Annotated in this window: 101 protein-coding genes and 1 pseudogene (1 of these 102 cut by a window edge); 57 read left to right on the top strand and 45 right to left on the bottom strand. The window is 63.1% G+C overall.

Annotation, left to right across the window (positions count from 1 at the left end; all coding sequences use genetic code 11):
• Positions 1 to 216 carry the beginning of a lysylphosphatidylglycerol synthase transmembrane domain-containing protein gene (locus tag IVB40_RS11645; protein WP_247818911.1) on the bottom strand. It extends 762 nt beyond the left edge of the window, so the window shows 216 of its 978 coding nt (coding positions 1–216); its start codon is at positions 214 to 216; its stop codon lies beyond the left edge, outside the window.
• A 73-nt stretch (positions 217 to 289) separates the two neighbouring features.
• Positions 290 to 886: a VTT domain-containing protein gene (locus tag IVB40_RS11650; protein ID WP_247290255.1), complete on the bottom strand. Its 597-nt coding sequence runs from the start codon at positions 884 to 886 to the stop codon at positions 290 to 292.
• Between the two features lie 529 nt (positions 887 to 1415).
• Here IVB40_RS11650 and IVB40_RS11655 point away from each other — a divergent pair.
• The 3 genes from IVB40_RS11655 (at position 1416) to IVB40_RS11665 (ending at position 5631) form a co-directional block, all read left to right on the top strand.
• Positions 1416 to 2450, top strand: a complete 1035-nt coding sequence (locus IVB40_RS11655) for a glycosyltransferase family 2 protein (protein WP_247290253.1) — start codon at positions 1416 to 1418, stop codon at positions 2448 to 2450.
• Positions 2447 to 3568 carry a glycosyltransferase family 4 protein gene (locus IVB40_RS11660; RefSeq protein WP_247290250.1) on the top strand — a complete coding sequence of 374 codons (1122 nt, stop codon included), beginning with the start codon at positions 2447 to 2449 and terminating at the stop codon, positions 3566 to 3568. The genes IVB40_RS11655 and IVB40_RS11660 overlap by 4 nt, the downstream gene beginning before the upstream one ends.
• Before the next feature lie 83 nt (positions 3569 to 3651).
• Positions 3652 to 5631: a hypothetical protein gene (locus IVB40_RS11665; RefSeq protein ID WP_247818912.1), complete on the top strand. Its 1980-nt coding sequence runs from the start codon at positions 3652 to 3654 to the stop codon at positions 5629 to 5631.
• Between the two features lie 2480 nt (positions 5632 to 8111).
• Here IVB40_RS11665 and IVB40_RS11670 read toward each other — a convergent pair.
• Genes IVB40_RS11670 through gmd form a run of 3 tightly spaced genes read right to left on the bottom strand, consistent with a single transcriptional unit; the run spans position 8112 to position 11376 of the window.
• A complete protein-coding gene (locus tag IVB40_RS11670; RefSeq protein ID WP_247290243.1) occupies positions 8112 to 9320 on the bottom strand; it encodes a glycosyltransferase family 4 protein in 1209 nt (402 codons plus the stop codon).
• Positions 9321 to 9341: 21 nt separating this feature from the next.
• Positions 9342 to 10310 carry a GDP-L-fucose synthase gene (locus IVB40_RS11675; protein ID WP_275993263.1) on the bottom strand — a complete coding sequence of 323 codons (969 nt, stop codon included), beginning with the start codon at positions 10308 to 10310 and terminating at the stop codon, positions 9342 to 9344.
• The gene (gene gmd, locus IVB40_RS11680) at positions 10291 to 11376 is read right to left on the bottom strand and encodes a GDP-mannose 4,6-dehydratase (RefSeq protein ID WP_247290242.1); all 1086 of its coding nucleotides are present in this window, start codon (positions 11374 to 11376) and stop codon (positions 10291 to 10293) included. Before gmd ends, IVB40_RS11675 begins: the two co-directional genes overlap by 20 nt.
• A 292-nt stretch (positions 11377 to 11668) precedes the next feature.
• Here gmd and IVB40_RS11685 point away from each other — a divergent pair, with 292 nt between their 5' ends.
• A complete protein-coding gene (locus IVB40_RS11685) occupies positions 11669 to 11899 on the top strand; it encodes a hypothetical protein (RefSeq protein WP_247290240.1) in 231 nt (76 codons plus the stop codon).
• A gap of 1512 nt (positions 11900 to 13411) precedes the next feature.
• On the opposite strand, the gene IVB40_RS11690 is transcribed toward IVB40_RS11685, so the two are convergent.
• From IVB40_RS11690 to IVB40_RS11700, 3 genes are read right to left on the bottom strand one after another with little or no spacing between them, the layout of a single operon-like run.
• Positions 13412 to 13993, bottom strand: coding sequence for a hypothetical protein (locus tag IVB40_RS11690; RefSeq protein ID WP_247290239.1), 582 nt, complete (start codon positions 13991 to 13993; stop codon positions 13412 to 13414).
• A gap of 8 nt (positions 13994 to 14001) precedes the next feature.
• Positions 14002 to 15198 (bottom strand): ERF family protein, encoded by a 1197-nt coding sequence (locus IVB40_RS11695; protein WP_247818913.1) that lies wholly within the window; start codon positions 15196 to 15198, stop codon positions 14002 to 14004.
• Positions 15182 to 16042, bottom strand: a complete 861-nt coding sequence (locus IVB40_RS11700; protein WP_247290235.1) for a YqaJ viral recombinase family protein — start codon at positions 16040 to 16042, stop codon at positions 15182 to 15184. Before IVB40_RS11700 ends, IVB40_RS11695 begins: the two co-directional genes overlap by 17 nt.
• A 393-nt stretch (positions 16043 to 16435) precedes the next feature.
• Between IVB40_RS11700 and IVB40_RS11705 the strand changes: the two genes are divergently transcribed.
• The 4 genes from IVB40_RS11705 to IVB40_RS11720 all read left to right on the top strand — a co-directional run bounded on the left by IVB40_RS11705 (position 16436) and on the right by IVB40_RS11720 (position 18432).
• Positions 16436 to 16984, top strand: coding sequence for an HAD family hydrolase (locus IVB40_RS11705; protein WP_247290233.1), 549 nt, complete (start codon positions 16436 to 16438; stop codon positions 16982 to 16984).
• Between the two features lie 549 nt (positions 16985 to 17533).
• Positions 17534 to 17671, top strand: coding sequence for a hypothetical protein (locus IVB40_RS11710; RefSeq protein WP_247290231.1), 138 nt, complete (start codon positions 17534 to 17536; stop codon positions 17669 to 17671).
• A 135-nt stretch (positions 17672 to 17806) separates the two neighbouring features.
• Entirely contained in the window at positions 17807 to 18115 is a 309-nt protein-coding gene (locus IVB40_RS11715; RefSeq protein ID WP_247290229.1) for a hypothetical protein, read from the top strand.
• A gap of 71 nt (positions 18116 to 18186) precedes the next feature.
• Positions 18187 to 18432, top strand: a complete 246-nt coding sequence (locus tag IVB40_RS11720; protein ID WP_247290227.1) for a hypothetical protein — start codon at positions 18187 to 18189, stop codon at positions 18430 to 18432.
• 89 nt (positions 18433 to 18521) lie between these two features.
• Here IVB40_RS11720 and IVB40_RS11725 read toward each other — a convergent pair whose 3' ends face one another.
• Both IVB40_RS11725 and IVB40_RS11730 read right to left on the bottom strand, forming a co-directional pair.
• On the bottom strand, positions 18522 to 19835 hold the full coding sequence (locus IVB40_RS11725; protein WP_247290225.1) for a hypothetical protein: 1314 nt from the start codon (positions 19833 to 19835) through the stop codon (positions 18522 to 18524).
• A 451-nt stretch (positions 19836 to 20286) separates the two neighbouring features.
• Complete coding sequence (locus IVB40_RS11730; protein WP_247290215.1) at positions 20287 to 20940, bottom strand: transcriptional regulator; 654 nt, start codon at positions 20938 to 20940, stop codon at positions 20287 to 20289.
• 83 nt (positions 20941 to 21023) lie between these two features.
• Between IVB40_RS11730 and IVB40_RS11735 the strand changes: the two genes are divergently transcribed.
• Entirely contained in the window at positions 21024 to 21812 is a 789-nt protein-coding gene (locus IVB40_RS11735; protein WP_247290213.1) for an outer membrane beta-barrel protein, read from the top strand.
• 512 nt (positions 21813 to 22324) lie between these two features.
• On the opposite strand, the gene IVB40_RS11740 is transcribed toward IVB40_RS11735, so the two are convergent.
• From IVB40_RS11740 to IVB40_RS11765, 6 genes are all read right to left on the bottom strand, one after another.
• Entirely contained in the window at positions 22325 to 22699 is a 375-nt protein-coding gene (locus IVB40_RS11740; protein ID WP_247290210.1) for a hypothetical protein, read from the bottom strand.
• A 36-nt stretch (positions 22700 to 22735) separates the two neighbouring features.
• A complete protein-coding gene (locus IVB40_RS11745) occupies positions 22736 to 23149 on the bottom strand; it encodes a DUF5681 domain-containing protein (protein WP_247290208.1) in 414 nt (137 codons plus the stop codon).
• A gap of 141 nt (positions 23150 to 23290) precedes the next feature.
• On the bottom strand, positions 23291 to 23809 hold the full coding sequence (locus IVB40_RS11750; protein ID WP_247818914.1) for a site-specific DNA-methyltransferase: 519 nt from the start codon (positions 23807 to 23809) through the stop codon (positions 23291 to 23293).
• A 100-nt stretch (positions 23810 to 23909) separates the two neighbouring features.
• Positions 23910 to 24575, bottom strand: coding sequence for a ParB/Srx family N-terminal domain-containing protein (locus tag IVB40_RS11755; RefSeq protein ID WP_247818915.1), 666 nt, complete (start codon positions 24573 to 24575; stop codon positions 23910 to 23912).
• 92 nt (positions 24576 to 24667) lie between these two features.
• A complete protein-coding gene (locus IVB40_RS11760) occupies positions 24668 to 25078 on the bottom strand; it encodes a hypothetical protein (protein WP_247290206.1) in 411 nt (136 codons plus the stop codon).
• Between the two features lie 525 nt (positions 25079 to 25603).
• Positions 25604 to 26827 (bottom strand): AMP-binding protein, encoded by a 1224-nt coding sequence (locus tag IVB40_RS11765; protein ID WP_247290203.1) that lies wholly within the window; start codon positions 26825 to 26827, stop codon positions 25604 to 25606.
• Positions 26828 to 26913: 86 nt separating this feature from the next.
• Here IVB40_RS11765 and IVB40_RS11770 point away from each other — a divergent pair, with 86 nt between their 5' ends.
• On the top strand, positions 26914 to 28068 hold the full coding sequence (locus tag IVB40_RS11770) for an AGE family epimerase/isomerase (protein WP_247290202.1): 1155 nt from the start codon (positions 26914 to 26916) through the stop codon (positions 28066 to 28068).
• Here the strand turns inward: IVB40_RS11770 and IVB40_RS11775 are convergent.
• The 6 genes from IVB40_RS11775 to IVB40_RS11800 all read right to left on the bottom strand — a co-directional run bounded on the left by IVB40_RS11775 (position 28065) and on the right by IVB40_RS11800 (position 35338).
• Positions 28065 to 28907 carry an ABC transporter ATP-binding protein gene (locus IVB40_RS11775; RefSeq protein ID WP_247290200.1) on the bottom strand — a complete coding sequence of 281 codons (843 nt, stop codon included), beginning with the start codon at positions 28905 to 28907 and terminating at the stop codon, positions 28065 to 28067. The genes IVB40_RS11770 and IVB40_RS11775 overlap by 4 nt on opposite strands.
• A gap of 160 nt (positions 28908 to 29067) precedes the next feature.
• Complete coding sequence (locus IVB40_RS11780; RefSeq protein ID WP_247290198.1) at positions 29068 to 30351, bottom strand: ABC transporter substrate-binding protein; 1284 nt, start codon at positions 30349 to 30351, stop codon at positions 29068 to 29070.
• A 46-nt stretch (positions 30352 to 30397) separates the two neighbouring features.
• A complete protein-coding gene (locus IVB40_RS11785) occupies positions 30398 to 31471 on the bottom strand; it encodes a branched-chain amino acid ABC transporter permease (protein WP_027519026.1) in 1074 nt (357 codons plus the stop codon).
• 3 nt (positions 31472 to 31474) lie between these two features.
• Positions 31475 to 32368: a branched-chain amino acid ABC transporter permease gene (locus IVB40_RS11790; RefSeq protein ID WP_027519025.1), complete on the bottom strand. Its 894-nt coding sequence runs from the start codon at positions 32366 to 32368 to the stop codon at positions 31475 to 31477.
• A gap of 220 nt (positions 32369 to 32588) precedes the next feature.
• Complete coding sequence (locus tag IVB40_RS11795; protein ID WP_247290196.1) at positions 32589 to 34520, bottom strand: long-chain fatty acid--CoA ligase; 1932 nt, start codon at positions 34518 to 34520, stop codon at positions 32589 to 32591.
• Entirely contained in the window at positions 34517 to 35338 is an 822-nt protein-coding gene (locus IVB40_RS11800; RefSeq protein ID WP_007601963.1) for an ABC transporter ATP-binding protein, read from the bottom strand. Before IVB40_RS11800 ends, IVB40_RS11795 begins: the two co-directional genes overlap by 4 nt.
• Positions 35339 to 35671: 333 nt before the next feature.
• Between IVB40_RS11800 and IVB40_RS11805 the strand changes: the two genes are divergently transcribed.
• Positions 35672 to 36346, top strand: coding sequence for a Crp/Fnr family transcriptional regulator (locus tag IVB40_RS11805; protein ID WP_106946375.1), 675 nt, complete (start codon positions 35672 to 35674; stop codon positions 36344 to 36346).
• Here IVB40_RS11805 and IVB40_RS11810 read toward each other — a convergent pair.
• Positions 36343 to 37605 carry an MFS transporter gene (locus IVB40_RS11810; RefSeq protein ID WP_247400503.1) on the bottom strand — a complete coding sequence of 421 codons (1263 nt, stop codon included), beginning with the start codon at positions 37603 to 37605 and terminating at the stop codon, positions 36343 to 36345. The two genes, IVB40_RS11805 and IVB40_RS11810, sit on opposite strands and share 4 nt — an antisense overlap.
• 123 nt (positions 37606 to 37728) lie before the next feature.
• Positions 37729 to 38571, bottom strand: coding sequence for a uroporphyrinogen-III synthase (locus IVB40_RS11815; RefSeq protein WP_247818916.1), 843 nt, complete (start codon positions 38569 to 38571; stop codon positions 37729 to 37731).
• Between the two features lie 141 nt (positions 38572 to 38712).
• On the opposite strand from IVB40_RS11815, the gene purU reads away from it, so the two are divergent.
• Positions 38713 to 39576: a formyltetrahydrofolate deformylase gene (gene purU, locus IVB40_RS11820; protein ID WP_247362688.1), complete on the top strand. Its 864-nt coding sequence runs from the start codon at positions 38713 to 38715 to the stop codon at positions 39574 to 39576.
• Between the two features lie 36 nt (positions 39577 to 39612).
• Here purU and IVB40_RS11825 read toward each other — a convergent pair whose 3' ends face one another.
• Positions 39613 to 39897: a hypothetical protein gene (locus IVB40_RS11825; RefSeq protein WP_247290188.1), complete on the bottom strand. Its 285-nt coding sequence runs from the start codon at positions 39895 to 39897 to the stop codon at positions 39613 to 39615.
• A gap of 517 nt (positions 39898 to 40414) precedes the next feature.
• Here IVB40_RS11825 and IVB40_RS11830 point away from each other — a divergent pair.
• The 6 genes from IVB40_RS11830 (at position 40415) to IVB40_RS11855 (ending at position 46276) form a co-directional block, all read left to right on the top strand.
• Positions 40415 to 41605, top strand: a complete 1191-nt coding sequence (locus IVB40_RS11830) for an ABC transporter substrate-binding protein (RefSeq protein ID WP_027566804.1) — start codon at positions 40415 to 40417, stop codon at positions 41603 to 41605.
• Between the two features lie 165 nt (positions 41606 to 41770).
• Positions 41771 to 42640, top strand: coding sequence for a branched-chain amino acid ABC transporter permease (locus tag IVB40_RS11835; protein WP_247818917.1), 870 nt, complete (start codon positions 41771 to 41773; stop codon positions 42638 to 42640).
• Positions 42641 to 42648: 8 nt separating this feature from the next.
• Complete coding sequence (locus tag IVB40_RS11840) at positions 42649 to 43677, top strand: branched-chain amino acid ABC transporter permease (protein WP_027566806.1); 1029 nt, start codon at positions 42649 to 42651, stop codon at positions 43675 to 43677.
• The gene (locus tag IVB40_RS11845) at positions 43674 to 44429 is read left to right on the top strand and encodes an ABC transporter ATP-binding protein (protein WP_007612502.1); all 756 of its coding nucleotides are present in this window, start codon (positions 43674 to 43676) and stop codon (positions 44427 to 44429) included. The genes IVB40_RS11840 and IVB40_RS11845 overlap by 4 nt, the downstream gene beginning before the upstream one ends.
• Complete coding sequence (locus IVB40_RS11850; RefSeq protein ID WP_027566808.1) at positions 44422 to 45138, top strand: ABC transporter ATP-binding protein; 717 nt, start codon at positions 44422 to 44424, stop codon at positions 45136 to 45138. The genes IVB40_RS11845 and IVB40_RS11850 overlap by 8 nt, the downstream gene beginning before the upstream one ends.
• Before the next feature lie 19 nt (positions 45139 to 45157).
• Positions 45158 to 46276, top strand: a complete 1119-nt coding sequence (locus IVB40_RS11855; protein ID WP_027566809.1) for a cobalamin-independent methionine synthase II family protein — start codon at positions 45158 to 45160, stop codon at positions 46274 to 46276.
• Positions 46277 to 46417: 141 nt separating this feature from the next.
• Here the strand turns inward: IVB40_RS11855 and IVB40_RS11860 are convergent, their stop codons facing one another.
• Positions 46418 to 48136: a caspase family protein gene (locus tag IVB40_RS11860; protein ID WP_247400502.1), complete on the bottom strand. Its 1719-nt coding sequence runs from the start codon at positions 48134 to 48136 to the stop codon at positions 46418 to 46420.
• A gap of 173 nt (positions 48137 to 48309) precedes the next feature.
• Here IVB40_RS11860 and IVB40_RS11865 point away from each other — a divergent pair, with 173 nt between their 5' ends.
• The 4 genes from IVB40_RS11865 to IVB40_RS11880 all read left to right on the top strand — a co-directional run bounded on the left by IVB40_RS11865 (position 48310) and on the right by IVB40_RS11880 (position 54085).
• Positions 48310 to 49665 (top strand): hypothetical protein, encoded by a 1356-nt coding sequence (locus IVB40_RS11865; RefSeq protein WP_027519010.1) that lies wholly within the window; start codon positions 48310 to 48312, stop codon positions 49663 to 49665.
• A 61-nt stretch (positions 49666 to 49726) separates the two neighbouring features.
• Entirely contained in the window at positions 49727 to 50923 is a 1197-nt protein-coding gene (gene metK / locus IVB40_RS11870) for a methionine adenosyltransferase (protein ID WP_247290184.1), read from the top strand.
• Between the two features lie 120 nt (positions 50924 to 51043).
• A complete protein-coding gene (gene ahcY, locus IVB40_RS11875; protein ID WP_247400501.1) occupies positions 51044 to 52465 on the top strand; it encodes an adenosylhomocysteinase in 1422 nt (473 codons plus the stop codon).
• A 159-nt stretch (positions 52466 to 52624) separates the two neighbouring features.
• On the top strand, positions 52625 to 54085 hold the full coding sequence (locus IVB40_RS11880) for an NAD(P)/FAD-dependent oxidoreductase (RefSeq protein WP_247290179.1): 1461 nt from the start codon (positions 52625 to 52627) through the stop codon (positions 54083 to 54085).
• Positions 54086 to 54104: 19 nt separating this feature from the next.
• On the opposite strand, the gene IVB40_RS11885 is transcribed toward IVB40_RS11880, so the two are convergent.
• Entirely contained in the window at positions 54105 to 55340 is a 1236-nt protein-coding gene (locus tag IVB40_RS11885) for a YbfB/YjiJ family MFS transporter (RefSeq protein ID WP_247290177.1), read from the bottom strand.
• 31 nt (positions 55341 to 55371) lie between these two features.
• Positions 55372 to 56082 (bottom strand): SDR family oxidoreductase, encoded by a 711-nt coding sequence (locus IVB40_RS11890; RefSeq protein WP_247290175.1) that lies wholly within the window; start codon positions 56080 to 56082, stop codon positions 55372 to 55374.
• A gap of 213 nt (positions 56083 to 56295) precedes the next feature.
• On the opposite strand from IVB40_RS11890, the gene IVB40_RS11895 reads away from it, so the two are divergent.
• Both IVB40_RS11895 and IVB40_RS11900 read left to right on the top strand, forming a co-directional pair.
• On the top strand, positions 56296 to 57219 hold the full coding sequence (locus IVB40_RS11895; protein ID WP_247400500.1) for a LysR family transcriptional regulator: 924 nt from the start codon (positions 56296 to 56298) through the stop codon (positions 57217 to 57219).
• Between the two features lie 146 nt (positions 57220 to 57365).
• Positions 57366 to 57521 carry a hypothetical protein gene (locus IVB40_RS11900; RefSeq protein WP_247818918.1) on the top strand — a complete coding sequence of 52 codons (156 nt, stop codon included), beginning with the start codon at positions 57366 to 57368 and terminating at the stop codon, positions 57519 to 57521.
• 20 nt (positions 57522 to 57541) lie between these two features.
• Here the strand turns inward: IVB40_RS11900 and IVB40_RS11905 are convergent, their stop codons facing one another.
• Both IVB40_RS11905 and IVB40_RS11910 read right to left on the bottom strand, forming a co-directional pair.
• Entirely contained in the window at positions 57542 to 57778 is a 237-nt protein-coding gene (locus IVB40_RS11905) for a hypothetical protein (protein ID WP_247290171.1), read from the bottom strand.
• 26 nt (positions 57779 to 57804) lie between these two features.
• Positions 57805 to 58347 carry a hypothetical protein gene (locus IVB40_RS11910; protein ID WP_247290170.1) on the bottom strand — a complete coding sequence of 181 codons (543 nt, stop codon included), beginning with the start codon at positions 58345 to 58347 and terminating at the stop codon, positions 57805 to 57807.
• Between the two features lie 129 nt (positions 58348 to 58476).
• Between IVB40_RS11910 and IVB40_RS11915 the strand changes: the two genes are divergently transcribed.
• Entirely contained in the window at positions 58477 to 58935 is a 459-nt protein-coding gene (locus tag IVB40_RS11915) for a nuclear transport factor 2 family protein (protein WP_247290168.1), read from the top strand.
• A gap of 77 nt (positions 58936 to 59012) precedes the next feature.
• Here IVB40_RS11915 and IVB40_RS11920 read toward each other — a convergent pair whose 3' ends face one another.
• The 3 genes from IVB40_RS11920 to galE all read right to left on the bottom strand — a co-directional run bounded on the left by IVB40_RS11920 (position 59013) and on the right by galE (position 62684).
• Positions 59013 to 59714, bottom strand: a complete 702-nt coding sequence (locus IVB40_RS11920) for a fumarylacetoacetate hydrolase family protein (RefSeq protein WP_027566820.1) — start codon at positions 59712 to 59714, stop codon at positions 59013 to 59015.
• Positions 59715 to 59749: 35 nt separating this feature from the next.
• Positions 59750 to 61552 (bottom strand): ABC transporter ATP-binding protein, encoded by a 1803-nt coding sequence (locus IVB40_RS11925; protein ID WP_247290166.1) that lies wholly within the window; start codon positions 61550 to 61552, stop codon positions 59750 to 59752.
• A gap of 118 nt (positions 61553 to 61670) precedes the next feature.
• On the bottom strand, positions 61671 to 62684 hold the full coding sequence (gene galE, locus IVB40_RS11930; RefSeq protein WP_247290164.1) for a UDP-glucose 4-epimerase GalE: 1014 nt from the start codon (positions 62682 to 62684) through the stop codon (positions 61671 to 61673).
• A gap of 125 nt (positions 62685 to 62809) precedes the next feature.
• Between galE and IVB40_RS11935 the strand changes: the two genes are divergently transcribed.
• Positions 62810 to 63847, top strand: a complete 1038-nt coding sequence (locus IVB40_RS11935; protein ID WP_247400499.1) for a glycosyltransferase family 4 protein — start codon at positions 62810 to 62812, stop codon at positions 63845 to 63847.
• Positions 63848 to 64026: 179 nt separating this feature from the next.
• On the opposite strand, the gene waaF is transcribed toward IVB40_RS11935, so the two are convergent.
• Positions 64027 to 65097: a lipopolysaccharide heptosyltransferase II gene (gene waaF, locus IVB40_RS11940; RefSeq protein WP_247400498.1), complete on the bottom strand. Its 1071-nt coding sequence runs from the start codon at positions 65095 to 65097 to the stop codon at positions 64027 to 64029.
• 159 nt (positions 65098 to 65256) lie between these two features.
• On the opposite strand from waaF, the gene rfaD reads away from it, so the two are divergent.
• The 6 genes from rfaD (at position 65257) to IVB40_RS11970 (ending at position 73220) form a co-directional block, all read left to right on the top strand.
• Complete coding sequence (gene rfaD, locus IVB40_RS11945; protein ID WP_247400497.1) at positions 65257 to 66237, top strand: ADP-glyceromanno-heptose 6-epimerase; 981 nt, start codon at positions 65257 to 65259, stop codon at positions 66235 to 66237.
• 11 nt (positions 66238 to 66248) lie between these two features.
• On the top strand, positions 66249 to 67733 hold the full coding sequence (gene rfaE1, locus IVB40_RS11950) for a D-glycero-beta-D-manno-heptose-7-phosphate kinase (protein WP_247400496.1): 1485 nt from the start codon (positions 66249 to 66251) through the stop codon (positions 67731 to 67733).
• Complete coding sequence (locus IVB40_RS11955; protein ID WP_247818919.1) at positions 67730 to 69016, top strand: O-antigen ligase family protein; 1287 nt, start codon at positions 67730 to 67732, stop codon at positions 69014 to 69016. Before rfaE1 ends, IVB40_RS11955 begins: the two co-directional genes overlap by 4 nt.
• Before the next feature lie 123 nt (positions 69017 to 69139).
• Positions 69140 to 71053, top strand: a complete 1914-nt coding sequence (locus IVB40_RS11960) for a nucleoside-diphosphate sugar epimerase/dehydratase (protein ID WP_247818920.1) — start codon at positions 69140 to 69142, stop codon at positions 71051 to 71053.
• A gap of 2 nt (positions 71054 to 71055) precedes the next feature.
• Complete coding sequence (locus tag IVB40_RS11965; protein WP_247400495.1) at positions 71056 to 72276, top strand: glycosyltransferase family 4 protein; 1221 nt, start codon at positions 71056 to 71058, stop codon at positions 72274 to 72276.
• Positions 72273 to 73220 carry an NAD-dependent epimerase/dehydratase family protein gene (locus IVB40_RS11970; protein WP_247290148.1) on the top strand — a complete coding sequence of 316 codons (948 nt, stop codon included), beginning with the start codon at positions 72273 to 72275 and terminating at the stop codon, positions 73218 to 73220. Before IVB40_RS11965 ends, IVB40_RS11970 begins: the two co-directional genes overlap by 4 nt.
• Here IVB40_RS11970 and IVB40_RS11975 read toward each other — a convergent pair.
• From IVB40_RS11975 to IVB40_RS11985, 3 genes are all read right to left on the bottom strand, one after another.
• Complete coding sequence (locus IVB40_RS11975) at positions 73208 to 74227, bottom strand: glycosyltransferase family 4 protein (RefSeq protein ID WP_247290145.1); 1020 nt, start codon at positions 74225 to 74227, stop codon at positions 73208 to 73210. The two genes, IVB40_RS11970 and IVB40_RS11975, sit on opposite strands and share 13 nt — an antisense overlap.
• A complete protein-coding gene (locus IVB40_RS11980) occupies positions 74224 to 75183 on the bottom strand; it encodes a lysylphosphatidylglycerol synthase transmembrane domain-containing protein (RefSeq protein ID WP_027566831.1) in 960 nt (319 codons plus the stop codon). Before IVB40_RS11980 ends, IVB40_RS11975 begins: the two co-directional genes overlap by 4 nt.
• Before the next feature lie 151 nt (positions 75184 to 75334).
• Positions 75335 to 75532 carry a hypothetical protein gene (locus IVB40_RS11985; protein WP_247290851.1) on the bottom strand — a complete coding sequence of 66 codons (198 nt, stop codon included), beginning with the start codon at positions 75530 to 75532 and terminating at the stop codon, positions 75335 to 75337.
• On the opposite strand from IVB40_RS11985, the pseudogene IVB40_RS11990 reads away from it, so the two are divergent.
• From IVB40_RS11990 to IVB40_RS12035, 10 genes and pseudogenes are all read left to right on the top strand, one after another.
• Positions 75452 to 75717, top strand: a pseudogene (locus tag IVB40_RS11990) (UDP-glucuronate 5-epimerase); the annotation flags it as partial. The gene IVB40_RS11985 and the pseudogene IVB40_RS11990 sit on opposite strands and share 81 nt — an antisense overlap.
• A 7-nt stretch (positions 75718 to 75724) precedes the next feature.
• Positions 75725 to 77137: a mannose-1-phosphate guanylyltransferase/mannose-6-phosphate isomerase gene (locus tag IVB40_RS11995; RefSeq protein ID WP_247400494.1), complete on the top strand. Its 1413-nt coding sequence runs from the start codon at positions 75725 to 75727 to the stop codon at positions 77135 to 77137.
• Between the two features lie 184 nt (positions 77138 to 77321).
• Positions 77322 to 78326 (top strand): Gfo/Idh/MocA family oxidoreductase, encoded by a 1005-nt coding sequence (locus IVB40_RS12000; protein WP_247287417.1) that lies wholly within the window; start codon positions 77322 to 77324, stop codon positions 78324 to 78326.
• A 33-nt stretch (positions 78327 to 78359) separates the two neighbouring features.
• Complete coding sequence (locus tag IVB40_RS12005; protein WP_247287458.1) at positions 78360 to 79511, top strand: DegT/DnrJ/EryC1/StrS family aminotransferase; 1152 nt, start codon at positions 78360 to 78362, stop codon at positions 79509 to 79511.
• 43 nt (positions 79512 to 79554) lie between these two features.
• Positions 79555 to 81081: a murein biosynthesis integral membrane protein MurJ gene (gene murJ, locus IVB40_RS12010; protein WP_247400492.1), complete on the top strand. Its 1527-nt coding sequence runs from the start codon at positions 79555 to 79557 to the stop codon at positions 81079 to 81081.
• Positions 81082 to 81243: 162 nt separating this feature from the next.
• Entirely contained in the window at positions 81244 to 81660 is a 417-nt protein-coding gene (locus tag IVB40_RS12015; RefSeq protein ID WP_247287415.1) for an SRPBCC family protein, read from the top strand.
• A gap of 306 nt (positions 81661 to 81966) precedes the next feature.
• Entirely contained in the window at positions 81967 to 82224 is a 258-nt protein-coding gene (locus IVB40_RS12020; protein WP_245287753.1) for a DUF1127 domain-containing protein, read from the top strand.
• 277 nt (positions 82225 to 82501) lie between these two features.
• Positions 82502 to 84811: a xanthine dehydrogenase family protein molybdopterin-binding subunit gene (locus IVB40_RS12025; protein ID WP_247400490.1), complete on the top strand. Its 2310-nt coding sequence runs from the start codon at positions 82502 to 82504 to the stop codon at positions 84809 to 84811.
• 121 nt (positions 84812 to 84932) lie between these two features.
• Positions 84933 to 85379, top strand: a complete 447-nt coding sequence (locus IVB40_RS12030; protein WP_247818921.1) for a cytochrome c — start codon at positions 84933 to 84935, stop codon at positions 85377 to 85379.
• A gap of 286 nt (positions 85380 to 85665) precedes the next feature.
• Positions 85666 to 86961: a cystathionine gamma-synthase family protein gene (locus tag IVB40_RS12035; protein ID WP_247287413.1), complete on the top strand. Its 1296-nt coding sequence runs from the start codon at positions 85666 to 85668 to the stop codon at positions 86959 to 86961.
• Positions 86962 to 87038: 77 nt separating this feature from the next.
• Here the strand turns inward: IVB40_RS12035 and IVB40_RS12040 are convergent, their stop codons facing one another.
• Complete coding sequence (locus IVB40_RS12040) at positions 87039 to 87455, bottom strand: CHRD domain-containing protein (protein ID WP_027566840.1); 417 nt, start codon at positions 87453 to 87455, stop codon at positions 87039 to 87041.
• 155 nt (positions 87456 to 87610) lie between these two features.
• On the opposite strand from IVB40_RS12040, the gene IVB40_RS12045 reads away from it, so the two are divergent.
• A complete protein-coding gene (locus IVB40_RS12045; protein WP_247287412.1) occupies positions 87611 to 88540 on the top strand; it encodes a cytochrome c in 930 nt (309 codons plus the stop codon).
• A 24-nt stretch (positions 88541 to 88564) separates the two neighbouring features.
• Here IVB40_RS12045 and IVB40_RS12050 read toward each other — a convergent pair whose 3' ends face one another.
• A complete protein-coding gene (locus IVB40_RS12050; RefSeq protein WP_007602021.1) occupies positions 88565 to 88810 on the bottom strand; it encodes an Lrp/AsnC family transcriptional regulator in 246 nt (81 codons plus the stop codon).
• Between the two features lie 129 nt (positions 88811 to 88939).
• Between IVB40_RS12050 and thiD the strand changes: the two genes are divergently transcribed.
• The 4 genes from thiD (at position 88940) to IVB40_RS12070 (ending at position 92841) form a co-directional block, all read left to right on the top strand.
• Entirely contained in the window at positions 88940 to 89740 is an 801-nt protein-coding gene (thiD, locus tag IVB40_RS12055; RefSeq protein WP_247287411.1) for a bifunctional hydroxymethylpyrimidine kinase/phosphomethylpyrimidine kinase, read from the top strand.
• A 184-nt stretch (positions 89741 to 89924) separates the two neighbouring features.
• Complete coding sequence (locus IVB40_RS12060; protein WP_247287409.1) at positions 89925 to 90737, top strand: UDP-2,3-diacylglucosamine diphosphatase; 813 nt, start codon at positions 89925 to 89927, stop codon at positions 90735 to 90737.
• A gap of 13 nt (positions 90738 to 90750) precedes the next feature.
• Positions 90751 to 91794, top strand: a complete 1044-nt coding sequence (locus IVB40_RS12065; protein ID WP_247287408.1) for a glycosyltransferase family 1 protein — start codon at positions 90751 to 90753, stop codon at positions 91792 to 91794.
• A gap of 63 nt (positions 91795 to 91857) precedes the next feature.
• On the top strand, positions 91858 to 92841 hold the full coding sequence (locus IVB40_RS12070; protein WP_247818922.1) for a threonine/serine dehydratase: 984 nt from the start codon (positions 91858 to 91860) through the stop codon (positions 92839 to 92841).
• Between the two features lie 73 nt (positions 92842 to 92914).
• Here IVB40_RS12070 and IVB40_RS12075 read toward each other — a convergent pair whose 3' ends face one another.
• On the bottom strand, positions 92915 to 94723 hold the full coding sequence (locus IVB40_RS12075) for a caspase family protein (protein ID WP_247818923.1): 1809 nt from the start codon (positions 94721 to 94723) through the stop codon (positions 92915 to 92917).
• A gap of 163 nt (positions 94724 to 94886) precedes the next feature.
• Between IVB40_RS12075 and IVB40_RS12080 the strand changes: the two genes are divergently transcribed.
• Complete coding sequence (locus IVB40_RS12080) at positions 94887 to 95330, top strand: RbsD/FucU domain-containing protein (RefSeq protein WP_247287402.1); 444 nt, start codon at positions 94887 to 94889, stop codon at positions 95328 to 95330.
• 30 nt (positions 95331 to 95360) lie between these two features.
• Here IVB40_RS12080 and IVB40_RS12085 read toward each other — a convergent pair whose 3' ends face one another.
• Positions 95361 to 95678 (bottom strand): antibiotic biosynthesis monooxygenase, encoded by a 318-nt coding sequence (locus tag IVB40_RS12085; RefSeq protein WP_247287401.1) that lies wholly within the window; start codon positions 95676 to 95678, stop codon positions 95361 to 95363.
• A gap of 122 nt (positions 95679 to 95800) precedes the next feature.
• Between IVB40_RS12085 and IVB40_RS12090 the strand changes: the two genes are divergently transcribed.
• The gene (locus IVB40_RS12090) at positions 95801 to 96160 is read left to right on the top strand and encodes a hypothetical protein (RefSeq protein WP_007612410.1); all 360 of its coding nucleotides are present in this window, start codon (positions 95801 to 95803) and stop codon (positions 96158 to 96160) included.
• Positions 96161 to 96418: 258 nt separating this feature from the next.
• Here the strand turns inward: IVB40_RS12090 and IVB40_RS12095 are convergent, their stop codons facing one another.
• On the bottom strand, positions 96419 to 97798 hold the full coding sequence (locus IVB40_RS12095) for a hypothetical protein (protein WP_247400484.1): 1380 nt from the start codon (positions 97796 to 97798) through the stop codon (positions 96419 to 96421).
• 75 nt (positions 97799 to 97873) lie between these two features.
• Between IVB40_RS12095 and IVB40_RS12100 the strand changes: the two genes are divergently transcribed.
• The gene (locus tag IVB40_RS12100) at positions 97874 to 99070 is read left to right on the top strand and encodes an MFS transporter (protein ID WP_247400483.1); all 1197 of its coding nucleotides are present in this window, start codon (positions 97874 to 97876) and stop codon (positions 99068 to 99070) included.
• Here the strand turns inward: IVB40_RS12100 and dgcA are convergent.
• Positions 99040 to 100035: an N-acetyl-D-Glu racemase DgcA gene (gene dgcA, locus IVB40_RS12105; RefSeq protein ID WP_247400482.1), complete on the bottom strand. Its 996-nt coding sequence runs from the start codon at positions 100033 to 100035 to the stop codon at positions 99040 to 99042. The genes IVB40_RS12100 and dgcA overlap by 31 nt on opposite strands.
• A 143-nt stretch (positions 100036 to 100178) precedes the next feature.
• Here dgcA and IVB40_RS12110 point away from each other — a divergent pair, with 143 nt between their 5' ends.
• From IVB40_RS12110 to IVB40_RS12120, 3 genes are read left to right on the top strand one after another with little or no spacing between them, the layout of a single operon-like run.
• The gene (locus IVB40_RS12110) at positions 100179 to 101312 is read left to right on the top strand and encodes an ABC transporter permease (RefSeq protein ID WP_247287397.1); all 1134 of its coding nucleotides are present in this window, start codon (positions 100179 to 100181) and stop codon (positions 101310 to 101312) included.
• A 2-nt stretch (positions 101313 to 101314) separates the two neighbouring features.
• Positions 101315 to 102085: an ABC transporter ATP-binding protein gene (locus IVB40_RS12115; protein WP_247400481.1), complete on the top strand. Its 771-nt coding sequence runs from the start codon at positions 101315 to 101317 to the stop codon at positions 102083 to 102085.
• Between the two features lie 16 nt (positions 102086 to 102101).
• Positions 102102 to 102980 carry an MlaD family protein gene (locus tag IVB40_RS12120; RefSeq protein ID WP_027566853.1) on the top strand — a complete coding sequence of 293 codons (879 nt, stop codon included), beginning with the start codon at positions 102102 to 102104 and terminating at the stop codon, positions 102978 to 102980.
• Positions 102981 to 103182: 202 nt separating this feature from the next.
• Here IVB40_RS12120 and IVB40_RS12125 read toward each other — a convergent pair whose 3' ends face one another.
• Positions 103183 to 108891, bottom strand: coding sequence for a negative regulator of septation ring formation (locus tag IVB40_RS12125; protein WP_247818924.1), 5709 nt, complete (start codon positions 108889 to 108891; stop codon positions 103183 to 103185).
• Positions 108892 to 109287: 396 nt separating this feature from the next.
• On the opposite strand from IVB40_RS12125, the gene IVB40_RS12130 reads away from it, so the two are divergent.
• Together IVB40_RS12130 and IVB40_RS12135 are read left to right on the top strand one after the other, a co-directional pair.
• Positions 109288 to 109662 (top strand): Hpt domain-containing protein, encoded by a 375-nt coding sequence (locus IVB40_RS12130; protein ID WP_027566855.1) that lies wholly within the window; start codon positions 109288 to 109290, stop codon positions 109660 to 109662.
• Between the two features lie 166 nt (positions 109663 to 109828).
• Positions 109829 to 110149, top strand: coding sequence for a 2Fe-2S iron-sulfur cluster-binding protein (locus IVB40_RS12135; RefSeq protein WP_007602043.1), 321 nt, complete (start codon positions 109829 to 109831; stop codon positions 110147 to 110149).
• 13 nt (positions 110150 to 110162) lie between these two features.
• Here the strand turns inward: IVB40_RS12135 and IVB40_RS12140 are convergent, their stop codons facing one another.
• Positions 110163 to 110630, bottom strand: a complete 468-nt coding sequence (locus IVB40_RS12140; protein WP_007602045.1) for a thioesterase family protein — start codon at positions 110628 to 110630, stop codon at positions 110163 to 110165.
• A gap of 182 nt (positions 110631 to 110812) precedes the next feature.
• On the opposite strand from IVB40_RS12140, the gene IVB40_RS12145 reads away from it, so the two are divergent.
• Positions 110813 to 111841 (top strand): NAD(P)/FAD-dependent oxidoreductase, encoded by a 1029-nt coding sequence (locus IVB40_RS12145; RefSeq protein WP_247287394.1) that lies wholly within the window; start codon positions 110813 to 110815, stop codon positions 111839 to 111841.
• A gap of 116 nt (positions 111842 to 111957) precedes the next feature.
• Positions 111958 to 112560, top strand: coding sequence for a DUF2147 domain-containing protein (locus IVB40_RS12150; RefSeq protein WP_247287392.1), 603 nt, complete (start codon positions 111958 to 111960; stop codon positions 112558 to 112560).
• Positions 112561 to 112716: the final 156 nt, after the last annotated feature.

The following is a 112716-nucleotide window of genomic DNA, read 5'->3' on the forward strand; positions in this document are numbered from 1 at the left end:
GGCGGCCTTGAAAAGGTCCACCACCCTCAGCGCAGGGATAACAAGCTGCCATTTGACCGCATTCAAGCCGACGGCAAGCATGGATAGCACGAAGGCCGCTGCGTCGCAGGCAAAGCCCGAGCGAGCCACAACCGCATAAATTTCCCTGACATCGCTGAGCCAGACGACGAGCCCTATGGCGACCGGGATGATCACGAATTTCAGGATCGATAACAACCTTCGCATCAATGATCCGGGCCTTTGAGATGTTCCGCCGCGGCTTGAGGGCGCGCATCGAGCTTCAATCCGATCAGCGTTCGAGCCGCACCAGCAGCGTTCTTACGCGGCGCGTAATGAGGGCGATGATCGTGGCGGTAAGCAACAGCGCCACCAGCGGAAACCCAAGCGGTACGCCTGAGGACCCATCATTGAGCAGGGAGGCCCTGCCGGTCGCGCCAAGAAAGGAAAACAGGAATACCTGCGGGGCGCTGAAGACAAAGGTCGCGATCGAATAACTGACGATGTCGATCTTTGTCAGTCCGAACAGATAATTCTGCAATGCGCTGGGAACGGGTGCCCCGAGGCGCGAAAGAGCGATGATGCGCCAGCCCTCTTCGTCCACGGCCTGCGCGACAACCTTGAGCGTCGGCCTCGTCTCCAGCTTTCGACGGAACCAGTTTGCAGCGATGTATCGCGACGAACAGAACGCAAGGATCCCGCCGACGGTCCCGCTCAGCAGAATGATTGGAGCAGCTGCCATCCCGAACGCCACGCCCGCCACAATGATCAGCACGGTGCGAGGAAAGACTATGAAGGCGGTCAATAGAAATACCAGGCAAAGTGCCGCCGCGGAAACCGGCGTCAAACTACCAAAATGCTGAAGCCAATTGCTAAGCGCTTCCGTCATCAGACCAGTACTAGCCCGGATCCTTCGCGGCCCGTGATGGGTTGCTGGAGCGATTGCCGCCGATTTCGCAATAACCCGTGTATTCTCGCACCAACAGGGCTTATTGCAGCCTGACCTGAACCAGCCCCAAACGGAAACCGCAGTAATACGAGCGATCCTCTAGCAAATCAAAATAGCCCTGGCTATAGGCGCCTTCAGGACGATGGGCGGCAGGCTAAAACTAGGCAAATTTGCCTGAGACGCGAGCCTAGGGCCACTAGGTGATGCGTTCCGGCCACGGACGGCTGAGTCGCTATTCGGAGCCCCCGCGCGGTACTTCCCTCTGTGGTCAGATTAGGATAGGCCAAGTCCCTTGGGGGCGTCCCCGCAAGGGGAAATGTTCTTGACAGCCCGGGAGGCGCAGACGGCCTTCGGTCACCGCGATGCCTCGGCTTTCATTCTTTTGCAAAAAGCGAAAATGGATCTGCCAGGTATCCTGGTTCGCCAAACCAGATGCTTTCGATCTCGACTACCGTTCTGAGGGACAAAGATGACGAGCAATGTTGAGGTGTCCATCGAGCCACGGTTGAGCGTCGTCATCGCGGTCTTGAATGAGGAGAACAACCTCGCTGCGCTCATCGATGAGATCAACGGCGTCTGCGATGCGCGCGGCTGGGTGCGCGAGATCATTGTGGTCGACGACGGCTCGACCGACAACAGCGCGCGCGTTGCGGGATCGATGGCGAACGTCACGGTTTTCCGCTTCCGGCGTAATTTTGGGCAGACCGCCGCCTTCGACGCTGGCTGCCACGCCGCCCAGTACGAATACGTGATCACCATGGATGGCGACGGGCAGAACGACCCCGCCGACATTCCCAGTTTGATTGCGCATCTGGAGGCCAACAATCTGGACGTTGTCTCGGGCTGGCGCGTCCAACGGCAAGATACGTTTGGCAAGCGCTTCGTCTCGCGCGGCGCAAACCTGCTGCGCAAGGTGTTCCTCAACGACACTATTCACGACAGCGGTTGTTCGTTGAAGGTCTACCGGCGTGAGTGCTTCGACAACGTCCATCTGTACGGTGAAATGCACCGGTTCATCCCGGCGCTACTTGAAATGCGGGGGTTCTCCGTCGGAGAGTTGCCCGTCAATCACAGGCCGCGCCGGAGCGGGACGTCGAAATATAACGCGGTCCGGACCATCAAGGGCCTCGCCGATATCGTGCTGCTCTGGTTCTGGCGCAGCTATTCGGTCAGGCCGATCCATCTGCTCGGCGGCATCGGGGTTCTGTTCTTCCTCATCGCGGCGATTTTCGGCTTGCGCACGGTCTGGCTGTTCGTCACCGACAGGAAGTTGTCGAGCACGCTGGAGCCGCTGCTGACTGTCTTCAGCTTCATCGCGGGGCTGCTGTTCGTGTCGCTGGGAATCCTGACCGACATCCTGATCAAGATCTACTATGCGATATCCGCCGAGCGCTATTATTCGGTTCGCGAGATCGTCAAGAACGGCGCGATTATGAAGGTGACGGATGCCCCGAGCAAGCTGAGCGAAGTGCGTTCCGGGCGTGCGTCGACGGACGCCTTATGATTGCACCCGGCACACAATCAATCACCCGCGACGTGTCGCCGTTATCGGCTTCGTTGAACCAGGTCGGCATCAGCGCATTTCCGTTGTCTATGGGACGCGACACCGGACGCGGCCTAGAACGGGTGATTGCGGAGTTGGTCACAGGCCTTGATGCCATTGAGCAGCCTTACGTCTTCCACGATCGCGGCATGCTCCTCACCGAAGCCGCGGTGCTTAAGCAGGCGCCGAATTTCCTGTGGGATTTGCGCGGCGTCCAGCACGACGTCTGGTTCGGCGTCTATTCGGTGTCGTCGATCTTCACAATTCTGGCGCGCAAGCGCCCGGTCGTCACCGGGGTTTACGATCTCATTCCCTTTCTGGCGCGGGGTTACGACAATTTCCTGAAATACTCCATCAAGCGCCGCTGCATCGAATTCGCGTGCCGGCATAGCGACGGACTGATCGTGCCGTTTCCATCGACGGCCAAACAGGTGGTCGACATGTTCGGCGTGCCGGCGGATCGTATCGGCGTTATCCCGCTTGGCATCGACCACAGTAGATTCTGGTGTGATGCCGCGATTCCTAAGCGCAAATTCCGCATCGGGTTTTTGGGCGAAGCCAAGCGGGCGAAGGGTCTCGATGCCGCGATCCTCGCCTTTGGCGACATTGCCAGGCAGAATCCGGATGCGTTCCTCGCAATCGCAAGCGGCGGCAATGAACTGGAGGAGATGAAGGATCTTGCGCGCAAGAACATTCCGCCGGATCGATATGAATTTGTCGGCTTCGTGCCCGAGGAGAACATAAGGCAGTTCTATTCTGAGTTGGATCTGTTCTTGTTTCCCTCCAGGTATGGATTCGGCCTGAGTGCGGTCGAGGCCATGGCCTGCGGAACGCCGGCAATTACCGGTCGTACGCTTGATTCGACGGAATTCTTTACCCACGAACTATCGTTAGTCGATCCTGACTCGCCCTCGGAACTCGCCGATCGTATCTCGCTGCTTCTAAATGACCGCGAGCGCTACGCCGAGCTGCGGCAATGGGGGCTGCAGCAGGTCCAATCGTTGTCGTGGACTCGCATGGCAGAAAAGTACGTGGAGTTCTGGAAGGAGATCCGCTCCCGATACACATCCCGACTTTAGCGTTCCGGCGGAAACTAACCGGCGGCCGCGCATGCGGTAGTTTGCGCGTCAGGAATTTTCGGCACCTCTAAGGTTTAGCATCATTGTCATCAACAAATTCAGTGTCGCCTAAAACAAAATCGAACGATGTTTTGCGAATACTTGCCACGGTGGGGCTCCTCGCCGCGACGCTGGTGTCGATTGCCACCTATTTTTGGGGCCTCTCCCAATACCCAACTGCAGATCAGACCTCGACTTTGAAGCGGCTCGGTGCATTTCTCGCCGACGTGAGATCCATTCAGTTGAGCGATGGATCTCTTATCTCCAATCTTCTGATTGCCTACCCAGGAGAGTGGCTGAACTCGATCCTGAGCCGTTTGTATCAGCTCAACGATCTGATCGTCTGGGACATTCACTACACGCCAATCTTGCCGTTTGCGTTTTTCCAGGTCGTCGTTGCACTGGTCTTGATGGCTTATCTGGCCTCGCTCGTCGTGAGGTTGGCCGGCGCGTCCACCTGGAGCTCAAACGCTTTTCTGTTCACGCTGCTCGTCGTCATGAACTTTCCGATGCTCAAGGGCATCGCAAAGGTTCTCAAATACGACATTCTGTCTACGTTATTTGCCGCCATCGCCATCCTTCACTACGTCGGATATCGCGCATTTGGGCGCAATGGCGTGGCCGTGATCGCGATATTTTGCGGCCTCGCCTATCTGGAGAAAGACACCTCGCTCTCGATCACGATCCTGATTTGCTGGCTCGAGCTGATGTTGATACCGCTCTTGGTGCCGGCGCCGCGCGAGGCGGCGGCCGCGGCGGGACGATTTTTGGTGATCTTCGGCCTGACCGTTTTAGGAACGTGCGTGTTGCTGGTGCCAAAGATCTGGCTCAATCCGCTCCAGATGCGCTCAATCTTCGCCAGCGTGCCGCTATATTTCGTCAATATCAAGCCGTCCATCGCGCTGCTGCCGTTCGTGGCCCTGTTGCTGATTTACCTGGGGCTGCCGGCAATCCGTAAGCGATGGCCGGCGCTAGTGCCGTCCAAGATGCCGGCGCAAGTCGCCACGATATTCTTTTTAATCATTTCGCTGACTGTCGTGGCACTTGGCGTGTCGGCAATATTGTTCCAGCAGAATGTTCTGTTTGATCCGACAATCGTCGGCAACGACATCGATGTTGAAGCGCTTCGCGCGCAATCGATCTACGTGGCCAGGCCGATTGCCTACAGCGCCATCACGACGATGGATCACAGCGCCATGCTTCAGCATCTCAAGGAATTCTGGAGCATGGCGCGAGTCATCTTCTATACTTTGCCAGAGATCACCCTGGTGATGATCGTCGCCGCCGCGCCATTGTTCCTGTTTTTGGCGCGAAGAAATCGGTCCGTGCTTGATCTTCACATGATACCGCTAATCCTGGTTTTGTTCTTCCCGGTCGCGATGCTGAGCGCGTTTAGCTTCGCGGACCTGCCGTTCGAGCCGAAATACCTCGTTTTGGTAAGCCTGCTACTGACGATTTTCGGCGTCTATCCAATGTTGGTATGGTTCGAGAACATCAACACCGCGACCACCGCTGCGGTACAGACAACTGTCGCCGCTCTGATGGTGCTGGTCGCACTGTCGGCAGCGCCGTCATATTTGCGATACAAGAACGTGGTGCGGGACCGGGCGCTGGACAATGCCGCTGCGCTAGACATGAATCGCTACATCTGGTGGACGTGGCTTGGCTGGGGTGAGACCGCTTACCCAATGAGCCGGTACGTCGAACAGAACGTTACGACCAAGCCTGTGACGGTCGCGTTCGATTACTGGGCGCCGTTCTATCGCGCACCGGGACTGATCTGGCTGGAAGCTGATTTTGCGAAATGCCAGTCGATGGATGATCTGAAGAAGCGATTGCAGGAAATGGAGGAGCGGTCCGTCGACTTTCAGATCATTAGCAAGAACATGAGCAACAGGCAGTGGTGCTTGAATACCATCCTCGGCAGGATAAAGGATAAGGCAGTGTTCGTCGATAGTCAGCAGGGTTTCGAGTACGGCTGGCTATTCCGATTCGGCGATGTCCTTGAGGCGTTTCCTCACTAGGTTCTTAGAAAAATGCCGGACTTTGTCCGCTTCGGAATGATGGCTTGCTGCTTCTCGCAAGGGCGGCGCTAGCCAACCAAATGCTGCAGCGACAATCCATACCGTTGGGCCTCGGAACACACCAAGTCGCCGTTCGCGACGATCTCCGCGAAGATGCGCGCCTTATCTCCTTATCTCGTCGCTCCAATTTCGCTGACGGCGGGTCTCGGTGAAGACCTCAACCCGCCGCACCGGCTCGGTAACAGCGTTATGCATTGTGTCCATTCTAAGCTAACGGTCCGAAGAGACCGCAGACTCACAGAACACTCCGCCATCTGGTAGAGCGCTGAACAGCGCTTACTAGGTAACCATCAGCCAATCATCGAAATGAGGAACCCGCTTCGCGGCGCCGCTGCCCAGATCGCGACGCTCGCCGCGCCTCACATCCACGTTAGCTGGGAGCGGCGGATCGGGGCGGCTGGATCAACGATTCCGCAGCGCGAAAGGTCATCTGCGGCCGCACACGTGCAAACTAGTCAATCACCCCCGCAGAGTGGCGCACACTTCGTTCATGGTGCATCAACCGATTTCTTTGACTTCGAAAAGCCGAAGGCAACCCAACCGCACGTCATTCTTTGCCAAATATTCTTCGGCAGCCGAGAGAAGATCGTTCACAGCCACAGCATTGTGGCCCTCAGCATTGGTACTAAGTACCAAATGAGTCTCCACCACCAAAACTCTCTTTAGCCGCCAGCTGTCAGTTCTTTAGCTTCCCAAGCAACCCTAGCGTGCGGATGATTGAAGCCCATCAGCAATTGTCCCAACGTTCTCGAGCAAATCCCATGAGCACGCGGTCAGCCAGAATGGATTAAACGTCAGCTCCTAACAGTGCAGTTACCCTATCGCGCGCGAGTCAAGTACCGGCCTAAGCCCGTGACCCACCAGGAGCGCAGACATCGCGGCCATATTTGCTTGTCGTAAATCGTATCGAGTAGCGCTCGTCCCTTTCGACACTTCGTGAGCTGAGTATCTATCCTAGGACCTCTCATGTCAGCAACTGCAGAGAAGCATTTTGCGACATTCCTAATCCAACCAAGCTCACCCGTTAACTAGAATGTCTTTCCCGGTAGACAGCCTGCTACGCAGGGCTCAGGATTAGAAGACTGGTCGTTGAGCCTTTGAACAGGTACATACGTCTGCCGTTCGCACTCCTCTACTATGACCGGGAGTCTCGAGCCTTTGTATTTATCGCCGTCGAAGAAGACGGCGTATGGCGATTGCTGCTTACCAGAGGATGAAGCCACCTCTCTAATACAGACCATGGATGATCCTGGGCCGTGATTAGTCTTGCGCACAGTGGACACTTCGAGCGGACCTGTAAAATGCGCACTATTGGCTGCTTGTGTTACTCCTATCCGCAGCGCATGGTCCGTCACTGGATTTTCCGGAGGAGCCGCAGGAGGCGCAACTGAACTGTCTGTCCAGACCGAGCAGGCGGACAGAAGAAGACATAGCAAGGGAAAGTAACGCATGGGATCAGTCATTGCCCTAAACAAATAAGCGCAGCCATCGCTTGGGACAAGCGCGCCGCAAGCGTCCGCTAATCTGGTTAGGGATATCCGCGCCATCGGCGTGTGTCACTCAATGGATTGAAGGACCACGATTGCCGCATATGAGAGCACTCAAGGATTTGCTCGATAGGAAGCCCCGCCAATGTGATCCGGTCCGTCCAAGAGCAATATCCATTACGATGCCATTACTCAACTATAACGCCGTTGCGGGTAGCTTCCGACGGAACCTCGGCGGAGGCTGCGAGTCCTGGGATGCTTTTCCATTTCTGGCGCCTTGCACCGGGGTCGCGGCGCTCGGCGCGATGAGATTGGTGATGGGGAGGCGTGGTGGATGCAGCCGGTACGTGGCTAGCGCCGGCGTTGCGCTTCGTACGGGTCACGTGCGCCTGGATCAGTCACCCGATAGACGCTCCCATTCGTGTTCGGGTCGGAGTTGTCGGATGCTGAGAATACAAGGACCGGCGGATCGTTGCCTGTCTGAAGGAAAATATATCGGCCACCGCCCAATGCAGAGACTTCGGCTTCTGGGATGTGCGGCGGCCCGAGCGCCAGACCATTCTCAGTCAATGCCAGCGTCGCGCGGCGTAGGTCGTTCGGGATGTCTCCTTTTGCTCCCGCAATCTTATGGTAAGATAAATAAGCGTTGGGGCCAATCTTGGTGAAAGGTCTGTGTAGCACGTCGGCATCACCTGATGGTTTGTACGTTGCATCAAGGTGAAACGCGATTGGAAGGTACGCCGCGGTCACTACGAATGCCACTATGATAGGTCTCATACCGGTTGTATCCCCGCTAGGACTGTCAGGTTGTGCAGAGCTATACCGTCTGGTCGTTGTTGTCTATTTTCTCTGCGGGTCTGAAGTGTTCTCAGGCAAGCGATCGATCTGATGCGACTTCCGAGTGCATCAGCTACTTTGCAGGCGTGAGGTCGCTCAACGGCGTGCGGCCTGGTCGACTTCGTTCAAGGCCTGCCGATAGCGAGCAAGTGCAATGTCTTCGCGATATTTCTCGGCGATGCCGGCCGCACGAACGCCCTTGTCCTTCGTGGCCTGACGGTCGCCGGCCGCACGGCGAATGGTGCGCGCAAGCTCGGCTGGAGTTTCGGGAGGAACTACCCATCCAATTGCCGCTTCTACAACCACGAGCGCGCCTTCGGAACTGGCTTCGGAGGTGATGATGACGGGTCGCCCGATCGCCAGGATGTTATAAAGGCGGCTAGGGACCGATACGCCAGCGACGTGCCGACGATAAGGAATAACCCAAAGATCGGCCGCAGACAGAAATTCTAAGAGTTCATCTTCGGGAACGGGTTTCAGGATCGTGACATTCTGGAGTCGGTCCTTGGCGTAGAGGTCGTCGAGCGTGGCCCAGCCAACGCCCCATCCGGACAGGATGAAATGAATCTCCTTCTGGTCTTGCAAAAGGCGGGCCGCTTCGAAGACCGTGACGGGATCGTGTGTGAAGCCGAGATTTCCGGAGAGGCCGACGATAAATCTGGACGAATCCGGCGCACGGAAGCGGCTGGCCGGGTCTATCTCTCGATAGCCAATGGGGAGCAGCGCCCAGTTCGGAATGTAGCGAAGCTGCTCGGGGGTGACACCGCGATATTTTTCGATCAGCGGCGGCACGTCGCGCCCGATCACGACGATCGCATCAAGGCGCCGGAACAAGAGCATATTGGCAAAGTGAATGAGGCGGACCGCGAGCGAGTTCGAGTGGACTATGCCGGCCGCCTCGAGCGCTTCCGGGTAGAGATCGTATATCAAAAGCATTGTCTTTGCTCCGCGCAATCTGGCGGCGAGGAGCACAGTGTAAGGCAGAGTGAACGGCGTAGTGACGCAGAACACGATGTCTCCCGACCTTGCCCGCCGCAGGACTGAGAAGAACATCTGCGTTGCAAGAAGACATATCGCTGCCGCCCGCTGGACGATCGCTGACTTGCGAGGATTCCAGTTCTTGATTTCAACGACCTCGGGCTTGCCGGTTTGGCCGATCGCGCGCGAGCCCGGCGTTGCCGAGATCACGACGACCTGGCGATCCCTGGCGAGGCTCTCGGCGATCCTTCCGATATAGACTGCCGTTGTGGTCGTGTCAGGCGGATAGAACTGTGCCGCGACGATCAGTTTTGAGGAAGTGGTCATATGCAACGTGATCCTCGGCGGTCAGTCGTGCGGCTTATGGCCGTTTGTCTGGCTTTCCGCCCGATACGCCTCGTAGACGCGCTTCAAGCCATTCTCGAGCGAAGTCGTCGTGTGCCATCCGAGCTCGTCGAGCCTGCTGACGTCGAGCAGCTTGCGCGGCGTGCCGTCGGGGCGCGAGGTGTCGAAACTGATCCCGCCGCGATAGCCGACGATTTTGGCGACGACGCGGGCGAACTCGGCGATGGTGATGTCCTCGCCGGTGCCGATGTTGACCAGATCCGCGCCGGAATAGGTCTTCATCAGATGCACGCAGGCATCCGCCATGTCGTCGACATAGAGGAACTCGCGCCGCGGCGTGCCGGTGCCCCAGACGGCGACGCTCTTGGCGCCCGCCAGCTTCGCCTCATGGAAGCGGCGGATAAGCGCGGCGACGACGTGGCTCAGCTCGGGATGGTAGTTATCCCCCGGGCCGTAGAGATTGGTCGGCATTACGCTGATGAAGTCGCTGCCATACTGACTGCGATAGGCCTCCGCCATCTTGATGCCGGCGATCTTGGCGATCGCATAGGGCTCGTTGGTCGGCTCCAGCGGGCCTGTCAGCATCGAGTCCTCGCGCAAGGGCTGCGGCGCTAGCTTCGGATAGATGCAGGACGATCCCAGAAACATCAGCTTCTCGGCGCCGTTTTGGTGCGCCGCCTGGATCACGTTCGCCGTGATCGCGATGTTGTCATAGATGAACTCGGCGCGCAGCGTGTTGTTGGCGACGATACCGCCAACCTTGGCCGCAGCCATGAAGATCACTCGCGGTCGCACCTTTGCGAACCAGTCGAACACTTGGGCCTGGTTGCGGAGATCGACTTCACGGCGGTCGACGGTGACAAGCTTGACTTCTTCCCGCGCCAGCCGGCGAACGATCGCGCTGCCGACCATGCCGCGATGGCCAGCGACGTAGACGCTTTTGCCCCTCAGCTCAAACGGTACGCTTGCCATTTGCGACATCCCGCTTGGCCTCAGCTAGATCGCTTGCCATCATCTCTTCGACGAGTTGCGCAAAGGACCGCTTCGGCTTCCAGCCCAGCACCTGACGCGCCTTGCTGGAATCGCCGATCAGCAGATCGACCTCGGTCGGCCGGAAATAAGTCGGGTCGATCTTCACCAAAGTCTTGCCGCTCTTGGCATCGACACCGATTTCGTCCACGCCGGCGCCGCGCCATTCGATGCTGCGGCCGACATGCGCGAAGGAGAGCTCGATCAGTTCGCGCACCGAGCGCGTCTCACCGGTGGCAAGCACGAAATCATCGGGCTTTTCGGCCTGCAGGATCATGTGCATGCCCTCGACGTAGTCCTTGGCATGACCCCAGTCTCGCTTGGCCTCGAGATTGCCGAGATAGAGCGTCTCCTCCAGCCCTACCTCGATCCGCGCCACGCCGCGGGTGATCTTGCGGGTGACGAATGTCTCGCCGCGGATCGGGCTCTCATGGTTGAACAGGATGCCGTTAGTGGCAAACATGCCGTAGGCTTCGCGGTAGTTCACCGTGATCCAGTAACCGTAGAGCTTGGCGACGCCGTAAGGCGAGCGCGGATAGAACGGTGTGGTCTCCTTCTGCGGGATCTCCTGCACGAGGCCGTAAAGCTCCGACGTCGAGGCCTGGTAGAACCGCGCCTCCTTCTCCATACCGAGGATGCGGATCGCCTCCAGTAGGCGCAGCACGCCGATGGCATCGGCGTTGGCGGTGTATTCCGGGCTCTCGAAGCTGACGGCGACGTGGCTCTGGGCGGCGAGATTGTAGATCTCGGTCGGCCGAATCTGCTGCACTAGGCGGATCAGATTGGTCGAATCCGTCATGTCGCCATAATGCATTAGGAACGGCACGTTTCCGACATGCGGGTCCTGGTAGAGATGATCGACCCGCGCGGTGTTGAACGAGGACGAACGCCGCTTGATCCCGTGCACGACATAGCCGAGCGAAAGCAGGTATTCGGCGAGGTAGGCGCCGTCCTGCCCGGTAATACCCGTGATCAGAGCAATCCGTTGTCCGGCATCTTTGACATTCATAGCTTTACCGAAGTGTCGCCCTTTTTGTAAACTGCAGTGTGCGCATCCACTCTGTGCGTCCTTACCCTCGGCTCCAGAGGAGCGCAAGAAAATTAGACAGTGTTGTCAACGGACTACGTGGCTCTAGATGGAGGGAACCGTTGCAAAGGCGTTCCGCCTGGCCGCAAAATGCACAGCGCGTACTTGACTCCCCCGTACCACCAGATAGTTCGTCCGTCGAGCGGGATCTCAGGCACTTTCTGATGGCTCGTTTCCAGTTCATGGAATTGTTTGAAACCTAGGGATATCGCTTATGGCCTTCAATCATCCGAATGCTCGGGCAGTTTGGGAAGCCAAGGAGCTGACGGCGGACGGCATCAAAAGGGTATTAGTCTTGGAGACCTATTTGGTGCTTACCCCCAGTGTAGACGGCCATGACCATGTAGCTGTGAGCGATCTTCTCTCGGCGGCCAATAGATATTTGGCTCAGAATGCCACACAGTTGGATTGCGTTCGGTTGTTCGAAATTAAGGAAATTGGTTGACCGTGTGGACTGTTCATATGACAGCTTAGGATTCTAGTCCGCTGGCTCGCGAAGGGCGGCCGTAGACGCGCAGAACACCGACTCCTGCAGCTTGGAAGTCTCAGCAACGTGCCATGCGATGAAAATATTAGACGTGCACGGCTATCTCCCGTAAGCAAACGTAGTATCGGCCTGGCCCGTGGTCCGTGGGGCGGAGATTTCAACCGGCTGCGCTAATTTCTGATCCTTCACGGAGGTGCCGACGCCTTTTTGGATGGCCTCTTCACTAGGCGGCTGAAAGGGCTGGACGGCAGGGGCGGGGGCGCAGAGGCTTCTACCCAGATTGAAGAACAGCTCGATAAGAGCAAACAAAAAAGCGGCGTGTAAACTTTCACTCCAGTAACTCCACTCTCTAGGACCGAGATAAGTCCAGACGTGATCAAGTTCATCTTCCGGATCTTACGGCTCTATCCGCGACCAATCCCTGCATAATGGCTGATCAGGCTTGGTAGGCTTCAGCTTCATCTTGAAGCGGAAGGGTAACAGTGGTCAATATCTGCCCCCAGGCGCACTTTGCCGGGTTCGGTCCACCTTTATCCCGCCTTGAGCGAGCACTTGGACGGGCCGCGTTCGGCAAGTGCCTGACCACTGTTAAAAATCAAAGCTGGCCGGTTCACACTGGCGGCCTTGCTTATTCAATTTGCGCCCAAACGCGCGGTCTTGCTCTCCCTACTAACCAACTTGACCGCTACTAACGAAGTTGACCGCTATCAGCGAAGGCGCACCGTGCCGCATCTGCGCGTTCCAGGAGGACGATTGTCATGGAGCAGACTTTCAGCAGCGGAGACCTTTCCTCCACCCCAGGTGCAGTCGGGCCATTCTGAATTGCTGGGTACTCCCTTGATTAATATGGAGTCGGTTTTGGCCGAAAATTCAGAATGTTCGTTGAGCCGGTTGAGGATCCTGTCTGATTTTGATTCCGCGTTCGGAGGTTCGTTCCTCACCGCCCGGCCAGGGTCGCAGCGATACGGAGTTTCTCAAATTTTGGCGCTGTTTTTCTGAGGCCTGCCGGAGGGGTTCACCACTGCCCTTCGTACCCCAGCGAGGAAATCACGCCAAGAACGCCAGATGTGCGCCGTCACATTAGCTCCTCCTGCGCGCCGTCACATTCGCCTGAGACTGCGAGGCGGCGCGGTGGGCCGGAGAGCGACCTTACTGCGGCGCAGACGATTGCATCGCAGCCGATCTGTTTAATGGATTTAACCTCCATACCTTCATCGATCGCTGTTAACTGCTTAATCCGTGGGCTAGGCCCTCAAGATCGAAGCCGGTGTCACTACCATCCGCCGCGACGCGGATACGGCGATGATCGTGGCCATGGTCCATGTGCTAAAGGCAACTTGGTGGTCACCGGCCGAATCGTCAGCGTCTTCAAGATCCTTGTTGAATGAAAGGCACGCTAGACGGTATTCGGTTTTACGATCTCGATGCATCGCTGAATTGTTCCTGAAGCGGCGAATTGTACCTCGTTCTTCATCGTAACTGTGGTTGAGCGCGGACGAAGTTAGCCGGATCCTGCATTCGGCGGCGGCTATTGATCTCCTTTAGCAAGAACAGCCGTCTCAGCTGTGCCGCGTTCATTAACGTTTCGAACAAGGTGAAGATCTCGCGGGCCTGCACGTAAACTTCCACGCTAATGGCGTGCTGATCGAAGCCATATGATGCCAGACGTGCTTCAATCTCGTCTGCCGCGATGCGGTCGAGCCGCCAATCGAGCGCGTTCTGAATGATGTAGTGTTCGGCGTCATTTTCGAAGTCGGGCACGATACCGGGCACGTCTATCCGACGAAGCGTCATCTCTATTGCATTTTGTCGATATGATTCCAGCAGCTTGTGCCGCAGAATTCGATAGCGCTGCATCTCCCAGGACAGCTCCGCAACATCAATGGCAAGCAGCCACTCGATGGCCGATTGGGGGGCTATGTCGCGGAAGATGACGGTCTGGAGCGCGCGATAATGGTCGATGCTTTCTCCAGGCAGAAGTTGCGGAGCGGGACACAAGGCCTGAAATTCGGCTGGAATCGCGGATGTGGTTGCGGGCGTGGCGTTGCTCAAGGGGCCATTCATTGGCGTGTGACCTCCGGCCGGCCCTGCGATGTGGTGTCGAAAGTGGCCACAGTAGGATTGGCGTGGTCATGAACAGGGCTGGTTGCCCATAATTCGTTCGCGACAGGCGAGGGCGATATCTGCATATCGGCCCACCACGCCTTTTCGTTGCCATGCCGATGCAGGGCCTGGTGATGAGAGCGGCATAAGGGCACGGTGAATTCGTCGCTGACCTTGCGCCCGAGTGCTCGCGGCTGGGCGAACTTGAGGTGGTGGGCATCGGATGGAGCCTGCTTGCAGACCAGGCATGGCTGTGCCCGGATAAAAGCAAGGTGGGCCTTGCTCCGCTTGCGCGGGGGCTCTTTGGGGAAGGCGAGGCCGCTCCCTGGCTGATCCGCCGGCCCGTCCGAGCGTGAGCCTGGGATAGCGGCTTGGGAGAGGGAAAGTTCTTCCGCCGGTTCTTGTCCGGGGGCGCTCTCAGCCTCAGATGATGGTAGATGAGTTTCGGTCTCAAGGCGGGCCGTCTCCTCGAACCTCACCAGATAGGCCGACTCAAGCGCCCGGGCATCCGCCTCTAGCAGGGTGTTTTTCAAGGGAAGGCTGGCTTTGGCCCAAGCCAAGAGGTCGTCAGTATTCCCCGCGGCCGCCAACTCGGCCAGCAGCCGCTCCCGCAGCTCAGCCGATTGCTGAGGTTTCAGGACAGCCGGTCGGTTCAAGACGGCTTTGGCAGGCTTTCCCTTTGGGCCGGGAGCCATTTGCGGCTCGGCGGCAGTGGGAGGGCCGGCGATTGCATCGGGAGCGTCGAGGTCGTCCTCACCGGCAATGCCAACCAGAGCAAATAGGGCGTAGCGACGGGCATAGGTCAATGAGGCACCCATCCGATGTGGCGCCTCGATTTCCTTTGCCGCGCAGACCGGCCAATCGGAGGAGATCCATTCGCCGGACGCATGGGCCAGCAGGGTCGTGAGACGCACTTGGCCGCTGCTGGAGTCGATCCTTGTGGTCTGGACGGTTGCGATCTCCTGCTTGCTGAGGGTCTTGCGGACAAGGTCTAGGCCGGAGGCCAAGGAGGCGTAGCGGAAGGTCCGGTCGTCCTCCCGCGGGAAGGGGGACCGTATCACCGCCGTCAGGGTCTTTTCCGGGTTGGTTAGCTCGGCCTGCGCCCGGGCGAGGGCGCCCGCGATCGCCCCGATCCGCTCACTGGATTGATGCATCGGAGGCCTCCACAGCGAGAGCGTCGAAGCTGATGGCCCCGGACTTGGAGCGTTTGGCCTTGATCCCGTGCCCGCTTGCCTCCTTGACATCCTCGGGCACGAGCTTCTTCAACTCAGCTTTGGAGAGCTCGTGCGCCCCGTGGGCGTCCTTGGTGCGGAGATAGGTTGCCGCGAACTCGCCCCAAGCATTGGACGAAGACATATCGACGACTTTAACGGCCTCCAGCCTTGGTCGCGGCGTTTCGATGTTGAAGAGCAGAGGCGCCTCGCCGCTCTGAACGCAGCGCCAGAATTTCTTCTCGGCGGTGAGGAGCAGATGCTGATAGAGCGGATCGGCGTGGATTTTGATCTCAACCCATTTGCCACCGCCGGTGATGATCGAGAGAACGGCGCTGCGGGACGCTGTGACCCACATGTTGTGCTGCAGCTGGGCCATATGTTTCTCGGCCGCGGCTTCCTCTGTAAAGGCCCAAGGCAGCATGAACTTGGCCTCGAACACCGCTCCAGTCTGCTCGACCATGCCATCGAGTGTTGCCGCCATCCATTTGTGCACCGGATGCCGAACCCTCTTCTGGATGTCGGAGATGGTTTGTCCTGTTGAGCGGTGGTACCAGGCGCGATTGAGGACCTCTGTTATCGTGCCGAGCTGGACGATGAGATTATCCGAGAGATCTTCTGGTGCGACCTCTCCACGTTTCTCTTGCCAAAGGCGGATGAGCTTGTCCTGATCATCACCCATGATGACACGTGCATCCGAGCCGCCGATGAAGTGGCGGCGGTCATTGGGGTTGAACCTGATGATGTGATTGGGCGCATCGGCGCCGTTTGTTTGAACTGTTGTCACCGGTATCTCCTACGCAAAAACAAGCGGCTTCATTTGCCGCACTGCCTGAAGCCCCGCGTCCGCGAGGCGAGATACCGGCGCTAGGATCGCAGGTGGCGCCCGGTCGAATCAGTAACGCTCCAATCGCGAATGAAGGCCAGTCCTTTCTGCAGCAACAATCTTGCTCGTTTTAGCGACAGGAATCGCTCTTGTTCTCACGGGCTTAGGGCAGGGACGGGACGAGGCTGACCGGTATAAACCGACAAAACGAAGCCAATTCACGCATGAACCGCAAAGACCTGGATACAAAAGGCGCGCTCGCCGAGAACGATTGTCCGGTCGCATGACATGTTGAAATGAAGCCGTGATTGTCGGAAGATCGTGGGTATTGCCTCCAACTTGGGCCCCTGAGACTTGAAGCATCCGGCAGTATTTTTCGATCGTGATGGCGTCCTCAATGAGGACGACGGCTACGCTTTCGATCCCGGCCAGATCCGGTGGGTGGAAGGAGCGCAAGAGGCCGTCAAAGCAGTCAATGACGCCGGGTATCTTGCGTTTGTCGTGACGAACCAATCAGGAATCGCGAGGGGGTTTTACGAGGAGCGGCATGTTCGCAATCTGCACGAATGGATGTCGCGTGAACTTGCTATGGTTGGTGCGCGTATCGATGCGTTCGAATTCTGCCCCCATCACCCCGATGGTCTGATTGAGCGTTACCGTGTCCTCTGTAGCTGTCGTAAGCCGCAGCCGGGCATGATCAGAGCCCTCCTTGAGCGGTATTCGGTGGACATCGATGCTAGCTTCCTGGTCGGTGACAAGCAGAGCGATCTTTCTGCGGCACACGCGGCCGGAATAGCCGCCTATCTGTTTGATGGATCAAACCTACATACGTTCATTGCGCCGTTGTTGCGGGATCCGTCGTATCCTCCGTCGCATCGCCGAGGCGCGGTAACCGAGGATTGAGGCCGTGGTCTTCGCGATAATGCGGATCGCTCGACTGCGAGATAGTGAAATCAAGGAGGCAAGTTGGCGTCAAAGCGACAAATCGAAGCCAATCGCGCAAACGCAGCGAGGAGTACCGGGCCGCAAACAAGCGTCGGCAAAACAGCATCGAGCCGCAACGCCTATCGGCATGGCTTATCTCGTTGGGACGAACCCGCCGGTTCTGGTTTCGATGCAGTCTTTGCGGAAGGCTTCAAAGGTACGGACATGCATGTCGCAGTCCAAGATTTGGCTCAAGCTAGGAGCCGCCAGGATCGCCTGCGAGCTCTTAGGTTAATTCTGATGTTGGCGGTGATCGAGGGCGCGGAACCAAAGCAAATGAGATATTTGTCGAGCTTGGAACGGTATGAGAAGGCTGCTCTCTCGCGGCAACGGCGGGGGCTCAAACATTTGAAGCGGAATGCCGGATGAGAACCACGAGCTGAGTAGGAAACTGGCAGTGTAGGGTCTCAGGCCGGAGAGCGTCGCGCCGATTGGACGGGCTGCTAGTATTCAATTCTTGGAGGCTGCATGAATTACATGTTCCCACTGCTGGCTGTCGCGATCACCATCGGCCTGTTTGTGCTCTACGCGACGGTGCGGCAGAACTTGGGTCGATCCCGCCGCGCGGATGAGGTTCCTCATTGGCCGGATTCGAGCCTGAGATAGCGATCGAGCGTCCATTCACATGCGCAGGGGCATCGAAAAAAAATGCGCTTGCGCCGTCGGGCAAAGGAACAGATAGAGCCTCCTTGGAAGTAGCCGTTTTCGGTTGAGGAAAAGATGAGACGAGCGCTTGCCATAATGATGATGCTACTCTTGCCGACGTCCCTGAACGCCGGATCAACGATCGTGGGCGCGGGCTCGCAATCTTGTACCGCTTGGCTGAATAGGAAGAAGAACTTAGTCGTAAAGGCAGCTTTTGAATCCTGGGTCGTGGGCTTCGTCAGCGGGTTAAACGTGAGTGCTGAGAGGGACATTGTCGGCGGCGGCGACTTCTCCGCGATCGTTGCTTGGATGGACCGGCGCTGCAAATCTAATTCTTCAGATCAAATTGGAGTTGCAGCTCTGGACCTAGCGATGGAATTGGCTGGTAACGCGGCGAAGCGCTGATCTGCTGGACACGCCAGTTGACGCTGAGGCCGCTAACGTCCTTAGCCTGGCCGTGAATCACGGAGACACATGTGCGGATCAAGCTACCCGAGACAGACCTCAAGTCAGCGCAAAGCCTTGGTAGCATTGAGCTCAAAGACGAAGGCGGCGGACACGTCGGCCAATACTTCTTCGGAAAGGGGCACGGCCGGACGGTCTTCCTATTCGGGAAGTACAAGGGCACGTTCAAGACCCACGCTGAGTGCCAAGCCTTCATCGATGGCGTGATCGCTGTGATCGATGGCAACCGCGGGTCCCGCGGCGTGGCGACTAGTTGAACCGAGTTGAGCGACTGGAAGCTTGCGGATGTCGCGCTGCCTACTCTGAAAGGCAACTGAAGGTTTGCGCAACGTCAGACTTTGCAGCTTCACGTCGGTTGACCTGCGACCTGCGACTGTATGAGAAGCCACATCGTCATGGCCGCGGCAAGACCCGTGGCAATTAAATACGCGGGCGACATGTTCCACCCGCTACCTGCGAGCACTAAATAGCTCAGCAATCCTCCAATCGAAACGGTGAAGCCAAGCCAGGCAAGCTTTGGGAAATGAAATCCACGTTCGCCGCGCCAAAGATCAAGCACGAGGTAGAACACGAGAAAGGTGTTGCCGAGCGCCGCCGGCAGCAAACCCATGATGATACCGCTCTCGAATCCAAGATAGGATAACACGCCGTCAACCTGAGCAATCACGGCGAACGGCAAATAGCGCGGATTGATGCAGGCCAAGGCGATAGACGCGAGCTCAAAGGCATAGAAATAACGCTCATGCATCTTCGGAAGCAAGTAGGGCATGAGCATGAGCGAGACGCACGCGGCGAGCAGAATGAACTCTGGGCCCGTTCGTTTGGAACGCGCGATGAACATTGACAAAGCAAGTCCGCTCACAGCCGCAAGCACCAAGCCGATGGCGACTCCGATCTCGTACGGTGTACCCCCAGCCAATACCCAGATGTTCGCTGCATTCATTGTGAGGCGATGGAATGTGTGAGCTTGCTCTAAATAGACACCCGCTACGGAGGCTAAGGATCTGCCAGCGACGAAAACCGGAATGGCGAGAACCACGTAAATCCCGGGAACAGCGGCGAGCCATGCTGGGTGGATCCTGCGGCGCATTAGCACGCCCAACACTAAGGGCCCTAGAAAGACGCCCTGGGCCTTCACCGAAACCGCCGCCGCGAATGGCAAAACGCCATTTCGGTCCCGCATGAACAGGGCTACGGAGACCAGCGTGAAGAACGTCCAGATCGAATCGGCCTGTGCCCACATTGCGCCGTTGAAGAGCACCGTCGGCGCCAGCCAAACAGCGCAGAAGGCCAAGGCGGTGCGCAATGGCACCCTTGTCGCTCGCCAGACGATCCGGGCGATAGCGATCGCGCAGCCCAACTCGATGACGGCCGAGATCGCTTTCACGAGGGACAGTGGCTGGCCCAGCCAATCAAGTCGCGCGGCAATCAGCAGGAGGTAGCTGTAAAACGGGGTGTAGTTGGTGAAAGGTTCCGCCAGCGCGCCGATCCCGTGATCTCGAGCAAAGCAATACCACGGGATCAGGAACTGAATGGCGTCGTCGGTGGCGTGCTCGCGCACGAGGTAACGGAGCCCAAGGCCTGCAAACCCGCACAGCATCACCAGAGCGATCGGAAGCCGCGAGTTCGTGTCGCCTGAACTGATGCGGCGGCGGGACACTGGCGACGTGTCCATCCCAACGGTCTTATTATCACGCGATACTCTTGCTGGCGATTTCCTCGTTGTGATCACACTGTAGCGGCTAACAATGCAAAGGTTGTATGAGCAGGGTGGGTGCAGCTCGCTGACTGCCTCTGAACGAATTGTTTGGTTACCGAAACCTTTAGAGAATTGGCGCCCATCGAAAGGGACTCGCAGCAGGAGAGTAAGCCAGCATTCAACCGGCTTCAGGATCCTCAGGTTTTGCTGTTGGGGAAAAGGGCATGGGCTAAAGGTTTGGATTTAAGTGCTGCGCAACGTTGGTGACGCGCGATGAGAAGCTGATCGAGGCGCCGACTGACTTCGATCACGGACAGGACATGCGACGGGCCGATCTCAATGGCGTCCTCGGCACGGCCCCTTGTTGCGCGTAGATAATGGCGCGCAATTCGGCGTAAAAATTGGCGGCTCGTTAGCTAGAGGCTTTTGAAGCTTTTGGCGGCCGACCAAGTTTGGGTCGTGGTAGCCCTGATCTGTCTGGAAGCGGAACGACAAGCAGCCGAAGCTGCATTGCCGCGAGGACCTTCAAAATTCGGCTGAGATGTGGATCTACGGCGCCGCCGAATGTTTTGTACATTGTTCTACGCTCGATCCCAGCCTCCCTCGCCAGGGAGGAGACATTCTGGGCCAGCACGGCTTCTTTCAATGCAAGGACGGCTTCCTCGAAGCGATTGCTGGCTAGGCCTTGCGTTAGTCGGTTTGCGATCCCTTCGGGATCATCGGGGGCCGTCCCGCTCGGTGCAGTCTGCACCTCAGAGGGATCCGACCGCACCACGCTGGCCTGTACGTTGAGCGCATCAAAGAGCCTTAGGATGCGGCTGAGCTGAGGGTCGATTCGACCCCCGAATGTTCTGTACAGGGCATCCCGTCTCAAACCAGCGTCCCGCGCTAACATCTGCACGTTTTGAGCTTGCATAACGCGGCTGAGAGCCGTCCGCGCGGCATCAAAGTCGTTTTCTCTCATGCTTTCAGTTAGATAGATGGCTGTTGCCGCTGGATTGTCGCGGAATAATTCAGCCAGGATTGCCTTGTTGCTAGCCAGCATCGCCCATCGATTGCCCGTCACTGTGGCCCTCGGGTTACAGCATTTTGGGCCGTTTGGGATAGATTGCCCAAGACATCGACGCACACCGCTTGGGGATTTTTGTGATGAAGAAGATTTTGTTTGCTCTCACCGCGATCGCGGCGATGACTGGTTCAGCCTCGGCCGCTGACCTTGGCGCCCGTCCCTACGTGAAGGCCCCGATGGCGGCGCCCGTCGCCAACTGGACCGGCTTCTACATCTTCGGTGGCGCCGGCGGCGGCCTCTCTGCTGCGGACCAGCGCGTCCAGACCACGGTCGGCGCGGTTCCGCTCACTATTGATCAGCGTCAGGGTGGTTCGGGTTGGTTCGGCACCGTTGGCCTCGGCTATGACTGGCAGTTCAGCGGCACCTGGGTCGCCGGCGTGTTCGCTGACGGTCAGTTCGGCAGCATCCGCGCCACCATCCAGGATCCGACGGTCGTTGGCGGCCTCACCGGTACGCAAAAGCTGGAAGACTCTTGGGCCGCAGGTGTGCGCCTCGGCTGGCTGGTTGCTCCGAACGTGCTCTCCTACGTCAACGGCGGTTACTCTGGCGCTCACTTCGGCCAGACCAATTTCATGACGCTCGCCGGCGTTCCCGCGGGGATCCACCTCAACAGCTATAACCGCAACGGCTGGTTCATCGGCGGTGGCGTCGAGAACAACCTGAATATCTTCGGCATCCAGTCGCCCGGCTGGTTCATGAAGACCGAGTATCGCTCGGCCTTCTACAACGCCAAGACCTCGAACGAGCTCTTCGATGTCACGAACACGCTGGTTGGCCGCGATATCCGCGCCAACAGCTGGAACCAGACGATTTCGACTTCGCTGGTCTACCGCTTCAACTGGACCGGTCCTGTGGTCGCGAAGTACTGATCCATAACCCGCTTCAAACATCAAAGCCCCGGGTATCGTCCGGGGCTTTTTTGTTGTTTGGAGCGTGCTCCGGATCTGAGGGGAATATGTGACCATGCTGCTGGCCAGTTGCGCCAAGCTCAACCTAACTGGGGTAGGCGACGGCTGCTTAGCGCATTGGCGGCAAGCTGGTCGGGCCCGGCCTGCTCCATCTCTCAGCCGATCTTGCGATGCTCGCAAGCAAATCATGAAAAGAGCGCTAAACGCCGGATCAACGATCGTCGGCGCCCAATCTTTTGCCGCCTGGATGAATAGGAAGAAGAACCCGGTCGTAAAGCGACGTTCGAATCCTGGGTCCGTCGGCTTCGTCAGTGGCTAAACGTGGGTGCTGAGAGGGACATTGTCGGCGGAGGCGATTTCATGGCGGTTGTCGCTTGGATGGACCGGTGCTGGAAATTTAATTCTTTGGATCAATTGGGGTTGCAGCTCTGGATTTAGCGAAGGAGTTGGCCGGCAACGCGGCGAAGCGCTAATTAGGCTGTTCGGCTAGGCTTGCCCTCAACGATGCCGACGCCGTGTTCCTCCAGGAGCTTTTTCGTATCCCAAATCGGTTCGGGAACGACTATTGGCTTGCCCGCTATTGCGGGGTCATTCTGATCGATCAGCTCTCCGGTTCGCTCCAAAAGTCGCCAGATATTGTTCCGGGCGCTCTTGTCGCCTTGAAGAGCCGCATTGTAGTTTTTCAACAGGACAGCCACGGCTCGGGGGACCTTTTGCCGACGGCCATCTGTGGTAAGCATCACGGGCTCCATTGCGAGCCGCTTAAAGATGGCGATCACGCTTTCCGTCGCGTTCCTGCAAGAGGCGCGACGGGGCCGCTCGCAGCTCACTTTCGTACGTTCGGTCATTGTCGTTGATCCATCCTGCCGTCCGTTCAATTTCCCCTAGCTGATCCTGTCGTGCGCCTGCGGGACTTGAACGTTCGAACTGATAGCCTGAACGCGCTTCACAATAATGGGACCTATGCTCTTCGGAGTGGATCGCCGAATTAGTCCGGAGCGCTCCATGAGATCGATGAACTTCTTAAACTCACGAGGATCACCTGCCATCGCATCGTGAAGGATTCGGCGCACCATTAGTTCTCTTCGAGAGAGCGTGCTCCCGTCTTTTGTGCGTTGAACACCATCGAAGAGCTCCTTTAGGCTAATCCCATCGGGGCGCTTTGGACGCCCCTTGGGGTTTCCTGTTCTTCCCTTGGGAAATTGCGCATGCTTCGGCGGACGTTTGTATCCGATCTCGTAACCTGACGGAGCACCATCGGCCGCTGTGGGCTTGATTGAATTGGCGTAGTCGTCCATGCGTCCTCGCGCTGGTTTTGAGCCTGGCGACGAGTAGCACGACCAAGCGGACTCAGCGCTCACGACAATTGCCGAAGGAATTCCGATACCGGCGGGCGTCTGGGTCGAAAGGCTCAGGTGGGCGCTTTGAAACCCAATGGATCAGGCCGCCCGGATCTCCGCCAGCTCCTCAAAGCTCTCCTGCATTGGATAAAGCCAGGCCTTCTTTCCGGTGTACTGCTCCCAACGCCGCACCGCGACATCTACGTAAGCGGGGTCAAGCTCGACCGCCCGAGCAATGCGGCCAGTCTTTTCCGCCGCGATCAGGATCGTCCCGCTCCCACAGAAGGGGTCGAGCACGATCTGGCCGCGCTTGGAGCAGTCCTTGATGGCATCCGCCACCATGGCCACGGGCTTCACGGTTGGGTGCAGCTTCAGCTCCTCCATGCGACCGGTCCGCATGCTGGTTGCACCTTCATAATCCCAGACATTGGTCCGATAGCGGCCGTGCTGACCGAGTTCGAAGGTATTGGTATGCGCGGCCGATCCGTGCTTCCAGACGAACACCAGCTCATGCTTGGAACGATAGAACGATCCCATCCCCGCATTGGTCTTGTTCCAGATGCAGAGGTTCTTGAGCTCTGCATAATGTTGATCGCCCGCAAGCAGCATTTCCCGCATATGCCGCCAATCCACGCAGATCTGGTGGATTGAGCCATCCCGCGAGTAGCGGCAAGCAGGCGGAAGATCTTGGAGAGGAACCGGGTGAATTCCTCGTTGCTCATCTCCCCCGAAGCCATGGCGAATTCGCGGTGCTTGATTGCGCCCAGCCCCGATACATTGCCGCCAATGCGAACGTTATAAGGTGGGTCGGTAAAAATGAACTCGGCCCGTTCGCGCCCCATGAGGACGTCGTAGATGGCGGGATCGGTTGCGTCACCACAGAACAGAACATGCTTGCCGAGCCGCCACATGTCTCCGACGCGACTGACGGGAGGGCCCTCACCGCGCTCTGGAATCCGGTTTTCCGGCTGTTCGCTTTCGTCGTCAAAGTTCTCGATGATGCAGTCAACCTCGGCGCTTCAAAACCCGTCAGATCGATGTCGAACCCCACGTCAGCGAGCTGCTTCAATTCGATTGCAAGGATCGAGTTATCCCAGCCCGCCTTTTCAGCGAGGCGATTGTCCGCGAGAACATAGGCGCGCTTGTCCGCCTCGTTAAGATGCGAGAGGCGGACGCAGGGGACCGTCTCGAGGCTGAGCATGCTTGCAGCCGCAAGACGTCCATGGCCTGCGATGACCTGACCTTCATCGTCGATCAGGATCGGGTTGTTGAAGCCGAACCGCTTGATGCTTTCCGCGATCAGCTTGATCTGCTTCGCCGAATGGGTGCGGGCATTGCCCGCGTAGGGCTTCAACGCGTCGATTGACAGCTGCTCGATCTGCAAAGCTTTTCTCCTGATTGAGTTCTCTTAGGGCGAATTGCCCCCGGAGAGGTTTTGCAGATCAGGGCTGGGAATTCGCTCACGGAAATTGGCGGCTACGGTGCACGGTCGGGAGGCTGCGGAAACTGGCGCTCTATCTCCGTTTCGAAGTCCTCCGAATCCCTGCAGCGTTCGTCGGGGTGAAGGTGCCCGCCCTTCCACAAGCTGTGGTTATTGCGGAGAGTCGTCCAATCTACATTTTTTAGGCGCTTGCGCGCCCAAAATGCCAACAGGCGGTAGGCGCGCTCGCTGGTCGCGATATGATCGATGGTGCGCTCCGGAGCGGTTTGATCAGCCTTGAGCCGCCTGCACAGCCACGGATAGATCCTGTCGATCTGCTCGAGCGTAAAGTCCTGCTGTGCCGGATGGTTGGGTGGGCGACCGCGGCGCTTGTGGATGGGAGGGGCGTGGCGGACGTGCCATGGCGGATCGTCGTGAAGCCGCTGCTGATCAAACGGGACGCCCATGTTCGTTTCTCCCTGGGTTCGCTGGTCCGGAGAAACGCCAGCCCAAGAGGGAGCAACAGCAGAGAGCGGCTCACCCCATTGGTAAACGCTCAAAATCCGATATTGCGGATTCGAGGGCTATGGGGTAGCGGGCGAGTCCAATTGGCGAATGTAGAGGCCTCCTATCGCGTTTTTGAAATTCATCACAAGGCCGTGACAAGATGCCGGTCTACTGCATGCCGAAGAAGTTCGCGACGCGAGCAAGCTTCGCGTCACTCCGTCCTGATGGTCTGGCGGATCAGGAGATCAGATGGTTCTTCTCGTGCGCTTGCTGGGCCACTGATCGGCTTCCCTGCTACGGCTCGGCAAGTTCGCTGTTCTTTGCCCGGCAATTCCCTGATAGCGGTTTGGAATTCCCTGTTATTTTCCACCCGCTGCTCGCCAGAGCCGCGCAAGTCTCGGATATTCCGGGAGTTTTGCGCAGATTTACACCTGAACGGGGCTCAGCGTTGTGAAATATTCGCTGTTACCAGAACGAGGTCAGCGTTACCGCTCGTCCGCGATCACCTTGCCGTCGTTCGGCAGCGCGCCGGGCCTCACCAATTCAACTTCGCCTCCGAGCTTCGTCACTGCGCGCAAGGTGCCTGCAATCTCCTCGCGCAACGCGTCGTTTGCGACCGCCGTCTCCGCTTTCAGCGTCATTGCATCGGCCTCGCCCTGGCGCGCGACGACGAGGCGTAATCTTCCGAGCGCGGGATGGCGGTTGCCGATCTCGGCGACCTGCTCCGGGCGGACGAACATGCCCTTGACCTTGGTGGTCTGGTCGGCGCGGCCCATCCAACCCTTGATGCGCATGTTGGTGCGCCCGCAGGGGCTGGTCCCCGGCAGTGCCGCGGTGAGGTCGCCGAGAGCGAGTCGGATCCAGGGATGGTGCGGGTCGAGCGAAGTCACGACGATCTCGCCGACGTCGCCGGACGCCACGGGATCGCCGGTGCCGGGCTTGACGATCTCCATGATCAGATCCTCGTTCACGACCATGCCGTCGCGCGCGCTCGTCTCGAAGGCGATGAGGCCGAGATCGGCGGTGCCAAAGGCCTGGTAGGCGTCGATGCCGCGCGTCTTGATCTCCGCCTGGAGCGAGGGCGGGAAGGCCGCGCCCGAGACCAGCGCGCGCTTGATCGAGGAGACGTCGCGTCCTGAGCTTGCGGCAGCATCGAGCAAGATCTTCAGGAAGTCCGGCGTGCCGCTGTAGCCGACGGGACGGTAGGCCTCGATCAGCTCGAATTGCTGCTCGGTATTCCCTGGACCGGCCGGGATCACGGCGCAACCGAGCGCGCGGGCCGACGCATCGAAGATGAAGCCGCCGGGAGTGAGATGATAGCTGAAGGTGTTGAGCACGATGTCGTCGGGCCGGAACCCGGCCGCGAACAGCGCCCGTGCGCCGCGCCACGGATCGGCCTGCCGCCCCTCCGGCTCGAAAATCGGCCCGGGGGAGGTGAAGAGGCGGGCGAACGAGCCGGGCGCCGCCGCGACGAACCCTCCGAACGGGGTGGAGGCCTTGTGCAGGGCCGGCAGTTCCGACTTGCGCAGCACTGGGAGGCCCGCCAATGCCGCCCTGGAGGTCACGGCAGCCGGATCCAGGCCTTTCAGCCGATCAGCATAGGCGGGCGCGGTCATCGCAGAGCGCAGCACGCCGGGCAGGCGGGCGAACAGATCGGCCTCGCGCGCGGCTTGCTCGCGCGTCTCGAGGGCGTCGTAATGGGCGGTCATGGCTGATCTTTCCGTGTTGGCATCCGTTGCGTGCCGCCGCCGGCATGGGTATCAGACGGCCATGGACGAGGTTTGAAGAGGACGCGATGGCGGACGAGGGAATCAGTGCGGCGGACGAGGCGTCGGACGTCGTGCCGCGCCTGAAGCGCCGCATCATCGACGAGGCGCTGCCGTTGTGGTCGACGGTCGGCTGGGACCATGGCGCGGGTGGTTTCATCGATCGGCTGCATCGTGACGGCACGGCGGACGTGACCGCGCCGCGCCGGGTATTCGTGCAGGCCCGCCAGATCTGGTGCTACGCCAAGGCTGCGCAGGTGGGCTGGTACCCTGAGGGGCGCGCCGTCGCACTGAAGGGCCTCGAGCATCTGCTCGCCAAGGCAAAGACGCCCGACGGCCGGCCCGGCTACGTGCACCGGCTGACGCCGGAGGGCGCGGTGCTGGACGCCCGCCGCGACGCCTACGACCACGCCTTCATCCTGTTTGCGCTCGCGGCCGTCTATGCGCTCGACCAGGACGCACAAATTCGCACCGAGATCGACGCGCTGCTCGCCTTCCTCGATGGCCATCTGCGCTCGCCGCACGGCGGCGTCCACGAAGGCCTTCCGGTCTCGCTGCCGCGCCGGCAGAACCCGCACATGCATCTGTTCGAGGCGATGATCGCGTGCTTCGACGCAACCCACGACTTGTCGTTCCAGAACCGTGCCGGCGAGTTCTTCGCGCTGTTCCTCGCCAATCTCTACGACAAGCGGACGCGCGCGCTCGGCGAATATTTCGAAGAGGACTGGTCGAAGATCGCGCCGGTCAGCGTCGAGCCCGGCCACCAGGCGGAATGGGTCTGGTTGCTGAAGGGGTTCGAACGCATCACGGGCTGCCCGACCGGACAGCGGCGCGCCGAGCTGCTGGAAACCGCGCTGCGCTATCGCGACGAGGCCACCGGCTGCCTGATCGACGAGGGTGACGACGCCGGCAACATTCGCCGCACTACGCGCCGGCTGTGGCCACAGACCGAGATTGCGAAGGCGTGGATCGCGCAGGCCGAATCCGGCGAGGCGGGCGCGGCGGACGAGGCGCGCGTGGCGCTGGCGCGGCTCGAACGGCATTATCTCAGCCATCCCGTGCGGGGCGGCTGGTACGACCAGTTCGAGCGCGACGGCAAATCGCTGATCGACACCATTCCTGCGTCGTCGTTGTATCATGTTCTCTGCGCAGTCACGGAAGCGGAACAGGTATTGGAAGGTTAAAGCCAGCGCTTGCGCCGCTTGAAGCTTTTGAGGTTCTTGAAGCTCTTGCGCTGGTCGCCGGCGCCGCCGAGGTAGAATTCCTTGACGTCCTCGTTGTCGCGCAATTCGTCCGCGGTGCCGTCGAGCACGACCTTGCCCTGCTCCATGATGTAGCCGTGGCTTGCCACCGACAGCGCGGCGCGGGCGTTCTGCTCGACCAGGAGAATGGTGACGCCGAGGTCACGGTTGATCTTGTGGATGATCGAGAACACCTCTTTCACCAGCAGAGGCGACAGGCCCATCGAGGGTTCGTCCATCAGGATCATCTTCGGGCGCGCCATCAGTGCGCGGCCGATCGCGAGCATCTGCTGTTCGCCGCCGGAGAGATAACCGGCAAGCCCGGTGCGCTCCTTCAGACGCGGGAAATAGTTGAAGACCATATCGAGATCGGCGCCGACCTCGCGGTCCCTGCGGGTGAAGGCGCCGAGCTTGAGATTTTCCAGCGAGGTCATGTCGGCGACGATGCGCCGGCCCTCCATCACCTGGAAGATGCCGCGGCGGACGATCTTGTCGGGGTCGATGCCGTTGATGCGCTCGCCCTCGAACAGGATCTCGCCGCGCGTGACTTCGCCGTCCTCGGTCTTGAGCAGCCCGGAGATAGCCTTCAGCGTCGTCGACTTGCCGGCGCCGTTGGCGCCGAGCAGCGCCACGATCGCGCCCTTGGGCACGTCGAGGCTGAGACCGCGCAGCACCAGGATGACGTCGTCATAGACGACCTCGATGTTGCGCACGGCAAGGAGAGGCGGTGCGGGTACGATGCCGGGGGAGGGACGAGCTGCTGTTTCGTGAATTTCGGTCATGCCTCATACTCCGCTGTCGTCGCCCGGCTTGACCGGGCGACCCAGTATTCCAGAGACGCCTGAGACTCACGGAGAGGCCCCGGCGTACTGGATCCCCCGCTCCAGTGCGCGCTGCGCACAAGGCGGGGGATGACATTTGTGTGTGAGGTGAGCGCTAAGCTCACCAGCCCAGCAATTCCGGCTTGCGCGGGAGCTCGACGGTCTTGACCTTCTCGAGCTTGATCGCGCCCTTGGCCATGAGGTCGTTGAGGTCGCCGTCGGTCGCTCCCGCAATCTTGGTGCGGTAGAGGTCGACCTTCAGCGTGCCGCGGTGGTCCTTGTCGGTCCAGGTCGAGGGATTACAGACGCCCTCCATTCCGGCCGGCACCCAGTCCTTCTTCTGGTAGAAGCCCTTGGCGACGTTCTCGCCGGTGGCGCCGCCGTTCTTGGCGGCCCAATCGATCGCCTCCTTCATGTAGAGCGCCGAGCACACCGCCGCGATGTAGTGCACCGGCCGATAGACCTTGCCGGTCGGGTCGGACATCTTCGAGATCTCCATCACCGTTTTCATGCCGGGCGCATCGCCGCCCCAGCTGACCGCGGTGCGCAGCGGGAAGATCACGCCGTCGGCGGCATCGCCTGCGGTCTTGGCGGCGTTCTCGTCCATGCCCCAGACATTGCCCATGAACTGGATGTCGACGCCGGCGGTCTTGCAGGCCTTCATCACCGAGATGTTGGACGCGGCGGTGTTGCCGAGATAGGCGTAGTTGGCGCCTGAGGATTTCAGGCTCAGGCACTGCGCGCTGTAGTCACCCGGCGCGAGCGCGAACACCAGCGGCGGCAGCACCTCGAAGCCGAGCTCCTGCGCCATGGCTTCGCCGGCGGCCTTCGGCGCGTTCGGATAAGGGTGGTTGGCCCCCATGTGGACGAATTTCGGCTTGCCGGACTTGCCCTTGGCCTTCCAGTCTTCGGCTGCCCACATCAGCATCGCGCGCAGCGAGTCCGAATAGCTCGGACCATAGAAGAAATTATAGGGCGCGGGCTTGGCCTTGCCGCTGACACCTTCGGGATCGGTGAGGGCGGCGGCGTAGGAGCCGGAGAGGTCGGGGATTTTATCTTGTGCGAGGAAGCCGGTCAGCGCCTCGGTGTCTGCCGTACCCCAGCCCATGATCGCCGCGACCTTGGAGTCCGGCGCCGACCACTTCTTGTAGAGTGCGATCGCGCGCGGCACCTGGTAGCCATAGTCGTTGGTGTCGACGTTGAGCTGCTTGCCGCCGACGCCGCCGTTCTTGTTGACCCAGGCGAAGGTGTCGGCGACGGCTTGGCCGTAGGGCGTGCCGACGTCGGACGTGCCGCCGGAATAATCGGCGAGATGCCCGATTGCGATCTGCGCCTGCGCGCCTGACGAGAATGCGGCGATCGCCAGCGCAAGTGACGCGGTGCTCAAAAGGGATTTAGTTTTCATTGGTTGCCTCCTCCTGTTTATTTGTTGGTTTGCGAGTTGCCCGCGCTCAATGCGAGAACGGGTAGAGTTTCCAGTACGCCTTGATCTGCCGCCAGCGATGGGCGAGCCCATCCGGCTCGAACATTAGGAACGCGATGATGATCACCCCGATCGCGATCTCGCGCAGGAAGGTGATGTTGTTGTTCAGCGACAGCGCCTTGTCGATCGCGCCGCCCTTCAGCGCCACGCTGAGGAACTCCATCGTCTCGGGCAGCAGCACCACGAACGCGGTACCCATCAGCGTGCCCATGATCGAACCGGTGCCGCCGATGATGATCATGGCCAGGAACAGGATCGAGCGTTCGATGCCGAAGCCCTCTTGCGACACCACGAGCTGGTAGTGTGCGTAGAGCGCGCCAGCGATGCCGGCGAAGAAGGCGGCGAGCCCAAATGACAACGTGCGATACTTGGTGAGATTGATGCCCATGATCTCCGCGGAGAGATAATGGTCGCGAATCGCCACCAGCGCGCGGCCGTCGCGGGTGCGCATCAGATTGGTGACGAGGACGTAGCTTGCAACCACGTAGGCGAGTACGACATAGAAATATTGCCTGTCGCCGCGCAGCGTGTAGCCGAAGATCGAAAACGGATTGGCGCTGGCCGGCACCGAGCCGCCGGTGAACCATTCGGCGCGGGAGAAGAAGTCGAGCAGGATGTATTGTGCTGCGAGCGTCGCGATCACGAGATAAAGCCCCTTCAGCCGCGCCGCCGGGATGCCGAAGATCAGCCCGACCAGCGCAGTGACGACGCCCGCGAGGGGGATCGCGAAGAACACCGGGATCGATGTGCTGTTGGAGATGTAGGCCGAGGTGAAGGCGCCGAGCAGGAAGAAAGCGGCATGGCCGATCGAAATTTGGCCGGTGAAGCCGACCAGGATGTTGAGGCCAAGCGCAGCAATCGAGAAGATGCCGATCTGGATCAGGATGCTGAGCCAATAGCCGCCAAGGAATTGCGGCACGAGACACAGCGCCAGCACGCCGGCGATCGCAAAATTGCGGCTGGTGGCGGTCGGGAAGATCGTGGTGTCGGCCGCGTAAGAGGTGCGGAAATCACCAGCAGGGATGAGGGCGGGGCCGGCCATGGATCAGATCCGTTCGATGTCGTGGGTGCCGAACAGGCCGTAGGGCTTGATCATCAGCACGATGATGAGGACGTAGAACGGCGCGATCTCGTAGAGATTGCCCCAGTGAAGGTATTCGCTGTCGACATATTGCGCGATGTTCTCGAGTAATCCGATGATGATGCCGCCGAGCACGGCACCGCCGACGGAATCGAGCCCGCCGAGGATCGCAGCCGGAAACACTTTGATCCCATAGGCGGCAAGGCCCGAGGATACGCCGTTCACGACCGCGACCACAACGCCTGCAACCGCCGACACCGTTGCGGAGATCGCCCAGGCCATCGCGAACACGCTTTTCACGGAAATGCCGAGCGATTGCGCGACCTGTTGGTTGAACGCAGTGGCGCGCATCGCAAGGCCGTACTTTGACGCGCGGAAGAACCAGGCCATGCCAATCATCATCGCGATCGAGACGACGAGGCTCATGACATAGACGGTCTGGATCTGGAGCCCGAGCAGGCTGACGGACTGGCTCTCGAACACGCGCGGGAACGGCTGCGGATTGACGCCGAACATCCATTTCAGCGTGGCCTGCAGCACGGTGGAGAGGCCGATCGTCACCATGATGACCGAGATGATGGGTTCGCCGATCATCGGTCGCAGGATCAGGACCTGCACCGCGATGCCGAACACGAACATGAACACCAGCGTCATCGGCATGCCGATCCAGAACGGCACCTGGTATTTCGCGAGCAAAGTCCAGCACACCCAGGCGCCGACAAGCAAGAGCTCGCCCTGCGCGAAATTGACGACCTGGCTAGCCTTGTAGATCAGCACAAACGACATCGCGACCACGCCATAGAGCGTGCCGACCACGAGGCCGTTGACCAGGAGCTGAATGAGGAAGGCGGTATTCATGAAGTGGTGCTCGCTGACAAATCCGGCGCGCTCTTCCCCTCTCCCCTTGTGGGAGAGAGTGGCTTCGCGAAGCGAAGACGGGTGAGGGGTTGTCTCAGCAATGAACGCGCGGAGAGAGGACCCCTCGCCGAAGTGAGGGTGGAGCGGGCTGCGGAGATGCCCTCTCCCACAAGGGGAGAGGGCGCCGCAATACGCATTGCACCTGTGATTGCCACGAAGTTCACTCCGCCGCCTCCGCCAAATGCCCCGGTCCGCCGAGATCCACCACTCGCAGCGTGGTCCGCACCCTTTGCGTGGTGCCGTCCTGGAAGCGGATCACGGTGTCCACGGGGATGTCGGCCTGGCCGCGGTAGATCGCGTCGATGATGCCTTCGTATTTCTCGTTGATGACGCTGCGGCGCACTTTCCGCGTGCGGGTGAGCTCGCCATCGTCGGCGTCGAGCTCCTTGTAGAGCAGCAGGAAGCGGGAGATGCGCTGTGCCGGTGGCAGAGTCGCGTTGACGGTCTCGACTTCCTTCTTGAGCAGCGCATAAACCTCGGGCCGTGAGGCCAGGTCGCTGTAGGTCGTAAACGAGAGCCGGTTCTTCTCCGCCCATTTCGAGATAATGGAGTAGCGGATGCAGATCATGGCGGCGAGCGCGTCGCGGCCTGCACCAAGCACCACGGCTTCCGCGATATAAGCCGAGAACTTCAACTTGTTCTCGATGAATTGCGGCGAGAAGCGGTCGCCGCGCGAGGTCTCGGCGAGATCCTTGATGCGGTCGATGACCACGAGCTGGCGATTCGCGTTGAAATAGCCGGCGTCGCCGGACAGCATCCAGCCATCCCTGAGGTCAGCGACGCTCGCCTCCGGGTTCTTGTAGTAGCCGAGGAACATGTTGGGATGCCGCACCACGATTTCGCCGACGCCGTGAACGTCGGCATTGTCGATGCGGATTTCGACGCTGTCGGCCATCGGCACGCCTGTCGTGTCGGGATCGACCTTGCCCGCGGGATGCAGCGTGTAGGCCCCCAGCAGCTCGGTCTGGCCGTAGAGCGTACGCAGCGGCACGCCCATGGCCTGGAAGAACTTGAAGGTCTCGGGCCCGAGTGCCGCGCCGCCGGTTGCGGCTGAACGCAGGCGGGTGAAGCCGAGGCGGTCGCGCAATGCACGGAACAGGATCGCGTCGGCAAAGCCGGAACGCTCGCCCCGTTCGAGCGCGGCAAGCCCGCTCTTCATGCCGATGTCGAACAGGCGCTGCTTGAACGGCGTTGCGTCCATCACCCTGGCGCGGACGTCGGCGGCGATTGATTCCCAAACGCGCGGTGCAAACAGGATGAACGTCGGTGCGATCTCACGCAGATCGTTCATCATGGTCTCGGGCTCTTCGACGAAGTTGATCTTCATCCGGCACAAGAGGCCTTTGCCCAGTACATAGACCTGCTCCATGATCCAGGGCAGCGGCAGCACCGACACGTATTCGTCGTCCGGCCCTTTCGGATCGAAAGCGAGGTATGTCGCGCAGTGGCCGAGCACGCGGCCGGCCGCGAGCATCGCGAGCTTTGGATGCGAGGTGGTGCCTGATGTCGTGCAGAGGATCGCGACGTCCTCGCCCTTGGTCGCGTCCACCAGCCGGTCGTAAAGTTCCGGCTCGCGCGTAGCCCGCGCCCGGCCGAGTTCGGCAAACGTCTCCGCCGACATCAAGCGCGGATCGTCGTATTTCCGCATGCCGCGCGGATCGGAATAGATGATGTGCTTCAGCTTTGGGACGCGGTCGGCCAGCGTAAGCAGCTTGTCGACCTGCTCCTCGTCCTCGGCGAAAACGAGCTGCGCCTCGCCATAATTGAGGAGATAAGAGGCTTCTTCGTCGAGCACGTCACGATATAGCCCGAGGCTCAAGCCTCCGATCGCGTGGGTTGCTATTTCCGCCGCGACCCAGTCCGGCCGGTTGTCGCCGATGATGCCGACGACATCTTCGCGCCCAAGGCCCAGTTCGATCAGGCCGAGCGCGAAGTCGCGCACCCGCGTCTGGTAGGCGTTCCAGGTGAACGGGCGCCACAGCCCGAGATCCTTCTCGCGCAACGCGATCTCGTTGCCGTACTCCTTCGCATTGAGCCGGAGCATCTTCGGATAGGTGTCGGCCTGCGCGACGCGGCCTGCGTAATCCATCATGCCGCGCTCTCCTGCGCCGGCGGAGCATCGTCAGGATCGACCAGCACCTCGTCCTCTTCGCCGAGATAGGCGCGCCTGACGTGGGGATCGGCGAGCACGGCGGCCGGATCGCCCTCGGCGATCTTGCGGCCGAAATCCAGCACCATGACGCGGTGGGAGATGTCCATTACCACGCCCATGTCGTGCTCGATCATCACCACGGTCATGCCGAACTCCTCGTTGAGATCGACGATGTAGCGGGCCATGTCCTCCTTCTCCTCGAAGTTCATGCCGGCCATCGGCTCGTCGAGGAGAATGAGGCGTGGCTCCAGTGCCATGGCGCGCGCGAGTTCCACGCGCTTGCGCAGACCATAGGAGAGGGTGCCGGCCGGCGCCTTTCGCACCGATTGGAGATCGAGGAAATCGATGATCTCCTCGACCTTGCGGCGGTGCTCGAGCTCTTCCTTGCGCGCGCCGGTGAGCCAGTACAGCGAGCCCGTGAGAAAATTGTTCTTCAGGAGGTGATGGCGGCCGACCATGATATTGTCGAGCACGCTCATGTGGTGGAACAGCGCCAGGTTCTGAAAGGTGCGGCCGATGCCGAGCGAAGCGCGCGCGTTGGGCGTCAGGCCGGTGATGTCGCGGCCCTGGTAGAACAGCTGGCCTTCGGTCGGCTTGTAGCGGCCGGAAATACAGTTCACGATCGAGGTCTTGCCGGCACCGTTGGGGCCGATGATCGAGAACAACTCGCCTTCCCTGATGGCGAAGCCGACATCGGTCAGCGCACGAACGCCGCCGAATCGCAAGGACACGCCGCGCACTTCAAGACTGGTAGCCACCAAACAGATCCCTCCCGGTGATGGCGCATTCAGTGGCGCTCTTCGTCCGTTCTGTCGGGCGATCCTAGTACGGCCGTGCCGGTGAGGCCATGCAGCAGATGGTCTCGACCGGAGCCGCGCCGCTCTCGTTCCCGTTTGGGATCAAAAGCCGCATCGCCCGAGGTGGTCCTCAATAGGGGAAAGCGCTATTTTGAAATGTCTCCCGCCTGACAATTCTGCGACAAAGTTTTTTGGGCGCTCGCAGCCTCCATCTTTCGTCTGATGGTAGCCGAGACGATCATGCTGCATTGCAGCAGAACAGGAGTGACGAACGGTGCGGCGGGCTTCGGGTTCATGATTTCAGAGGATCAATTGAAGCGCGTCGCTGCCTGGTCGCGCGAGCTCACGCAAGCGGAGATCGAGGTCGCTCGTGCCGGGATCACGGAGCGGTCCTACGGCACCGGCGAAACCGTCTTCATGCGCGGCGACACGTTCGACTATTGGGCCGGCATGGTCTTTGGGCTTGCCCGGATGGGCGGGGTCTCGCGCGACGGCAAGGAGACGAGTCTTGCCGGGCTGACGGCGGGGGCCTGGTTCGGCGAGGGCAGCGTGCTCAAGAACGAGCCGCGCCGCTATGACGTCGTCGCGCTGCGCAACAGCCGCGTCGCGCTGATGGAACGCAGCGCCTTCATGTGGCTGTTCGAGAACAGCGTCGGCTTCAACCGCTTCCTGGTTCGCCAGCTCAACGAGCGGCTCGGCCAGTTCATCGGCATGCTCGAGGTCAACCGCACGCTGGATGCCACCGCGCGGCTCGCTCGCAGCATCGCCTCGCTGTTCAATCCGATCCTCTATCCGGAATCCACCGCGCATCTGGAGATCACCCAGGAAGAGATCGGCGCGCTTTCCGGCATGTCCCGCCAGAATGCCAACCGCGCGCTGAACCGGCTGGAGAAAGAGGGCTTGCTCCGGCTGGAGTATGGCGGCGTCACGATCCTCGATATCGAGCGGTTGCGCGGTTACGGGGATTAGCGCCCATTGGCGGGGGCGTGCACCGGCCAGAGGTCAGCGCGCCAGCGCACCGCGATCGCCATCATTGCGATGAACCCCGAGACGGCATAGAGCGACCCCGTCGCGGAATAGCCGATGATGTCGATCAGGCTGCCGGCCGCGAGGAGCCCAATCGGCAGGCCGTAGATCACCATCATGCGCACGCCCATGACGCGGCCGCGAAGATGTGCGCTGGCCGTCCGCATCAGGATCACGGCAGCCGATATCATCGACATGCTCTGGGCGATGCCGGCGAGCACGAGGCAGGCCATCGCCACCGGCATGGTCCTGATCTCGACGAACACCAGCAGCATGGCGTACCAGGCCAGCGTCGCGCCGATCAGGAGCCGGGCAATGCGCACTCCGCTGACAAGGCTGAGCGTGATGGAGCCGATCAGCGAGCCGACGGCGAAGCTCGCGGAGAGATAACCGAGGCCGGTCTGGTCGGTGTGAAAGATATCCCGCGCGATGTAGGGCAGCAACCCGCCGGTGAAAGGAAATGCGGTCAGGTTGGCCAGGAAGGCGACGCATAGCGCCGCGCGCATCCCCGCGCCATTCCAGGCGTAGACGATCCCTTCCTTCAGATCGCCCAGCAATCTCGAAACGGCGCGGCCGTCTGCCGGAAGATCAGTTGTGGCAATGGTCCGTTCCGGCCGGGTCAGGCAGAGCATGAGCAGCGCGGCCACGAAATAGAGGCAGACGATCACCACGTAAACGAGGCCAATACCGAGGACGGCAAATAGCCCCGCGCCTGTCAACGCGCCGGCGATGCGCGCGCTGTCCTGGGTCGTGCGCGCAACGCTGATGGCGCCCACCAATTGCTCGCTCGGCATGATCTCGGCAAGCAGCGCGCCGCGAACGCCGAGATCCGAGGGGCGAATCAGGCCCATGATTGCGACGATGATCATGACGCCTGGCGGGGTCAGATGACCGGTCAGTGCCAGAGTCATGATGGTCGACGCGAGCACCATATAGGCAAGACGCATCGCGACCAGGAGATCGCGATGACCCATGCGGTCACCGATCATGCCGAACACCGGCGCCACCAATGTCCCGACGAACTGGAGCGATGCGAGCACGGTGAGCAGCAGCACCGAGCCGGTCTCGACCATGATGTACCAGCCGAGCACCAGCGTCTCGATCTCGAATGCCCAGGAGGTGAGCAGGTCGGACGGCCACTGGAAACGATAATTGCGGATACGAAATGGCGCGAGCGCGGAGGGGCGTGCCGGTGTGCTCAAGGCGCGATGGCGCGTATCACGGCGATTCCCTTGCCTTGTTATTTCTTCTTCTGTGCGAGACCGTAGCGCCGGTGACGCTTGTGTCAATCGGGGGCAGCTGCAGGCCGCTCCCGCGCTCTGCTCCTAGCTCGCAGCGGTTCTCGATTTCCGCTCCAGGAGCGCAGTGGCCATCGCCGAGATCAGCGGTCGCATGAAGTAGGCTTCATCGGCAGGCGAGACGTCGGTCCGCAGGTCGTGCGCCGCGAGCTCGCCCGAGACAGCAGGTCCCACTGACGCGATCAGCGTCCGCTCCAGGCCTGCGCGCAGCTTCGCCTCGCTGCCATGTGCCTTCGCGGCCTCAATCAGGCGGCGCACCTGGCCAAGATTGGTCAGCGCGATCGAATCGATTCGCCCGGCGGCCATCTCGTCGATCGCGGTGACGATGTTGGCATCCGCCGCCTTGGAATCGTAAGCATAAGGCAGCACGGCATCGACCTCGGCACCTTGCGCGGCAAGCGCATCGGTCAGCGCATTGTGATCCTTGTCGGGATAGAGCTGAAGGCCGAGGCGGTGCCCCTTCAGATCGAGCTTGCCGAGCATCTCGATCACGCCCTCGGTGGTCGGCTTCTCTGTGGTCTGCTGCGCCTCGAGTCCGATTTCGCGCAGTGCCTTGCCGGGCTTGGGGCCGCGGGTGAACTTTCGTGATCTGGCAAGCGCCGCCACGAGAGCCTGGTCGAGCCCTCGCGCGATGGCGCGCTTCATGATCCGCCGCAGCCCTTCGCCGGTCATCAACACGAGGTCGTCGAAGGGCTTGTCGATGGCGCGGCGGATCCAGGCCTCGACCGGGGCGGGGTCTGGTGCATCCTGGATGGTGAACATCGGGCATTGCACGACCTCGGCGCCTTGCTCGGCCAGCAACTTCGAAAACTGCGCCTCCTCGCGCGTTTCCAGGATCAGGATTCGGGTGCCGTTCAAGCGGTCGGCCATGAGCCTACTCCGGTCAGTCAAAGCAATCGTACGTTCATCCTGACTCCACCGTCGGGATTGGCGCAAGGTGGGGTCGGTGATAGAGCAGGGCGCAAATCGCGGGGCGTTCCGCAGCCGCTGCCCAAACCTTCATCAAGGCCCATGCCCGATCATCAATATGTCCTGACCCTGTCCTGTCCGGATCGTCCCGGCATCGTCTCGGCGGTGTCGACCTTCCTGGCGAATTCCGGACAGAACATCCTCGACGCCCAACAGTTCGACGACACCGAGACCAATAAGTTCTTCATGCGGGTGGTGTTCACCGCCGCCGATCTCGCCGTGGAGCTGTCGGCGCTCCAGACCGGCTTTACCGCGATCGCCGAGCGTTTCGGCATGGAATGGCAGATGCGCGATCGGGCCGCGCATCGCAAGGTGATGCTGCTGGTGTCGAAGTCCGATCACTGCCTGGTCGACATCCTCTATCGCTGGCGCACCGGCGAGCTGCCGATGACTTTGGTCGCAATCGTCTCCAACCACCCGCGCGAGGTCTATGACGGGCTCGATTTCGGCGGGGTTCCGTTCCACTATCTGCCTGTTACGAAGGAGACCAAGCGCGAGCAGGAGGCGCAGATCCTCGATCTCGTCGCCAAGACCGGAACCGATCTCGTCGTGCTCGCCCGCTATATGCAGATATTGTCCGACGATCTCTCGGCTAATCTGTCGGGACGCTGCATCAACATCCACCACTCGTTCCTGCCGGGGTTCAAGGGCGCAAAACCCTATCACCAGGCCCATGAGCGTGGCGTCAAGCTGATCGGCGCCACCGCGCACTACGTCACGCGCGACCTCGACGAGGGCCCGATCATCGACCAGGACGTCGAGCGCATCAGCCATCGCGACACGCCTGAGGATCTCGTCCGCAAGGGCCGCGACATCGAGCGCCGCGTGCTGGCGCGCGCGATCCGCTACCATCTCAACGACCGCGTCATCCTCAACGGCCGCAAGACCGTGGTGTTCGTGGACTGAACTCACCTCTCACCGCAGGCGGCGAGGGGGCACGACTTAACGTACCGCAGCGCCGGACGCTGAGCCCGTTGCGCCCTTTTGCGCCTGCTCCTCCTTTTCGCGATCCGCTGCCGGCATCAGCCGCTTGCGCTCGCGCTCCTTCATGAAGGCATCGTATTGCGGCGTGCCCGCCCGCGGCGGGGCGTCCGCCGGCAAGCCGCCGGCCCATTGCGGGACGTAGTCGCCCATGCCGGACGAGAGCTTTTCGTTGACGGTGCCGCAGCCGGACAGGCCCGCGGAGAGCGCGAGGAGGATCAGGAGGGAACGGGCGGATCTGGGCATTGTACGGAGGCGAAGTCAGCGTGTTGGACGCCAGGTCAGTCTGTCGTCGGGAGAGTAGCCTTCAACAGGTAAAATAGACTTATTCGAGGTAGGTAATTTGATACCGGAGGCTACCTACTCAGACCTTGCCGATGTTCAAATTCTGCAAACAAAAGACCAAATCCTCCATGCACCCGGCCGGCAGCGCTTCTAGACTGCGGCAACGTCTCGCGTCAAAGTGGTTTGGTCGGAGATGGGGCTTTTTCGTTGACAGGTCCATTTTGTTTGTACAATCGTACAAATGATGGCGACCACGATCACGATACCGGGTTACCCGGACGTGACCCGATATCGCTTCTGCCGTTGGCAATCGGAAGGCTCGGCTTGCGCCGAAAGGTCGCCAAACGTCCGATTGACAATAAGGGCGCGAAAGACGCCATGTGGCGCGACATCACGCGTGCGTGAGCTCGATTTAAGGCAAGGACCGGGCACTCGGTCCGGCGCACAAGAGATCAGGAATGAAGGGGAGGGACATCTGATGTTCGAACGCAAAAAACTGTCTCATAAGACTGCCTGGGCCGCAGCAGCGGCCGCCATCGTGGGCCTTACGGCCGTCCTTCCGGCCAAGGCCGAGGATAGCGTCAAGGTCGGTCTGATCCTGCCGATGACCGGCGGCCAGGCCTCGACCGGCAAGCAGATCGAGAACGCGATCAAGCTCTACATGCAGCAGAAGGGCGACACCGTCGCCGGCAAAAAAATCGAGATCATCCTCAAGGACGATGCTGCGATTCCCGACAAGACCAAGACCGCCGCGCAAGAGCTGATTGTCAACGACAAGGTCCATTTCATCGCCGGCTTCGGCGTCACGCCGGCCGCGCTCGCGGCGGCGCCGCTGGCCACGCAAGCCAAGATCCCGGAAGTCGTGATGGCCGCCGGCACCTCCATCATCACCGAGCGCTCGCCCTATATCGTGCGCACCAGCTTCACGCTGGCGCAGTCCTCCACCATCATCGCCGACTGGGCGGTGAAAAACGGCATCAAGAAGGTGGCGACCCTGACCTCGGACTACGCGCCGGGCAATGACGCGCTCAACTTCTTCAAGCAGAACTTCACCGCCGGTGGCGGCGAGGTGGTCGAAGAGGTGAAGACGCCGCTTGCCAATCCCGATTTCGCACCGTTCCTCCAGCGTATGAAGGATGCCAAGCCTGACGCGATCTTCGTGTTCGTGCCGGCCGGCCAGGGCGGCAACTTCATGAAGCAGTATGCCGAACGCGGACTCGACAAGGCGGGCATCAAGGTGATCGGACCGGGTGACGTGACGGACGACGACCTCCTCAACAACATGGGCGACGCCGTGCTGGGCACGGTCACTGCACACCTTTATTCCGCGGCGCATCCCTCGCAGATGAACAAGGATTTCGTCGCGGCCTACAAGAAGGCGTACGGAAACCGGCCGGGCTTCATGGCGGTGAGCGGCTATGACGGCATTCATCTGATCTACGAAGCACTGAAGAAGACCAATGGCGACACCGACGGCACCAAGCTGGTCGAAGCCATGAAGGGCCAGAAGTGGGAGAGCCCGCGCGGCCCGATCTCGATCGACCCCGAGACCCGCGACATCGTGCAGAACATCTACATCCGGAAGGTCGAGAAGGTCGACGGCGAGCTCTACAACGTCGAGTTCGCGACCTTCGAGGCCGTCAAGGATCTCGGCAAGACCAAGAAGTGACGCGCGAAAGCGCGTCATCCCCGAGCGCGCATTAGCGCGCATCGGGGATCTCGCCCGCCACTCTCGTCATGCCCGGGCTTGACCCGGGCATCCACGCGAGAGTCGAACCAGGAACGTGGATGGCCGGGACAAGCCCGGTCATGACGATAACGCCAAGCTGAGACGATGACCTCAATCCTCACCAACCTGTTCGATGGCGTTGCCTACGGCATGCTGCTGTTCGTGCTGGCTTGCGGGCTCGCGGTCACGCTCGGCTTGATGAACTTCGTCAACCTCGCCCATGGCGCCTTCGCCATGGCCGGCGGCTATGTCTGCATGGTGCTGGTCAACCGGATGGGCTGGCCATTCTTCGCTGCATTGCCGCTTGCCTTCGTCTCCTCTGCTGCGATCGGCATTGTGCTCGAGCGCACGCTGTACCGACACCTCTATGCGCGCAGCCATCTCGACCAGGTGCTGTTCACGATCGGCCTCACCTTCATGTCGGTCGCGGCCGTCGACTACATCCAGGGCTCGTCGCGGGTCTTCATCAATTTGCCGGCGGCGCTTCAGGGCCAGTTCGACGTGTTCGGCGTCGGCGTCGGCCGCTACCGGCTGATGATCATCGTGATCTGCGGGCTGCTCACCATTGCTCTCCAGATGGTGCTCGCGAAGACGCGGTTCGGCAGCCGTCTACGCGCTGCGGTCGATGATCCCCGCGCCGCGAGCGGCCTCGGCATCAACGTGCCGCAGGTGTTCGCCTTCACATTTGCTTTTGGTTGCGGCCTGGCTGGTCTCGGCGGCGCGCTGAGCGCCGAGATCCTCGGCCTCGACCCGTATTTTCCGCTGAAGTTCATGATCTACTTCCTGATTGTGGTCACCGTCGGCGGCTCGTCCTCGATCACCGGCCCGTTTCTGGCCTCGCTGCTGCTCGGCATCGGCGACGTCGCCGCCAAATATTACGTCCCGAAGATGGGACCTTTCGTGATCTACACCATGATGATCGTGATCCTGATCTGGCGCCCGAACGGCCTGTTCGGCCGCACGGCCGCGCGTTGAGTTCGCCGATGAGCGCCTCCTCCGACGTCGGCTATCACGCCCAGCGCCAGGCACGCTGGCATTATGGCGAGGCCGCTTTCTGGCTGATCGTGCTGGGCTGCGGCTTCGTATTTCCCACGCGTTATTTGATCATGACGGACATCCTGCGGCTCGCGCTGTTTGCGATGTCGCTCGATCTGATCCTCGGTTACGCCGGCATCGTCTCGCTCGGCCATGCAGCCTTCTTCGGCGCCGGTGCTTACGCGGCGGGGCTTCTCGCGCTGCATGGGATCATCAACGAGCCCGTGCTTGCGCTTGTCGTCGCAGGCCTTGTCGCGATGGTGCTCGGCTTCGCCACCAGCTTCCTGGTGATCCGAGGCGTCGACCTGACGCGGCTGATGGTGACACTCGGCATCGCGTTGTTGCTGGAGGCGCTGGCCGAACGCTTCTCCAACATCACCGGCGGCACCGACGGCCTGCAGGGTATCGAGATGCAGCCGATCTTCGGTGAGATCCCGTTCGACATGTTCGGCAAGACCGGCTTCTTCTATTCGCTCGCCGTTCTGTTCCTGTTGTTCCTGTTCGCCCGCCGCGTCGTGCATTCGCCGTTCGGGCTGTCGTTGCGGGCGATCAAGAACAATCCGCTGCGCGCGGCCGCGATCGGCATTCCCGTCAACCGCCGCCTGATTGCGATCTACACACTCGCGGCGTTCTATGCCGGCATCGCAGGCGCACTGTTCACCCAGACCACCGCGATCGCCTCGCTCGACGTGTTCGCCTTCGAGCGCTCGGCGGACCTGATGCTGGTGCTCGTGATCGGCGGCACCGGCTATCTCTATGGCGGCCTGATCGGCGCGGTGCTGTTCCGCATGCTGCAGGAGTTGTTCTCCACCATCACCCCGCAATACTGGCAGTTCTGGATCGGGCTCGTGCTGGTCGTGATCGTCCTGGTCGGCCGGCAGCGCCTGCATCGCTGGATGCTGTATGTGCCCAATCTGGTCATCAAGCAGATAGCCGGGCGCAAGGCCGTCGTCGCCGTGCCGGAGAGCGACGCATGACCATCGCGCTCGAAACCCAGAATCTCGAAAAGCAGTTCGGTGGTCTGCGCGTCACTCGCGACTTGTCGCTAAAAATCGAACAAGGCGCCCGCCACGCGCTGATCGGCCCGAACGGCGCCGGCAAGACCACGGTCATCAACCAGCTCACCGGCGTGCTCAAGCCGAACTCGGGCCGCATCCTGCTCGAAGGCCAGGACATCACCGATCTGCCCGTGCACAAGCGCGTATTGCGCGGCTTGTCGCGTACCTTCCAGATCAACCAGCTCTATCCCGACCTGACCCCGCTCGAGACCATCGGTCTCGCTGTCTCCGAGCGCCTCGGCCATGGCGGTGACTGGTGGCGGCGGATGGGTACGCGCAGCGACGTCAACGGCGAGATCGCCGACCTCCTGACACGCTTCCACCTGCTTGACGTCATGAACGAGCAGACGGTGACGCTGCCTTACGGCAAGCAGCGCCTGCTCGAGATCGCGGTCGCGATCGCCGCCAAGCCGCGCGTGCTGCTGCTGGATGAGCCCGCCGCCGGCGTGCCTGAGAGCGAGCGCCATGACATTCTCGCCGTCGTTGGCAGCCTGCCGCGCGACGTCACGGTGCTGCTGATCGAGCACGACATGGACCTCGTGTTCTCCTTCGCCGACCGCATCTCTGTCCTGGTCTCCGGTGCGCTGCTCACCGAAGGACCGCCCGAGCAGGTCGCGCGCGACCCGCAGGTCAAGGCGGTCTATCTCGGCGAGGAGGCGGTCAATGTCTGACCTGCTCGCGATCGACTCGCTTCGCGCCGGCTACGGCGAGGCCGTGGTGCTGCCGAACATGTCCCTGCGTCTCTCCGAAGGCCAGGTGCTGGCACTGTTGGGGCGCAACGGCACCGGCAAGACCACGCTGATCAATTCGATCGTCGGCGTCACCCGTCGCTTCTCCGGCAATGTCCGGCTGGCCGGTAGCGACGTCACGACTTTGCGGCCGGACCAGCGGGCGCGCGCCGGGATCGGCTGGGTGCCGCAGGAGCGCAACATCTTCCGCTCGCTCACGGTGGAGGAGAACATGTCCGCAGTGGCCCAGCCCGGCCCCTGGACGGTCGAGAGGGTCTACGAGATGTTCCCGCGGCTGAAGGAGCGGCGGAGCAATTTTGGCAACCAGCTCTCCGGCGGCGAGCAGCAGATGCTGGCGATTGGTCGCGCGCTGACCCTCAATCCGAAAGTGCTTCTCCTGGACGAGCCGACCGAGGGCCTTGCCCCCATCATCGTCGAGGAGCTTTTGAAGGCGATCGGGACCATCACCCGGGCGGGCGGCATCTGCTCGATTATCGTCGAGCAGAATGCCCAAAAGATTCTGGGGCTGGCCGACCGTGTTGTGATATTGGAGCGCGGAACGATCGTCCACGACGCCCCGAGCGCCGCGCTGAAGGCCGACCCGTCGGTCCTCGAGCGCCACCTCGGCGTCGCAGGGGCGGCGGCCCACTAAAAATAACTGGGAGTAAGAAATGCAGCGAACCAAAGCCCCCTTCCGCGCCGACGAGGTCGGCAGCCTCCTGCGCCCCGCGAAGATCAAGGAAGCCCGCGCCAGGCTGGAGAAGGGCGAGATCTCGGCCGACGATCTGCGCAAGATCGAGGACATGGAGATCGAGAAGGTCGTGCATAAGCAGGCCTCGCTCGGCCTGAAGCTCGCAACCGACGGCGAATTCCGCCGCTCCTGGTGGCATTTCGACTTCCTGGCCAAGCTCACCGGCTGCGAAATGTTCCACCCCGACACCGGCATCCAGTTCGCGGGCGTCGAGACGCGGCATGACGCGGTGCGGGTGATCGGCAAGCTCGATTTCCCCGATGACCATCCGATGCTGGATCACTTCCGCTTCCTGAAGAAGGTCGCCGACCAGGCCCACGTCACCGCGAAGATGACGATCCCGTCGCCGGCGGTGCTGCACTTCCGTGGCGGCCGCAAGGCGATCTCCAAGGACGTGTATCCCGATCTCGACGCCTTCTACGAAGACCTCGGCAAGACTTATCGCAAGGCCGTGAAGGCGTTCTATGACGCCGGCTGCCGCTATCTCCAGTTCGACGACACCGTGTGGGCCTATCTCTGCTCGCCGGACGAATTGCAGAAGGCGCGCGAGCGGGGCGACAATCCCGAGGGTCTCCAGCAGATCTATGCGCGCGTCATCAACTACGCGCTGGCGGAGAAGCCCGCCGACATGGTGGTGACGACGCATGTCTGCCGCGGCAATTTCCGTTCGACCTGGATTTCTTCAGGCGGCTACGAGCCGGTTGCCGAGACCATGCTCGCCGGCACCAATTACGACGGCTATTTCCTCGAATACGACAGCGACCGCGCGGGTGGCTTCGAGCCGCTGCGCTTCCTGCCCAAGGGCAACAAGGTCGTCGTGGTCGGCGTCATCACCTCGAAATTCGGTGAGCTCGAGAAGAGGGATGACATCAAGCGCCGTCTCGAGGAAGCCGCCAAGTTCGCCCCGCTGGAGCAGCTCGCACTATCGCCGCAGTGCGGTTTTGCGTCGACGGAGGAGGGCAACGTCCTCTCCGAAGAGGAACAGTGGGCCAAGCTCAGCCTCGCCGTGGAGATCGCAAAGGAAGTGTGGGGCCAATAGGGCTCCACTCGCTCACTGTCATTCCCCGCGAAGGCGGGGAATCCAGTACGCCGCGGCTTCTCGGAGAATCGCTGACTTCTCGGCGTACTGGATCGCCCGGTCAAGCCGGGCGATCACAGCTGAGGGTGAGGCACACGCCCTTCATTTCTCCGCCAGATAAACCTCGCCCAGCAGCGACGAGTTCGACCACGGCACCTGCTTGTTCTTCGTGGTCGAGACCACCTCGGCCCGCACCCGCGTCAGCATCTGCTGCACTTCCAGGCCAGGCGTGCCGAGATGGCGGGAGAGCGCGGCGGAGAACGGCGAGTTGGCGCCTTCACCGTCGAGCGCGACCTGGCCCGGCGCAGTGGCGAAAGCGATCAGCGTGCCGGCGCCGAGCGTCGCGCCGGCGCCCAGGCTCGTTGGCGCTGCGAGGCCCGAGGCAGCTTCGATGGCGCGGTTGGTGCCAGCTGATGCAACCTGCTGTGCCATCGGATTATTGCGGCAGGCATCGAAGATCAAAATGTTGGTGCGGACTTGGTCGTCGAGGCCGGCCATGATCGTATCCATGTCGATCATCGCGTCCGTCATCCTCGCGCCCGGCTTGAGCTCGACGTCGACGGGAATGAGATAGTTGCGACCCTCGACCTGCACGCCGTGGCCGGCATAGTAGACCACCACGATTTGCGCCCGCGCCGCCTCCCGCAAGAAGTCACGCGTCATCTTTTGCATCGCCGCGCGGTCGAGATCGACGCCTTCTGACACAGTGAAGCCGATGTTGCGCAGGCTCTTCGCAACGGCGCGCGCGTCATTGGGCGGATTGGGCAGTGCCTTGACATGCGCATAGGCGCCATTGCCAATGATCAGCGCCATCCGCGTGCCGCGCGCGGCCGGAGCAGGCGAGGGGGACGGCGCGGCACCCGTCTGCTGGGGAGCCGGTGCCTGTGCCTGCTCGGTCGTCGGTGACGGCCCATCCCGCGGGATCGGCACGCTAGCGTCGGTGACCAGCGACAGCCGCACCTTTGCCGTGGCCTGATTGGCCTTGCTGCCGGCATCGGAAGCCGTGATTGCAAGCGTCGCCTTGTAGTCGTCCCTCGCGTGCGCGTAATCGCCTTTCGCCTCATAGGCCAGCGCGCGATGGGTGTAGCCCGAGATCAGCACGCTGTTCGGCGGCGTCATGATGTTGACGGGCGGCTTCTCTTTCGCGAGCCGAATCGCTTCGCTGCCGTCGGCAATCGCGCGATCGTAATCGCCTCTGACGCGCCAGATCGCGGTCCGGTTGATCAGCGGCTGCGGCAGTGTCGGGTCGAGCCGGATCGCTTGGTTAATGTCGGCCAGCGCGCCGTCGAGGTCGCCGAGCGCCTCCTTCGCGATGCCGCGGTTCTGGAACGAGAACGCCGATCTCGGGTCGGCTTTAATCGACATGTCGTAGTCGACGATCGCCTTGGCGTAGTCGCCCTTGCCGCGCCAGGCATTGCCGCGATTGTGGAATATGGTACCGCTCGGCGGGCCAAGCTTCAGCGCGTCGTCGAAATCGGCAATCGCGATTTCGTACTCGCCTCTGTCGTAGTAGGCCGATCCCCTGAGATTATAGACTGCCTGGCTCGGCTGGAGCCGGATCGCTTCCGTGGCGTCGGTGATGACCTTTAGGTATTCGCCCTTCTTGTTCCAGCCCACCGCGCGCCAGAAGTAGACCGTTGCGAGCTGCTCGCCTCTGAACACCTTCAGCGCGATGATCTTGCTGCAGGCGTCGATCATCTGGTCCGCCGGCGTGGTGTCGGTGGTGCAGAGCGGCCCAAGCTGGTTGCGCGCCTGCGAAAAAGCGGGCGCCGACCACAGCGTTGCGGCGAGCAGGCAAAGCGCGACGAGGAGGCGACGCATCGGTGGTGGTCCCGTTGAGGAGAGGCGTCTGTTTGTTGCCCGGCAGGGGAAGGTGGTTCATGGCCTCGCTGCTGTGCACACGGCAGCGGGGGCGGCTCTATCCCCTCTTCCCTCAGTGGGCAGATTTTGCTAGGAGGCGCTACCCAATCCTTCTGCCCACTGCGTCCCACTTCATGAAGAATGACGAAATCCTGAGCCAAATCACCGAGTTCTGCCGCAAGGCCGACATGGCGGAATCGACGTTTGGCCGGCGCGCGGTGAACGATGGGAAGCTTGTGCATCGCCTGCGCGAGGGCAAGCGCATCACGATCGACACGCTGGACCGGATCCAGGCTTATATGGCCGCATCGATGGCCGGCGGCGTGCCTCCCCCGCGGGGACTTCAGGTGCCGCCGGAAAAGCGCGATCCGCGCGGCAATTTCCGCTTCTTCGAGAACCGCCAGAAATACCTGCTGTTCGTCCACACTTGCAGTGAGAAGCGGGTGGTCGCCGAGCGCGTGGCGCTGGAGCTTGCCAGCATTCATCCCCGGCCGCCGGCGCTGCGCGTGTTCGATGCCGGCGTTGGCGACGGCACGGTACTGGCGCGCGTGCTGCGCGCGATGCACCAGCGCTTTCCGCACATGCCGTTCTATGTCGCCGGCAAGGAGCTCAGTCTCGAGGACCTCCGCCTGACGCTGGACAAGGTGCCGGATCGCATTTTCGAGCATCCGGCCTCGGTGTTCGTTTTTACCAACATGCTTTACGCGGAGGCGCCCTGGCTCACGCCGGCATCGCCCGCGGCGGCCGCCGCGACCGTCTGGCATGAGGTTCCCCTGCGGGGGGCTTCCTCGGGCGAGTTCGAGACGCAAATCGCGGAGTTGAAGCCGTTTTTGGAGCAGAACTGGCGCGCGGCGGTCAGCCCGCGCACGGGGATGCCGCTCTATGAGCGGCCTGTCGTGCTGGTGCTCTACCGTGAAGATCAGCGGTTTCTGCTCGATTCGACCATTCCACGGCCGGGCCAGGCCGAGGCCAATTTTGACCTCGTTATTGCATCCCAGCCATACCGCGCGCTGTCCTCGGTCAATTTCCGGGCAAAACGGATCATTGCGCCCCTGGCGCGGGCCTTGCGGGCAGGCGGCCGCCTGATCGGAATTCACTCCCACGGGCAGGATCCGGGCATGGAGATGATCCAGGCGATCTGGCCCGGAGAAAATCCTTTCTCGGTGAGCCGTCATGAGCTATTGCGCGCGGTGAAGTATGAGCTCGGCTCGGTGGGCCGCGACCTAAATTTTAATGCTTACGCAGATAACCGCTCGATCTTCAGGTATGATATGGAAGCGCTGCCCAACGAGGTGACAGGCACTATCGGAACCTCGACGGCCTTTGCAGCCTGGAATGCGGCGGTGTATGTCGCTCAGATTGAGGACGACCGGTTGACGGAAATGACTCAAAACGGCCGCACTCTGGATGCCGCCAGGGACGTGCTGCGAAAGTATAATGGGCTCTGGTTTCTCGACGAATCCTACGTCATCTCGCGCCGGCGTGATTGACATCATTCAAAGCTAAACATCGCAAACGCCCGCCAGCTAGCGGCGGAACAAGGGGTTACTGATGCGCGCGTCCTATCTCTTCACCAGCGAGTCCGTGTCCGAAGGCCATCCGGACAAGGTGTGCGACCGGATCTCCGACGAGATCGTCGATCTGTTCTACCGCGAAGGACCGAAAGCCGGCATCGATCCCTGGCAAATTCGCGCCGCCTGCGAAACGCTCGCGACCACCAACAAGGTCGTGATCGCCGGTGAGACCCGCGGTCCTGCATCCGTCACCAACGAGCAGATCGAAGGCGTCGTGCGCGCCGCGATCAAGGACATCGGCTACGAGCAGGAAGGTTTCCACTGGCAGAAGGCCGACATCGAGATCCTGCTGCATCCGCAGTCCGCCGACATCGCGCAGGGCGTGGATGCGCTGCAGCCGGGCGAAGTCAAGGAAGAGGGCGCGGGCGACCAGGGCATCATGTTCGGCTACGCCACCAACGAGACGCCGGATCTGATGCCGGCGCCGATCTTCTACGCCCACAAGATCCTCCGTCTCATCTCCGAAGCGCGCCACTCCGGCCGCGAGAAGGTGTTGGGCCCGGACTCCAAGAGCCAGGTCACCGTGCAGTACGAGAACGGCAAGCCGGTCGGCGTGCGCGAGATCGTGGTGTCGCATCAGCATCTGGTCGAGGACATCTCGTCCAAGCAAATTCGCGACATCGTCGAGCCCTATGTGCGCGAGGCGCTGCCGAAGGACTGGATCACGGCGAAGACCATCTGGCACATCAACCCGACCGGCAAGTTCTACATCGGCGGTCCCGACGGCGATTCCGGCCTGACCGGCCGCAAGATCATCGTCGACACCTATGGTGGTGCGGCTCCGCACGGTGGCGGCGCGTTCTCCGGCAAGGATCCGACCAAGGTCGACCGCTCGGCCGCCTATGCGGCACGCTATGTCGCCAAGAACATCGTCGCGGCCGGTCTTGCGGATCGCTGCACATTGCAGCTCGCCTACGCCATCGGCGTGGCGCGTCCGCTGTCGATCTACATCGACACCCACGGCACCGGTAAGGTGTCGGAGGATCAGCTCGAGAAGGCCGCCGCCAAGGCGATGGATCTCACCCCGCGTGGCATCCGCAGCCATCTCGATCTCAACCGCCCGATCTACGCGCGCACCTCCGCCTATGGCCATTTCGGCCGTACCCCCGACAACGAGGGCGGCTTCTCCTGGGAGAAGACCGATCTCGTTGAAGCGCTCAAGCGCGCGGTCTGATCACCGACGTCATTCCCGGGGCGCCGCCACAGCGGCGAACCCGGAATTCTTCCATCGAGATTCCGGGCTCGCTCCTTCAGGGCGGCCCGGAATGACCAATTCAACAACAGGACGCCCGCAATGAACGCGAAGCCCGGCTTCACCGATTACATCGTCAAGGACATTTCGCTCGCCGATTTCGGCCGCAAGGAGCTCTCGCTCGCCGAGACCGAGATGCCCGGCCTGATGGCCACCCGCGAAGAGTATGGCCCGAGGCAGCCGCTGAAGGGCGCGCGCATCGCAGGCTCCCTGCACATGACAATCCAGACCGGCGTGCTGATCGAGACGCTGGCCGCGCTCGGCGCCGACATCCGCTGGGTCTCCTGCAACATCTATTCGACGCAGGACCACGCCGCGGCGGCGATCGCAGCCGCCGGCATCCCGGTGTTCGCCGTCAAGGGTGAGAGCCTTACCGAGTACTGGGACTACACCGCCAAGCTGTTCGACTGGCACGGCGGCGGTCACCCGAACATGATCCTCGACGACGGCGGCGACGCCACCATGTACGTCCATCTCGGTCTGCGCGCCGAGAACGGCGACACCAAGTTCCTGGACAAGCCGGGTTCGGAAGAAGAGGAAGTCTTCTTCGCGCTTCTGAAGAAGCAGCTCAAGGAGAAGCCGAAGGGCTACTTCGCCGAGATCGCCAAGAGCATCAAGGGCGTTTCCGAAGAGACCACCACGGGCGTGCATCGTCTCTATGACATGCAGAAGGCGGGCACGCTGCTATGGCCGGCCATCAACGTCAACGACAGCGTCACCAAGTCGAAGTTCGACAACCTCTATGGCTGCCGTGAATCGCTGGTCGACGGCATCCGCCGCGGCACCGACGTGATGATGTCCGGCAAGGTCGCGATGGTCGCGGGCTTCGGCGACGTCGGCAAGGGTTCTGCCGCCTCGCTGCGCCAGGCCGGCTGCCGCGTCTTGGTCTCCGAAGTCGATCCGATCTGCGCGCTGCAGGCGGCGATGGAAGGCTATGAAGTCGTTACCATGGAAGACGCCGCGCCCCGTGCCGACATCTTCGTCACCGCGACCGGCAACAAGGACATCATCACGATCGAGCACATGCGCGCGATGAAGGATCGCGCCATCGTCTGCAACATCGGTCACTTCGACAACGAGATCCAGATCGCGGGTCTGCGTAACCTGAAATGGACCAACATCAAGCCGCAGGTCGACGAGATCGAATTCCCCGACAAGCACCGCATCATCATGCTGTCGGAAGGCCGCCTCGTGAATCTCGGCAATGCGATGGGCCATCCGTCCTTCGTGATGTCGGCATCCTTCACCAACCAGACGCTGGCGCAGATCGAGCTCTTCGCCAACAACAAGGACGGCAAGTACAAGAAGGAAGTCTACGTGCTGCCGAAGTCGCTCGACGAAAAGGTCGCGCGCCTGCACCTCGCCAAGATCGGCGTCAAGCTCACCGAGCTGCGCAAGGATCAGGCCGACTACATCGGCGTCAAGCAGGAAGGTCCGTACAAGTCGGACCATTATCGGTACTGATCCGCTGATCGTATCTATTTTCCACGCAAAGCCCCGGAGCGATCCGGGGCTTTGTTGTCTTGAGCGCGACGAACGCGTCTCTTCGCGGTTGTGTCAGGGCCGATTGCCAGTTGACGAGCGATGATCCCGGTCAGACAATTCCTGGCGGCGGAGGAAACAATGGCTCAAGACCATTTCGATGTGCTGATCGTCGGTGCCGGCCTGTCCGGGATCGGCGCGGGCTATCATCTGCAGACCAAATGCCCGGGCAAGAGCTACGTCATCCTCGAGGGGCGCGACTGCGTCGGCGGTACCTGGGATCTGTTTCGCTATCCTGGCGTCCGCTCCGACAGCGACATGTTCACGCTCGGCTATTCCTTCAAGCCGTGGACCGATCCGAAGGCGATCGCGGACGGCGCGCAGATTCTCAATTATGTGCGCGAAACCGCAGCCGAGAACGGTATCGAGAAGCACATCCGCTTCCACCATCGTGTCAAGCGTGCGGCGTGGTCGACGAGTGAGGCGCGCTGGACCGTCGAGGCCGAGCGCATCACCGGCGAGGGCGCCACCGAAACCGTGCGCTTTACCTGCAATTTACTGTTCATGTGCTCGGGGTATTACAAGTACGAGGCGGGCTATACGCCGGAGTTCAAGGGCGTCGTGGATTTCGCCGGCCGCATCGTGCATCCGCAGAAATGGACCGACGACATCGACTGCGCGGGCAAGCGCGTCGTCGTGATCGGCTCGGGCGCGACCGCGGTGACGCTGGTGCCGGAGCTCGCCAAGACGGCCGCGCAGGTCACGATGCTGCAGCGCTCACCGACCTATGTGGTGTCGCGCCCGGCACAGGATCCCGTCGCCAACAAATTGCGGCGCAATCTGCCGACGCGGCTTGCCTATCATCTGATCCGCTGGCGCAACGTGATGTGGGGGATGTTCTTCTTCCAGCTCAGTCGGCGCCGCCCTGCGAAGGTGAAGGAGCTGGTTCTCAAGGGCGTGCAGATGGCGCTCAGCCCCGACTACGACGTCGCGACCCATTTCACGCCGCGCTACAATCCGTGGGACCAGCGGCTCTGCCTCGTGCCGGATGGCGACCTGTTCAAGGCGATTCGCGAGCAGCGCGCCTCCGTGGTGACCAAAGAGATCGACATGTTCACCCAGGGCGGTATCCGCCTGAAGGACGGCAGCGAGCTTGCGGCGGACATCATCGTGACCGCGACGGGACTGGTGCTCCAGGTCGTCGGCGGTCTCGACATCAGTGTCGACGGCCGCACCGTCGATTTCGCCAATACGCTGACCTACAAAGGCATGATGTATGCCGAGGTGCCCAACATGGCCTCCGCCTTCGGCTACACCAACGCATCATGGACACTGAAATGCGACCTCACCTGCGAATATGTCTGCCGCCTGATCAACTACATGGACCGGCACAATTTCCGGCAGTGCATGCCGCACAATGACGATCCCTCGATTACCGCGCAGCCGTCGCTCGACTTCACCTCGGGTTATGTGCAGCGCTCGGTCGCAAAGATGCCGAAGCAAGGCTCGAAGCAGCCGTGGCGGCTCTACCAGAACTACGCGCTCGACATCGTCTCCTTGCGGTTCGGCCGGATCGACGACGGCGTGATGCAATATTCCTGATCGCGACGACCTCGGCGTTCTAAGCCTTACGGGTGGTAAGCGGCAGGGCAAAATCAATCGCGAGTGCGAGCACCACCGCGCCACCGCCCAGCGCGAACAGGACGAGATAATCGCCGCCGGTCTGCGCGTAGATCCAGGAGAAGCCGTAGGCCGCGGCCGCCTGGAACAGCGCAAAGCTGGTCGTGGCATGGCTCCACGTCCTGCGCTGCTGCTCGGCAGAATGGGGGACCAGCTCATGGATACGTCCGAGCACGAGCGGTACGATGCCGGGTGTGAAGCCGCCGACCACGACGCTCGACACGATCAGCGAGAGAGGCGCGGTACTGACGGTCGGGAGCAACACGGCGGCCGCTTCGATCAGGAAGGCGGCGCGTAGCGCGGGTCCAAACCCGGCGCGATCGCCGAGGTGACCGGTGACCAGGGGGCCGACGATTGCGCCAAGGCCGTAGAGCACCCAGTAGTGCGATCCCGCGGCAATACCCTGGCCGAGGCCGCGCGCGACGAAATCGACGATGAAGACCATGTGCGGCACCAGCGCCACCGCGTTGAGGCCGTATTGGACGAGCAAGCCGCGAACGGCGGGCGAAGCGTGCTTCGCCGGCTGCGATGACACGGTATCGGTCTTGGCCTCGGCAGGCCAGTTCCACCAGCTCACCAGCGTGAGCGTGCCAGAGACCACGCCAAGACCATACCAACTCTGTTGCAAGCCTTGCTGCAGCAATAGCGGCACCAGCGTGCCCGATGCGGCGACACCGAGCCCGACACCGGCAAAGATCACGCCGCCGACCATGCCGCGCTTTGCGGCCGAGGTATGGGGCAGAATGACGGAGGCCGCCAGTACCATGATGATTCCGCCGGTGAGCCCCGACAGGAAGCGCCAGGCGAAGAACCAGGTGAACGACACCGGGGTTGAGCTGGCAAAAAAAGAGAGGGTCGCGAGCAACATCATCGCCCGCAAGGTGCGAACGGCGCCGATGCGCGCGGCCACGGTCCGCGCCGCGAGCGCGCCGGCGAGATAGCCGGCCAGGTTCGCTGCACCGAGATAGACGACGTCGGACGCGCCGAACCATTTTGCGGCGATCAGGGCCGGGATCAGCGGCGTATAGGAAAAGCGCGCGAGGCCGAGTCCGACCAGCGATGCTGACAATCCGGCTACCGCATATCGCCGGGTTTGCTGTGAAGAAATCTCTGATGTCGAACCCGACCGCTGATGCGGTCGGGGATGAACTTGCTGCTTGGCATCTGCGTCTGTCATGTCGTCCTCGTGCGCGCCAAGGCGCTAGCGTTCAGTGGCCGGCGCTCTGGCCGCCGTCGACATGCAGGATCTCGCCGGTGACGAAGGAGGCGCCCTCGAGATAGAGCACGGCATCGACGATGTCGGACATCTCGCCCATATGGCCGACGGGATGCAGCCCATCGAGCTGGGCGTGCGTCGCGACGGGATGCATCGGCGACTTGATGATGCCGGGCGACACCGCGTTGACGCGGATACCGCGCTTGGCATATTCGATCGCGAGCGACTTGGTCGCGGCGCTCAACCCGCCCTTGCTCAGCGAGGCCAGCACCGAGGGCACGTTCGAATTGGCCTGGTCGACCAGCGTGGTTGTGATCTGGACGACGTGCCCGGACCCCTGCTTCTCCATTTCGGCGATGGCAAGCTGCGTGACGTGGAAGAAGCCCGCGACGTTGGTGCCCATCACCGCCGCATAGTCCTCCGCCGTGTACTGCGTGAACGGCTTTGCGACGAAGATGCCGGCGTTGTTGACCAGCGTGTCGACGCGGCCGAAGCGGGCGACGGCTTGCGAGACCACCCGCTCGGCGGTGTTCCGGTCGGCGATGTCGCCGGCAATGGCGAGGACATCGTCATCGCCCGACGGCTTGATGGAGCGCGCTGTCGCGACGACGCGATAGTTTCGATCGCGAAAACCCTGGACTAGGGCCGCACCGATGCCCTGCGAGGCACCGGTGACGATGGCAACCTTCTGTTCGATACCCATGATGGGCTCCTGTTGCTGGATTTCAGAACCTGCGCCAGCGGGGCTGGCTTGACGGATGAGGTACGCCGCAGCGGGCTGGCTGCGAATATGCGCTGTCCGGCAGACACTCTTTCGCGGCGCGAACGAATGCCGAACCGGCGTTCGGCGGTGGTTGTCGCGGCAGGAGCGAACGCCTAGCTTGCAGTCGGAGCTCGATGGGCTGGTGGGAGACGTATGGATCGTCTGGATGCGATGAAGGTGTTTGTCCTTGCGGTGGACGACGGCAGCCTTGCCGCTGCGGGCCGCAAGCTCGGCCGTTCGCCGGCGGCGGTGAGCCGCGCCATTGCTTTCCTGGAGCAGCGGGTCGGTGCCGAGCTGCTGCACCGGACCACACGCTCCATCAAGCTGAGCGAGGAGGGCGAGCGCTACGTCGCGGTCTGCAGGCGCGTGCTTACCGAGCTGGAGGAGGCCGACGACATCGCGGCCGGGCCGCGCACGGCGCCCCGCGGCCTGCTCACGATCACCGCCCCGGTGGTGTCGGGTGAGATGGTGCTGCGGCCGATCCTCGATGCCTTTCTCGATGCCTATCCGACCGTGTCGGCAAAACTCCTGCTGTTCGATCGCGCGGTCAATCTGATCGAGGAGGGGGTCGACGTCGCGCTCCGCATCGGCCATCTCGCGGATTCAGCGATGGTCGCGATGCGGGTCGGCGAGATCAGCCGCGTCGTGGTGGCATCACCACGCTATCTGAAGCAGCACCCGCGCATCACCGAGCCCGGCGATCTCGCCAAGCACCAGATCGTCGCGATGGCCCACCTTCCCAATTCGTGGACCTTTGCGCCGCAGGTCGGCTCGTCGGCTGCCCGCACGGTGCAGTTCACGCCGCGGCTCGTCGTCAACAGCACCTATGCGGCGGTGGCCTCGGCCGTCGCCGGCCGCGGTGTGGCGCGAATGTATTCGTACCAGGTGGGTGAGCAGGTCGCGCGCGGCGAGCTCGAGATCGTGCTGCCCGGCGACGAGGATCCCGAGATGCCCGCGCATTTGATCTGTCCGCAGGGCCGGCTCTCGGTGCCGAAGGTGCGGACCTTCACGGACTTTGCGGTGCCGCGGCTGAAGAAGCAGTTTGCACAGCTCAAGAACAGCATCACTGCGCGGTGAGCCGCTGCGCGCACGGGCAATGCGTTGTTTTGCGTATACGGCCGCTAGGCTGAATCAGCCATGCTGCCCGAACGGTTAACGTCGGATTAACCGCGGAGTCCTAGCCTGTCTCGGCCGGGGTTACTTGCAAGGCCGAGGTGAGCCCAATGGAAGCCCAGAGAATCGCGGTCGACGCCGTCGTCGTGTTGACCGATTGCGACCGCGACGCCGTCATCGCGTTCATCCGCCGCCTGTATCTCGCCGGCGTCACCGACCCCAAGCGCCTGACCTTCAAGGGTCTCCAGGCCCTGTCACGGGCGTGACTAGGGCCGCGTACAATCAATTACTGAACGGTCGGATCGTTGATCCGGATTGACGTGACACGGTCCGCCTGCACTTCGAATGAGAAGGGCCATGGGTGATAGGTCCAGAGATCGGTCTTCTCTAGCCCGCTCGGCCCGACATGGAAGGGGCCGCCGAGCTGCGCCATCAGCTTCTCGGTGCTGTCGCCGAGATTGATGTGGTTGAAGCTGTAGCCCGGGGGCGGGTGCCGGCCCGCTGACCTGAAGCGCGGCCTCATCGTGCTGTCGGCTGCGATGACCGCGTCTAGTGATGGTGCTTGTGTGCTTCGGAGCTATCGGGGCGTTGGTAACCTCGCAGCTCCGCGTATCGCTGCATCTGGTTCTGATCGAGCAAGGCGGTCGTCGACAGATGATATTTGAGGTGGCTTTCGCGGAGCAAGGCCTGGGTTTCCGCAATGGCAACGAGGGTCGCCTTGAGTGACTCCGATGTCACGACGCGGGCAGAGAAGAGCCGGTCCAACTCCGTTTCCTGCTCGACCAGCTTGTTACCCAGCGGGACCGCCTCTTGCTTCATGGCCTCGAACAGGCGCTGAACCCGGATGCGCTGATCTGCGGTCAAGTCAAGCCGGTCACCGAACTCAAGAACATGGCTCGGACCGGGATATCCATTGAGTTCGGCGGCAAGCGCCAGGCCCATGCCACGTCCGGCTCGAAGATCGTCGATCTGCTGGTGCGACAGCGCCTTGATGGGGCGCTGCTCAAGGCCGGCATAGGGCTGACCGGATTGCGCGCTGGCAACGTTGCACGAGATGATAAGCGTGGCCGCAAGCAGGAGAAGGCGTCTCATGAGTCTGGCTCCATGAAATCGGCCCGGTTCGTCGATCGATCTCCACCGGTGCTCTTCCCATATCTTGCTGGACGGTTCGCCTCATGGCAACAAGATTGCCTGATTGAGCGATCAAACATGGAGCAGGTAATGGCCCCGTTGCCGGTTGCGAACACTGAGCTGGTGCAATTCTTCCGCGCGTGGCTGGAGACGTTCGCAGGTTATGTCCGCGAGGTCGACTATGCTTCGGCGCGGCCGCTCTTCCATCCGGATGTGCTGGCCTTCGGCACGCACAACGACGTCATTCCCGGCCTCGACCAATGGGTCACCACGCAATGGGATAACGTCTGGCCCAAGACGGCCGACTTCCGTTTCGTCATCGACCAGGCCTCGATCCTGGCATCGTCTGATGGCACGATGGCGACCGTGATCGTGCCGTGGACGAGCACAGGCTATCATCCCGACGGCAGCGCGTTTCCGCGCCCCGGCCGGGCCACGATGGTGTTTTCAAGACATGGCGATGGTTGGCTGTGCGTGCATTCCCACATGTCGCTCAATCGGGGTGTGCCGCAGGCAAGCCACGCCGATCGGCCCGTGAAGGCTTGGTAGATCGGCATCGTCCGCCAGCGAAATGCAAAAGGCCCCGGACATGCCCGAGGCCTTCTTAGTTCGAGCCGCCGTGAGCCTTACTCGGGTTGGCCGATCGAGACCTTCAGCGTGCCGACGCCGTCGACGCCGCATTCGAGCTTGTCGCCGGGCTGGAGCTGCGACACGCCGGCCGGCGTGCCCGTCATGATGATGTCGCCGGCGGCGAGCTTCACCTGCTGCGAGAGCTGCCAGATGATCTCGGGCACGTTCCAGATCAGCTCGGTGAGATCGCCTTTCTGCGCTTCCTTGCCGTTGACCGTGAGCCAGATCTTGCCCTTGGCGGGATGGCCGATCTTCGATGCCGGCTGCACCGCGGAGCAGGGCGCCGAATAGTCGAACGACTTGCCGATCTCCCACGGACGCTCCTTCTTGCGCGAGGCGATCTGGAGGTCGCGGCGGGTCAAGTCGATGCCGACGGCATAGCCGTAGACATGGTCGAGCGCCTTGTCGGCGGGAATGTTGAGGCCGCCGCTCTTCATCGCGACGATCAGCTCGACCTCGTGATGCAAATCCTTGGTCAGCGGCGGATAGGGAATGGTGGCGCCGTCGGGCACCAGCATGTCGGCGTGCTTGGCGAAGAAGAACGGCGGGGCGCGCTCGTCATTGCCCATCTCGCGGATGTGCTCGAGATAGTTGCGGCCGACGCACCAGATGCGGCGCACGGGATACCGCCCGCTTTCCCCGACGACGGGAAGGGAAGCCTGGGTCGGAAGTGGGATGACGTAGGAGGCGGCGTTCATGGTGCGATCTCGCTGCTCTTGAGGTGAAGGGAACTCTATGCGGTTGCGCTGATCGGCGCCAGAGCGCCGGCGTCGTGATGCTGCAAGCGGAAGAACGAGGCGTAGCGCCCGCCGCGGCGGAGCAGCTCGTCATGCCGGCCCTGCTCGACGATCTCGCCGCCCTCGACCACCAGGATCGCATCGGCGTGCATGATGGTGTGCAGGCGATGCGCGATCACGATCGTGGTGCGGTTCTGGCAGAGATGCTCGATCGCCTCCTGCACCTGCCGTTCGGATTCCGAATCGAGCGCGGCGGTGGCTTCGTCGAGCAGGATGATCGGCGCGTTCTTGATCAGCGCGCGCGCGACCGCGATGCGCTGGCGCTGGCCGCCGGACAGCTGCGTGCCGTGTTCGCCGACGGGCGTGTCGTAGCCGAGCGGGAAGCCCATGATGAAATCATGCGCGCAGGCTGCTTTCGCAGCATCGATGATCTGGTCTTCGGTCGCGCCCGCGCGGCCGAAGGCGATGTTGTTGCGGATGGTGTCGCGGAACAGATAGACGTCCTGGCCGACATAGGCGGTCTGAGCCCGCAGCGATTTTCGCGAGACGGCGCCGATCGACTGGCCGTCGATCACGATGTCGCCTTGCGTCACCTCGTAGAAGCGCAGCAGCAACCCCAGCACGGTCGATTTGCCGCCGCCGGAGGGGCCGACCAGCGCGGTGACCTTGCCGGGCTCGGCAACAAAGCTCATGCGATTGAGGACGGTCTCACCGTTGCGATAGGAAAAGCTGACGTCGCGCAGCTCGATGCGTGCGTTCGAGAGTTTCAGCGCCGGCTTGTCGTCGTCGGAATGCTCGCTCGCAGGGCTGTCGACGACTTCGAGCAGCATGCGGGCGCCGACGAGCTGGCTGTTGAGGTCGATGTTGAGCCGCGCCAGCCGCTTGGCCGGCTCGGTCGCCATCAGGAACGCCGTCATGAAGGAAAAGAACGCGCCGGGCGTGGCGTTGAGCGCGACCACGCTGTAGCCGCCGTAAAGCAAACAGCCGGCGACTGCGAAGCCGCCGAGCATCTCCATCAGCGGATTGGAGCGATTGGCGACGCGGGCCATCTTGTTGGCGTTGCGCTCGACGATCGCGATATTCTCGTCGATGCGGTTTTGCATGGTGTCTTCGAGCGTGAACGCTTTCACCGTGCGGATGCCCTGCAGCGATTCCTGCATCGTCTCCAGGATGTCGGCGGTGCCGGTGAACTGGTTGTAGGCGAGCCCCTTGATGCGCTTGACCAGCTTGCGCAGCACCAGCATCGCCGGCGGCACCGCGACGAGGCCGATGAACGACATCACTGGATCCTGCCACACCATCACGCCGATCATGGCGACCAGCATCATGAGGTCGCGCCCGACCGCATTGACCAGCATGTTGAGGACATCAGTGATGGACTTTGCACCGGCTGTCAGCCGCGCTAGAAATTCCGACGAATGCCGCTCGGAGAAGAATCCGACGCTCTCGCGCATCAGCTTGGCGAACAGCTGGCGCTGGTTGGTGGCGAGGATCGCGTTGGAGATCTTGGTCAGGATCACCATGTGGCCGTAGGTCGCCACGCCCTTGATGAAGAGCAGGATCACGGTGATGCCCGAGAACATCGCGATGCCCGGGATGTTCTTGTCGACATAGGCCTGGTTGATGACCTGGCCGAGCACGTAGGTCGCGCCCGCGGTCGATCCGGCGGCAAGCGCCATCAGCGCGAAGGCGACGAGGTAGCGCCGCCAGTAGATGATCCCCTGTTCCGTGACCAGGCGGCGAATCAGCACCGCAGCCGCATAGGGATTGTCGGTGATTTTCTTTGGAAACTGAGCCATCCGCAGTCCATTGACGGCACAGGAAAAAACCTGCCCGCGCGTCAGGGATCGAATGGCCTCTGTGCCCGCTAAGCCAGCGCTTTTCAAGCCCAATTAAGGGCTTGCGCTGGAATGGAATCTAGGCCGAGGCGGCGTGGCGGAGCTCGCCGTGACGCTCGCGGAACAGCTTGTCCTCCCAGGCCAGCGCATGGGCTGCGATGGTCTCGAGGTCGTCGTATTGCGGCTTCCAGTCGAGCAGGCCGCGGATACGGCTGGTGTCGGCGACCATGGTCATGATGTCGCCGGGTCGGCGCGGGGCGTATTGCACGGCGAAGCTGCGGCCCGAGACACGGCGTACCGCGTCGATGGTCTCCAGCACCGAGTAGCCGCGGCCATAGCCGCAATTGAGCGTCGTCGAGGCGCCGCCGTTGCGCAAATAGGCGAGCGCCGAGCGATGCGCCTGCGACAGGTCCGTGACATGGATGAAGTCGCGGATGCAGCTGCCGTCCTGGGTGGGATAGTCGGTGCCGAACACGTCGATCTTGGCGCGCTGGCCGGTGGCGGCTTCCACCGCGATCTTGAGCAGGTGCGTGGCGCCGGCGGTGGCGAGGCCGATGCGGGCCTGCGGATCGGCACCCGCAACGTTGAAATAGCGCAAGGTCACGTATTGCATGCCGTAGGCGGCGGCGACGTCGTGCAGCATGATCTCGGTCATCAGCTTCGACGAACCGTAGGGCGACAGCGGCCGTGTCGGCGCATGCTCGGGCACCGGCACCTGGTCCGGATCGCCGTAGACCGCCGCAGTCGAGGAGAAGATGAAGCGGTCGATGCCGCGCTTGACCGCGACGTTGAGCAGGTTGCGCGCGGTCGTGAAATTGTTGCGGTAATAGCCGAGCGGATCGCGCATCGAATCTGGCACGACCACCGAGCCCGCGAAATGGATGATGCTCTCGATGTTGTGCTGGGCGATCACGCCTTCGAGCAGGTTCTCGTCGCCGGCATCGCCAATGAACAGCGGCACGCCTTCGGGCAGATAGGCGGAGAAACCGGTGGAGAGATCGTCGATCACGACGACGTCCTCGCCGGCTTCCGCCAGCGCCAGAACCGTGTGGCTTCCGATATAGCCGGCACCGCCGGTGACAAGCACAGTCATGATCTCACCCGTCTTCGATCAACGCTCCAAGCTAACGTTTACGTGGTGAAGAGTGGGTATCGGCGCGGCTGAACTGGTCACTATGCTTAATGTTGCGTATAGGGACTTTCGAAACGGAGCGTGGCGTGGCGAATTCCCCAAGCGATCTCGAAGTGATCGTGCCAAATCTGCACAGGCGCTATTCCGGGGTCACCGCGACCAACCGGATGGTGGCGCCGCGGCTGGCAAAGCTCTATCGCGCCGCGTGGTTCGGTTCCGACGCGCCGGAGGGGATCGCGCGCCAGGACGGTGCCGATCTCCTGAGATTGTGGCGCCGCAAGGCGCCGGTGATCTGGCACGCGCGCCGCAACAACGAGATGATCGCGGGGGTGATGTTGCGTGCGCTCGGTTGGCCGCTCAAGCTCGTCTTCACCTCGGCGGCACAGCGCCATCATAGCTGGATCACGCGCTGGCTGATCCGGCGCATGGACGCAATCATCGCGACGTCAGATCTTTCGGCCTCGTTCCTGAAAGTGAAGGCGACCGTGATTCCGCACGGCGTCGACACCGACGTCTATGCGCCGCCGGCGGATCGCACTGCTGCCTTCGCGGAAACTGCGCTGCCGGGCCGCTACGCGATCGGCTGCTTCGGCCGCGTGCGCGCCCAGAAGGGCACCGATGTGTTCGTCGATGCGATGTGCCGCCTGCTGCCGCGCTATCCGGATTTCACCGCTGTTATCGTCGGCCAGGTCACACCCGAGCAAGCCGCTTTTGCAAACGACCTGAAGAAACGGATCGAGGCCGCCGGTCTGCAATCGCGCATCGTCATCACTGGCGAGCTGCCGATCGAAGATGTGCAGCGCTGGTATCAGCGGCTGACCATCTACGCCTTCACTTCGCGCAACGAAGGTTTTGGCTTGACGTTGATCGAAGCGATGGCGGCCGGGAGCGCGCTGGTCGCCGCGCGCGCCGGCGCGGCCGAACTGGTGGTGGAGGATGGCGTGACCGGCGTGCTGGTCCCGACCGGTGATGTGGATGCGCTGGTCGCAGCGCTGGAGCCGCTGATGCGCGATGTTGCTGCCGCAACCGCGATGGGCGAACGCGGGCGGGCACGGGTGCTCGAACGGTTCAGCCTCGATGCCGAGGCAGCGCGGATCGGCGAGGTGTATCGGCCGCTGCTCTGAACCCCTGTCGTACGGCCACCAAAACAAAAACCGCGAAAACAACCCCATGCACAGTAGCCGGGGATAATGAAATCAATGGCTTGGCGGTGGGTTGGTGGTCTGCGGATTTTACGAATTCAATTTGACTCGTCGGGCAAAACACCGGCATGATGTCATCATCGGCGCAGCCTCGACGGCCTTCACGTCGAAGCCCTTGACCCCACCTCACCCAGCACCCGCTGCGCAATCTCCACCACCTCGCTCGCCGCGATATCTCGCATGCAGCGGTGGTCGTTCATCTTGCAGATCGTGCTCTGGCAGGGCTGGCAGGACAGCACGCTCTTGTCCTGCACCACGGTCGCGGCGAGGCCGTTGAGGGGGGCCCAGAGATAGGGGCTGGTCGGACCGAAAATACCCATGGTCGGCGTGCCCAGGGCAGCTGCGATGTGCATCAGGCCGGAATCGTTGGAGATCGCGACGCCGGCTGCAGCCATGGCCAGCACGCCGTTGCGCAGATCATTGCCGGTGAGGTCCCGGACCCCGGCGCCGCTGGCCGCGACGATCTCGTGGGCCAGGCCCTTTTCCCCGGGGCCGCCGACCACCCAGACCTCGAGGCCGCGCTCGGCGAGCAGGCGGGCGGCTTCCGGATAGTAGCTCCAGCGTTTTGACACCCCGACCGAGCCGGGAGCCAGCGCCACGGCGGCGCCTGCGCTGAGGCCATTGGCCTGCCGCCAGCGGACGATGTCCTCGGCCGGGACCCGCAATTGCGGCACCGGCCATTCCGCCGGCAGCGGGGCGCCATCGGGCTGGGCGAGGGCGGCATTCTTGTCGATGAAGCGGGGCAGCTTCTTCTCGCCCCAGCGCCAGCGGTTGAGCAGGCCGAACCGGAATTCGCCGACGAAGCCGACCCTTTCCGGAATCCCGGCCAAAGCGGGCGCGATGGCGGCCTTCCAGGTCCGGGGTAGCACCAGGGCGGTGCCGTAGTTCCGCTCGCGCAGGAGCTTCGCCAGGCCGAACTGCCGCCCCACGGCGAGCCGACCGCGCGGCAGGTCCCACACGATCCCTTGGCGCACGCCGGGCATGTAATCGACCAGGGGCGCGCACAGGGACGTCGTGAGCAGATCGACCGGCCGGTTCGGCCAGCGCTCGTTCAGGACCCGCACGACGGTGTGATTCCGGACGAAATCGCCGATCCACATGTAGGGGACGATCAGGATCGGGCGCGTGTCGCTCCGATCTGCCTCTCCACTAAGTTGTGAATATTGGTTCATTCGTTAATAAGGCCGGGGTGCGCTGATGTGGCGGTTCGGTTAGCCGCTCCGGGCCGGCAGGTAAAGCCGGCAAAGCGGCCATCCCAAAACCGCTTACACTTTGGAGGATCATGCGCTAGGGCAAGATCGGGTCGCAAAACATCGGGCAGGCTAGGTGAAATGTTGCTGGTGACCGGCGGGGCCGGTTTTATCGGATCGAATGTCGTCGCCGCGCTGAACGAGGCCGGCCGCAGCGACGTCGTCGTCTGCGATTTCCTTGGCACGGAGGGCAAATGGCGCAATCTCGCCAAGCGGCAGCTTGTAGATATCGTGCCGCCGGCTGAGCTGCCGGACTGGCTGAAGGGCCGCAAGCTCGATGCCGTGATCCATCTCGGGGCGATATCCGCGACCACGGCGACCGACGGCGACCTGGTGTTCGAGACCAACTTCCGCCTGTCGATGCGCCTCCTGGACTGGTGCACGGCAAATGCGGTGCCGTTGATCTATGCCTCCTCGGCGGCGACCTATGGCGACGGCGAGGCTGGATTTGACGACGATGCTTCGATCGCTGCGTTGAAGAAACTGCGGCCGATGAACCTCTACGGCTGGAGCAAGCACCTGTTCGATCTCGCCGTCGCCGAGCGCGCCGCGAAGGGCGAGAAGCTGCCGCCGCAATGGGCCGGACTGAAATTCTTCAACGTGTTCGGCCCCAACGAATACCACAAGGGCTCGATGATGAGCGTGCTGGCGCGGCGCTTCGACGACGTCAAAGCGGGCCGCGTCGTGCAATTGTTCAAGTCGCATCGCGAGGGCATCGTCGATGGCGATCAGCGCCGCGATTTCATCTATGTCGACGACGTCGTGCGCGTGATCATGTGGCTGCTGGCAACGCCCTCGGTGTCCGGCATCTTCAACGTCGGCACCGGCAAGGCACGCAGCTTCAAGGATCTGATGCTGGCAGCTTATGCCGCGCTCGGCGCAAGTCCCAACATCGAATACATCGACATGCCCGAGCAGATCCGCGGCAGCTACCAGTACTTCACCCAGAGCGAGGTCGATCGCCTCCACCGCGCCGGCTATAATGGTGGTTTCACCACGCTCGAGGACGCGGTGAAGGCCTATGTCGGCGACTATCTCGACCGGCCCGACCGCTTCCGCTGAGGCCCATCACCATGCCGACGCCCATTCTCGATTTCGATGCGCTCGCGCAAGCCATCTCAGGCCGCACGGTCCTGTGCATCGGCGACATCATGCTGGACGAGTTCGTCTATGGCGAGGTGTCGCGGATCTCGCCGGAAGCGCCGGCGCCCGTCATCACGGCACAGCGCAGCGAGATCCATATCGGCGGTGCCGGCAACGTCGCGCGCAACGTCGCCGCGCTCGGCGCGCGCTGCATCTTTGTCGGCCTCGTCGGCGAGGACGATGCGGGCAGGCAGCTCGCCTCGACGCTTGCGGAGCAGGGCGCAATCGAAAGCGTGCTGGTGTGCGACCCCTCGCGTCCGACCACGCGAAAAGTGCGTTTCGTCTCCGAGCATTTTTCCACGCACATGCTGCGCGCGGATTGGGAGCAGGCACAGCCTGCTTCCGATACGATCGAGACCAAGCTGATCGAGGCGATCCTGCCGCAGATCGCGCGCGCCGACATCGTGTTGCTGTCCGACTACGCCAAGGGGGTGCTGACCGCCCGCGTCATCCGCCACACCATCGACGCCGCGCGAAAACTCGGCAAGCCCGTGATCGTCGATCCCAAAAGCCTGAACTGGGCGATCTATCGCGGCGCGACGCTGCTCACGCCCAATCGCAAGGAATTTTCGGAAGCGACCCGAAGCCGCGCCGACACGCCGCAGAGCATCGTCGATGCCAGCGAGGACGTGATGCGGCTCGCCGATTGCGAAGCAATCCTTGTCACGCAAGGCGAGCACGGCATGACGCTGGTGCCGCGCAACGGCGAGGCCGTTCACGTTCCGGCGTTCCCGGTCAAGGTACGCGACGTCTCCGGCGCCGGCGACACCGTTGCCGCGGCGCTCGCGGTGTCGCTCGCCACGGGCGCGGACTGGGACACGGCGCTACGCATGGCCAGTGCCGCGGCCGCCGTCGCCGTCAGCAAGCAGGGCACCGCCAGCGTAAGTGTGGCCGAGCTGAAGCGAAAGATATTGCCGCATGCCTATCTCGCGGCCGAGGAGAAGATCGTGCTCGAGCCCGGCGCGCTCGACGCGCAGCTCGCGGAATGGAAGAAGCAAGGCCAACGCGTCGGCTTCACCAATGGCTGCTTCGACATCCTGCATCCCGGCCACGTCAAGGTGCTGACAGCGGCGCGCTCCGCCTGCGACCGCCTGATCGTGGGGCTGAACAGCGACGCTTCGGTACGGCGGCTGAAGGGCGCCGATCGCCCCGTTCAGGACGAGCGAGCGCGTGCGGAAGTGCTGGCGGCGCTCGAAGCCGTCGATCTCGTCGTTATTTTCGATGAAGATACGCCGATCGACCTGATCACCCGCATCAAGCCGAGTGCGCTGATCAAGGGGGGCGATTACACCCGCGAGCAGGTCGTCGGCCATGAGGTCGTCGAGGCCGCGGGCGGGACGGTGGTGCTGGTCGACATTCTCCAGGGTTTCAGCACGACGGCGCTGGTTCATCGCGCGCGGGGAGAGGGCAAGTGACGACGCTCGCCGGGGAGACGACCGGCCAGGTGCTGTGGCGGCGTCTGCGCAGTCCGGCGGCTTGGTCCGAGACGGTCGATCTGTTCGCGATCCTGACTGCGGCCTCGCTGCCATGGTCGACGTCGCTTGCGGCGATATTCAATGTCCTGATGCTGCTCTGCATGGTGCCGTTCCTCGACGTCCGCGAGTTCCTGCAATCGCTCAGGCGTCCGATCTGCGCGGCGCCGATTGCGCTGGTCCTGCTCGCTCTGGTCGGGACGCTGTGGTCGGACGCGGCCTGGGGCGCGCGCTTCTACGCGGTCAATCCGACCGTCAAGCTGCTGGTGCTGCCGGTCCTGCTCTATCATTTTGCGCGCTCGCCGCGCGGACATTGGGTGTTCGTCGCCTTCCTGGTGTCCTGCGCGCTGCTGTCGGTGATGTCCTGGCTGGTCGCCTTCTACCCCGACCTCGCGCTCAAATCCGACCGCGTCGAGCGCGGCATCTTCGTCAAGAACTACATCGACCAGAGCCAGGAGTTTGCGCTCTGCGCGGTCGCGCTCGCCTATCCGATCGTGCAGTTGCTGCGTCAGAAGCGCTACTGGATCGCAGGGCTGCTCACGGCGCTTGCGCTCGCCTTCTTCGTCAATATGGCCTTCGTGGTGGTGTCGCGCACTGCGCTTGTCACCATTCCGGTCCTGTTCGGCGTGTTTGCGTTGCTTCATCTGAGATGGCGCAGCATCGCGATCATCTCCGCGGCCCTGCTCGTGGGCGCGGTTCTCGCCTGGCAGGCCTCGCCGCAATTGCGCAAGACCGCCGACAGCTTTGCCAGCGACTACACACGCTATGTCGAACAAGGCGCGGCGACCTCGGCCGGGTTGCGGCTCGAATTCTGGCGAAAATCCCTCGCCTTCTTCGCGGAGGCGCCGGTCAAGGGGCACGGCACCGGCTCGACGCGTGGATTGTTCGAGCGGGCCGCGACGCCCGGCGATCAGAACCTGGCGTCCGCCGAGGTGATCGGCAACCCGCATAACCAGACGCTGAACGTGGCCGTGCAATGGGGCTTCATCGGCGTCGCCGTTCTCTACGCCATCTGGATCCTGCATCTGCGCTTGTTTCGCGGCGACGGGCTCGCAAACTGGGTCGGCCTCCTGGTCGTGGTCCAGAACATCTTCACCTCGCTGTTCAACTCCCATCTGTTCGACTTCCACGAGGGCTGGATGTACGTCATCGGTGTCGGCGTTGCCGGCGGCATGGTGATCCGGGCCCAGCAGGCCGAAGCGAAGGCGACAGTAACCGGTTCCTGAACGGCCGCCCGGATCGCAAAGCTTGACCGGCAAAGCTTGACCGGCAAGCCTTGACTGGCATGTCCGGCCGAGATGGGTTATCAGCGCGATCAGGTTGCATTTAACTGGATTTTCGGTCAGCGGATGACGCGTCTTTCGCATCTCACCTTGCGCAATTTCATGATCGCGCTCCACGACCTGCTGGCGACCACGGCGGCGCTGTTCGCCGCCTTCTATCTGCGCTTCGAGGGCGGCGACGGCTTCTTCGATCGCCTGCCGCTGCTGATCCAGATCTTGCCCTATTTCCTCGCCTTCAGCGTGGTCGTGTTCTTCGTCTTCAACCTGACCACGACGAAATGGCGCTTCATTTCGCTGCCCGACGCGCTGAACATCATCCGCGTCGCGACCGTGCTGACGGTTGCACTCCTGGTGCTCGACTACATCTTCGTCGCCCCCAACGTCCGCGGCGCCTTCTTCCTCGGCAAGGTGACCATCGTCCTCTACTGGTTCATCGAGATCTCCTTCCTCAGCGCGTTGCGCATGTCCTACCGCTATTTCCGCTATACGCGGGTTCGGCGTCACGCCCGCACCGGAGATGCCGCGCCGACACTGCTGATCGGCCGCGCCGCGGACGCCGAGGTGCTGTTGCGCGGAATCGAGAGCGGGGCGATCAAGCACATCTGGCCGGTCGGTGTGCTCTCGCCGTCGAGTTCCGATCGCGGCCAGTCCATCCGCAACGTCCCTGTCCTGGGCGGCGTCGACGACATCGAAGATGTCGTCGCCGACTTCACCAAGCGCGGCAAGGGGATCGCGCGCGTTGTGATGACGCCGACGGCATTCGAGCCGGAGGCCCATCCCGAATCGATCCTGATGCGGGCGCGCAAGCTCGGCGTGATCGTGAGCCGCATGCCCTCGCTCGAGAGTGGCGATACGCCACGGCTCACGGCCGTCGCCGTCGAGGACCTGCTGCTGCGGCCGAGCGAAAAGATCGACTATGCGCGGCTCGAGGCCCTGATCGAGGGCAAGGCGGTGATCGTCACCGGCGGGGGCGGCTCGATCGGTTCCGAGATCTGCGAACGTGTCGTCGCGTTCGGCGCCGCGCGTCTTCTGATCGTGGAAAATTCCGAACCGGCGCTCTACGCGATCACGGAAACGCTCGCGGCGCTCGGCACCGCTGCTTCGATCGAAGGGCGGATCGCCGACATCCGCGACCGTGAGCGCATCATGCGCCTGATGGCCGAGTTCAAGCCGGACATCGTGTTCCATGCCGCCGCGCTCAAGCATGTGCCGATCCTCGAGCGCGACTGGAGCGAGGGCGTCAAGACCAACATCTTCGGCTCGATCAACGTTGCCGATGCGGCGCACAGTGCCGGCGCCGAAGCCATGGTGATGATCTCGACCGACAAGGCGATCGAGCCGGTGTCGATGCTCGGCCTGACCAAGCGCTTCGCCGAGATGTATTGCCAGGCGCTCGACCATGATCTTGCGGCGGGTCACGGCGGCGCCAGGCGGTCGATGCGGCTGATCTCGGTTCGGTTCGGCAACGTGCTGGCGTCGAACGGCTCGGTGGTGCCGAAGTTCAAGGCCCAGATCGATGCCGGCGGTCCCGTGACGGTCACGCATCCCGACATGGTCCGCTACTTCATGACCATCCGCGAAGCCTGCGATCTCGTCATCACGGCGGCAACGCATGCGCTCGGAACGCAGCGTTCGGACGTGTCGGTCTACGTGCTCAACATGGGCCAGCCGGTGAAGATCGTTGATCTTGCCGAGCGCATGATCCGTCTCTCGGGCTTGCAACCCGGCTACGACATCGAAATCGTGTTCACGGGCATGCGGCCCGGCGAACGCCTGCACGAAATCCTGTTCGCCTCCGAGGAGCCGACCCGCGAGATCGGCGTCGCCGGTATCATGGCCGCGCAGCCGAACGAGCCGCCGATGCAGACGCTGCGCAAATGGATTGCGGCGCTGGAGCAGGCGATCGCGCGCGACGATCGGGCCACCATCAGGACCATTCTGAAGGATGCGGTTCCGGAATTCGGGTCGACCGCGGCCTGATCATGCAGCCTCGAGGCAAGATCGTCGTGGCGAGCCAGCACTACCCGCCTGATCCGAGCACGACGGCGGCGATCATGGCCGAGATCGCCTGCCGCATCGCGGGGGATCACGAGGTCGTGGTGCTGTCGGGCTCATCGGGCGCGTTGCCGGCCTCGCAGATCGGCCCGGGCAAGCCGCGGGTCGTCGCCGTCAAGAACCGCATGGCGGGCAAGGCGGCGCTGGTGCGGCGCGGCGCCTCCGAACTGCTGTTCGCGGCGCGCACGTTCCTGGCGTTGACACGGGAGTTGAGGCGAGGTGACGTCGTGCTCACCGTCACCGCACCGTTCATGCTGCCTTACGCGGTGGCGGCGGCGGCGAAGTTGAAGGGCGCGCGCTCGGCGCTGATCATGCACGACCTCTTCCCGGACGTGCTGGTGATGGCGGGCCTGCTGAAGCCCGGTTCGATCGTGACCATGACGATGCGCGCCGCCAACAGCCTGATGTTCCGCGCGCTCAATGCCGTCATCACCATCGGCCGCGATGCGGAACGGCCGCTGCTGAGCTATTCCGGCATGACGCGGAGCAAGATCCGCTTCATCCCGAACTGGGCGACGCTCGTGGCCGCACCCCGGCCGGTGACGGCGGATAATCCGTTCCGCAAAGCGCTCTCGGCGGGTTTCGTTGTCGGCCTGTCGGGCAATCTCGGCTTCACCCATGATCCGGAGATCGTGTTCGAGGCGGCGCGTCTTTTGAGTGACGAGCCTGACATCCACTTCCTGCTCTCCGGCTGGGGCATCGGCTTCGAGCGGTTGAAGCAGTTGCAGACTGAGGCGAACTTGCCCAATGTCTCCTTCGTGGGACGGGTCGAGGATGCCGAGCTCGAACCATTCCTGGCGGCTGCCAATCTCTGGATCATTCCGTACCGGAAGGACGTTGCGGGGGTGTCGGTGCCGAGCCGGTTCTACAATCTGCTGGCGGTCGGCCGTCCCGTGGTGCTGGTCTCCGAACCGGAGGCCGAGGCCGCGTTGACCGTGGTGGAGAACGGGCTGGGCTGGGTCGTGACGCCGGGCCGCGCCGATCAACTGGCCGAGGCGATCCGCGCGGCGTCTCGCTCCGACGGTGTCGCCTTTGCGGAGCGCGCGGTGAAGGCGGCGGCGAAGTTCGATCGCGTCACCGCGATGAACGCCTATGCTGCCTTGGTCGACGAATTGTTGCGCAACCCCGAACTGCCGGAGCAACGATGAACGAGCGCAAGCCAGTCGTGCTGGTGACGGGTGCGAGCGGTTTCGTCGGCCGTCACGTCGTGCCCGCACTGGCGCGCGAGGGATGGTCGATCCGCCGCGCGGTCCGCAGACCGGAAGGCATGGACGACGAGGTCGTGATCGAAACGATCGGCCCCGAAACCGACTGGCAGGCCGCGCTTCAAGGCGTCGACGCCGTCGTTCATCTCGCCGCACGGGTGCATCACAAGCACGAAGAGCATGCGGTCCAGCTCTACCGCAACGTCAACATTGCCGGCACGCTGCACCTGGCGCGCAGCGCGGCGACGGCCGGCGTGCGGCAGTTCATTTTCATCAGCACCGTTCTCGTGCACGGTCGCAGCAATGAGGGCCGCGGGCCGTTCAGCGAGGACGATGTCCTGACGCCGCGCGGTCTCTACGGCATGTCCAAGGCCGCGGCCGAAGCGGGCTTGAAGACGCTGGCGCGCGACAGCGCCATGAAGGTCTCGGTGATCAGGCCGCCGCTGGTCTATGGTGCGGGCGCCAAGGGCAATTTCGCGCTGCTGACGCGTGCAGTGAACCTCGGGCTGCCGCTGCCCTTTGCCGCGATCCGCAACCACCGCGCCTTCCTTGCCGTGCAGAACCTGTCGTCGTTCATCCTGCGCCGGCTCTCTCATCCAGATCCCGCGAGCAATTTCGAGATCTTCCTGGTGGCCGACAGGGAGCAGGTCTCGACGCCCGAGTTCATCGAGCGGCTGGCCAAGGCTGCCGGCAAGAGCTCGCGGCTGTTCGGCATGCCGCCGGACCTGCTCGGGACGTTGCTGAGCCTGTTGGGCCGGCAGGATACGCATGACAGCCTGATCGGCTCGCTCGAGCTCAACCTCGCCAAGGCGACCGCGACCGGGTGGCAGCCGCCGGTGTCTCTCGACGAGGGGCTGCGGCTGGCGCTGGTGGCTCAGGACGCCTGAGGGCGGGAGAACCGCCGCAGCACGATGCCGATCGCGATTGCGCCCGCCGACAGCGCGGTCAGCGTGATCGTCATCGAGCCGGCGCGAGCGGTGACGATGGCAAGTCCCGCGAGCACGAGATTGAGCGCGAACACCTCCCCGATCACGCGAGAGACCGTGAAGCCATGGTCGGTGGCACGCTGGTAGAAATGCGAGCGATGCGCCGACCAGAATTGCTCGCGCCTTGCGATGCGCCGAAACAGCGTGATGGTCGAATCCACGAGGTAATAGGCCGGCAGCAACAGCGCCGCGGCGGGCTGCCCGCGCCAGGCGAGCTCGAGCAGGCACCAGCCGAGCAAAAGGCCGATCGGCAGGCTGCCGACATCGCCCAGGAAGACTTTCGCGACCGGCTTGTTGAACGGCGCAAAGCCGAGCGTGGCGCCGCACAGCGCCGCGGCGATCAGCGCGGCCGGCCACGACAAATCGCCGAGCAGTCCCAGCAGCAGCAGCGCGGCGGTGACGGGCACCACTTCCGCCACCGTCATCAGGTCGAGCCCGTCCATGAAATTGACGAGGTTCACGAACCACACGCCCGCCAGCAGGATGAGTCCGCGCTCCAGCGCGAGCGGCAGCGCCGGCACGATGCGCGCGGTCTCGGGCGTGGTGAACACGACGGCGCCGACAGCTGCGGCCTGCAGCACGAGGCGCACGAGCACCGGCAGCGACTTGATGTCGTCGGCAAATCCGACCACGGCGATCAAGACCGTTGCAGCGATCAGCGCCGGCGGAATCGCGATGTTCGCCCAGGCTGCCCAGGCTGATGCGACCAGCAGCGTCGCTGATATCACGGCGATGCCCGCACCCTGCGGGGTCGGGATGCGATGAGAGGACCGCGCGTTGGGCCGCGCCAATGCGTAACGCTGGAGCAGGGGACGGCTGGTCCAGGTGATGACGCCCGACACCAGCGCGGCAATCGCAACGGCAAGCAGCGAGGGTACGGCGCCGAGCGCGTCAACGGCCGCGTTCACTCCGGTACCCCGAGCGGCGCCGATCCCTGCGCGGCTTTCTCCGCGCTGAGGATCCAGACCAGGCCGCCGATCGCGCCGACGATGAAGTACACGGCGCCGAACAGCAGCGAGACGTTGACCCCCTCGTTGGCGGCCAGCCCCGCGAAGCCGAACGCGAGGCTCATGGTGGCTTCACGCACGCCCCAGCCGGCGATCGAGATCGGCATCATCGTGATCAGCATCACCGGCGGCACCAGCATAAAGACGTCGCTGAAGCCGACCGGCGCCGCGATCGACTGCACGACGCACCAGGCGACCACGACGGCCAGCACATGCACGGCGAGCGACAGGATCACGACGGCTGGTCCGCGCGAGCGGCTGAAGATCACGCGGTTGGCGATCACGGCACAGGCGTGGATGTGATGCGTGGCCCACCAGGTTCTCAGCCAGTGCCATTTCAGCGCGCCGAAGACCAGGAAGCCGAGACCACCCGCGAGCGCCGCGAGGTCGACGAGCAGCAGCGCCGAGCGTCCGTGTGGATCGGCGATGAGGCTGTAGCTCCAGGGCAGGCTCGCGACGATCATGATCGCGAGCGCGATCAAACCGATCGCGCGATCGACGAAGATCGAGTAGGTCGCAGCGCGCCAGCCGGCGCCGGCGCGCGCGACGAGCCACAACCGGACCGCATCGCCGCCGATCGCCGAGGGCAGGGTCTGGTTGAAGAACGATCCGATCACGTTGTAGCGCATGGCCCGGCCGAGCTCGAGCGGGGCGCCGCATGCGGCGCTGACCTCGCGCCAGCGCAACACGCCGACGAAGATTTGCAGGAACGTGACGGCGATCGCCAAGCCGATCCAGAACAGGCTGGTCACGGTGAAGCGCGAGAACAGTTCGGACAGATCGACCTTGCGCAGCGCCAGGTAGAGCAGCGCTCCGGAAATCAGGATCTTGGCCGTCGACAGCAGGATTCGGCGCATTTCGCCCGCATGAACAAGGGTTGAAAGCAACCCGACGCAAGGCGCCGAATTCGGCCGCTTTGGTATGGTTTTGGCGTCGATCTTGCAATAGCGGTGATCGAGAGCCCTCATGCAGGGCAGCGGAGCTATTGCGACCCCGTCGATGCGGAGGCTAAAGAGGCGCCGCGGGCGAAAGATCGAGCACGGATCGGGCGAAGCAGACCTTGGGAACAGGATGAGGGATCAGGCGATTTTGGTCACGGGCGCCGCCGATTTCATCGGCTTGATGCCCGCCGATGACCCGGCTGCCGCAAATGCGCCGTCTAAGGTCTACAATGTCGGCAACCACCATCCGGAAGAGCTGATGCATGTCGTCGGATTCTGGAGCAGGGGCTGGGTCGGACGGCGATCAAAGAATTGCTGCCGAGAGACCTTTTGGAAACGTTCGCGGATGTCGAGGATCTGATGCGCGACGCCGGCTTTGCACCGTCAACGCCGATCGCGCACGGAATTCGTAATTTTGTCACCTGGTATCGGAACGACCTCAAGGTTTGAAATGACGATGGACAAACGCATTATCCCCCTGATCATGTGCGGCGGTGCCGGAACGCGGCTGTGGCCGGCTTCGCGCGAGGTGCGCCCCAAGCAATTCCTGCCGCTGTTCGGCACCCGCTCGACCTTCCAGGACACGCTGCTCCGCGTCTCGGAGGCCTCGCTGTTCGATCGCCCGATCGTCATCACCAATGCCTCCTACCGCTTCATGGTGCTGGAGCAGCTCGCGGAAATCGGCATCGAGGCCGACGTGATCCTCGAGCCGATGCGGCGCGATTCCGGCCCTGCGATCGCAGCCGGTGCGGTGTTCGCGCAGAACCGCGCGAGTGAAGCGATCGTGCTCGCGCTCGCCGCCGACCACGTGGTGCAGGACAATGCGGCCTTCGTCGCGGCGTGCCGCCAGGGCCTCACCGCCGCGAGTGCCGGGCGCATCGTCACCTTCGGCGTCAAGCCGGAGCGACCGGCGACCGAATACGGCTATATCAGCCCGGGCGAGGTCATCTCCGGCGAGGTGCACGCGGTCGCGCGCTTCGTCGAGAAGCCGGATGCGGTGAAGGCCGCCGACTACGTCAATTCCGGCTATCTCTGGAACAGCGGCAACTTCATGTTCCCCGCCAGCGTGCTGCTCGACGAATACCGCAAGGTCGATGCGGCGAGCGTGGAGGCGATTTCCAGTGCCGTGACCAATGCCGGTCGCGATCTCGGCTTCGTGACGCTGGAGCCCGAGGCGTTCGGCGCGGCCAAGGCGATCTCCATCGACTATGCGGTGATGGAGAAGACCGCGCGCGCCGCTGTGGTGCCGGTGTCCTGCGGCTGGTCCGACGTCGGCTCCTGGCACGCGGTGTGGGAATTGTCGGACAAGGACGCGCAAGGCAATGCTTCGCATGGCGCCGCCGTGTTCGAAGATAGCCGCAACTGCAACGTCACCACCGATGCCGCGCTGGTCGCGCTCGAAGGCGTCGACGATCTCATCGTGGTTGCGACTGCCGATGCGGTTCTGGTCTCGCGCCAAAAAGATGCCAACGGGCTCAAGCGGCTGGTCACAAAACTCAAGGCGGTCGCACCGAAGGTCACCGAGGAGCACCTCAAGGTGCATCGTCCCTGGGGCAGCTACCAGTCGGTCGACAATGGCGAGCGGCACCAGGTCAAGCGCATCGTGGTGAAGCCGGGCGGGCGTCTGTCGCTGCAGAAGCACCATCATCGCGCCGAGCACTGGATCGTGGTCCGCGGCACAGCCCGCGTCACCGTCAACGAGACCGTCAAAAGCGTGCACGAGAACGAGTCGATCTACATTCCGATGGGCGCGGTGCACCGGATGGAGAACCCCGGTAAAATCATGCTGGAGCTGATCGAGGTCCAGACTGGAAGCTATCTCGGGGAAGACGACATCATCCGGATTGAAGACGACTATCAAAGGTCGTAACCAGCACACTCCGAATCACGCGACCCGGGCCAAAAGAGTGGTCTCTTTCAGGGGCTTAAGGCCCGGGAAACGTGTAACTTTTTGAATCAAATCGTGTCCGGACCGCTAGCTCCCCATTCGCCACAAATGTGGCGTCCGTGCTAGAAGCGCCCCGGGGATTTGCGTTGAATCGGGGTTTGCTCAAATGAGTTCCACAGGATCGGCACCGGCAAAGGCCGGCTTGCGCGTCGGCGTCATTGGCGCCGGCGTGATGGGCAGCAACCACGCGCGCGTGCTCGCGGGTCTTCCCGGCGTCAACCTCGTCGGCGTCGTCGATCCTTCGCCGGCACATCGCACCCGGGCGATGGAGCTTGCCAATTGCGCGAGCTTCGAGACGCTCGACCAGCTGCTGGCGGAAGGCGTCGATGCCGTCACCATCGCGGCGCCGACCCATCTGCATCACGAGGTCTCGCTCGCCTGCATCGCCAAGAACATCCACGTGATGGTCGAGAAGCCGATTGCGTCCACGGTCGCGGAAGGCCGCGAGATCGTCACGGCGGCTCAAAAGGCCGGCGTGACGCTGATGGTCGGCCATGTCGAGCGCTTCAATCCGGCGGTCGCCGCCGTCAAGCAGGCGATCGCGGGCGAGGATATTCTGTCGATCGCGATCACGCGCGTCGGCCCGTTTCCGCCGCGCATGTCCAATGTCGGCGTCGTCATCGATCTCGCCGTGCACGACATCGATCTGATCCGCTGGTTCACCGAGTCCGACATCGTCGAGGTGCAGCCGCAATTGTCGAGTGCGGTCGCCGAGCGCGAGGACATCGCGCTCTTGCAGTTCCGCACCGCCAACGGCGTGCTCGCGCACATCAACACCAACTGGCTGACGCCGTTCAAGGCGCGTAGCGTCACGGTCGCGACCCGCGGCAAATACGTGATGGGCGATCTCTTGACGCGCCAGGTCACCGAATGTTTCGGCTTCAAGCCTGACGGCAGCTATTCGATGCGGCATCTTCCGGTCGGCCATGACGAGCCGCTCCGCGCCGAGCTGATCGCGTTCCTCAAGGCCGTGCGCAACGGCGAGACGCCGGCGGTCACCGGCGACGAAGGTGTCGCCAGCCTCGAGATCGCGACGCAGTGCCTGGAAACGCCGTCGCGGCCCGCGGCCACGTCGTCGGCCCGCAAGGGTCCGCGCCGCGTTGCCGGTTGAACTCTTTCCATGTCGACTAGCCAAGAAGGCGCCATGAACCAGCATCTGCGTTCCGAACCCATTCCCTTCATCGACGTCGCCTCGCAGCGCCGCCGGCTCGGCGACTCGCTCGATGCTGCCGTGAAGCGGGTTCTCGACCATTGTCAGTTCGTCAACGGCCCTGAAGTCGCCGAGCTCGAGAAGCAGCTTGCGGCATATTGCGGCGCCAAGCATGTGATCGGCTGCGCCAGCGGCACCGATGCGATCCTGATGGTGATGATGGCGAAGAATGTTGGGCCCGGCGACGCCGTGCTGTGTCCGTCCTTCACCTTCATCGCGACGGCTTCGCCGGTGGCGCGGACCGGCGCGACGCCGGTTTATGTCGACGTTGACGAAGCCACCTTCAACATGAGCCCGGAATCGCTAAAGCGCGGCATCGCGACCGCCCGCAAGGCCGGCCTCAAGCCGGTCGCGATCATTCCGGTCGATTTGTTCGGCCAGCCGGCCGATCACGATGCCATCGCCGAGATCGCCAAGGCTGAAGGCCTGTTCGTGCTCGACGACGCAGCGCAGGGTTTTGGCGCGAGCTACAAGGGCCGCAAGCTCGGCACGTTGGCACTCGCCACCGCGACCAGCTTCTTCCCCGCAAAACCGCTCGGCTGCTTCGGCGACGGCGGCGCGATCTTCACCGATGACGACGAGCTCGCGGCGACGCTGCGCAGCATCCGCGTGCACGGGCAGGGCGTGGACAAATACGACAACGTCCGCCTCGGCCTGACCGGCCGGCTCGATACCATGCAGGCCGCGATCCTGATCGAGAAGCTGAAGATCTTCGACGACGAGATCGCCGCCCGCAACAAGGTCGCCGAGCGCTACGCGCGCGGTCTCAGCAATGTGGTCACCGTGCCGCGCGTTGCTCCCGGCAACACCTCGGTCTGGGCGCAGTACACGATCCGCCTCCCTGAGGGCACCGACCGCGACGGCTTTGCCGCCGCGCTGAAGGCCCAGGGCGTGCCGACGGCGATCTATTACGGCAAGTCGATGCATCAGCAGACGGCCTACAAGCAGTACCCGGTGGCCGAGGGCGGCCTGCCGGGCTGCGAGAGCCTGTCGCAGGACGTCATCAGCCTGCCGATGCACGCCTACCTGACCGAAGCCGATCAGGAGCGAATCATCGCGGCCGTGCGCGGCGCGCTTTCAACCTGAATTCGCCGTTTTGCTGCGCGAGCTCTTCCTTTAGAAGGGAACGATGCTCGGACGTATCTTCACGGTTGGTGGTTACACGCTGCTCTCGCGGCTGACGGGATTTGCCCGCGACATCATGCTTGCGGCGATTCTCGGCGCCGGCCCCGTGGCCGACGCCTTTTTCGTGGCGCTGCGGCTGCCCAACCATTTCCGTGCGATCTTTGCCGAGGGCGCCTTCAACGCGGCCTGGGTGCCGGCCTATGCGCACGTCCATGGCGAGCGCGGGGAGGGGGCGGCAAGATTGTTCGCCGACCGCATCTTCACGCTGCTGCTGGCCTCGCAGGTGGTGCTGCTGATCGTCGCCTGGCTGTTCATGCCGCAAGCCATGAGCCTTCTGGCCCCCGGCTTTTCCGAGGACGCCGAGCAGCGCAAGCTCGCGATCGAGCTGACCCGGATCACCTTTCCCTATCTGCTGCTGATCACGCTGGTGACGCTCTATGGCGGCATGCTCAACGTGATGCAGCGCTTCGCGAGCGCCGCAGCCGCGTCGATCTTCCTCAACGTCTCGATGATGATGACGCTGGCGCTTGCCGCCTGGTTTCCCAGCGCGGGCCACGCCGCCGCCTGGGGCGTCCTGATCTCCGGCTTTTTGCAGTATTTCTTGCTCGCCGGCGATCTCGCCCGCCACGGCGGCCTGCCGCGCTTTGCGCCACTCAAGCTCGACGAAGACGTCCGCGCATTCTTTAGGGCACTCGGGCCTGCGACGCTGGGCTCGATGGGCACGCAGCTGGCGCTGTTTGCCGACACCATCATCGCGACCTTCCTGCCTGCGGGCGCGCTGTCGGCGCTGTATTACGCCGACCGCCTCAACCAGCTCCCGATCGGCGTGATCGGCATTGCCATCGGCACGGTGCTGCTGCCGGAGATGTCGCGGCGGATCACGGCCAACGACCATGACGGCGCGATGAAGGCTCAGCGCCGCGCCTTCGATTTCACGCTGTTGTTCTCGGTGCCGTTCGTCGCCGCCTTCCTCTCTGTGCCCGACGCGATCATGCGCGCGCTGTTCGCTCGCGGTGCGTTCTCGAAAGCCGATGCCGCCGCCGCCGGCGCCACGCTCGCGGCCTATGCCATCGGCCTGATCCCCTTCGTGTTGATCCGCAGCGCGGTCGCGACCTTCTATGCGCGCAAGGACACGGCAACGCCGGTTCGCGCCTCCCTGACCGGCATCGCGGTCAACGTCGCGCTCAAGGTCGCCTTGATGGGATCGTTGGCACAGATCGGGCTAGCGCTGGCCACTGCTGTCGGCGTGTGGACCAACCTGCTGCTGGTGCTGTTCTTCGCGGTGCGGCGAGGCTTTCTCGTGCTGGACCGCGTCTGGCTGTTGTCGCTCGCCAAATTCCTGCTGACCGGGATCATCCTGGCGGCAGCCTTCTGGCTCATCGCGCGCTTTGGCGGTCCTTCGTTGGACGCGATGCCCTTCCGGGACGAATTGACGCTGCTTCTGCTGGCCGTCGGGGGCACGATCGTCTATGCGCTCGCCATCCTCGCCCTGTTCGGCCGGCGCTGGCTGGTCTCGCTGGTGCGGGGCTAGCTTTTTCATATTTTCAACGCATTGACGGCTCGACCTTGTCGGCATGGGCCAGTCTCGATCGTCCTTGGATCGACACATCTCGGAAGTGCGGCGGATGACCCCGCACAATTGACGTGATGCCGTCACCTTGAGCCGGCAAAAATCGAACCAGGAGCACTGTTTATGAGGATCACCGTCGAAACCAACGTAGCAGCCCCCATCGATCAGGTCTGGCGCGCTTATACGACGCCGGCCGACATCATGAAGTGGAACGCCGCGTCCGACGACTGGCATACGACCAAGGCGACCGTCGACCTGCGAGAAGGCGGTGTCTTCTCATCGCGCATGGAGGCCAAGGACGGCAGCATGGGCTTTGACTTCGCCGGTACCTACACGAAAATCATCGAGCATAAGCGGATCGAATACGCGTTCGGCGAGCGAAAAGCCGAAGTCGAGTTTGTGCCCGGCCCAAAGGGCATTCTCGTCCGCGTGGTCTTCGATGGCGAATCGACGCATTCGGTCGAGCAGCAGCAAGGCGGTTGGCAGGCAATCCTCGACAACTTCGCACGATACGTAGAAGCGAAGCAGACGAAGTCCTGAGGGCGTGTGTAGGGGCAAGAAAGCGCCAGAGTAAGGGACTCGCCTCCAGGATGCAGCGAACCTCTACACATCTCTTGATTTTGCGCGATTGCTGTGGTAATCGCAGCGCATGATCAAATCGTCGCGCAAACTCAACCGCAATCACATGACCCGCTTCGGCTGGGCCGTGGAAGGAGTCGTGCGCTAGGAATTCGACGACGACATCTTTTCACCAGGCCCCGCCGGCATCGGACGGGGCCTTTTGTTTGGCCACGCTTCCTGCCGGCACAACAGCAGGAGCGGCCGATGCGACCCCAACAGACGAACATGACATCCGAGACCGAGAGGCTCCCTCTCGAACTTGCCTCGACGTGGAGCATCCCAGGCTTGCTCGCGCAATACTGGCGTGCGCTCCAGGACTGGCGCTGGCGGCAGGGTCCACACCTCGCCTTGCAGGACCTGAGTGACAGGGAGCTGATGGATATCGGCATAACGCGTGGCGAGGTCGACTACATCTCGCCGGAACGGGCTATCGATAGGCTGAGGGATCACGCCAGAGATCTATGGAGCCGCGGGGGGATGTAACTGATGAGCCATCCGAAGCGGAGATGCGCTTTGTGAGCAAGCAGCCGTCGGCACGGCTGCTTGTTCTCAGGCGTGCACTGCGGGCGGGTTCGGCAACTATCATGCCATCAAGCGGACCGATCCTCACAGCGAAATGACCGAGCTGCGGCGCTCCCGTTCCATCCTGCTCTGACAGGTGAGGGCGCTGGACGGTTTTCGCATGGCTAAACCCGTTTGCCTTGCCAGTTTTTCCACGGCAATATGCCGGCAAAACAACCATGAGAAACGGGACGAGAAAATGGCGGCTCCCATCAAGTTCGGCGTTGGCCAAAGCGTATTGCGCAAGGAGGATGACGCGCTCATCCGCGGCAAGGGCCGCTATACCGACGATTATGCGCCGCAGGCCGCGCTTCGCTGCCTGATGCTGCGCTCGCCGCATGCGCATGCCAAATACACCATCGATGCGAGCCGAGCCCGCACTCTTCCCGGCGTCGCGCTGATCCTGACCGCCGATGACGTTGGGGATCTCGGCAATCTGCCCTGCCTGTTCAATCTCGAGACCGATCCCTTCACCGGGCCGCCTTACCCGATCCTCGCCAAGGACGAGGTACGCCATGTCGGCGATTCCATCGCCTTCGTGGTCGCCGAGACCATCGACCAGGCCCGCGACGCGATCGAGGCGATCGAGGTCAAATGGAGCCCGCTGCCGGCGGTGACCGGCGTCGTCAACGCCGTGAAGAAGGGCGCAGCCTTGGTCTGGCCGGACAAGCCCGGCAACGTGCTGTTCGACGTCTCGATCGGTGACAAGAAAGCGACCGAAGCGGCCTTTGCCAAAGCGCATGCGGTGGCCGAGATCTCGATCGTCAATCCGCGCGTCGTGGCGAACTTCATGGAGACGCGCGCGGCGGTGTGCGAATACGACGCCAAGCGCGACCATCTGACGCTGACGGTCGGCAGCCAAGGCAGCCATCGCCTGCGCGACATCCTCTGCCAAAACGTGCTCAACATTCCGACCGACAAGATGCGGGTGATCTGCCCCGACGTCGGCGGCGGCTTCGGCACAAAGCTGTTTCCCTATCGGGAATACGCCCTCCTGGCGGTCGCCGCGCGAAAGCTGAAGAAGGCGGTGAAATGGGCGGCCGACCGCACCGAGCACTTTATGGGCGACGCGCAGGGCCGCGACAACGTCACCACCGCGAAGATGGCGCTGGCCGAGGACGGCAAGTTCCTCGCGATGGATTGCGACCTGATGGGCGACATGGGCGCCTATCTGTCGACCTTCGGGCCCTATATCCCGCATGGCGGCGCCGGCATGCTGCCGGGCCTCTACGACATCCAGGCGTTCCACTGCCGGGTGCGCACCATCTTCACCAACAGCGTGCCGGTCGATGCCTATCGCGGTGCCGGGCGGCCCGAAGCGGCTTACGTTATCGAACGTCTCGTGGACGCCTGCGCGCGAAAACTCGACATGACGGTGGATGCCATCCGCCGCAAGAATTTCATTCAGCCGAAAGCGCTGCCCTACAAGACCGCGACCGGCAAGGTTTACGATTCCGGCGACTTCGCCGCGCATCTGAAGCGCGCGATGGAGATCGCCGAGTGGAAAGAGTTTGGCAAGCGCGCCAAGGCGGCCAAGAAGAATGGCCTGATCCGCGGCATCGGACTTGCGAGCTATGTCGAGGTCTGCGGCACCATGGGCGAGGAGACCGCCAATGTGCGGATGGACCCCAATGGCGATATCACGGTCCTGATCGGGACCCAGTCGAGCGGGCAGGGCCACCAGACGGCCTATGCGCAGATCGTTGCCGAGCAGTTCGGCGTGGCGCCCGAGCGCGTGCACGTCCACCAGGGCGACACCGACATGATCGCCACGGGCCTCGGCACCGGCGGCTCGGCTTCGATCCCGTCGGGCGGTGTCAGCGTCGAGCGCGCGACCCGCGAACTCGGGCAGAAGCTGAAGGAAATCGCGGCCCAGGCGCTGGAAGCCAGCGCCGGCGACCTCGAGATCACCGACGGCATCGTGCGCATCGCCGGCACCGACCGTTCGATTTCGTTCGCCGATCTCGCCAAGCGACCCGGCGCGGATCCGTCGAAGCTCAATGCGAGCGCGACCTTTGCCAGCGCCGACGGCACCTATCCGAACGGCACCCATGTCGCGGAGGTCGAGATCGATCCGGCCACCGGCATCATCAAAATCGTCAACTACGTGATCGTCGACGATTTCGGCATGACGCTCAATCCGCTGCTGCTGGCTGGCCAGGTCCATGGCGGCGCCATGCAGGGCATCGGCCAGGCGTTGATGGAGCAGGTCGTCTATGGCGCGGGCGACGGCCAGCTCGTCACCGCGACCTTCATGGACTACGCGTTGCCGCGCGCGGCGGACGGGCCGGACTTCGTGTTCGAGACCGCCAACGTTCCCTGCAAGACCAATCCGCTGGGGGTGAAGGGCGCGGGCGAGGCCGGCGCGATCGGGTCCTGCCCGGCCGTCGTCAACGCCATCGTCGACGGGCTCTGGCGCGAGTACAAGATCGACCACATCGACATGCCGGCGACCCCGGAGCGGGTGTGGATCGCCGTCAACGAGCACCATCGCCGTCACAGCCTGTGACAATCTTCCACGGGAATGAAGTCTGCCGAGCGGTGTTGGCCCCATTGAGGGGTCAGCACGATCGTGCAGCACGGCGATCCTGCATCAAGGCAATCCTGCATCAAGGAAAGGGACTTTGCGAATGAAGCGAGTGTTGGTTGTTGGGGGCGCGCTCCTGCTAGGTATGGGCGCGGTTTGGGCACAACAGGACTCCGTCAAGGAGGTCCAGACCCTGATGAAGGGCAATGGCAAGAACGCCGGCGCAGTGGCAGCGATGGTCAAGGGCGAGAAGCCCTACGACCAGGCCACGGTGGACAGCGCGCTGGCGCAGTTCGAGGATACCGCCAAGAAGCTGCCGAACCTGTTTCCGGCGAGCGCCAAGGGCATGAAGCCCGAGGGCGACTACAGCGCCTCGCCGAAGGTGTGGGAGGACAAGGCCGGCTTCGATGCCAAGGTCGCGAGCTTCGCCAAGGTCGTCGGCGAGGCCAAGGGCAAGATCAAGGATTTGGACGCGCTCAAGGCGAATTTCCCCGCGGTCGGCAAGGAATGCGGCGGCTGCCACGAGACGTTTCGCGTGAAGAACGGTTGACGGAAGAAAAAGATTCGTAGCCCGGATTGCGCTGCGCTCCATCCGGGCTACTGGGAATCGGGAAAAAGCGGTTGCGACAGCAGCCGCTTTTTTCATGTTGGCGCGCAGCACTGGAAATTCTGTCTGCAAGGCCTGACGGATCGCTGCCGGAGCAGCTATCTTGGCTCCAGCCGCCGCGGCATTGGCGTGAGCTTTTGACGCCGACGCATCTCGCTCCTGACCGCGTTGCGACATCAGGAGTTCCAACCCGCGGCGAGCAGCTCAATCAGCAACAGCGAGACAAGCCATGGTCAAACCGTTCCCGTCGAAGACGCACATCGGCAACCATATGCTGCATCCGGAAACGCTGATGCTGACCTATGGCTATGATCCGCAATTGTCGGAAGGCGCCGTCAAGCCTCCGGTGTTCCTGACCTCGACCTTCGTGTTCAAGACGGCCGAGGACGGGCAGGACTTCTTCGATTTCGTCTCCGGCCGGCGCGAGCCGCCGGAAGGGATGGGCGCGGGCCTGGTCTATTCGCGCTTCAATCACCCCAACAGCGAAATCGTCGAGGACAGGCTCGCGATCTACGAGCGCACCGAGAGCTGCGCGCTGTTCTCGTCCGGCATGGCGGCCATCGCAACCACGATCCTGGCGTTCGTCCGCCCCGGCGATGTCATTCTGCACTCCCAGCCGCTTTATGGCGGCACGGAAACGCTGCTGACGAATACGCTTGCGCGTCTGTCGATCGGCGCCGTCGGCTTCGCCGATGGCGTTGACGAAGCCGTGGTCAGCCAGGCCGCGGAGGAGGCCATGCGCAAGGGCCGCGTTTCGATGATCCTGATCGAAACCCCGGCCAACCCGACCAACGGGCTGGTGGACATCGCGATGATGCGCCGTGTCGCCGACACCATCGGAAAGACCCAAGGCCACGTTCCGATCATCGCCTGCGACAATACCCTGCTCGGGCCGGTGTTTCAGCGGCCGATCGAGCACGGCGCCGATATTTCCCTGTACTCGCTCACGAAATATGTCGGCGGTCATTCAGACCTGATCGCGGGCGCCGCGCTCGGCGCGAAGGCGGTCGTGAAAGGCATCAAGGCGCTGCGGGGCGCCATCGGCACTCAGCTCGATCCGCATTCCTGCTGGATGATCAACCGGTCGCTCGAGACGCTGAGCCTGCGCATGGAAAAGGCCGATGCGAATGCGCGCCTCGTGGCGGACTATCTGCGCGATCATCCCAAAGTGGCCAAGGTGCACTATCTCGGTCATCACGAGGCGGCGTCGCCGGACGGACTTGTGTTTGCGCGGCAATGCACAGGGGCGGGATCCACGTTCTCGTTCGACATCGTCGGCGGCAAGGCTGCCGCCATGAAATTCCTCAACGCGCTGCAGATCCTCAAGCTGGCGGTGAGCCTCGGTGGAACGGAGTCGCTTGCGAGCCTGCCTGCCACCATGACCCACTCCGGCGTTCCCGCCGACATCCGCCGCAAGATCGGCGTGCTCGATTCCACGATCCGGCTGTCGATCGGCATCGAACACCCGTCGGACCTGATCGCCGACCTCGCGCAGGCGCTGAACGCGGCCGAACCTGAGGTGTGACGCCCGCGCCGGCGCTACGGGAATCGAAAAGGGCGGCTGCGATGGCAGCCGCCCTTTTTTGCTGGTCTGTGCGAAGTTTACTTCGTCACCTGACCGCGGATCTCGCCGCCCGGATTGGCCGCGGTGTGGATGTTGACGTAGAGCTTGCCGCCGAGCAGATCGGCGGCCTGCGCGTCGGTCAATGTCGCCGAGCCCTCGACCGGGCTGGACGTCGCATTGGGAATCGCGACCGCGACACCGGCGTTCTTGCCGGCCTCGGCGGGTCCGTGGAAATGCGCGGCGGTGGCGGGGCCGGACAGGCCGGAATAGGTGACCTTCCAGGACAGCTTCTTGCTGGCGGCGTCGTAATCCAGATCGGCCGTTCCAGTGCCGCTGCTGGTCGTTGCGGGGACCTCGGACTTGGCGTCGAGCGTTGCTTTCAGCTTTTCGGCGCTGGCCGAACCCGCAAAAGCAACGGCGCCAAGCACTGACATGGCAATGACGATCTTGTTCATGATTTTTCTCCCTGCTGAACCCGTTTGGGCCGCCAAACTTCCAACAGCCGGCATTTCAGTTTATTCCCGTTCCAGGCCGCGGTGGGCTAAATTCTTCGTGGCTGGAGCCGCGAGGGCATCGGTCATAAGCTTCGCCGCGACGACGAAAGGACCGCATGTTGCGACGAACAACCTCCGTGGCGCTGCTCGCCGCACTCGCCGGAGCCGGCGTTTATTGGTGGCTCAGCGCGCCGGTGGTGGCGGCCGCTGGCACCGCGCCCGCCCGCGCCCCTGATCTTGCCAATGGCCAGGTGATATTTAAAGCCGGCGGCTGCGCCTCATGCCATGCCGTCCCCGACCAGCCCGATCGTCTCAGGCTCGGCGGCGGCGTTGCGATCAAGTCGCCGTTCGGAACGTTCTATGCGCCGAACATCTCGTCCGACCCGACCGACGGCATCGGCAAATGGAGCGAGGCCGAATTCGTCAATGCTGTGATGCACGGGGTCTCGCCGGACGGCCGGCATTATTTTCCGGCCTTTCCCTACACGTCCTATCAGCACGCCAGGCGCGAGGACGTGCTCGATCTCTTTGCGTACCTGAAAACGCTGCCGGCCGTTGCAGGCAAGGTGCGCGACCACGACGTGCGCTTTCCGTTCAATATCCGCCGCAACGTCGGCATCTGGAAATTCTTATTTCTGGACGGCAAGCCCTTCGTCGCCGACGGCGCGAAGTCGCCGCAGTGGAATCGCGGCGCCTATCTCGTCAGCAGCTTTGGCCATTGCGCGGAGTGCCACAGCCCACGCAACGCGCTTGGCGGCATCATCGCCGGACAACGCTTCGCGGGAGGCCCCAATCCGGAAGGCGAGGGATGGGTGCCCAACATCACCCAGAAGGGCCTCGGCGAGTGGAGCGCGAAGGATATTGCCTATTTCCTGAAGACCGGCGAATTGCCCGACGGCGACAGCGTCGGGGGCGCGATGACGCGGGTGATCAAGAACACCTCGCAATTGCCGGACGACGATCTCGCGGCGATGGCGGACTATCTCAAATCGCTGCCGCCGGTGGACGGTCCGCGGCGCCCCAAGCGCAAGGAGGGCGGCGCCTGATCAGGGCCGCCGTTTTCTCGACGGTCAACTCGCGCCAAACGCCTTGAAGGTGATGATGGTGAGGGTGTCCTGGATGCCGGGCAGCACCTGCACCTTCTCGTTGACGAAGTGGCCGATATCGGTGTCGTTGTCGACGTAGAACTTCACCAGCAGGTCGTATTGACCGGCCGTGGAATAGATCTCGGAGGCGATCTCGGCTTCGGCAAGCGCATTGGCGACTACATAGGATTGGCCGAGCTTGCATTTGATCTGGACGAAAAAGGGAACCATCGCGGTCTCTCCGAAAGCATATCTGGCGGCTAATAGGCCAAACCCGGCCGGATTTAGCAAGCGAACTTGCTGGGCCGAGGGAGGCGCGCTAGGAGGGTCCATGGCTTCGAAAACGCTGAAGATCGCCCCATGACAACGCCCGTCGCGCTGACCATTGCCGGCTCCGATTCGAGCGGCGGCGCCGGCATCCAGGCCGACCTGAAGACCTTTGCCGCGCTGGGGGTTTTTGGCGCGTCCGCCATCACGGCGCTGACCGCGCAGAACACCCGCGGCGTCACCGGCATTCACGCGGTGCCCGCCGAATTCGTCACCGCGCAGATCGATGCGGTGTTTTCCGATCTCGAGGTCGGCGCGGTCAAGATCGGCATGGTGGCGCAAGCCGCCAGCATCGATGCGATCGCGGCCGCGCTGTCGCGCTGGGCGCCCCGGCATATCGTGCTCGATCCCGTGATGGTGGCGACATCGGGTGATCGCCTGCTCGCCTCCGAAGCCGTCGACGCCCTGCGCATCAAGCTGATGCCGCTGGCCTCGGTGATCACACCCAATCTGCCCGAGGCCGCGGCTCTGCTCGGCGAACCGGTCGCGGCCAGCGAGGCCGAAATCGAGAGCCAGGGGCGCCGGCTGCTGGCGCTCGGCTGCAGGGCGGTCCTGATCAAGGGCGGGCACGGCGAGGGCGCCGAGAGCATCGACTATCTAGTCGATGCCAGCACCACGATCGCGCTGGCCGCGCCGCGCGTTGCCACTCGCAACACCCATGGCACCGGCTGCTCGCTGTCCTCGGCGGTCGCCGCCGGGCTCGCCAGGGGCGAGGATCTCGAGCGCGCCGTGCGCAAAGCCAAGGCCTGGATCAGCGCGGCGATCGCGGCCGCCGATCGCTTCAGCGTCGGCCACGGCCACGGCCCGATCCATCATTTCCACAAATTCTACTGACGCCGGTCGCGAGCGCGCCGCAGCTCCGGGTTCTTGCGGAGGCCGCTGCGACGCCATGTCGCCTGATTGTCGCATGCGACTGATATTCGCGGGGTGGGCGAGGCAAGCGCGATTCGGTTCCGAAGGTGCCTCAAAGGTTCAATTGGTCATCCCCCTGTCACGGGACATTGTTACAGGCTGGCGCATGGGAAGTTACGATGTGAGTGACGAGAGCCCGGAGCGGCGCTTTCGCACGTTGTTCATCTCCGACGTTCATCTCGGAGCCCGCGGTTCTCAAGCCGACCTTCTGCTCGATTTCCTGCGTTTCCATGATGCCGACACGATCTATCTCGTCGGCGATATCGTCGACGGCTGGGCGCTGAAATCGAGCTGGCATTGGCCGCAATCGCATAACGATCTCGTCCAGAAGCTTTTGCGCAAGGCGCGCAAGGGCGCCAAGGTGATCTACATCCCCGGCAATCACGACGAGTTCCTGCGCAACTATTACGGCACGCATTTCGGCGGCATCGACGTGGTCGAGAATACCGTCCACACCGGCGCGGACGGCAAGCGCTATCTCGTCATCCACGGCGACATCTTCGACCTCGTTGTGCAGAACGCACGCTGGCTCGCCCATCTCGGCGACAAGGCCTACGACTTCGCGATCCAGCTCAATCGCTTCGTCAACTTCTTCCGGCGCATGTTCAAGGTGCCCTATTGGTCGCTGTCGCAATGGGCCAAGCAGAAGGTCAAGAACGCCGTCAACTATATCGGCGCATTCGAGCAGGCGCTCGCCGCCGAGGCGCGGCGCCACGACGCCGACGGCGTGATCTGCGGCCACATCCATTACGCGGTGATCCGCGACGAGGGCGGCATCCGCTACATGAATTGCGGCGACTGGGTCGAGAGCTGCACGGCGCTGGTCGAGCACGATGACGGCCGTTTCGAGATCATCACCTGGGCGGACCAGGCCGAGAAGCCGGCGCAGGTCCCGCAGGTTGCAGCCAGAGCTGCATGACAAAGGCAGCCTGATGCGCATCCTGGTCGCGACCGACGCCTGGCACCCGCAAGTCAACGGTGTGGTTCGGACGCTGACCAAACTTGCTGACGGTGCCAAAAGCCTCGACGTCGAATTCTCGTACCTGACACCGCAATCGTTCCGCACCTTTGCGATGCCGAGCTATCGGGACGTGCGGCTGGCCATGCCGCGGCCGGGCAGAATCGCGAAGCTGATCGAAGAGGCGCAGGCGGACAGCATCCACATCGCGACGGAGGGGCCGATCGGCCTCATGGTCCGCCGCTATTGCCGCCAGCGCAAGCTGCCCTTCACGACCAGCTTCCACACCCGCTTTCCCGAATATGTCCGCGCTCGCGTGCCGGTGCCGGGCTCGCTGATCTGGCGGGCGCTGCGCCGATTCCACAGCCCCAGCCGCGCCGTGATGGCGGCAACGCCGGCGCTCGCCAGCGAGCTGACCGAGCGCGGCTTCGACAATGTCGTGCTGTGGCCTCGCGGCGTCGACACCCATTTGTTCCATCCCCGTGCGATTGATCTCTGCCTGCCGGCGCCGGTGTTCCTCTCGGTGGGCCGGGTCGCGGTGGAGAAGAATCTCGAGGCCTTCCTCGACCTCGACCTGCCCGGCACCAAGGTGATCGTCGGCGATGGTCCGGCGCGTGTCGCGCTGGAGGAGGCCCATCCGGACGCGATCTTCCTCGGCGAAAAGCACGGCGAGGAACTGGCGGACATTTACGCTGCCGCCGATGTCTTCGTGTTTCCGAGCAAAACCGACACCTTCGGCCTGGTCCTGCTCGAAGCGCTGGCGAGCGGCCTGCCGGTCGCGGCGCTTCCGGTGAAGGGGCCCCGCGACGTGATCGGCGATGCGCCGGTCGGCGCGCTCGATCACGATCTGCGCAGCGCCTGCTTCGCCGCGCTGGACATCTCCCGGCAGGACTGTGTCGAATTCGCCGCCAACTACACCTGGGAGGCCTCGGCCCGGGCCTTTATCGACAGCATTTTGGCGGTCGGCGCGGTGCTGCCGGGCCGGAACGGGGCGGAGCCGGCGCGATTCGTCGCCTGAGAGCCCAGAATGCTCGCGCGGAGATGCCTTGCCCGCGCCTCCTCCGCCGCGATAACATCAGGCATGACAGAACAGCTCCTCCCGATCGGCCCTGCCGATATCGATGCCGCAGCGCGCGTGATCGCACCCTTCGCCGTCCGTACGCCGCTGTTGTCCTTTCCCGTGCTCAACGAACGCGTCGGCGCAAAGGTCTATCTCAAGCCGGAGATGCTTCAGCGCACCGGCTCGTTCAAGTTCCGCGGCGCCTTCAACAAGGTCGCCTCGATCCCGCAGCACAAGCGCGCCGGCGGCGTGGTGGCGTTCTCCTCCGGCAATCACGCCCAGGGCGTGGCGGCGGCGGCCAAGATCCTCGACATGCAGGCGACCATCGTGATGCCCGCGGATGCGCCGTTGTCGAAGCGCGAGCGCACCAAATCCTACGGTGCCGAGGTCGTGCTGTACGACCGCGACCGCGACGACCGCGAGGCGATCTCGCGCGGCATCGCCGAGAAGCGCGGCGCAACGCTGGTCAGGCCCTATGACGATCCCTTCGTGATCGCCGGCCAAGGCACCGCCGGCCGCGAGATCGCCGAGGACATGGCGGCACTTGGTCTCGCCCCTGACATCGTGGTGGCGCCGGCCTCCGGCGGTGGTCTGATCGCGGGCGTCGCGACGGCCGTGAAGGCGCGCTATCCGCTGGCGCAAATCGTCGTCGCCGAACCCGAGGCTTTCGACGATCACGGCCTGTCGCTGACCGCAGGTCATCGCGAGCCGCACGGGCCGGCAGGCCGCACTATCTGCGATGCGCTGATGGCCCTGATCCCCGGCGAGATGACGTTCGCGATCAACAGCAAGCTGCTCGCGCGCGGCGTGACCGCCTCGGACAAGGAAGTCGGCGCGGCCGTCGCGTTTGCCTATCGCGAGCTGAAGCTCGTGGTGGAGCCGGGCGGAGCGGTCGGCCTGGCCGCGCTGCTTGCGGGGCGACTCGAATTTGCCGGCAAGAACGTCGTCATCGTGCTCTCCGGCGGCAATGTCGACGCCGATCTGTTTGCCGAGCTGGTGGCCTGATAATCCAATCTTCTGACATGAAGAAGGGCAGAGCGTCACCGCTCTGCCCTTTATCGTGTGTGGCCGACCGCGATCAGTGCATGAAGCCGCGGTGGTTGTTGCCGCCGTTACCGCCCGGGCTCTGGTTCATCGACTGCCGGAAGTTGTTGCTGCCGCTATTATTGACGATCCGGTTGGTCGTGTTGAACTGCGGGCGGGTGTTGTTCTGCACCTGCACCTTGTTCACGGGGTTGTTGTTGATCTTCGCGCCGTTGTCGATGCGGATCGGGTTGTTCTGCGTCTGAACCTTGACGGGCTTCGTATCGATGCTCGTGCCACCCTTGCCGACATTCACCGGCATGCTCACGATCTTGCCAGGAGTGCCATTGGTCGTGCCATTGGTCGTGCCGTTAGCAGTACCGTTCGGCGTCTTGTTGGTCGCAGGCAGCGTCACGATCTTGCCGACGCCGCCATTGTTGTTGGTGGTGTTGGTCGGCGCGGGCAGGGTCACGATCTTGCCCGGGGTCTGCGACGGCGTGCCGTTCGGCTGGTTGTTGCCCGCCGGCAGGTTGACGATCTGGCCGCCATTGCCGAGCTTGCCGATGCCGTTGTTGTCGCCCGACTTCTGCACGATCGACAAATTGCCGTTCACTTGCGCGCCGCCATTACCCTGCTGCAGCGGCATGTATTTGGGCTGGCCGAGATTGCCGATCTTGACGGTCGGGGCGATATTCTGCGGCGCCAGGAACTTGGTCGCCTGCATCAAGGGGATCTGTTTCGGCTGCATCTGGAGCTTCAGCGCGACCTGCGCATAGGGCGTGTTGCCGTAGCTGTCGTAGAAGTTCTTGTAGGCGACCGGCGAGTTCGCGAGCACCGTCTTGTGCCAGGCCTGCGTGAGCAGCAGGTTGTTGAGCAGCCAGCGGACGTGATCGCACAGCGGGTCGTGCGGATACATCGTGATGAACTCCTGATAGTACTCCGGGCGGGCTTCGGACACCACGTAGTCATAGGCCTGGCGGGTCGAGCGGCTCGGCAGGTTGGAGGCCATCTGCACCACAGGCGCATTCACCGGCGCGCGGTTGGCGGCAACGGCGGTGTCGCCGAAGAAGGTGAAGTCGGACGTCAGCGACGAGCTCTCCCACGGGATCTGCGCGCCGCTGGTGGTCTGGTTCACTTCGAGGCGCACGCGCTTGAACAGCTGCTCGATTGGCACATTGGGCTCGCGCGCGACGTTCAGGAAGGCCTGCGTGTAGGGGCTGTGGCCGCCGGTGCCATCCTGCGCTTCCGCGCCCGGCGCAGTCGAGTAACCGACGATCGAACCGTTCGGGGCATCGACGATGGCCAAACCACGGCCGGCATCATTCACGTTCGGGAACGGGTTGTTGCGGCAGGCATCGAGAATGACGATGCGCATGCGGCTCGGGATCGTCTCCAGCGTCGACATCACGTCGACCAGACGGACGGAGTTGTTGACGAGCTCGGTCTGGCTCGAGACCTTGGCGTCGACGGGAACGAGGTAATTCTCGCCGGCGAGCTGCACGCCGTGACCGGCGTAGTAGACCATCGCCACCGTGTTCGGACCGCGCGCCGACACTTTGGCGGAGAAGTCCTGCACCACGCGAAGCATGTCGTTCTGGGTCAGGTCGGTCGCGGCGACCACTTCGAACCCGGCCGAATTCAGGAATTTCGCCATGGACTCCGCGTCATTGTCGGGGTTGGCGAGCTGCGGCGCGTTCTGGTAGTTCGAATTGCCGATCACCAGCGCCACGCGCTGTTCCGGGCCTTGCAGCGCGGTGGGGGCCGGCTCGACCGGAGCGACTTGCGCGGAAACAGGGCCGCAGGCGAAGCCGAACAGGCTTCCCAGCAGGCTGGCCGTCATCAGGAAAGGTTTTAGGCGGAACATGGCGTGCTCCTTTGGCACTGATCTCGATACGAGATTGGTTGCCCGGGAGCTTGGCCGCGTTCGAGTTTGAGGTCCGTGATCGCCATCACCATGGTAGGCTGCGTGATCTGAATCACGCTTGGAACCCGCCGGGGTGGGTGCACGATGGGAGGACAGTCGTCACATGCTGAAATCGATCGATCCGATCCTCACGCCCGACCTGCTCTGGCTGCTGGCTTCGATGGGCCATGGCGACGACCTCGTTTTCGTCGATGCCAATCACCCGGCGGCACGCATCGCGCAGAGCACGCACTCGCGGCGCCTGATCCAGTTGCCGGGCATGAGCATGGAGACCGCGATCCGCGCCATCATGTCGGTCTATCCGCTCGACGATTTCGATCCCGATCCGGTGCGCGTGATGATGCCGGTCGACGATCCCGATCGCGTCCCCGACGTGCAGCGCGCGGTGCTCGCCGAGATCGAACGCGCCGCCGGCCGGCCGGTCACGCCCGGAAAACTCTCCCGGCCGGATTTTTATCGCGCGGCGGCGGCGAGCTTTGGCGTCGTGCAGGTCGGCGACAGCAGCAGTTACGGATGCTTCCTGATCAGGAAGGGTGTAATCAGCTAGAAGCGCACGATCGAACGATGCGAGACTGCGTCACGCGTGCTCGAACGGTCCGACCTCGCGGATCACCTTGCAGATTTGCAGGAAGCCGCTGGCGTAGAACTCGGCATGTCCCCGCTTCATCGTCTCGACATGTTCGGGGTGGGTGCGCCAGGCTTCGAGCGCTTCCTCCGAGGCAAAACGGAACACGGTGAGCTCCTCGCCGTCGTCGGCTTTGAACGACTTGACCGACAGAAAGCCGGGAAGACGGCTGACGATGTCGTACATGCGCTCGCCGAGTCGGTCGTGTTCGCCGACAGAGGCGCCGTCACGCAATTGCAGATCGCCAATGACAATCACTTCACCAATCATGTTTCCTTGACCCTCGGTGATGGATTTCCGTTCTCGATCTCTTCGGTTTCGGGATGGGCTTTGTTACATCGCCCACCCGAATTTGAATGGCCTGCCGGCATCCGACTGTTTATGGTCGGTCCATGTCGCGCCTTATGTGTCTATCTGTCGCTATTGTCCTGTCGCTGCTGCCGGCTGTCGCGCCGGCTGCTTCGATCCAAAAGCGTCCCAAGCAAGCCTGGCATGGCTATGGCTTCCTGCCCGGCTATCGCCAGCCGCTGAGCAACAGCATTCCGCTCTACAAGCAGAAGGAAGCGATGCGGCGGATGTCGCCTAGCGACCGGCGCCATTGGTACATCGATCCGGTCCCGCAATATTACGGCTGGGATGGTGAGTGGCGCTATTTCGGCCGGCCCGGCTTCGGCGGCGGCCGCTACAATGGCGGCAGTTTTGGGCCATGCTGGACGCGGACGCCGATCGGTGCGGTGTGGAATTGCGGATGATGGGCTGAGCCTCCGTCATTGCGAGCGTAGCGAAGCAATCCAGAGTGCCTCCGCGGACAAATTCTGGATTGCTTCGCTGCGCTCGCAATGACGTCGAGGAGAGAGTGTTTTCCTCACCCGCTCTTGTGCCCTGGACGCAGCGCAGCGTCTCTTCGACGGTGCGCTGCAGAGCCGGGGCACATGTTGCGACGGAGGCTGTGGCTCCTGGGTCCCGGGTCTGCGCTTCGCTCGTCCGGGATACTCGAGCAGGCGTCCCCCTTACGAGAAGAACGCGATCTTCTCGGCCTGGGTCATGCGGCGGATGGGCGCCATGGGGTCGTTGGCGGCGGCGCGGGGCTTTTGCAGGATGCCGCTGGCGAGGATGGTGGCGCCGAGCGAGGCTTCCGGAACCGGCGAGGGCATCGGCAGCGTCGTGGCCTGCGCCGCGCCGAATGTCGCGGTGGCGACCATCACCGGCGCCGGCTGCTCCATCACTTCGGCGGCGGCTTCCGCAATGGCGTTGGTGAGGCGCGCCAGCGATTCCATCGCGATCGGCGCTTCCTCTACAGGCTCCTCCACGATCGCTGCGGCGGCGACTGGCTCGGGTGCGATCGGCTCCGGTATCTCGGCTGCGATGGGCGCTGCGGCCTCCGCAACGACCGGCTCCGGAACCGTCGCTTCCATCTCGACCGGTTCGATGATCTCGTCGAATTCCGGATCTGGCGCGGCCATCTCCAGCGCGATGGCCTCGAGGATGGCTTCGTCCTCGGCTTCGGCGGCGGCATCGAGCGAAAATTCGTCCGTCACTTCCGCGAAGGCCTCAGTGGCCGGCTCTTCAAAAGCGATGTCTTCAGGCGCGATCCGGCTCTCGGCGAGGGTCGCCTGCTCCAGGGCGGCGTCCGTCGCCTGCTCGGCAATAGAGAAGGTGTCAGCCACGCCAGCCGTCTCCACGGCTGCTTCGGGCTCGATCGCCTCTGCGATGTCCTGCGGCGCCTCCGCAAAAGCCACGGCTGCTTCGCTGGCCATCGCCGCAGGCACGGCCTCCGCAGGCGGAGCTTCCGCAACGGGCGAGGGTGCCTCCTGCACCGGAGCCGGCGAGGGGCGCGCGGGCTGCGGCGTTGCGTCGGCGTCGGTCTGGTCGATCCGCTCCTTGAGCAGATCGAATGCGGCCTTGAGGTCGGCGCGGGGGTCGATGGTCGAAACCTGCGCGCAGGCCGCCTCGATGGAGGCGAGCTGCGAATCAATCAGGTCGCAGATTCGCCCGTCGGCGCCGATCTCGCGCCAGCGCCAGGAGATCTCCTTGATGATGCGCAGGCCGCGCGGGATCGGCGCGAGGCTCGCCTCGATCGCCCCGGGATCGAACGCCGCGATCGCGATCGTCTCGGCTTCGCGGATCGCGTGCCGGATCGCGACCAGCGCCTCGGGCAGCCGATCCTCGACGACGGGTTGGCGCTGTGCCGCAAGGGTTTCTTCGATTTTCGCGACCGCGTCGAGCACCATGCGGGTATCCGCATTGCGGTTGCGCTTGGCATATTCGCCAAGGAACCAGCGGCCGCGCGCGGTCTCCATGAAGGCTTCGCGGATCGCGTCGTAATCCTGCTCGTTCGGCTCGGCCGCACGGGCAGACATAGGCGAGAGGGCGAATGCTTCGTTGGCCATGTCAATCTCGTCGCGCAAATCAGTACGCGTTACTGTAACGATCACCACGATATCGGCCGAATCGCAATTGGTTTGATGGCAGGCGAATCACAAATCCCCATCGCAGCATCTCGGAAGCGGCGATTCGCCGTCAGCCTCGCGCTGTTCTATTCGGCGGTGTTCGCGGTGTCGGGAACGCATCTGCCGTTCTTTCCCGTATGGCTGAAGGCGATCGGTATCGACGCGGCCTGGATCGGCCTCATCAACGCGCTGCCGGCGATGACACGCTTCACCACGCTGCCGCAGATCACCGCCTTTGCCGAAAAGCGACATGCGATTCGCGCCGGCATGATGATCTCCGTGCTGGCGACGGCGATCGGGTTCACGGCGGTCGGCTTGCAGCAGCAGCCGCTGGCGCTGTTCCTGATCTATGCGCTGACCTGCATGATGTGGACGCCGACCATGCCGCTAACCGACGCCTATGCGCTGCGTGGCGTCGCCCGCTACGGGCTCGATTACGGGCCGGTACGGCTGTGGGGTTCGGCAGCCTTCGCGGCCGGCTCGCTCGCCTGCGGCTATCTCGTGGACCATATCGCGGCGCGCGATCTGATCTGGATCATCGTCGCCTGGGCTGTTGTTGCGGTCGCCGCCGGCATGCTGCTGCAGCCGCTCGACGATGTCAGGCGAAGGACGACGGCGGTCCACGCCAGCAAGGCGCTGCTGCGCGATGCCGGCTTCTGGGCCATCATCGTTTCGGCCGCGCTGATCCAGGGCAGTCACGTCGCGTATTATACGTTCTCGGCCATTAACTGGCAGGTCCAGGGCCTCGGCGGGCTGACGATCGCGGGCCTCTGGACGTTGGGGGTGATCGCCGAGATCATCGTGTTCGCGCTGTCGCCGCGCTTCTCGCTGCATCCGTCCGCGCTCATGGCGATCGGAGGCGCGAGCGCGGTCGTGCGCTGGGTCGTCACCGCGCATGATCCGCCGCTTGCGCTGCTGGCGGTCGTGCAACTCGGCCACGGCCTGACCTTCGGGATGACCATTCTCGGCACGATGAGCCTGTTGGTGCAGCGCGTGCCGTCGCATCAGATCGCGCGGGGGCAGGGCTATTACGCCGCGTGCAACGGGCTGCTGGGTGCGACCACCTCGATCGTGTCAGGCGCGATCTACGCCCGCATTGGCGACGGCCTCTATTACGTCATGGCGGCGATGGCCGCCGGCGGCGCGCTTGTGATCTGGTCGGCGCGGCACCGGCTGAAAGCTCAGCCCCAGAGCGACGAGTCCGGCGGATAGACCAGGCTGTCATCATAACGCAGGCCATGATCGCGGTCGTGCGCCAGCAGCAGCGGGCCGTCGAGATCGACGAAGCGCGCTTGCGGCGTCACCAGCATCGCAGGCGCCATCGACAGCGAGGTCGCGACCATGCAGCCGATCATGATCTCGAAGCCGAGCGCCTGAGCGGCATCGGCCATCGCCAGCGCTTCGGTGAGGCCGCCGGTCTTGTCGAGCTTGATGTTCACGGCGTCGTAGCGCTCGCGCAAGGCTGCGAGCGAGTTGCGGTCGTGCACGCTTTCGTCGGCGCAGACCACGAGCGGCCGCTTGATCCGCGCCAGCGCGTCGTCTTTGCCGGCGGGTAACGGTTGCTCGACCAAGGTGACGCCGACGGCCTCGCAGGCGGCAAGATTGTGCTCCAGATTGGCCTCGGTCCAGGCCTCGTTGGCATCCACGATCAACTCGGATTCGGGCGCCGCCTCGCGCACCGCCGTGATCCGCTCCGGATCGCCGTCGCCGCCGAGCTTGATCTTGAGCAGCGGCCGGTGCGCCGCTTTGGCGGTCGCCGCCGCCATGGCCTCGGGCGTGCCCAGCGAGATCGTGTAGGCCGTGGTGCGCTCCCCCGGCGCCGGGCGGTCGAGCAGGCTCCAGGCCCGCACGCCGGCCGTCTTGGCTTCCAGATCGATCAGGGCACAATCCAGGGCATTGCGGGCCGCTCCAGGCGGCATGGCGGCTTGCAGGGCCTGGCGGGTGAGGCCGCGGGCCACGGCCGCCTGCATGGCCTGGACGGCGGCAAGGGTCGCCTCGGGCGTCTCGCCATAGCGGGAATAGGGCACGCATTCGCCGCGGCCGGTCAGGCCGTCCCGGCTGACCTCTGCCACGACCGTCACGGCCTCGGTCTTGGCGCCCCGGCTGATGGTGAAACTGCCCGCGATGGGAAAGCGCTCGATTCGCGCGGCAAGGGCAGGAACTTTGCTGGAAGTCATTTTGAACTCTGGCGAAATCTGAACCTGCTGGTTACCTCTAGCAACTAAGGTTAACCAGTTGGGGATACCTTCTCTGGGTAAGGGCGCGTGCGCAACCATCTGATTTCATCCGTTTCTCGCGCCCCGGCACGGGAGCGGACATCTTGAACGGCGATCCGAAGCTGGAACGGATTGCAAAGGGCAATGCGCTGGCACTCTGCGCCACCGGAACCTGGACCGCGAGCTTCGCGCCGGTCCTGGAGCGGATGGTGGCTGACGCCGAGAAGCTTGCCGGCGGCCCACAAAGCATCTTCATCGACGTTTCCGAGGTCTCCAAGCTCGACACCTTTGGTGCCTGGCTGATCGAGCGGCTGCGCCGCAGCCTGACGCAGGGCGCCGTCGAGGCGCAGATCGCGGGGCTGTCCGCCAATTATTCGAGCCTCGTGGACGAGGTGCGACGGGTCAGGGCGACACCCGTCATCGACGCCAGCACGATCACCATCACCGGCATGCTGGAGCAGATCGGCCGGGCCGTGGCCGGTGTTGCCGGCACGGTCGCAGGCCTGATCGACATGCTCGGCGCGGTGCTCGCGGCGGTCGCGCGCACCCTAATTCATCCGCGCTCGTTCCGCCTGACCTCGACCGTGCATCATCTCGAGCAGGTCTGCTGGCGCGCCGTGCCGATCGTGGTGCTGATCACCTTCCTGATCGGCTGCATCATCGCCCAGCAGGGCATCTTCCATTTCCGCAGGTTCGGCGCCGACCTGTTCGTCGTCGACATGCTCGGCGTGCTGGTGCTGCGCGAGATCGGCGTGCTGCTGGTCGCGATCATGGTCGCGGGCCGCTCGGGCAGCGCCTACACCGCCGAACTCGGCTCGATGAAGATGCGCGAGGAGATCGACGCGCTGCGCACCATGGGTTTCGATCCGATCGAGGTGCTGGTGCTGCCGCGCATGCTCGCGCTCGTTCTCGCGCTGCCGATCCTGGCCTTTCTCGGCGCGATGGCCGCGCTCTATGGCGGCGGTCTGGTCGCGTGGCTCTATGGCGGCGTGCAGCCGGAGGCTTTCCTGCTGCGGCTGCGCGACGCCATCTCGATCGACCATTTCATCGTTGGCATCGTCAAGGCACCTGTCATGGCCGCGGTGATCGGCATCGTCGCCTGCGTCGAGGGGCTCGCGGTGCAGGGCAGCGCGGAATCGCTCGGGCAGCACACGACGTCGTCTGTCGTGAAAGGCATTTTTTTCGTCATCGTCATGGACGGCGTGTTCGCCATCTTCTTCGCCGCGATCGGGATGTAACGATGGCTCCCGAAATTCAGAACCCGATCATTCGCGTCCGCGACATCACCGTGCAATTCGGCGCGACGCGCGTGCTCGACGGGCTCGACCTCGACGTCAAGCGCGGCGAGATTCTTGGCTTCGTCGGCCCGTCCGGCGCGGGCAAGTCCGTGCTCACACGCACGATCATCGGCCTCGTGCCGAAGGTCGCAGGCAGCATCGAGGTGTTCGGCGTCGACCTTGATGCCTCCAATACGTCGCAGCGTCGCAATGTGGAGCGGCGCTGGGGCGTGCTGTTCCAGCAGGGCGCGCTGTTCTCCTCGCTCACGGTGCGGCAGAACATCCAGTTTCCGATGCGCGAATATCTGCGGGTGTCGCAGCGGCTGATGGACGAGATCACCATCGCCAAGCTCACCATGGTGGGTCTCAAGCCTGAGGTCGCCGATCGCTTTCCCTCTGAACTGTCGGGCGGCATGATCAAGCGCGTGGCGCTGGCGCGCGCGCTGTCGCTCGACCCGGATCTCGTCTTCCTGGACGAGCCGACCTCGGGCCTGGACCCGATCGGCGCCGGCGACTTCGACGAGCTGGTCAGGACGTTGCAGCGGACTTTGGGGCTGACCGTTTTCATGGTAACCCACGACCTCGATAGCCTTTACACAGCATGTGACCGCATCGCCGTTTTAGGCAACGGTAAGATCATTGCGGCAGGGTCGATCGCCGACATGCAGGCCTCGCAGCATCCCTGGCTGAGGCAATATTTCCATGGCAAGCGCGCTCGCGCGGTGATGGGCTGAGGTGCCGGAGTAGCTGATGGAAACGCGCGCAAATTACGTGCTGATCGGGTCGTTCACGCTGGCGGTGATCGCCGCCGCGATCGGCTTCGTGCTGTGGTTTCAGTCGTTGCACACGACCAAGCAGCGCAGCCCCCTGCGCGTCGTGTTCGAGGGCCCGGCTGCGGGCCTGCGCAACGGCGGCAGTGTCAATTTCAACGGTATCCGGGTGGGCGAGGTGGTCTCGGTGAAGCTCGACAACCCGCGGCGGGTTGTCGCACTCGCCATGGTCGAGAACAACGCCCCGATCCGCAAGGACACCCTGGTCGGCCTCGAATTCCAGGGCCTGACCGGCGTCGCCGCGATCTCGCTCAAGGGCGGCGAGGAGGCCGCGCCGTCGCCGCCGCTCGACGAGGACGGCATCCCCACGCTGACGGCCGATCCCAACAAGCTCCAGGACGTCACCGAGGCGATCCGCGGCACGCTCCAGAACATCAACAAGATCGTCGCCGACAATCAGGAGTCGGTGAAGAACTCGCTGAAGAATCTCGAGACCTTCACCAACTCGCTCGCCCGCAATTCGGAGAAGATCGACGGCGTGATGGCCAAGGTCGACGGCGTCATGCTCAAGGCCGACAGCCTCATGCTCGGCCTCAACACGCTCGCCGGCGGCAAGGACGGCGGCGAGCTGTTTCTGGCGGTGAAGTCGATCCGCGAACTGGCCGACGATTTCGACAAGCGCTCCGGCGCATTGATGACCGACGGCCGCCGCACGCTCGGCGACATCAGCCGCGCCGTCAACAATTTCGACCGCAACCCGACCCGCGTCCTGTTCGGCGCCAGCAACAACGCGCCGCCAGCCGCGCCGCCACCGCCGCCCGAGCCGCCGAAGCCCGCCGTGCCGGAGCGCAGGCGGTAGTAGGCGCGTTGCACTCGACCCTCTCCTTCGTCATTGCGAGCGAAGCGAAGCAATCCAGACTGCCTCGCAGAAGCAGTCTGGATTGCTTCGTCGCAAGAGCTCCTCGCAATGACGAGTAGAGGCGCAGCGACGTTCCCCAAAACAAAACGGAGCCCGCGAGGGCTCCGTTTTTCATTCGCTGTTCGCTATCGCTGCGAACCGCTTACCCCAGCCGGCCCGCTGCGTGCGCGAGCAGCGTGTACACCAGGCCCGTCTCGGAGGTCAGATGGTTGCGCAGCTCCTGCGGGCCGCGGCCGTCGCGGGCGACTTCGTCGAGCAGGCGTTCGAACTCGGCGACATAGCGGTCGACCGTGGCCTTGAAGTTGCGGTCGGAGCGATACTTGCGGGCGACCTCGTCAAAGGCCTTCTGGCCGGCGGGCGTGTAGAGGCGCTTGGTGAAGGCCTTGTTCTCGCCGCGCTGGTAGCGGTCCCACATCTCGGAGGCGAGGTTGCGGTCCATCAGCCGGCCGATGTCGAGCGACAAGGATTCCAGCGGATTGCCGCCACCTTGCGGAGCCTGCGGCTGCGGAGCCGGTGCAGCCTGGCGGCCGCGCTGCGGCTCACGTCCGGCAGGCGCACCCTGGTTGGCGTCCGTGCGGCTCAAGAGGTCCGACAACCAGCCGTCGCGGCCCTGGTCGTTGCCGGCCGGCGCCACCGGCGGCGCTTCGGTGCGGCGCGAGGAGGCCGGCATGCCGAGGTCCGGCGGCGGCAGCGTCGAGGCGCTGGCGCTCTCGCGCATGCGCGTCTCGGTGCTGCGCGCGCCGACGGCCGCCAGCATCGGCTCTTCCTGCCGCTGCACGCTGGCGCGGCCCGTCGTGGAGACGTCGAGACCACGGCCGTGCTGGGCCACGATGCGGTTGAGCTCGGCGAGGGCCTCGATCTGGTCGACGATCACCTTGCGCATCTGCGCAGTGCTCTCGGCGGCCTCCTGCGGCATCTCGAGCACGCCGCGGCGCAGCTCGTTGCGGGTGGCTTCGAGCTCGTTGTGCATCTCGAACGCCATCTGCTTCATGCTGGAGACGAGGTTGGTGAACTTCTCGGTCGACTGCTTGAACATGGCATCCGCCTCGTCGGTGGTCTGGCGGTAGATGTCGTGCATGGCCTCGACGGTCTGCCGGTGCTCTTCTTCGGAGGCCGACCGCACCGCCTCGAACTGGCGGGTGATCGCGGCGGAACCGGCGCCGGCGGTCTCCGCGACGACGCGGGCGATGTCGCGGGCCCGCTCTTCGGCGGCCGCCAGCGATTCATCGAGCAGGCCGGTGAAGCGCGACAGGCGCTGGTCGAGATCGGCGGTGCGCAGGTCGATCGTGGTGACGAGCGATTCCAACGCCTCCTTGCGTTCGGCGAGCGAGGCGGTGGTGTTCTTGTTGCTCTGCTCGACGACCTGCGCGGCCTCGACCAGTGCCTTGCCGTGCGCGTCGAACTGGGTCGACAGCTCGCCGAGATCCTGAAGTGCCCGCGTGGTCTTGCTGTTGAAGACGTTGAGCTGGTCTTCCAGGTTCTGCGTCGCAGCGCCGTTGCGCGAAGTGACGTCGTTCATCGCCGAGACGAAGTCGGCGACGCGCGTCACCAGCGCCCGCTCGAGCGAGTTGAGGTTGTCGTGCGCACCGGTCAGCACCTCCTGGAGCAGGATGTTGCCTTCGCGCAGGCGCTCGAACAGGGCGACCGTGTCGGTGCGCAGGATCTTGCTGGTCTCCTGCATCTCGGTGACGGCCGCGATCGAGACCTGGCGCGACTGGTCGATTGCCGCGCGGGAGGCCTGCTCGAGGTCCTTGAGCGACTTGTTGACGGCACCCGTCGCCATCTCGCTCGCCGAGTTGATGGTCCGCGCCACCTCGGAGCCGTTGCCCATCATCGTCTGCGAGAACGCATGTCCGCGCGTCTCGATCGACTTCAGCGCGTCGGACGTGACGCGGTCGATGTCGAGCGTGAGCTGGCTGGTCTTCGAGCCGATCGCGTCCACGAGCGAGCCGCGCTTGGCGTCGATCATGTTGGCGAGACGGTCGGACTGCTGCTGCACGTAGGTGACGATCTCGTCGGTCTTGCCGGTCATGGCCTGGCCGAAGCTGCTGCTGGCGGCGAGCACCGAGCGCTCGACATCCGCCGAGCTCGACTTGACGCGCGAGCTCGCCTCGTTGGAGGCGTTGATCAACGCGTTCTGGGCGTTGAGTGCGCTGGTCTGGATGTCGTTGGTCGCGTTCGCGGTGGCCGTGCTCAGCGTACGCTCGATCTCGCTCGAGATCGTGCGGATCTGGCTTGCGGCATCCGCCGAGGTCGAGGTCAGCGAGGTCTGCGCCTCACGCGCGCTGTTGAGGATGGTCGAGGCGGTGTCGGCGCCGACCGAGGTCAGCGTGCGCTCGATGTCTATGGTCAGCGACTTGATCTGGCTTGCAGCGTCTGTCGAGGCGGAGATCAGCGTGCCCTGGGCTTCGCGTACGCCGCTCGTGAGCGCCTCGATGGTGGCGCCGCCGGCGGTCGCCAGCGCGCGCTGCATCTCGGCCGCCAGCGAACGAACCTGGCCGGTCTGTTCGGCGGAGACCGCCAGCAGGGTGCTCTGGGCATCGCGGGCGCTGGTCGTGATCGTCTCGGCGGTCGACTGACCGACCTGCGAGAGCGAGCGATGCACTTCGGCGGCGAGGGACTTGACCTGGCTCGCCGCATCCGAGGACGCGTTGACGAGCGTGCTCTGGGCTTCGCGGGCGCCGGTCATGATGGTCTCTGCCGTCGCGGTGCCAGCCATCGAGAGCGAGCGCTGCACGTCCGAGGACAGCGCCTTGATCTGGTTGGCGGTCTCACTCGAGGCCGCGATCAGCGTGCTCTGCGCATCGCGGGCGCCGGCGGTGATCGATTCCGCCGTGGTGGTCCCGGCCATGGACAGCGAACGCTGCACGTCGGCGGTGAGGGTCTTGACGTGGTTGGCCGCGTCCGAGGACGCCGTGACGAGCGTGGTCTGCACCTCGCGGGCACCGGCCAGGATCGAGGCGGCGGTCGCCGAGCCTGCCGACGACAGCGTGCGTTCGACGTCGGCCGCGAGCCCCTTGATCTGGTTGGAGGCATCGCCCGAGGCCGCGACCAGCGTCGACTGCGCTTCGCGGGCGCTGGTCAGGATCGAGTTCGCGGCACCGGTGCCGACCGCGGTCAGCGCGCGCTCGACCTCGGCGGAGGTCATCTTGAGCTGGGCGTTGACGTCGGAGGAGACCGTCATCAGCGACTGCTGCGCGGTGCGCGCACCGGTCTGGATGGTCTCGCTGGTGTTGACCACGAGATTGGTGAGCGAGCGCTCGGCGTCCTCGACATGCGAGCGGATCGCGGTCGAGATCATCTCGGCGCGGGACATCATGTCCTCGCTGGCCTGGCGTCCGCTGCTCTCGATGCGGCCGGCGACGGCCTCGACGCGCGAGCCGAGCAGGTCCTCGAACTGCGCCACGCGCACGTCGATGTCGCTGGCGACCGAGCCGACCTTGGTCTCGATGGCCTGCTGGATGTCCTGGAAGCGCGCAGTGACCGTGTCGGTCAGGTGCATGCTGCGGCCGTCGATGATCTCGGTGACGCCGGTGATGCGGCGGTCGACCGCCTCGACCGCCTGGGCGGTGCCGTCCGTGAGTGTCGAGGTCAGGAGGGTGAGGCGGGTATCGATCGACTGCACGGCCTGCGAGGCGCCGTTCGTCACCGCGGTGGTCAGGTAGGTGAGGCGCGTGTCGATGGATTCGAGCGCCTGCGACGCGCCGCCGGTGAGGGTGGTCGTCAGATGCGTGAGGCGCGTGTCGATCGACTGGATGGTCTGCGATGCGCCATCGGTCAGCGAGATCGTGAGGTGGTTGAGGCGGTTGTCGATGGTCTCGATCGCCTGAGACGCGCCATCGGTCAGCGAGGAAGTGAGGTGGGTGAGGCGGGAGTCGATCGACTGGATCGCCTGCGCGGCACCGTCGGTCAGCGACGAGGCGAGGGTGTTGAGCCGTCCGTCGATGGTCTCGGTGACCGACTTCGCGCGGGTATCGAACGACTGTTCGAGCGCGGCGACGCGGCCGACGAGCTGCTCGTCGAAGGTCTTGATGTGACCGTCGATCGTAGAATCGAGGCTGGAGATCTTGCCGTTCAGCGAGGCGTCGAGGTTGGTGACACGTTCGCCGATCGTGGTCTCGAACTGCACCAGGCGCTGGTCGAGCACAGCCGTGATCGCGCCGCCGTTGGAGGTGAAGCGGGTGTCGAAATTGTCGACATAGGTCTTCAGCGACTCATGGATGTCCTGCGTGCGCTGGCCCATCCGATCGACGATCTCGCCGCCGAAGGTCTTCACGGTGCGGTCGAACTCGGAGATGTGGCGGGTGATCAGCGCGCCCAGCGTGCCGGAGTCGCGGGCGAACTTCTCGACCAGCTCGGTGCCCTGGTTCTTCACCAGCTCATCGAAGGCGCTCATCTGGAGCGAGAGCGAGTCGTGCGCGGTCTCGGTCTGGCTGACGACCTTGGCGACCAGCGTGTTGACAGTGGCGTCGAGCGCTTCGCTGGCCTTGTCGCCGGAGGTCATGATGTGGCCGGCGAGGCGGTTGCCGGCGTCGTCGATCTTGGCGGAGAGGTCGTTGGAGCGCAGCTCGAGCTCGAGCAGCAGCGAGTCCGACGAATTCTTCAGGCTGTCGTGCACCTGCTCGGTGCGCTCGGAGATGCCGTCGACGATCGCGGCGGAGCGCTGCTCGAACTCGCCGGTGATGCGGTCGATGCGCTCGTTCAGCATTTCGTGGACGCGGTCGGCGAGATCGACGAACTCGTCGTGAACGTGGCCGGTCTTGAAATTGAGGCTGGTAGTCAGCCGCTCGCTGGCGTCGAGCACGGCGCGCGTGGTCTCGTTGCTGGCCTCCTCGAGGCGGTCGAGCAGGTCGCCGCCGCGCTCGCCGAGCGCGAGGATCATGTTGTCGCCGGCGTTGCTGAGCGCACCGGTGATGTGGGCGCCGCGCTCTTCGAGCGCGCCGGTGATGGACTTGGCGACCTCGTCGACGCGCGAGGCGATCGCGTCCGAGATCAGCGCGATGTCATGGCGCAAATCGATCTGCACGCCGGAGATGGCGCTGCGGACCTGCTCGGCCTGGCCGACCAGATTGTCGCGCTGATGCGCGATGTCCTGGAGCAGGGCGCGGATGCGCACTTCGTTGTCGGAATAGGCGCGTTCGAGCGCCGCGACCTCGTTGGCGACCAGCGTCTCGAGCTCGCCGGCGCGCGCGATGGCGCGCTCGATGCCGTCGCCCATCGCCGCAACCTCGCGGCGGATGGCCTGGCCGACGGTCACCATGGAATCCGAAGCCGAGCCTTCCGGCTCGGAGAAGCGGATCGCAACCTGGGCCATAGCCTGCGCGACCGAGCTCATTTGCTGGCCGCGCCAGACGAGGCTCGCCAGGAAGAAGAACAGCATGATCGGCGCGAAGAACATCGTGACGAGGCCGGCAATGGCCAACACGCCGCCGCTCTGGCCCATCGCCGCCTGGATCGAAGGCAGGAAGCCGACCGTCAGCGCGGCGCAGGCCGCCAGCCAGATGACGGTGAAGATTGTCGCGCCGGTGTAGATGTTGCGGGTCGGGCGTCCCGTCTGCAACGTCTGCAAGAGCTGGCCGATGGTCGCACGGTCGTCATTGGCGGCGCGGCGCGAGGAGCGCGGCTCCTCGATCTGGTCGAACATCGCGCGTTCGTTCGCGGCGGGGCGCGCGTCGAAGTTCGGTTCGTCGAACATCGGGGGCGCCGGTGGCGCGACGGGGGGCGACGTTTCGCTGCGCATCGAGGCGTTGCGGCTGGTGTCCGCGGCCGTGTCGCTGATGTTCAGGGCTTCCTGGATTGCAGAAAGCGCATCTTCTGTGGGGTCTTTGACCTTTTTCGGAGTGTTTGCCATGTTCAGTCCGAGCCCTCGTTACTTGTACGCGTCCCCCCGCGAGCTCTGCGCGCTACGCAAGCCCACAGTCCGGATCATGCCGCTTGCGCGGATCTCCGAGCCATCCCCACCCGGACGGCTTGTCCGCCAATTTCTCCAACATCCTATTGGCAGAGCGTCGCGAATGAAATGCCCGCGATTAAGACATTCTTAATCATCGTTAACAGGAACGTGCCGTAAGGCCTTAGCAATAAATGCAATTCTCCACCGAACTCGGCGGATTGCGGCAACTTTTCGTCAACAAGCAGGCAGATTTGCGTAAAGCAGCCGGAACATTTCGTTAACCATTTCCGTGCTTGGGTGGAGGGAACTTGACCGCCAGACCGGCGGACATCGCGCGATGCCGGGGCCTGCGCCATGACGCCTGAACTGCAACGGATGGACTGGATGCCCTCGCCCCCGCTTGCACCCATCGACAGCCCGCTCGACCTCGATCATCTCTCCCGCATGACGCTCGGCGATTCCGAGCTGGAACAGGAAGTGCTGACGATGTTTGCCGAGCAGGCGGTGCGCCTGATCGCGGCAATGGCAGCGCTGCCGGCCGAGGCTGGCGCACTCGCCCACAAGCTCAAGGGCTCGGCGCGCGGGATCGGCGCCTTTGCGGTGGCGGATGCCGCAGCCAGCCTGGAGACTGCGATTCAGACCGGCCAAGGCCGGCCTCACGCCTTCGCCGCGCTGAAAGAGGCGGTGACCGAGGCGCGCGTCGCCATCGAGGCAATCCTCAACCCTTAGGGCGACAGGGCCAGACCCCTGCTCTAGTCTTTTGTTTTGACGGGTTTTCTTCCCGCGAAGCGGTATTCTCGACTTCAACAAAACGCTATGGCGCCGGGCTGACCGACCCGTTATAGGACAGCCCGGACCCTCCTTCATTCCCTAGATCGCGGCAGCACGAGCACACATGGCCAAAATTCACTTTGTCGATCACAAGGGCGAAACCCGTACGGTGGACGTCGAGAACGGCGCGACTGTGATGGAAGCCGCCATCCGCAACAGCATTCCCGGCATCGAGGCCGAATGCGGCGGCGCCTGCGCCTGCGCCACCTGCCATGTCTATGTCGACGAAGCGTGGCGCGAGAAGGTCGGCAGCCCGACGCCGATGGAAGAGGACATGCTCGACTTCGGCTTCGACGTGCGCCCGAACTCGCGCCTGTCCTGCCAGATCAAGGTCTCCGACGATCTCGACGGCCTCGTGGTGGCGACGCCGGAACGCCAGGCCTAACTCTCTTAGCTATTCATGTGCTCGGCGGCGCGACCTCGATGCCGCGCTTGTGCCAGGGCCTGAGCTTCTCGAGCACTTCCGCGATCAGTGGCGTTGGCCGGCGCGACGCCTCGTCGATCATCACGGCGACCGATGTCGCCGATGCAATGCACTTCCCTTCCGAAAACACCACCTGCTCGAACGTCACCGACGTTCGTCCCAGCTTCGCGACGCCGAGGCCGAGCTCGATCGTGTTCGGCCAGTGCAGCTCCGCGCGAAAATGGATGTCGAGCCGCACCATGATCCAGGCAAGTCCGGGCGGCGTCAGGCCGTATTCCGGGAGCTTCATCAGCGTGACGCGGCCGGTTTCGAAATAGGTGGCGTAGACCGCGTTGTTGACGTGCTGATTGGGGTCGAGATCGCCGAAGCGGACGTTGTCGCTGAGGCGAAAAGGATAGTCCTCCAGGCGCGGCGTCGTATCGAGGCGGCTTGGTGCGTTCACCGATTGATCTCCGTCATATCGTTGCTGGTTACAGCCCAGTTATCCTGACCCGGCAAGTGGGGCCGGCTGCGGGGCGCTCCCGCTTTTATGCCTTCCCTGATCCATCCCCGTTGGCTAGACAGGCAGGGTCACCTCGGCCCACAGGGCGCCGTCCCACCGATATCGACCGATAAAGAGACGACATGAGCGACGCGATCAAAACCGATGTGTTGATTATTGGCGCCGGCCCCTGCGGTCTGTTCGCCGCTTTCGAACTGGGCCTTCTCGACATGAAGACGCATTTCGTCGACATCCTCGACAAGGTCGGCGGCCAGTGCGCAGAACTCTATCCGGAAAAGCCGATCTACGACATTCCCGGCATTCCGCAGGTTTCGGGGCAGGGCCTCACCGACGCGCTGATGGAGCAGATCAAGCCGTTCCATCCGACCTTCCATCTCGGCGAGATGATCGAGACCGTGGAGAAGATCGGCGATCCCCTGTTCCGCTGCACCACGGACGCCGGCAAGGTGTTCGAATGCAAGGTGCTGGTGATCGCGGCCGGCGGCGGCTCGTTTCAGCCCAAGCGTCCACCGGTGCCGGGGATCGAAGCCTATGAAGGAAGCTCGGTGCACTACGCCGTGCGCAAGATGGAAACGTTCCGCGACAAGAACGTGCTGATCGTGGGCGGCGGCGATTCCGCGCTCGACTGGACGCTCAATCTGCATCCGATCGCCAAGCGCATCACGCTCTTGCACCGTCGCGACGATTTTCGCGCCGCGCCCCACAGCGTGGAGCAGATGCGCGCGCTGGTCGCCGCCGGCAAGATGGATCTGCGCCTCGGCCAGGTCACCGCGCTGTCGGGCAGCGAGGGCAAGCTGAGCGGCGCCACCGTCAAGGGCAACGACAACAGCGTGACCGAAATCACCTGCGACACCATGCTGCCGTTCTTCGGCTTGACCATGAAGCTCGGTCCGGTGGCGAACTGGGGCATCGCGCTGGAGAACAATCTGGTGCCGGTCGAGACGTCCGCGTTCGAGACCAACGTGCCAGGCATCTTCGCGATCGGCGACATCAACACCTATCCCGGCAAGATCAAGCTGATCCTGTGCGGCTTCCACGAGGGCGCGCTGATGTCGCAAAAAGCCCATCGCTACGTCTATCCGGAGAAGCGGCTCGTGTTCCAGTACACGACCTCGTCCTCCAGCCTGCAAAAGAAGCTCGGCGTCAACTGACGGCGGCGGGCGATGCCCCATGTTTCTGGTGCTGGAACAGTTCGCGAAATCGCCGTAGTCTGCGGCCATTGCGGTAGGCGGCTTGGCAAGGCGATTGGCTCAGCAAGGTGATCATAATGCGGACTTTCTTTTCCAGCTTTCGGCTGTTCTCGCTCCTCGCGCTCGCGATGTCGCTCGGTGCGGTGAGCCCCGTTGCGGCGCAAGTGCAGCAGCCGACCGCCGCGGGTCTCTGGCAGAAGGTCGAAGACGGCAAGACGGTGGGATGGTTCCTCTTCATCGACCACAACGGCATCTTCGAAGGTGTCATCGCAAAAACCTTCCCGCGGCCCGGCGACGACCCGAACGAGATCTGCGCGAAATGCACGGACGATCGCAAGAACGCGCCGGTGCTCGGGCTCTCCTTTATCCGCGATATGAAGCGCGACGGCTTGAAGTATGACGGCGGCAACGTGGTCAATCCGCGCGACGGCAACATCTGGAAGGCCAAGATGACGGTCAGCCCGGATGGGCAGACCCTGACGATGCGCGGCTTCCTCGGCATTTCCCTGTTCGGCAAGGACGAAACCTGGACGCGTCTTCCCGACACCAACATCGCGCAGGTCGATCCCGCCATCGTCGCGAAATATCTCCCGGCGCAAGCGACCGCCGCGACCAAGCCGATGCCTGCGGCGCCGGCGAAGAAGGGCGGCGCGATGATGGCGCCGGCGCCGAAGCAGTAGGGTCTACGTCGCGCACTGTGCCGTCTGGACTTTCGTAGCTCCACACACCGCCATCATTGCTCGCGAAGGCGGGGGACTCCAGCACGCCGCAGCCTCTCCGTGTTCTTGCGCGGCGTCCGTGGCCCCGTGCGCAATCGCGGTTGCGGCCGGCTGAGA

The sequence above is a fragment of the Bradyrhizobium sp. 40 genome (assembly GCF_023100925.1).
Classification (GTDB): domain Bacteria; phylum Pseudomonadota; class Alphaproteobacteria; order Rhizobiales; family Xanthobacteraceae; genus Bradyrhizobium.

What these genes read in the sequence shown, in the direction of transcription:
- IVB40_RS11900 (WP_247818918.1), top strand. Translation starts at nt 57,366, where the DNA reads ATGGAAGCCCAGAGAATCGCGGTCGACGCCGTCGTCGTGTTGACCGAT.
- IVB40_RS11675 (WP_275993263.1), bottom strand. Translation starts at nt 10,310, where the DNA reads ATGGCAAGCGTACCGTTTGAGCTGAGGGGCAAAAGCGTCTACGTCGCT.
- rfaD (WP_247400497.1), top strand. Translation starts at nt 65,257, where the DNA reads ATGTTGCTGGTGACCGGCGGGGCCGGTTTTATCGGATCGAATGTCGTC.
- IVB40_RS11970 (WP_247290148.1), top strand. Translation starts at nt 72,273, where the DNA reads ATGAACGAGCGCAAGCCAGTCGTGCTGGTGACGGGTGCGAGCGGTTTC.
- IVB40_RS12150 (WP_247287392.1), top strand. Translation starts at nt 111,958, where the DNA reads ATGCGGACTTTCTTTTCCAGCTTTCGGCTGTTCTCGCTCCTCGCGCTC.
- IVB40_RS11855 (WP_027566809.1), top strand. Translation starts at nt 45,158, where the DNA reads ATGCAGCGAACCAAAGCCCCCTTCCGCGCCGACGAGGTCGGCAGCCTC.
- IVB40_RS12115 (WP_247400481.1), top strand. Translation starts at nt 101,315, where the DNA reads ATGGCTCCCGAAATTCAGAACCCGATCATTCGCGTCCGCGACATCACC.
- IVB40_RS12060 (WP_247287409.1), top strand. Translation starts at nt 89,925, where the DNA reads ATGGGAAGTTACGATGTGAGTGACGAGAGCCCGGAGCGGCGCTTTCGC.
- murJ (WP_247400492.1), top strand. Translation starts at nt 79,555, where the DNA reads ATGCTCGGACGTATCTTCACGGTTGGTGGTTACACGCTGCTCTCGCGG.
- galE (WP_247290164.1), bottom strand. Translation starts at nt 62,684, where the DNA reads ATGACTGTGCTTGTCACCGGCGGTGCCGGCTATATCGGAAGCCACACG.
- IVB40_RS11995 (WP_247400494.1), top strand. Translation starts at nt 75,725, where the DNA reads ATGGACAAACGCATTATCCCCCTGATCATGTGCGGCGGTGCCGGAACG.
- IVB40_RS11895 (WP_247400500.1), top strand. Translation starts at nt 56,296, where the DNA reads ATGGATCGTCTGGATGCGATGAAGGTGTTTGTCCTTGCGGTGGACGAC.
- IVB40_RS12125 (WP_247818924.1), bottom strand. Translation starts at nt 108,891, where the DNA reads ATGGCAAACACTCCGAAAAAGGTCAAAGACCCCACAGAAGATGCGCTT.
- IVB40_RS12085 (WP_247287401.1), bottom strand. Translation starts at nt 95,678, where the DNA reads ATGATTGGTGAAGTGATTGTCATTGGCGATCTGCAATTGCGTGACGGC.
- IVB40_RS12020 (WP_245287753.1), top strand. Translation starts at nt 81,967, where the DNA reads ATGACATCCGAGACCGAGAGGCTCCCTCTCGAACTTGCCTCGACGTGG.
- IVB40_RS11775 (WP_247290200.1), bottom strand. Translation starts at nt 28,907, where the DNA reads ATGACCGAAATTCACGAAACAGCAGCTCGTCCCTCCCCCGGCATCGTA.
- metK (WP_247290184.1), top strand. Translation starts at nt 49,727, where the DNA reads ATGCGCGCGTCCTATCTCTTCACCAGCGAGTCCGTGTCCGAAGGCCAT.
- IVB40_RS12040 (WP_027566840.1), bottom strand. Translation starts at nt 87,455, where the DNA reads ATGAACAAGATCGTCATTGCCATGTCAGTGCTTGGCGCCGTTGCTTTT.
- IVB40_RS11825 (WP_247290188.1), bottom strand. Translation starts at nt 39,897, where the DNA reads ATGCCCAGATCCGCCCGTTCCCTCCTGATCCTCCTCGCGCTCTCCGCG.
- IVB40_RS11715 (WP_247290229.1), top strand. Translation starts at nt 17,807, where the DNA reads ATGATGATGCTACTCTTGCCGACGTCCCTGAACGCCGGATCAACGATC.
- IVB40_RS11980 (WP_027566831.1), bottom strand. Translation starts at nt 75,183, where the DNA reads ATGCGCCGAATCCTGCTGTCGACGGCCAAGATCCTGATTTCCGGAGCG.
- IVB40_RS11840 (WP_027566806.1), top strand. Translation starts at nt 42,649, where the DNA reads ATGAGCGCCTCCTCCGACGTCGGCTATCACGCCCAGCGCCAGGCACGC.
- IVB40_RS12075 (WP_247818923.1), bottom strand. Translation starts at nt 94,723, where the DNA reads ATGTTCCGCCTAAAACCTTTCCTGATGACGGCCAGCCTGCTGGGAAGC.
- IVB40_RS12095 (WP_247400484.1), bottom strand. Translation starts at nt 97,798, where the DNA reads ATGGCCAACGAAGCATTCGCCCTCTCGCCTATGTCTGCCCGTGCGGCC.
- gmd (WP_247290242.1), bottom strand. Translation starts at nt 11,376, where the DNA reads ATGAATGTCAAAGATGCCGGACAACGGATTGCTCTGATCACGGGTATT.
- IVB40_RS12025 (WP_247400490.1), top strand. Translation starts at nt 82,502, where the DNA reads ATGGCGGCTCCCATCAAGTTCGGCGTTGGCCAAAGCGTATTGCGCAAG.
- IVB40_RS11790 (WP_027519025.1), bottom strand. Translation starts at nt 32,368, where the DNA reads ATGAATACCGCCTTCCTCATTCAGCTCCTGGTCAACGGCCTCGTGGTC.
- ahcY (WP_247400501.1), top strand. Translation starts at nt 51,044, where the DNA reads ATGAACGCGAAGCCCGGCTTCACCGATTACATCGTCAAGGACATTTCG.
- IVB40_RS11770 (WP_247290202.1), top strand. Translation starts at nt 26,914, where the DNA reads ATGGCGGACGAGGGAATCAGTGCGGCGGACGAGGCGTCGGACGTCGTG.
- IVB40_RS11835 (WP_247818917.1), top strand. Translation starts at nt 41,771, where the DNA reads ATGACCTCAATCCTCACCAACCTGTTCGATGGCGTTGCCTACGGCATG.
- IVB40_RS12100 (WP_247400483.1), top strand. Translation starts at nt 97,874, where the DNA reads ATGGCAGGCGAATCACAAATCCCCATCGCAGCATCTCGGAAGCGGCGA.
- IVB40_RS12045 (WP_247287412.1), top strand. Translation starts at nt 87,611, where the DNA reads ATGTTGCGACGAACAACCTCCGTGGCGCTGCTCGCCGCACTCGCCGGA.
- IVB40_RS12145 (WP_247287394.1), top strand. Translation starts at nt 110,813, where the DNA reads ATGAGCGACGCGATCAAAACCGATGTGTTGATTATTGGCGCCGGCCCC.
- IVB40_RS11885 (WP_247290177.1), bottom strand. Translation starts at nt 55,340, where the DNA reads ATGACAGACGCAGATGCCAAGCAGCAAGTTCATCCCCGACCGCATCAG.
- IVB40_RS11845 (WP_007612502.1), top strand. Translation starts at nt 43,674, where the DNA reads ATGACCATCGCGCTCGAAACCCAGAATCTCGAAAAGCAGTTCGGTGGT.
- IVB40_RS11740 (WP_247290210.1), bottom strand. Translation starts at nt 22,699, where the DNA reads ATGACCGAACGTACGAAAGTGAGCTGCGAGCGGCCCCGTCGCGCCTCT.
- IVB40_RS11685 (WP_247290240.1), top strand. Translation starts at nt 11,669, where the DNA reads ATGGCCTTCAATCATCCGAATGCTCGGGCAGTTTGGGAAGCCAAGGAG.
- IVB40_RS11860 (WP_247400502.1), bottom strand. Translation starts at nt 48,136, where the DNA reads ATGCGTCGCCTCCTCGTCGCGCTTTGCCTGCTCGCCGCAACGCTGTGG.
- IVB40_RS12130 (WP_027566855.1), top strand. Translation starts at nt 109,288, where the DNA reads ATGACGCCTGAACTGCAACGGATGGACTGGATGCCCTCGCCCCCGCTT.
- IVB40_RS12035 (WP_247287413.1), top strand. Translation starts at nt 85,666, where the DNA reads ATGGTCAAACCGTTCCCGTCGAAGACGCACATCGGCAACCATATGCTG.
- IVB40_RS11915 (WP_247290168.1), top strand. Translation starts at nt 58,477, where the DNA reads ATGGCCCCGTTGCCGGTTGCGAACACTGAGCTGGTGCAATTCTTCCGC.
- IVB40_RS12005 (WP_247287458.1), top strand. Translation starts at nt 78,360, where the DNA reads ATGAACCAGCATCTGCGTTCCGAACCCATTCCCTTCATCGACGTCGCC.
- IVB40_RS11920 (WP_027566820.1), bottom strand. Translation starts at nt 59,714, where the DNA reads ATGAACGCCGCCTCCTACGTCATCCCACTTCCGACCCAGGCTTCCCTT.
- IVB40_RS12015 (WP_247287415.1), top strand. Translation starts at nt 81,244, where the DNA reads ATGAGGATCACCGTCGAAACCAACGTAGCAGCCCCCATCGATCAGGTC.
- IVB40_RS12030 (WP_247818921.1), top strand. Translation starts at nt 84,933, where the DNA reads ATGAAGCGAGTGTTGGTTGTTGGGGGCGCGCTCCTGCTAGGTATGGGC.
- waaF (WP_247400498.1), bottom strand. Translation starts at nt 65,097, where the DNA reads ATGAACCAATATTCACAACTTAGTGGAGAGGCAGATCGGAGCGACACG.
- IVB40_RS12050 (WP_007602021.1), bottom strand. Translation starts at nt 88,810, where the DNA reads ATGGTTCCCTTTTTCGTCCAGATCAAATGCAAGCTCGGCCAATCCTAT.
- IVB40_RS11880 (WP_247290179.1), top strand. Translation starts at nt 52,625, where the DNA reads ATGGCTCAAGACCATTTCGATGTGCTGATCGTCGGTGCCGGCCTGTCC.
- IVB40_RS11795 (WP_247290196.1), bottom strand. Translation starts at nt 34,520, where the DNA reads ATGATGGATTACGCAGGCCGCGTCGCGCAGGCCGACACCTATCCGAAG.
- IVB40_RS12120 (WP_027566853.1), top strand. Translation starts at nt 102,102, where the DNA reads ATGGAAACGCGCGCAAATTACGTGCTGATCGGGTCGTTCACGCTGGCG.
- IVB40_RS11655 (WP_247290253.1), top strand. Translation starts at nt 1,416, where the DNA reads ATGACGAGCAATGTTGAGGTGTCCATCGAGCCACGGTTGAGCGTCGTC.
- IVB40_RS11830 (WP_027566804.1), top strand. Translation starts at nt 40,415, where the DNA reads ATGTTCGAACGCAAAAAACTGTCTCATAAGACTGCCTGGGCCGCAGCA.
- IVB40_RS11910 (WP_247290170.1), bottom strand. Translation starts at nt 58,347, where the DNA reads ATGAGACGCCTTCTCCTGCTTGCGGCCACGCTTATCATCTCGTGCAAC.
- IVB40_RS11985 (WP_247290851.1), bottom strand. Translation starts at nt 75,532, where the DNA reads ATGCATCAGCTCTTCCGGATGGTGGTTGCCGACATTGTAGACCTTAGA.
- rfaE1 (WP_247400496.1), top strand. Translation starts at nt 66,249, where the DNA reads ATGCCGACGCCCATTCTCGATTTCGATGCGCTCGCGCAAGCCATCTCA.
- IVB40_RS11660 (WP_247290250.1), top strand. Translation starts at nt 2,447, where the DNA reads ATGATTGCACCCGGCACACAATCAATCACCCGCGACGTGTCGCCGTTA.
- IVB40_RS11650 (WP_247290255.1), bottom strand. Translation starts at nt 886, where the DNA reads ATGACGGAAGCGCTTAGCAATTGGCTTCAGCATTTTGGTAGTTTGACG.
- IVB40_RS11760 (WP_247290206.1), bottom strand. Translation starts at nt 25,078, where the DNA reads ATGGGCGTCCCGTTTGATCAGCAGCGGCTTCACGACGATCCGCCATGG.
- IVB40_RS11710 (WP_247290231.1), top strand. Translation starts at nt 17,534, where the DNA reads ATGAATTACATGTTCCCACTGCTGGCTGTCGCGATCACCATCGGCCTG.
- IVB40_RS12090 (WP_007612410.1), top strand. Translation starts at nt 95,801, where the DNA reads ATGTCGCGCCTTATGTGTCTATCTGTCGCTATTGTCCTGTCGCTGCTG.
- IVB40_RS11765 (WP_247290203.1), bottom strand. Translation starts at nt 26,827, where the DNA reads ATGACCGCCCATTACGACGCCCTCGAGACGCGCGAGCAAGCCGCGCGC.
- thiD (WP_247287411.1), top strand. Translation starts at nt 88,940, where the DNA reads ATGACAACGCCCGTCGCGCTGACCATTGCCGGCTCCGATTCGAGCGGC.
- IVB40_RS12070 (WP_247818922.1), top strand. Translation starts at nt 91,858, where the DNA reads ATGACAGAACAGCTCCTCCCGATCGGCCCTGCCGATATCGATGCCGCA.
- IVB40_RS11925 (WP_247290166.1), bottom strand. Translation starts at nt 61,552, where the DNA reads ATGGCTCAGTTTCCAAAGAAAATCACCGACAATCCCTATGCGGCTGCG.
- IVB40_RS11815 (WP_247818916.1), bottom strand. Translation starts at nt 38,571, where the DNA reads ATGGCCGACCGCTTGAACGGCACCCGAATCCTGATCCTGGAAACGCGC.
- purU (WP_247362688.1), top strand. Translation starts at nt 38,713, where the DNA reads ATGCCCGATCATCAATATGTCCTGACCCTGTCCTGTCCGGATCGTCCC.
- IVB40_RS11865 (WP_027519010.1), top strand. Translation starts at nt 48,310, where the DNA reads ATGAAGAATGACGAAATCCTGAGCCAAATCACCGAGTTCTGCCGCAAG.
- IVB40_RS11850 (WP_027566808.1), top strand. Translation starts at nt 44,422, where the DNA reads ATGTCTGACCTGCTCGCGATCGACTCGCTTCGCGCCGGCTACGGCGAG.
- IVB40_RS12065 (WP_247287408.1), top strand. Translation starts at nt 90,751, where the DNA reads ATGCGCATCCTGGTCGCGACCGACGCCTGGCACCCGCAAGTCAACGGT.
- IVB40_RS11960 (WP_247818920.1), top strand. Translation starts at nt 69,140, where the DNA reads ATGACGCGTCTTTCGCATCTCACCTTGCGCAATTTCATGATCGCGCTC.
- IVB40_RS12080 (WP_247287402.1), top strand. Translation starts at nt 94,887, where the DNA reads ATGCTGAAATCGATCGATCCGATCCTCACGCCCGACCTGCTCTGGCTG.
- IVB40_RS12000 (WP_247287417.1), top strand. Translation starts at nt 77,322, where the DNA reads ATGAGTTCCACAGGATCGGCACCGGCAAAGGCCGGCTTGCGCGTCGGC.
- IVB40_RS11965 (WP_247400495.1), top strand. Translation starts at nt 71,056, where the DNA reads ATGCAGCCTCGAGGCAAGATCGTCGTGGCGAGCCAGCACTACCCGCCT.
- IVB40_RS11745 (WP_247290208.1), bottom strand. Translation starts at nt 23,149, where the DNA reads ATGGACGACTACGCCAATTCAATCAAGCCCACAGCGGCCGATGGTGCT.
- IVB40_RS11905 (WP_247290171.1), bottom strand. Translation starts at nt 57,778, where the DNA reads ATGAGGCCGCGCTTCAGGTCAGCGGGCCGGCACCCGCCCCCGGGCTAC.
- IVB40_RS11890 (WP_247290175.1), bottom strand. Translation starts at nt 56,082, where the DNA reads ATGGGTATCGAACAGAAGGTTGCCATCGTCACCGGTGCCTCGCAGGGC.
- IVB40_RS12135 (WP_007602043.1), top strand. Translation starts at nt 109,829, where the DNA reads ATGGCCAAAATTCACTTTGTCGATCACAAGGGCGAAACCCGTACGGTG.
- IVB40_RS11805 (WP_106946375.1), top strand. Translation starts at nt 35,672, where the DNA reads ATGATTTCAGAGGATCAATTGAAGCGCGTCGCTGCCTGGTCGCGCGAG.
- dgcA (WP_247400482.1), bottom strand. Translation starts at nt 100,035, where the DNA reads ATGACTTCCAGCAAAGTTCCTGCCCTTGCCGCGCGAATCGAGCGCTTT.
- IVB40_RS11785 (WP_027519026.1), bottom strand. Translation starts at nt 31,471, where the DNA reads ATGGCCGGCCCCGCCCTCATCCCTGCTGGTGATTTCCGCACCTCTTAC.
- IVB40_RS11750 (WP_247818914.1), bottom strand. Translation starts at nt 23,809, where the DNA reads ATGCGGGAAATGCTGCTTGCGGGCGATCAACATTATGCAGAGCTCAAG.
- IVB40_RS11695 (WP_247818913.1), bottom strand. Translation starts at nt 15,198, where the DNA reads ATGCATCAATCCAGTGAGCGGATCGGGGCGATCGCGGGCGCCCTCGCC.
- IVB40_RS11735 (WP_247290213.1), top strand. Translation starts at nt 21,024, where the DNA reads ATGAAGAAGATTTTGTTTGCTCTCACCGCGATCGCGGCGATGACTGGT.
- IVB40_RS11670 (WP_247290243.1), bottom strand. Translation starts at nt 9,320, where the DNA reads ATGACCACTTCCTCAAAACTGATCGTCGCGGCACAGTTCTATCCGCCT.
- IVB40_RS11780 (WP_247290198.1), bottom strand. Translation starts at nt 30,351, where the DNA reads ATGAAAACTAAATCCCTTTTGAGCACCGCGTCACTTGCGCTGGCGATC.